Genomic DNA, 115343 nt, shown 5'->3' with positions numbered 1-115343 from the left:
GATTGACAGTGATATGGAAGCCCGCCCGCAATATACGCCATGGGTCGCAGCCCTTTGGGTTGATGAACAACAGCGTTCACATGGCATCGGCGGTGCCTTGCTGAAAGCCGCAGCGCAACAAGCCCGCGACCTGAATTTCTCGGAAGTCTATCTCTGCACTGAAGCTGACAAGCATGATTATTATGCTGCGCGCGGTTGGCTGTTGATTGAAGAAAATATTGATGGCCTCAATATTTACCGTCAAAGACTCTGATTAGAGCGGTTTACGTCCAGATTGGATCAAAGCGCTCGCTCTAAATTCTTTAGTTGGTCGCATTATCACAACCGTCAAGTTGGTCCAACTTGACTGTGAAATGCTCTAGAGCTCAAGACTGCGCTCAAGAAAATTTTGCCGTGTTGTTTTGATAATGCGCTGCAAAATTTTCTCACGGCCAAAATCAAGCCGTACATCAAAAATAGCAATATTACGCAGCCAGTCGCCCTCAACGGCAGATTGCAATCCATGCAGGCGTACATAATCTTTCGCCGTGGTTGCCAATATCAGATTGGCTTCCCGCGCCTCCGCAATAAGCTGGCGGATATCTTCCGGCTTATAATTATAGTGGTCGCCAAATGAGCGGCTGATGACCACTTCCCCACCCAGTTCCGTCACACTGTCATAGAATTTCTGCGGATTGCCGATACCGGCAAAAGCGAGAAACTTTTTGTCCTCAACCGGTTGCTCCGCCACCGAAACCAGACGCGCATCAAAAAACGGTTTATTACTGCGCGCTGCCATGCGGATCACATTTTCCGAGGCATCCTCACCTTTCAGATGGTTCGGCGTTATGCGCAGCAGTGCCGATGCCTGCTGCATCTGCGCCATCAAAGGCGCACGCAGAGGTCCTGCCGGAATGATTTTTCCGTTGCCGATCCCGCGTGCGGCATCCACCACCAGCAGTGCATAATCATAAAACAGACGTGCGCTCTGAAAACCGTCGTCCATAATGATGAAGTTGCAACCATGCTTTTCCAGCAATTGCGCAGCATGCAAACGATTGGCTGAAACAGCGACCATGGCATGTCTTGCCAGCAGCAGCGGTTCATCGCCGGTCAGCTTGGCCGTATCCTGCGCCACATCCACCAGATGCACGCCTTTAAAAGAACCGCCATAACCGCGCGAGACTATACCGGGCTTAAAGCCTTCAGCCTTTGCAGCCTCGGCAAAAGCGATACAGGTCGGTGTTTTACCCGCTCCGCCAACCGTGAAATTACCGATACACAAAACCGGCATAGCAATTTCCGGCGGCTCAGCATTCACCATACGCTTTTTAGCAACCGAGCCATAAATTGCAGCCACCGGCGATAACAATACAGACTGCCAGCCAGCCTTACGCCACCAGAAACCTGAAATATCTGCCGGTGTCTTATTTGCAGCCATCACGGCTGCTCCGCTACATCTGTCTCAGCCAGAGGTTCAACAACTGTCGTATCCAGACGGGATTTGACAGCCAGCGGCTGTATAAAAGGTTCAAGCGCCGTGAGTGTGCGCTCCAGCGCGCCGCGCATATCACCGACCGTGCGCTTTCCGGCCTCGGTCATGGTTTTCAGCTTTTCCGGATTATTGAACAGGAAATTCACCGCACCGGCCAGCATATTATGATCGCTGACAAGTTTGGCACCGCCGTTTTTAATCAGGCGCTGATAGGATTCACGGAAATTCTGCACATTCCGGCCGGACAAAACTGCCGTGCCGAGCATCGCTGGTTCCAGCGGATTTTGCCCGCCCTCACCGGTCAGGGATTTGCCGACAAAAGCAATTTTTGACAGGCGCAGATACAAGCCCATTTCGCCGATTGTATCGCCAAGATAAACAGCCGTTTGCGGAGTGATCTCCTCATTACGGCTGCGCTGTGCAACAGTCAGTCCCTTGGCTTCGATCATGGCACGGATTGCCTCAGCGCGATCCGGATGACGCGGCACAATCATAGTCAGCAAATCCGGATGGCGGGTGCTGAGCATTGTATGCACTGTCGCAGCAATATCTTCCTCACCCTCATGGGTGGAAATCGCAGCCCAGACTTTGCGCTTGCCAATCTGCTGTTGCAGACGTTCCAGTTCCTGCGGATCAACCGGCGGGGCATCCGTATCCACTTTGAGATTGCCGGAAATCGTGACCGGACGTGCGCCGAGCTGGCGGAAGCGTTCGCCATCCGCATCAGACTGTGCCACCACATGGGCAAAATTTTCAAACAAAGCCTCAGCTACAGAACTGCGCTTTTTCCATTTCGCATAGGAACGGTCAGACATACGCCCGTTGATCAGGATTTGCGGAATATGGCGTTTACCAAGTTCCAGAATGGTCATCGGCCAGATTTCGGATTCGCATTTAATCGCCACATCCGGTTGCCAGTGATCCAGAAAACGGCGCACGGCAGGCAGCAAATCCAGCGGTACATATTGGTGAATAACCCTGTCACCAAGACGCTCGCCCACCAGCGCAGCAGAAGTGCGCGTGCCGGTGGTCAGCAAAATACGGATATCCTGTGCCAGAAAATGCTCAATCAGCGGCAGAATGGCGGTAAACTCGCCCACACTTGCGGCATGCATCCAGACCAGCGGCCCGTCAGGGCGGGCAATCTGACTGCGACCGTAACGTTCGGCGCGGCGGGTACGGTCTTCTTTGCCTTTGGAAACACGATAACTGATATAAGGCCCGATCAGCGGATAGGCCGCACAACCGGCAGCCTTATAGATTTTAAGAACAGTGCGGGCCCATTTTTCACTCATTCTTGTCTCCATACCGGTCAGTTCAAATCAAATAAGAGCTTGTTTTGCCCCGCAAAACCCAAAATGCCGGAAAAACGGAATACCGAAACCATTGCCATAATGTGCAAATGATTGAGATTTTGCACAAAGATACGCGGTACACCAAGCCTAGTTTCAGCTTATACACTAATAACTGATCGTCCCGTCACTATACTAAAAAATACCGGACGCTATCGCAATTTATTGTCACCGTGCAGGAGGTGGCAGCATTCCCAGCTGTTTATAAGCGGCAAGCGTGGCAGCATCGAGTTTGCGGGTCAGTTCCAGCCGCTTTGCCTCAAGTAAATTTTCATCCGCATCCGCAGGCACCCAAACCGGCTCGGTCGTGGTGGCAGCGGAACGCCCGAAAGGCAGCGGTATTGAGGTTTTATCCCAGCTTTTTTCCAGAATTTTGCTGCGTGAAAAAGCATAGGCAACCGGCAGGATCGGGCGGCCGGATAATTTGGCCAGCAGGATAATGCCCTGCCCCGCCTCACGCACCGGACTATGCGCCACATCTGCAATCATGCCGGTGCTGGTGCCCTGATCCAATGCCCGCTTCAGGGTGATTAAAGCACGTGCGCCGCCCTTGCCGCTATTATCACTGTCAGCGCGTCCACCGGAACCGCGAACTGTTTGCAGGCCGAGCTTTTCCGCCACACGGGCATTAAGCTCCGCATCGGCACTGCGCGAAAACATGGCCACAACCGGCACGGATTTATCGCGCACAAACGGCCCCATCAAATGCTGGCCATGCCAGAAAGTGACAATATAGGGCGTTTGCTTTTTTTGGGATGCAATCGTTTCGTAAAATCCCGGCAGGCGTTTATTGGTTGCATAAACCAGCCGGAGATAGCCCGAAATCAAATTGACCAGCACCGTCTTCAAAACTTCTGAACGCGCCAAAGGCCCGCGAATACGCTGCCAGGCGCGTTTCAAAAACTTGGTCAGAAATCCGGTTCGGTGCGGTTTGTCACCTGCCACAGTCAGAACGCGCGTCAGGCTTTGTCAGCAGAGCGTACAGCTTCAGCAACTGCACTTGCAGGATCGAGCAGACGGTGCATATGCACGATGAAATAACGCATATGGGCGTTATCAACGGTCTGCTGAGCCTTGGATTTCCAAGCCATTTTAGCGGCTTCATAATTAGGATAGATGCCGACAATATCCAGCTTGTCCAGATCACGGAATTCCATGGAATTCAGCGTCTTCAATTCACCGCCGAATACCAGATGCAGCAGTTGTTTGTTTTCACCAGATGCGGTCATGTTTCTAATCCTGTCACTGAGATTATGTTTTGCCGGAAGGCAGAGCACTTTATAGCCTGCCTTTGTTGCCGCCCTCTTTAGAGCGGTTTACGTCCAAGTTCAACCGGAGTGCTCATTGCACACTCTTTAATTTATCGTATTTTCTAATGCACCTGCGACATGCCGGCTCAGGAATAATTCTGATCCGACAATAACTGCCGTACAACGCTCAGCATTTCTTCTTCAAAACCTGCAACAGCCGCCACCAGTACATCATGGCTGAACGGTTTTTGCCCTGCAACTGCACCACCTGCCGCGCCATAGCTAAGCGCCTGCCCCTCAAGGGTCAAAAGCCTGCCGCCCGCCTCGGAAAGCAGCAGATCTGCCGCGGCCAGATCCCAGTCATGGGCACCGCCGCGCACGAAAGTTCCGGCCAGTTCACCCCGTCCGACCATAGCTATGCGATAGGCCAGCGACGGCACATAGGGCGAGAAAGCTGTCTTGCTGCGAAAGCCTTCCGGCAGATCATTAAAATGTGATCGCGACATTGCCACAGGATAGCTGCGGCCATCCGCAGGCAACTGCGCTGCAACCGGCGTGCCATTCTGGAAAGCACCCTGTCCGCTGACAGCGCTCAGCACCTCTTTACGCACCGGAACATCCAGCACACCGCAGCGCGGTTTACCCTGATCAATCACTGCAATGCTCACGCACCAGCGGTCATCACCGGCAAGAAATGCGCGGGTACCGTCAATCGGATCAACCACAAATGCCCGTTCTCTGCCGGTACGCTGCTGATCTGTTGCCGTTTCCTCTGAAATCCAGCCATAATCCGGCCGCGCCTGCAGCAAAAACGCCTGAAGGAAACGATCAACTGCTAAATCCGCTTCGCTCACCGGAGACTGACCGCCTTTCAGCCAGACCTCCGGATTATTGCCATAATAGCGCAAAGCAATTTTACCCGCTTCCGCTGCCGCTTCACGGATGAGTTGCAGGTCATCGCTGTCTGTTTTTTGATTAGTTGCTTCTTTAGTTTCCGGCAAGCGTCATTCCTTCAATTACCAGCGTTGGTGCGGCTGTTCCGTAAGACCGGTCGAGATCGCTGGCAGCGGTCATATTCATAAACATATCTTTGAGATTGGACGCGATGGTCACTTCACTCACCGGATAGGTCAGCTCGCCGTTTTCAATCCAGAAACCGGAAGCACCACGGCTATATTGGCCGGTAATCATATCCACGCCCTGTCCGAAAACCTCGGTGACATAGAAACCGGTGCCGAGTTCTTTCATCAGTTCTTCCGGTGTGCGTGCACCGGCTTCAATCGCCAGATTGGTAGAGGACGGCACAACAGTTGAACCGGAACGCACGCCACGGCCATTGGTTTCCAGTCCCAGTTCACGCGCGGTCGAGCCGGAGAGGAACCAGTGCTTCAGCACACCGTCCTCAATCATGGTCAGTTTTTCACCGGCAATGCCCTCACCGTCAAACGGACGGGAAGATGAACCGCGCAGGCGCATCGGATCATCAGTGATGCTGATCCCTTTGCTCAGAACCTGCTGTCCCATTTTATCTTTCAAAAAACTGCTTTTACGGGCAACGGATGCACCATTGATGGCACCGGCAATATGACCGGCCATGCCGCGCGCCACACGCGGATCGAACATCACATTAACCGCGCCGGTTTTAACCTTACGTGCATTGAGGCGGCGCACTGCCCGTTCACCGGCGGTGCGGCCAAGATCTTCCAGCGCCGGCAGATCGGCAAAATGCAAACGCACGCGCATATCATAATCGCGCTCCATCGCGGTGCCTTCACCGGCAATCGCGCTGACAGAGCGGCCAAAACGGCTCAGCGTGTAAAATCCTTCAAAACCGCCGGAGGTCACCAGCACCATACCGCCCAAACCGGCTGAGGCCGTAGCGCCGCCGGAATTAGTAACACCGGCAACCGCCCTCGCAGCCTCTTCCATTGCCAGCGCATCTTCAGTCATGCGTTTGCTGTCGATCTGTGTCGGGTCAAACAGATCAAGATCGGCAATTTGTTTAGCCAGCTTCGACGGATCAGCCAGCCCCTCATAGGCATCTTCCGGCGAGACTTTTGCCATCGCGACGGCACGTTCTGCCAGCGCAACAGGATCAGCCCCTTTATTGGCACTGGCTGAAATACTGGCAATGCGCTTGCCGACAAAAACCCGCAGCGAGAAATCATCACTTTCCGAGGCTTCGGTCGCTTCCACCTTACCCAAACGCACGCTGACATTGCTGGAACGGCTGCGCACAACCACCGCATCGGCATGATCCGCACCGGCTTTTTTAGCCGCAGCGACGAGAAAACGAGCCTGATCGGCGAGTTTTTGAGCAGAGCTTTGTGCGTCCATCATTCTTCCTGTCATTCGTCTGGCGCGGTGGTGCGTGATATTTCAACGCCCGCATTTTGCAATCTGCGAACAGTCAATTATCAGGTTTTGCCGCCTGTATAGGTTCTATATACGGATAAGCCGTGTATTTTTTAAGTCTCATTTTATGTTTATGCATGACAACTCAGGCCTGAAGAAACATATGCAGGAACACAGACGTCGTCTTCAGAATAATATCCTCAGTGTTTCGCCCATGTTCATGACTTCATATTTGAAAACGATGAAACCATAAACGTGATATTTTTCTTTAAAAAACCGTTATCTGCACGCCTTGTTTCATATTATGTTCGGCATGATTTGCCTGCAGCATTGTATTTGATGATTTTCTGCCGGTAGCTTATTCCGCACCCGCCCCGACAAACGTAATATGTGATGTTTTAATTATGGAAAACAATATTTCCATCGGCAGTCTTTATCTGCAGACCCTGATGATCCTCGGCGGGGCAATCATTGCCGCACCATTGTTCAAGCGTATGGGGTTGGGAACCGTTCTGGGCTATCTTGCCGCCGGTGTAATTATCGGCCCGATTGCCCGTTTTATTACCGATGGTGAAGAACTGCTGCATTTCTCCGAACTGGGCGTGGTGTTTCTGCTGTTCATCATCGGTCTCGATCTCAAGCCATCCCGCCTCTGGTCTCTGCGTCATGCGATCTTTGGCCTTGGTCTGGCACAGGTCGCATTATGTGCTGTCACCCTTGCCTTTCTGGGCGTTTATGTTGCTGGTCTTCCCGTACCGGCAGCGATTATTGTCGGTTGCGGTTTTGCACTATCCTCAACCGCCTTTGCCATGCAAATTCTGGAAGACAAAGGTGAAACCAGTCAGAAATACGGGCAAAAAGCCTTTGCTATTTTGCTGTTTCAGGATCTGGCGATCGTTCCTATTCTTGCGCTTATTCCTGCATTATCGCCAAGCGAAAGCTCGCAGAGCGCTGCGAATTTCCATGTGGCAGCGGCACTCGGGGCCATTATAATTCTGATTATTGCCGGTCGCTATTTGCTGAACCCGATGTTCCGTATCATCGGCAATACCGGTGCGCGTGAAGTGATGATCGCCGCCGCATTGTTCGTCGTTCTCGGTTCGGCGGCGCTGATGGAAGCTGCCGGTCTGTCCATGGCGATGGGCGCATTTATCGCCGGTGTGCTGCTGGCAGATTCCTCCTACCGTCATGAACTGGCAGCCGACGTGGAACCATTCCGCGGTATTTTCCTCGGCCTGTTCTTTGTCGCGGTTGGTTTATCGCTTAATCTGGTGGTCATTCTCGATAACTGGCTGATGATCCTGCTATCGGTTCCGGTGATTATTGTTACTAAAATCGCGATCATTTATCTGCTGTGCCGTATTTTTCGCACCAGCCATAATGATGCGGTCAAAGTCGCCTTTCTGCTACCACAGGGCGGTGAATTTGCCTTCGTTCTGTTCTCCACGGCCAGTGCCGCTGCGGTTATCACCGATGCGCTGGCCTCCGAATTGATCGCTGCCATCACGATTTCCATGGCGCTGACACCACTCTGCGTAACGATCGGCAATCGCCTGCTGACGAATACGAAGCAGGAAGACGGCATGGAGGAAAATTTCGAGGGTGCAGGTTCCGATGTGCTGATGATCGGCTTCTCCCGTTACGGACAGATTGCCTCGCAGATTTTGCTGGCCGGTGGTTCTGATGTGACGGTGATCGACAATTCCGCCAATAAAATCCGCGCAGCCGGACGCTTTGGTTTCCGTATTTATTTCGGTGATGGACAGCGTAAAGACGTGCTGGAAATGGCAGGTATCCGCAAAGCCAAACTGGTTGCCATCTGCACCGAGAAAAAAGAAATCACCGACCGGATTGTCGATCTCATTCAGACAGAATTTCCGGATGTGAAACTCTATGTGCGCTCCTTTGACCGCGAGCATACGCTGCAATTGCGGGCAAAGGGTGTGGATTACGAGCTGCGTGAAACTTTTGAATCCGGTCTGCTGTTTGGCCGCAAAACACTGGAAGCGCTTGGCATGCCGGAAGAAGAGGCTCAGACCATTGCCGATGATGTGCGCCAGCGCGATGAAGACCGCCTGCATGTACAGGCTTCGGAAGGTATTCTCGCCGGTCGTCACCTGTTGTTCAATAAGCCGGTAACACCGGAACCTCTGGTCAAACCGACCCGCTCGGCAGTGCCGCTCGACAAGGCAACCGAAGAGACAATCGCACCCGCCAAACCCTATCCGGAAGCAGGTATCGTCCTCACTCCGGCAAGCGAATAAATCATCGCCGGTCAAATACAAAAACGGCGCGGTGGGACATCCACCGCGCCGTTTTCTTATGTGATTTTAAAACCAATCAATTCAGGCTCGGCCCAACCACGAGAATGGCAGGATCTGCTTTGAGCAGCTTTGCTGCAACAGTCTTCACATCATCTGTGGTCACAGCATTGATGAGATCAGCACGGCGGTCAATATAATCACGCCCCAGATCCTGCTCCTGCAAGCCAACCAAGGTGCGCGCAACGGCCACGGATGAATCCAGATTATTGATTGCATAGGCACCGATTGCAAAGCTCTTGGCTGCGGCCAGTTCTTCCTCTGTCACGCCGGATTTCGCCATACGAGCAACTTCCGCGCGGATCACATCCAGACTCTGCTGTGCACGGTCAGGACGGGTACCGGTGGCAATATTGAGGCTGTTGGAATAGTCCCGGCCACTGAGACCAGAACTGACCGTATAAGCAAGGCCGCGCTTCTCACGCACTTCATTATAAAGACGTGAAGTAAAGCCGACACCCAGCACCTGATTCATCAGATAGGCTGCGAAGAAATCTTTATCGCTGCGCTTTACACCCGGATACACCAGGCTGACCGTTGTCTGCGGCAGATCATAGGTCACAGATGTTGTGGCACCCAAAGCGAGCTTAGCCATTTCCATCGGCTTGAGCTCTGCTTTATCCTGCAGATTGCCGAAAAGCTTATCCAGCAGAGGCGCCAGTTCCTCGGCGCTGATCGCACCGACCACACCGATTTTCAGCTGATCTTTGCCGAACAGTTTTTTATGGGCATCCAGCAGATCATCGCGGGTGATTGTTTCCAGCGACTGCACTGTGCCCTCTTCACGGCGGGCATAAGGATGCTTGCCATAGAGCACTTCGGCAAATTTCTGCGAAGCAATTGTGTTCGGATCATTTTTGGAAGCGTTAATCCCTGCAATCACCTGATCGCGGATACGATCAACCGCCGCCTGATCGAAACGCGGTTTCTGAATAGCCAGAGCCAGCATGTCAAAGGCTGCCGGACTGTTCTCTTTCAGCATCCGCATACCGCCGGAAATCGTATCATCGCTGGCGGTGAAGCTCATTTCCGCACCGATATTATCCAGTCTTTCCTGATAGGCATCGGATGGCATATCACCCGCACCTTCATCGAACAGACCGGTCATCAGATTGGCCAGACCTTCTTTGCCTTCAGGGTCTTGCGCACTGCCGCCCTTAAACGAAAAACGTACAGAGATCAGTGGCACACTGCCGTCCTCCACCAGCCAGGCTTTGATACCCTTCGGCGAGGTCACTTCCTGAATATCCAGCGCATAGGCAGGCAGTGTTGTCAGCAATGCGAAAAGACCAACAGCCGCAGCTTTGAAACCACGCAAAGCATTGCTACGGACAGGGCGTGCATTTTCGAACCCTGCCTCAGAGTGAAGAGAATATGTCATTATTTTTTCACCTCTGGCTTCGCATCTGTCTTCTTGTTCAGATCATTGCCTGCCGGCTTATCACCGGCAGCACCGGTTTGCGCCTTATCGGCTGCGGCTGGTTTTGCACTCTGTTCAGGCTTTGCGGCTGCTTCTGCCGTTTCCGGCGGCAGCAGATAACCGGTCACAGCAATTGACGGTTTCAGATAGCGCTCTGCCACATCGCGGATCTGCTCCGGCTTGACGGTGCGGATTTTATCCGACCAGCCCTGCACATCCTCAACAGTCTGGCCGACAGCCAGTGAGGAACCATAAATCCGTGCCATGCCGGTCTGGCTGTCACGGGCAAAAATTTCCGACTTCAGAAAACGATTGCGCGCTTGATTAAGCTCTGTTTCCGTCACACCGTCTTTAATCAGACGCTCGACTTCGACATTGATTGCAGCCTGCACCTGCTCAAGCGTGGCATCACCGCGCGGCGCGCCATAGAGCATGAATGTACCGTCATCCAGCGCGTCACCGGCATAATAAGCACCGGCACTGGCAGCAATGCCCTGCTCAACAATCAGCTTCTGATAGAGACGGCTACGCATACCACCGCCGAGAATTTCTCCCAGCAGATCAAGTGCTTCCGCATCGCCTTCACGTCCCTTAGCCTTGGCATTCACATAAGACGGCACCACCCATGTGGAGTTGAAAGACGGCTGATTCACACGGGAATCGCGCAGTGTCACGGTGCGGGCTGTGTGCTTCACAGGCTCCTGCGGGCGGATACGCGGTGCAACTTCAAAGCGCTTCGGCAATTTGCCATAAGTGCTGAGCGCCAGATCACGGACGCGCTCCGGCGTCACATCACCGGCCACAACGAGAATGGCATTATTCGGCGTATAATAACGCTCGTAAAAACCGATGGCATCCTGAAGACTGAGCTTTTCCATTTCCTGCTGCCAGCCGATAATCGGACGGCGGTAAGGATGATTAAAGAAAGAAGCGGCACTCACCTCTTCGCTCAGCATTGCGCCCGGATTGCTGTCCACACGCATGCGGCGCTCTTCGAGAATAACATCGCGCTCCGGTACAATCACATCTTCGGTCAGAACCAGATTGGCCATACGGTCTGACTCGTATTTCATCACCATTTCCAGCGCATCCGGTGCAACCTGCTGGTAATAGCCGGTATAATCGGACGAGGTGAAAGCGTTTTCCTGACCGCCAATCGCTGCAACTTTTGCAGAGAATTCACCGGCAGGAACATTCTTCGTACCCTTGAACATCAGATGCTCAAGAAAATGGGCAATACCGGATACACCTTCCTGCTCATCAGCGGCACCCACGCGATACCAGACCATCTGTGTGACAACCGGTGCGCGATGATCGGGAATCACCACAACATCCATGCCATTGGTCAGCTTAAAACTGCTGACGCCTTTCTGGGTCTTGATTTCAGGCAGCGCGGCCGGCTGATTATCATTGGCCGGATTGGTCTGGGTGGTCGCAGCGGGGGCAACCTGCGCCTCGGCGGGCTTGGCAGCCTGCGCAAAAGATGCGCCCACAGTCGCAGAACTGACAATCAGCGCCAGCATGGATGTGCTGACCAGTTGCCGGCAAAAGGATAGATATGGCACGAAAAGTGTCCCTTCCTGTTTTGCAAAACAACCTTAATTAAACGAGATTGCGGCAAATTCGCAACCAGCCATCAAGAATTATGTCATGATGACAATAATTTAATAAATATGCCCCCAAAAAGGCAGCACTATGCTGAAATGCAAATTGCCCGCACAGAGCGGGCAATTTGTTATCTAATGATAAAATTGTCAGGCCAGTTCATAAAGCCTTATCGTGGTGATCCCGTAATTGCGTTCATCGCGCAATATGAAGCGGTCATCCAGCGTGATAACGGCTTCTGACACTTCTTCCAGTATCAAAAGCGCATCAGGCTTCAGCCATCCGCCTTCAAGTGCAGAGATAAAAGCCTGTTCACCCAAACCTTTACCATAGGGCGGATCGGCAAAAACCAGATCAAATTCGCCCATTGTACCGGTCGGCCCCAAGGCTGTTGCATTGCGGCGGAACACTTTTGTATTCCCCTGAAGGCCGAACGCCTCCACATTCTGGCGCAACAGGCCACGCCCTTCTACGGATTCCTCAACGAAAACCGTATAGCGGCAGCCGCGTGACAAGGCTTCAAGACCAAGCGCACCGGTGCCGGCAAACAGATCCAGCACGCGTGTATTGTCCAGCTTCTCACGAAAACCATGCGTGATAATATTGAACAGACTTTCGCGCGTCCGGTCGCTGGTCGGCCGGATTGCAGAGCTTTCCGGCGTCACCAGTGCACGTCCGCGGAATTTACCGCCGACAATGCGCATTAACGTTTATCTCCGCGCGGGCCGGAACGTGGACCTGCACCACGAGGGCCTGCCCCGCGAGGACCGGACGGACGGTTGCCGGATGGTTTACCACCCTGCGGGCCCTTACCGAAAGGCTTGCCACCGCGCCCGCCTTCAGGCTTGCCACGGAATGGTTTGTCGCCCGACGGACGGTCACCAAACGGCTTCTTGTCGCCAAATAGCTTCTTGTCAAAATTGCGCTCACCGGAGAAACGACGCTCTTCGCGTGCCGGACGATCGCCTTCATCAAAAGAACGACGGTTTTCCGAGCGGAAGCCTTCGCGCTTGAAACCGTCACGATTGTCTTCATCGCGGCGGAAACCCTGACGCTTATAACCGTCTCTGTCCTCTGAACGACCCTGATAACCGCGACCGCCTTCTTCACGCTGCGGACGGTCATCACCATCACGGCGCGAACGGCGGCGATCATCACCCGGGGTCGGCTTGGACGACGAATTATAGGCCTTGGCACCCGGTGCCATCCATACATTCACGCCGCGCGGACGCTGCGGCTGTGAACCGAACTTGTCATCATCCTTGTCACCACGGCCACCTTTAGCAAAGCGCGGCTTGTCGAAACCACCGGAACGCGGTGCAGATGTGCTGAGGCGTGACAGACCATCTTCACGCCAGCTCTTACCATCGCGATCACGCTGGAAAGGCTTGCGCTCACCATCACGCGGCGCACGGCCTTCTTCACGACGGTCACCGTCTTCACGGTCACGGCGGAACGGTTTACGCTCACCGTCCATACGCCCTTCGCCACGCTTGGCACCGAAGCCGCCCTTGCCGCCACGGCCACCGCCTGCATTGCGGCTGCTGGAAATCCAGTCGGATTTGTAACGGGAACGGCCCTCGCCTTCCTCGTCACTGCCGCGCTCTTCATAAGCATCAAAACGCGGGCTGCGGGACGGCAATTCGCCCTTAACCGCTTCATTCGAGAATTCATTGAGGATCGGCGCATCAAAATCCGCACCGGAATCTTCAACCAGTTTCTCACCGAGCTGTTCACGCAGGGTACGGCCACGGATTTCGCGCACCGCGCCCTCTTCCAGATCGCCCAGCTGGAACGGCCCGAAAGAAACGCGGATCAGGCGGGAAACGGCCAGACCAAGCGCACCAAGAATATTCTTAACTTCGCGGTTCTTGCCTTCGCGCAGACCAATGGACAGCCAGACATTGGCGCCCTGCTCGCGCTCCAGAGTTGCCTCAACCGCGCCGTAGAACACGCCGTCAACAGCGATACCGTTTTTCAGCTCATCAAGCTGTGCCTGTGTTACTGTACCGTGAGCGCGCACGCGGTAGCGGCGCAGCCAGCCGGTAGCAGGCAGTTCCAGAACGCGGGACAGACCGCCATCATTGGTCAGCAGCAACAGGCCTTCGGTGTTGATATCAAGACGACCGACCGACAAAACGCGCGGCAATTCAGCAGGCAGTGCATCAAACACTGTCGGACGACCTTCCGGATCACGGTTGGTTGTCACCAAACCGGCAGGCTTGTGATAGAGCCACAGGCGGGTACGTTCAGCCTGCTGCAGAACTTTATTATCAACGGTAATACGATCTGTGCGCAGAACATTCACAGCAGGGCTGGTCAGCACTTTACCGTTTACAGCAACACGACCGGCAGCAATCATGCTTTCCGCTTCACGGCGCGAGGCAATACCCACACGCGCCAGACGTTTGGCGATACGTTCGCCTTCTTCAGCGGCACTCATATCAAAGCCGCGGGGCTTATCGCCGCGAGGTTCAAAACCACGAGGTTTGTCGCCGCGCTCACCGAAGCTGCGCGGCTTGTCACCACGGGATTCACCTTCAAAACGACGCGGACGGTCAGAACCTCTGTCATCGCGCGTACGCTCACGCTTTACAAAAGGACGCTTGCCGCGTTCATTATCATGATCGTCACGGGTCATTAGAATATCAGCCTTTCACCGGTATTTCTGCCCGGCGTCAAAAATCGAAAATCAGGATGCGGAAAGCCCTGCTGCAAAACCGCTGCGCGTTTTCGCCGGACATGCTTTATGCTAAATCATTCCGATCCGGCAAAATTTAGGATAAAGCTGGCACGATTGCAGCGCAGTTCTTATGCTACACACCTTATTAAAGCTACGCTCTAACAAATCATCACCGCGCTTGCGAGTAAAATATCTGAAAGGCTGCCGCACATTATGCAAAAAAACGCAACCGGCGGCAATTCCGGCAAGATGAACAATAAAAATTCACAATCCCCTGCGGCAAGTTTGGCTTCTGCAGAGAATTTGGTTTCCGTGACACATCCGGCAAGCGGTCATGCAAAGATATCTCCCATGCAGGCCGCAATGGAAGAAGCCCGCGCCGCAGAAGCACGGGGCGAAGTGCCGATCGGCGCGGTCATCACACATAAAAACCGGATTATTGCCCGTGCGGGTAACCGCACCCGCGAGATCAATGATCCAACCGCCCATGCCGAAATTCTGGCAATCCGCATTGCCTGTGAGGCTCTGGAAAATGAGCGTCTCGGGGATTGCGATCTCTATGTGACGCTGGAACCTTGCGCCATGTGCGCGGCGGCGATTTCTTTCGCCCGTATCCGCCGCCTTTATTATGCTTCAAGTGATCCGAAGGGCGGCGGCGTGGAATATGGCCCCCGCTTCTACAGCCAGCCGACCTGCCATCACGCACCGGAAGTCTATTCCGGCATAGGTGAAGCGGAGGCAACCGACATGCTGAAACGTTTCTTTCAGGAAAAACGCAAATAAAAAAAGCCGCGTCCTTTGTCAGGACGCGGCTTTTTCAAACTTTATTCAAATCCGAATTAAAGACCGAGCTTATCGCGCCAGCTTTTCGAGCCGGTGGCTTCAGCCTTACGACGGCGTTCTTTCTTCGCCTCGTCCTCACCCAGATCACCGACTGCAGCAGTGGCGGCTGGCTGACGATAGCTGACCGGCGGCTCACTCAGATATTTACGCTGTGTGGCAGAACCGCCTGCGCGGTCAAGCTGCGCCTGCTTGGCAGCAGCGGCAACTGCCGGATCGGCAACAGAATCACGTGATGCATAATCTTCACGACGGCTGGCACCGCTTGGCAGAATCTGACGGCGCGGCGTGAAATCGCTCGGGCTGTCAGGTGCAATCGGCGAAACGAAATTCGGATTGTCGCGGTTTGCTTCAATCTCTGCACGCAGACGTTTGCGGCGTTCTTCCGGCGATTCCGGCCATGAAGGATCACCGGCGCGGGCAACACTTTCCTGTGGCTGCGGCAGGCTTTCTTTCTGCCCTGCAACAGGCTTCACCAGCTCCGGACGCGGCTTATATTCAATACCGGTTCTCTTTTTCGGACCGATTGTAGCAATGGATGACATATCATCCAGCAATTGCGTGCTGGCTGACTTGCCTGTTCCATAGGTCGGATCGGACACGCAACCGGCAAGACCCAAACTGGCCAGCACTGTTGCGAAAGCGAAAATGCGTCCTTCAATCTTCATGAGCACCACTTTTATCCGTATTCGGCCAGATTACCCAACCACCGCTACATTAAATTTCATGCATTATGGCGTTATCGGTACTTTCCGGCAACTCCAAGGCATGAAAGCAGATTTTCACTGCCGACAAGATATTTCAATGCAGTGCCTTAGCACGGCAGAAAATATGCGGCAATCACTGATAACTGCTTGTCAGAGCGGTTCCTGTTAAAATTGAATTACCGGAACCGCTCTTTTTCTTTGTTTTACGCATTATCCAACGCAAACCGCTTCGCACTTTTGCTGGAAATGCTTACCTGTGATCGCCGCAGATTCATACTTATCCCAAACGACCAAGAGCTTTCAGCTCATGCAATGCCGCAGCATCGCGTGCCGATACATCAGGGAACTCAGAATCACTGCCGACATCATTGGTATAACGCCATGAACGGGCGCATTTTGTACCGTCTGCCTTGGCAGGCACAACAGCAACACCCTTCACATCGCTCAACGCGAATGCCTCACCGGCAACCGGCTGATCGCTGATGGTCAATCCGCTGGTGATGCAGATCTCAGCCATATCCAGACCCTGTACCGCTGAGAGCAGCGACGCATCGGTGATATGCACCAGAGGTGCAGCTTCCAGCGACGAGCCGATACGCTTGTCTGCACGTTCCAGCTCCAGAGCGCCGGTAACAACGCGGCGTACATCGCGCACCTTGTCCCATTTCGCAGCCAGAACCGGATTATTCCATTCAGCAGGAATGTTGCGGAACTGCTCCAGATGCACGGAAACCGCATCTTTATAACGGTCAAGCCATGCTTCTTCCGTTGTGAAAGGCAGCATCGGTGCGAGCCATGTCACGATATTATCGAACAGGTGACGCACGGTCTGCAAAGCAGCTTTGCGGCGCAGGCTCGATGGTGCATCGCAATAAAGCGCATCTTTGCGGATATCGAAATAGAAAGCCGACAACTCGATATTGGTGAAGTCGATCAGCGCACGGGTGATGCGTTTGAATTCAAATGCATCATAACCATTGCGAACAACTTCATCCAGCTCGCTCAGGCGATGCAGCATCAGCTTTTCAAGTTCCGGCAGATCGGCATAGGCAACTTCTTCGCCTTCATCATGCGCCAATGTACCCAGCATCCAGCGGATGGTGTTACGCAGCTTGCGGTAAGCGTCAATATTGGTCTGGATGATGCTCTTGCCGAGGCGCTGATCGTCCCAGTAATCCGAGGTCATCACCCAGAGACGCAGAATATCTGCACCGGAATCCTTGATGATTTCCTGCGGGGTCACTGTATTGCCGAGCGACTTCGACATTTTCTTGCCATGCTCGTCCATGGTGAAACCATGGGTCAGCACTGCATTATAAGGCGCACGGCCACGGGTTCCGCAGCTTTCAAGCAGCGAAGAATGGAACCAGCCGCGATGCTGATCCGAACCTTCCATATAAAGATCAGCAGGCCATTTCAGATCAGGGCGGTCTTCCAGCGTGAACGTATGCGTTGAACCGGAGTCGAACCAGACATCGAGAATGTCGGTAACCTGCTCCCAAGCTTCACCGGCGCGATTGCCGAGGAATCGCTCACGCGCACCTTCTGCAAACCATGCATCGGCACCTTCCACTTCAAAAGCCGCGAGAATACGTTCATTCACGGCTTCATCAATCAGCACTGTACCGTCTTCGGCTGCGAACACGCAGATCGGCACGCCCCATGCGCGCTGGCGTGACAGCACCCAATCAGGACGGTTTTCAATCATCGCACGCAGGCGATTCTGACCGGCAGCCGGTACAAAACGTGTATCATCAATGGCTTTCAGAGCACGGGAACGCAGCGTTGTGCCGTCGCCCAGTTCCTTGTCCATATAGACGAACCATTGCGGTGTATTGCGGAAGATAATCGGCTTTTTCGAGCGCCATGAATGCGGATAGGAATGCTTCATGCGGCCACGGGCGAACAGCAGGCCACGGGCGATCAGTTCTTTGATAACCGCTTCATTGGCATCACCCTTCTTGCCGTTATCATCGATAACGCGGGCAGCACCGCCTTCACGGTCAGGGCCGAAACCCGGTGCGTCAGCAGTATAGAAACCGGCATCATCCACAGGGAAAGGAATCGCAGGATTGATACCGCGTGCTTCAAGTTCACGTGCAGCATCCATCCATGCTTCAAAGTCTTCACGACCATGGCTTGGCGCAGTATGGACGAAGCCGGTACCGGCATCATCAGTCACATGCTCACCGGCAACCAGCGGCACGATAAATTCATAACCGCCGCCAAAGCCCTTGAGCGGATGCTTAAGAGTCATTAGATGCAAATCGTCCGCAGAGACTTCTCGAAGGCGCTTAAAAGTCAGCTTAGCTTTTTTAAAGCACTCTTCGGCCAAATTATCAGCAAAGATCAGCTTTTCGCCAGCCTGCGGACCAAAGTCGTTCTCTGCACCAGTGACTTCATAAAGGCCATAGGCAACTTTCGGCGAATAAGCAACGGCACGATTACCTGGAATTGTCCAAGGAGTAGTCGTCCAGATAACAACGCTCACATCCCCTTCAAATAATAATGGAATGGAAACAGGTTTAACTAGTTCACTCGGACTATCAGCAGAAATACGCCTGATAGGAATATCATTATTTACAGGGAATTTCACCCAGATCATATCCGACTCAACATCGTGATATTCAACTTCGGCCTCGGCCAGAGCAGTGCGCTCAACAACTGACCACATAACCGGCTTGGAACCGCGATAAAGCTGGCCGGAACGGGCGAATTTCAGCAATTCACCGGCAATGCGGGCTTCCGCATGGAAATTCATTGTGGTGTATGGCTGTTCAAAATCACCGGTGATTGCCAGACGTTTGAACTCATCGGTCTGAACCTTGATCCAGCCTTCAGCAAATTCGCGGCATTCCTTGCGGAATTCATTGACCGGCACTTCGTCTTTATTCTTGCCCTGCGCACGGTATTTTTCTTCGATCTTCCATTCGATCGGCAGACCGTGGCAATCCCAGCCCGGAACATAGTTCGAGTTATAGCCGCGCATCTGGAACGAGCGAGTGATCACATCTTTCAGCGTCTTGTTCAGCGCATGACCGATATGAATATTACCATTGGCGTATGGAGGGCCGTCATGCAGCACCCAAAGCGGACGATCCTTGGCATCTTCACGCAGCTTCTTGTAAAGATTCATCTCTTCCCAGCGGGCAACCAGCAGCGGCTCACGCTGAGGAAGGCTGGCGCGCATCGGAAAGTCGGTCTGCGGCAGGTTAAGCGTTTTGGAATAATCGATTTTTTCAGCAGTCATTATCTTGAGCATTCAGTTGGACTGCCGGAGCATAATGCAGGCACTATGCTGCTCTCAGGCAGGCAGTCTTAAGAAAATATATATCCTGAAATTGCGGCAGAGTTCATCATGCCTCAGGATGTCAGCTATTCTTCCCGGACCTTTCCCCCTGAACCATCCGGTCAGGCTTAAGAAAAGGCCGGGCCAATAATTCGGCCGGCATAGCGCAGCATTATAAATATCGAGTATTGTCTCATCATGGTGATGCTTTTACCAATGCAGGCGCGCAGAATAAAGAGGCAAGACAGATAAACTTTGCCCTTCCGGCAGATTTTCAAAGCAAATAAGCCGTTACTTTTCTAAAAGCTGACGGTTTTCGCTCAAAACATCAGTCCAGCGTAAAATCAAAGCGGTAGGTTGCCGAAACACCAACCGTCAGCTGATGGCGTGATCCGCGCTCGGATACAAGGCTGGAGCGCGCTGCTTTGCCTTGCAATTTAGTATATTCGGCATAAAGGCTGGTTGTGATTTTATCGGTTGTCATCCATGTCACCGCGCCACCCAGTCCGGCAGATGTAATTCCCCCGCCATCCGGATCATAAACGGAAAGACCGCTGGCAACGGATTCCTCAGCATTAATACCATAATAGGTATCCAGATATTTCTCGGAAGCAAAAGACATGCGCGGCCCGCCGGAAACACGGATCGCCGGTGTCACATCATAAAATGCATCCCCTGCCAGTTCGCCGACAATACCATTATGCGCCCGAACTCCGTGACGCAGTTCTGAACGCAGACGAAACCAGTCCGTCGGGTAGAATTCCATGAAACCGCCGACCTCACCGCCCCATGGCACATCTTTCAAGCCATCAGCCTGACTGCCGCCACGCGCCATCAAAAACTCACCGGTCAATCCCACGCGAAAATCTTCCATATCCATCAGAGCGAAGGAAATATTATCATTGCGGGATGAAAAGCGCTCGGCAACACCTGTGCGACCAAAGGAAATCAGAGGCTGCGCACTCATTATATATTTGCTGGAGCCTGTAAAACGGGGCTGGCGGTAAAAGTCGCCGCCGACGGTCAGCGACCAGTCACCAGACCAGAAATGTTTTCCTGATGATTGCCCGCCCTCTTCCGCCAAAGCCGGATGAATGAATGATGCAGCAGACAAAACAGCCAATCCGGCAATCCGGAACCGGTTAAACATATTACGCAAAACGCATACTCCAGACGCCATTTGCAGGCGGACAAACAGGTATGCGCCTATTTTTCAAGTAAAGCGGTAAATATATTCTGAAATATTGAGATCAATTCAGCTGCGGGAGAATGTCAGATAGGAATCCAGCAAAGAAAGCGGCTGTACAGCGGATAATATTGCCCGTGCTTCAGCTTCATCCTGCCGCATCTGCACCATCAATGCATCAAGCGAATCGAATTTCTCTTCTCCGCGTAAATAAGCAAAGAAAGATACAGAGCAGAATTCGTCGTAGAGATCGCCTGAGAAGTCAAACAAGAATGTCTCAAGCAATGCGCAACCGTCACTGTCCACGGTCGGACGGCGGCCAAAACTGGCAACACCATCATAAAGCGTGCCGTCAGCACGGCGGAAACGCACAGCATAGATACCGTGTTTCAGATTGGTCTGCTCCGGCAGCGCCATATTGGCTGTCGGAAAACCAAGCGTGCGCCCCAACTGCTTGCCTTTAATAACAGTGCTGGCCAGCGTGTAGCGATAGCCCAACAGTCCCGCTGCGCCCGCCACATCACCTTCAGCCAGATGGGAGCGAATGCGCGAGGAGGAAACCACCTCGCCGCCCTCATCTGTAAAAGGCTCAATCAGGGTCACGCCGAAACCGTGTTTCTCGCCCGCCTGTTTCAAAAATTCCGGATTACCCTGCCGCTTTTTGCCGAAGTGAAAATCAACACCGGTAATGACTTCCGATGCCCCCAGCCGTTCGATCAATGCCTGATCGATGAATTCCTGCGCACTCAGGCAGGAAAATCCGGCATCAAAGCCCTGCTCCACCACAACATCAAAACCGAGCAAACCCAAAATAGCCGCTTTTTCCTGCGCATCAGTCAGGCGGTCAACCGGCTGATCCGGATTGAAAAAACTGCGCGGATGCGGCTCAAATGTCAGCACAACAGCCGGACAATTGCGCTCTTTGGCCAGTTGCAGGGTTTTCTCAAGCACAGCCTGATGACCGCGATGCACACCGTCAAAATTGCCGATCGCCACCACGCCGCCGCGCATATGCGCAGGCAGCGGCTCACTGCCGTTCACACCGCAGGTGAGACGAAGAATTGCGGATTTTGCAGCAAATTCTGAAGGCATCGCAGTCATTGAGTTGTTTCAGATCAGTTGTTCAGGGATTAAAAACTTCCAGCAATCACACCAGATAACGCATCACTGCTGCCGGTGCCTCACCGTGACGGCCAAGAAATGCCAGCAGCTTGTCGTGATCGACTTCGCCCTTGGCCACATAATCAGCCGCGTGAATACCGCCGGAAATATACAGCACATCCACGCCGTAATTCTGCGCACCTTTCACATCGGTCAGCATACCGTCGCCGATAGCAAGGATGCGGGATTTATCAACAGACTTGCCGGTCAGCTTTTCTGCGGCCTGCATTGCGGCCGCATAAATCGGGTGATGCGGCTTACCGGCGATAAGTGTGCGACCGCCGAGCTGCGTATAATCACGCGCCAGTGCACCGGCACACCAGATCAGGCGGGTGCCGCGTTCCACAACGATATCAGGATTGGCGCAGATGAATGGCAGATTGCGCGAACGGAAACGCTGCAACAGTTCGGCATAATCTTCCGGCTTTTCCACTTCATCATCGACCAGACCGGTACAGACAACACCGGATGCCTCATATTCTTCAACCAGTTCCACATCCAGCCCGTCATAAATCGCCAATTCGCGCTCAGGCCCCAGATGATAGATTTTACGCGGGCCTGCAGCGATCAGGTCGCGGGTAACATCACCGGATGTCACGATCTGGTCGTAGCTCTCATTGGTGATACCCATCATTTCCATCTGGGCGGCAACACCGGGAAACGGGCGCGGCGAATTGGTAATCAGCACCACTTTGACACCGGCTTCACGGGCACGTTTCAGAGCATCTGCAGCCGGACGATAGGCTTCCACCCCATTATGCAACACGCCCCAGACATCACTGAAGATCACATCATAACGGTCAAAAAGATCATCGAGTTTCGCCGGATGCAGCATAAAACTATCCTTAAATCAATTATCTCCGCGGCTAAACGGAGCACAGGCGCACCATTCGCGCGCACGGATCTGCATGAAAGACGCGGTTAAAGCCAAAGCTTCAGGCGCCGGATTTTATAAATGCTCTAAACCAACAGGCAGCATATGTCACCCGTTTTACGTGAGCGAAAATATCACAACACTGTTTATATTTTGACGCAGCACGGAACCACGCCGCTCATGTTTCATTAACTCTACCCTGTACCCAGTTTTTTTACTGTGTTTCGTGACGGCTTGTTAGAACCAATCCATTACCATCAGAGAGAATGAAAAGATTGAATCGCGTTTCCTGTCATGTCTGCCGTTATCTGAAACGTCACACAACATGAAACAGACGGACAATAAGAAGACTATGTTCCGGCCTGTGCCGGCAGGAGAGATTATGCGTTGCGTAAAAAGCCCAAAACAGCGATCCGGCAGTTTTTTTGCACTGATAATGCGGTTTCGCAGAAACCAGACCGGCGCTATTGCCCCGCTTTTCGCATTGATGCTCCCGCCTATTCTTTTTGCAATGATGCTGGCGATTGACACAGCCAATCTGATGCGTGTGCGCGGAAATGTTCAGCAGTCACTTGATGCCGCTGCGCTGGCTGTCGGTAAACGCTTCACTGTCGTTTCGGAAGAAAGCCAGATCCGGGCATTCGGCAAAAAAATATTTGACGCTAATCTGCGTGCCATCGAACCGGACAAAACTCAGTTTACTCTGGAGTTTCCTAAAGGTCGCGATTCAGACCAGCAAATCGTTGCCGGCGCATCCTTCCGTTATATTTCATTTTACGGAAGAGCCGTAATGGCAATGACGAAAGATGAAGTTGACTGGGATAAATATACTTTTTCAATGTCTGCAACTGTACGCCTTAAGAATACTCTGGAAGTCGCTCTTGTCCTTGATAATTCCGGCTCGATGTCTGAACGCGGCTCGGGCTCAGGTCTCAAGCGCATCGACTTGCTAAAACAGGCATCAGCTCAGCTCGTAGACAAGCTGGCAGAACAGGCCAAGCTCATAACGCATCTTGAAAATCCGGTACAGTTTTCCCTGGTTCCTTTTGCTGCCTCAGTCAATATCGGCCCCGAAAACCAGGCCCAGCTATGGATGGATCAGACCGGTATCTCGCCGGTTCATTATGAAAACTTCACCATGCCCACGGCAAACAACCCTATCAATGTCGGGTACAATAAAAATATCATTCTTCGTGATGGTGCTTATTTTAAACAAGGGTCTGGTTGGGGAAGCGAAAACGGCCATTATTTCACGCGGTTCAGCCTGTATAATGACATGCAAACCACACGTGGCAGAACATATACAAGCTGGAAAGGTTGTGTAGAAGCACGCCCCGGAGAGTACGGCATTAATGCTGATCGCCCGTCACCCGGAACCCCCGACACTATGTATGTTCCGATGTTCGCCCCTGATGAATATGACTCCAGTCGTTCACTGAACCATTGGTGGTCGGATAACGGAGGACGTTACGACAGCTATCAAACAATGCAGCGGGATTTGAAAAAATATTACGTCGCGCAAAACACGTCTGGTGAAGGAACATCCGGTCCGAATTACAGCTGCACAACAACGCCGATCACTACACTTACAGATGTAACAACTGACAATGGCCTGAGAACGGTAAAAAATGCCATTGCCAAAATGCAACCGGATGGCGGTACAAATGTGCCGGAAGGTATGGTCTGGGGCTGGAGAACACTTATCCAGAATTCGCCATTTGCAGGCGGAAGAGCTATTTCGGAGCGGGGCAATGATAAAGTCGTCATTGTTCTGACCGATGGTGCCAACACTTATTACCGTTACAACTCACTCGGCGGTACAGACTATGCAAACAACATATCCAACTATTCTTCACTGGGATATACCGCAGTTACAACTAAATCCTACGACAGAACACGTATTTTTCAGGAAGCACGCGGCGCCAGCAATGTTCATGACAATGCCTATTATACTGAAGCACTGAATGCGCGCTTCAAAAAATTGTGCGAGCTTGCAAAACAGGACAAAATCATGGTGATGACTGTTGCGCTTGATCTGCGGCAGAACAATGCGACAGATCGCAAGCAGATGGAAACTATGAAACAATGCGCCTCAGAATCTCGGGTGCGATTTGATAAGGACTTTCCTACCCAGCGGGCAAAACTTTTCTGGAATACAACCGGCGGCAATCTTGAACAGACATTCCGTGAAATTGCGGATGAATTATCCAATTTGCGCGTTGTTCGCTGATTGATGAGAAAAACCACGGCGCGGTTGCACAGAGCCCGCCGTGGTTTTATTTTCTCACCCTTCCAACAGAGTTCATACCGCTTTCACATTCGGGCAATAATATCCGAAACACGATAATACACTTTTTGACATGTAAATTTGTTGCCGTCAGGCACTTATAAATCCGCAGGACGGGCATCATCTTTGTGCCTAAGCATTTGATTTACGATGCCCCCTGTCAGTTTTTACAGGGTTTATCACCGGCAATATTGTCTTTTATGCCCGCCGGAAACCTTGACTCCGAAACGGCTCTTTCCTATATCAAAAGCACGTTAGCACTCACACAAAGAGAGTGCTAATAATCCACGGGCCGAAAGGCCTTCAACTCATTTTGCTGCCTTATTTCAAGGCGTATTTTCAAGGGTTATATCCATGGCAGAGATCAATTTCCGCCCTCTTCATGACCGCGTTGTCGTTCGTCGTGTAGAATCGGAAGCAAAGACAGCCGGTGGCATCATTATTCCTGATTCAGCCAAAGAAAAGCCGTCTGAAGGCGAAGTTGTCGCCGTTGGTTCCGGTAACCGCGATGAAAGCGGCAAGCTGGTTGCTCTGGACGTTAAAGCTGGCGACCGCGTTCTGTTCGGCAAATGGTCCGGCACAGAAGTGAAGATCGGCGGCGAAGACCTGCTGATCATGAAAGAATCCGACATTCTCGGCATCATCGCCTGATTTTCGATTTAGCCTGAGCGGTTCATAGCCCGGGCTTATTCACCATCCCTTTTCAACAGTTCAAATCGGGAAGCCTTGAAGGCAAGACCTCAGGCTCCAGGAGAGAAAAATGGCTGCTAAAGACGTAAAATTCGGTCGTTCAGCGCGCGAAAAAATGCTGCGCGGCGTCGATATCCTTGCAGATGCTGTTAAAGTAACGCTCGGCCCTAAAGGTCGTAACGTTGTTATCGACAAATCTTTCGGTGCGCCACGCATCACCAAAGACGGTGTATCGGTTGCCAAAGAAGTAGAACTTGAAGACAAGTTCGAAAACATGGGCGCACAGATGCTGCGCGAAGTCGCAAGCAAGACCAATGACACTGCAGGTGACGGTACAACAACCGCTACCGTTCTCGGTCAGGCTATCGTTCAGGAAGGCGCAAAAGCTGTTGCTGCCGGCATGAACCCGATGGATCTGAAGCGCGGTATTGATCTGGCTGTGACTGAAGTTGTTGCAAACCTGCTCGGCAAAGCTCAGAAAATCAACACTTCGGAAGAAGTTGCTCAGGTTGGCACCATCTCCGCTAACGGCGAAGCTGAAATCGGCCGCATGATTGCGGAAGCGATGCAGAAAGTCGGCAACGAAGGCGTTATCACTGTTGAAGAAGCCAAGACAGCTGAAACCGAGCTGGAAGTTGTTGAAGGTATGCAGTTTGACCGCGGTTACCTGTCTCCGTATTTCGTAACCAACCCAGAAAAGATGGTTGCAGAACTGGAAGACGCTTACATCCTTCTGCACGAAAAGAAGCTTTCCAACCTGCAGGCTCTTCTGCCGGTTCTCGAAGCTGTTGTTCAGACTTCCAAGCCACTCGTCATCATCGCTGAAGACGTAGAAGGCGAAGCACTGGCAACTCTGGTTGTTAACAAGCTGCGCGGCGGCCTGAAAATTGCTGCTGTTAAGGCTCCTGGCTTCGGCGATCGTCGTAAGGCAATGCTCGAAGATATCGCTATCCTCACCGGTGGTCAGGTTATCTCCGAAGATCTCGGCATCAAGCTGGAATCCGTGACCCTCGACATGCTCGGCCGTGCGAAGAAAGTTGCGATCACCAAAGAAAACACAACTGTTGTTGATGGTGCCGGTTCGAAAGCTGAAATCGAAGCCCGCGTTGGCCAGATCAAACAGCAGATCGAAGAAACTTCTTCCGACTACGACCGCGAAAAGCTGCAGGAACGTCTTGCCAAGCTCGCCGGCGGTGTAGCAGTTATCCGCGTTGGCGGTGCAACTGAAGTTGAAGTTAAAGAACGCAAAGACCGCGTTGACGATGCTCTGAACGCAACCCGTGCTGCGGTTGAAGAAGGTATCGTACCTGGTGGTGGTACCGCCCTGCTCCGCGCATCGGCCAAGATTACCGTTACAGGTATCAATGCTGATCAGGACGCCGGTATCAACATCATTCGTCGTGCGATCCAGGCTCCTGCCCGTCAGATCACCACAAACGCCGGTGAAGAAGCATCCGTAATCGTTGGTAAAATCCTCGAGAACGCTTCCGAAACCTTTGGTTACAACACTGCAACCAACGAATATGGCGATCTGATCAAAGCTGGTGTTGTTGATCCGGTTAAAGTTGTACGTACTGCTCTGCAGAACGCAGCTTCTATCGCTGGCCTGATGATCACCACCGAAGCCATGATTGCTGAACTGCCGAAGAAAGACGGCGGCATGCCAGCAATGCCAGGCGGCGGCATGGGCGGCATGGGCGGCATGGATTTCTAAGAAGTCCATCCGAGCATTTCGTAGCACAGGCGTGAGCGTCTGTGCGGCCACGATAATGCGGCTAAGAAATGAAAAAGCCTCTGAGAAATCAGGGGCTTTTTTTACGCCCATGAGAGAATAAGCCTGCACCGCAAAGCGGTGCGGGAGGCGGCATGGATTTCTAAGAAGTCCATCCGAGCATTTCGTAGCACAGGCGTGAGCGCCTGTGCGGCCACGATAATGCGGCTAAGAAATGAAAAAGCCTCTGAGAAATCAGGGGCTTATTTTATATCAAAACACTAAAATCTGCACGGCATAGCGATGCGGCACAGGATATAGCTTGCCTTATGCATTTAAGCTGTTTATGTAACCTCTCCGTTTTTCAGGAGAGATATTTCTAAATAAATTGTAACCAATGCGATTAGCGACCATCACAATTGCAATGCATTATTTTTTTAAAGTTACTGTACTTAATGATAGCTCAAAATTATTTTAGTATCTCCTTAAGGATCAGGCTTTAAAGATTGAAAATCTGCAGCTTGCGCTGGTCGGCACTCCTATTTGCCCCCGCTTGAAGGAACTGCTGACCGCGCATAGGGAAGACGGGGAAACCCGTCTTCCCACGCTCTTCCCAGCACAATTTCCGCTTTTCACAAGTCATAAATAAGAGCTCCGATATGCAGCTTGCGCCTGTGAAGCTCATAGTTCGGCCTGTTGGCTGGTCGCTTCATCTCAGCACTCTGTTTTACATATAATTGCTTCACACTGTGCGGAATGCGCTATAGGTTTGTATTTACAAGCTTCGCTGTTCTGATCTGGACAGTGCTTTCATTGCATCGCAACGGAGGGAAGACGAATGCGTAAAGAACACCCGATTACAACGGCACCGCAAGACGGACGCACAGTCACGGTACTCTGGACAGACTTTGATGGTCAGCTCAATGAATCCCCTGCCCGTTATCGCCGGCTTGAACAGCTTCAAAAAGCCGGTGGCGACTGGAATGAAAGCGACACCGGCTGGTGGACTTTCATTGACAGCACAACCCAGAAAAAAATCGATCCGACTGCCTGGATAGAAAATCCGGATGATGAGGCCGAGGACGACTAACCGCCTTTAATATTGCACGCGCGATAACGGCACCGCACTGAAAATATTAAACTTATTTTCACTTGTGACCTTGCAGAAGCCTACACAAAACTGTGTTTTGCACGGTCTCGCAATACCTGTAACCGATACCATATGACACTCTGACATCTTCCCAGAATACAGAACTTCAGGAGCTGTAAATGTCTGACCAACGTACCGAAACCGATAGTTTCGGCCCTATCGCTGTTGATAATGATCGTTACTGGGGCGCGCAAACCCAGCGCTCTCTGCAAAATTTTAAAATCGGAACAGATCGCCAGCCACTACCGCTCATTCATGCACTCGGCATTGTCAAACAGGCCGCAGCAGAGACAAATATTGCTCTGGGCAAACTTGATCCGGTATTGGGCCGCGCCATTACTGTAGCCGCTGCAGAGGTTGTTGAAGGCAAGCTGGACGACCATTTTCCGCTGGTGATTTATCAGACCGGTTCCGGCACCCAGTCGAACATGAATGTCAACGAGGTGATCTCCAACCGCGCGATTGAAATGCTCGGCGGCACGATCGGCAGCAAAAAGCCGGTTCACCCGAATGACCATGTGAATATGGGACAATCCTCCAATGACAGTTTCCCGACTGCCATGCATATTGCCACGGCGGTTGAAGTCACATCCCGCCTACTGCCAGCCATCGATCATCTGATTGATGCGCTGAAAGCCAAAGAAGAGAAATTCGCTCATCTGATTAAGATCGGCCGCACCCATACGCAGGATGCAACACCGGTTACACTGGGGCAGGAATTCTCTGGTTATCGTGCGGCGGCAGAATATGGCAAGCACCGTATTGTGCAGAGCCTGACAGATGTTTATCTACTGGCGCAGGGCGGCACAGCGGTCGGCACCGGCCTGAATTCAGCAAAGGGTTTTGATACCGGTTTTGCCGATGCGGTTGCCAATATTACCGGCCTGCCATTTAAAACCGCTCCGAATAAATTCGAGGCACTCGCTTCCCACGGCGCTCTGCTCAATCTTCATGGCAGTCTGAATGCGCTTGCCGCCGATCTGTTTAAGATTGCCAATGATATCCGCTTTCTCGGTTCCGGCCCCCGCTCCGGCCTCGGCGAATTGCAATTGCCGGAAAATGAGCCGGGTTCATCGATCATGCCGGGCAAAGTCAACCCAACACAGGCAGAAGCACTGACCATGGTTGCCACTCAGGTTTTCGGCAACCACACAACCGTCACTGTTGCATCCAGTCAGGGGCATTTTGAGCTGAATGTTTTCAAGCCTGTGATCGCGGCCAATGTGCTGCAATCTATCCGTTTGCTGGCTGACGGCATGAATTCCTTTGTCGATCATTGTATTGACGGGATTGAAGCCAATGAAGCCCGCATCCATGAACTGATGGAAAATTCACTGATGCTGGTAACAGCTCTTGCCCCGCAAATCGGCTATGATGCGGCCGCGAAGATTGCCAAAACCGCTCATCATAATGGCACGACTTTGCGCGAGGAAGCCCTGAAAAGCGGTCTTGTCAGTGAAGCAGAATATGAAGCTTTAGTGCGTCCGGAACTGATGTTGCACCCTGCATAACTGCTCTGCATGACGAATGAATTGCAGCCCGTAACAGCTCACTGTTGCGGGCTGCTTTCTTTTATAAGCTCTTGTAACCTTAACTTGCTATCAACGCAGGGCTATCGGTGTTAAATTTCAACATGCTATTTTAGGGTTCACTATTGATGAACAATATGTCAATATCTGTCTATATTTACAATACAGTCACTTATTAGTTATCCATTGCGCAACAGCAATTCATGCTGCGCACAATGAGCCTGCAGCATAAATCACTTTTTTATTGTTAACTTTTATTGCCTGGAAGCCTCTTACCCTCCTCCAGCAATATATCATCCGGAGCCTCATAATGAGCACTGTTTCCGCCTCCCAGAATTCCATTATTATTCTGATCTCCCGCGTTTTTCTTGCTATTCTTTTCATTCTTGCAGGTTGGGGCAAGCTGACCGGCCTTGAAGGCACTGCGCAATATTTCGGTGCGATCGGCCTGCCAATGCCAAGCGTGACCGCAGTTCTCGTTGGTCTGGTTGAATTTGTTGGTGGCCTCGCCATTCTGATCGGTTTCCAGACCCGTATCGCAGCGGTCGTTGTTGCCCTGTTCACCATCGGCGCCACACTGGTAGCCCATATGGACTTTGCCGAAGGCATGAACGCACTGATGGCACAGAAAAATCTCGCAATTGCAGGTGGTCTGCTGCTGCTCGCTGTAACCGGTGCCGGTGCATATTCAGTAGACCGTCGCGGTCGCTAATAGCTGAACACTTCTATCTATCAAAAAGGCCGCAATTCATGAGAATTGCGGCCTTTTCTTTTTTTAAATATGTAAGCTTATTTCAAACTGTCACAGATACGGCTGATAATTTCCGCCACCCGCGGATTATCCAGACTGCGGCGCGCAGAAACCAGACAAGCCTGCGACTTCAGCATAATGCCGTCATCCAGAATTTTCAGTCTATTGGCTCGTAATGTCGAACCGGTCGACGTGATATCAACGATAATATCCGCAGAACCGGCAGCCGGTGCGCCTTCTGTTGCACCCAAGCTCTCAACAATACGGTAAACCTGAATACCGTGCTTCTGAGAGAAGAACTGCTGTGTCAGCCGCCAATATTTGGTGGCAATCCGCAAACGGCGACCATGACGCTGACGGAAATCCGCAGCCACATCATCCAGATCGGCCATTGTCGCCACATCGTGCCAGACTTCCGGCACGGCAACGATTACATCCGCATGGCCAAAGCCAAGCTGCGTTTCAATCTGCACTTTTTCATCTGCACGCGCCAGCGTTTCACGGATCAGGTCTTCACCGGTCACACCGAGATCAACCGTCCCATAACCCAGTTCACGGGCAATTTCTGACGCAGAGAGAAACAGAATATCCACATCATCCACGCCTTCTATACGGGCGCGGTAATTGCGGTCATCTTCCGGCAGAACGACATGCAATCCGGCTTTCGCCATCACTGCAATTGTTTGCTCTTTCAGACGGCCTTTGGAAGGCAAAGCCAGTGTTACAGTCATGAGCGCGCTCCTGTCTGTGTTGCCTCGGCACATTTTTGTAAACGGTCGAGCCAGATGGAGAAACCAACACCGGAAATACGCTCTTTCGCGCCCAGCATTGTCAACAAACGGTCATAACGTCCGCCACCGACAATCACACCGCAATCAGCATCGCGACTGGTAATTTCGTAAACCAGACCGGTATAATAATCGAGCGGACGGCCAAAACCTGCATCATAAGTGATAATGCCAAGATCAATACCAGTCTTACGCATTTCCTCAACACGTTTGCCGAAGCTCTGCAATGCAGCGCCGAGATCAAGACCGTTCTGTTCGGCAAATTCTGTCAGCTGTACAGTCGCCTGTTCCAGCGGTACACGGATGGACAGGAATGTCTTAAGTGCTGTCAGCACCCGATCTGCCAGCTGAACCGCAGCCAGTTGCTGCTTCTCCATCAGACGCCGTGCAATCTCAGAAGGACTGCGGCCTGCGGCCGGTGAAATACCTGCAACCTGCATTTCCTGTGCAAGTGCAGTGACCAAAGCATCTTCGCCCTGTTCATCCACAATTTGACGCAAACGCTCAGGAATGACATTACCAAGACGCGGCGATGCCAAATCCTGCAAGGCCTGTTCCAGCAGTTCAGCACTACCAAAAGCACGCGCCAGCTTTTTCTGCCAGCCGCGCGGCAGGCCGAGAGATGCCAGAACAGCTTCAAACACAGACTGATCGCCGAGCAGCACCTGCAATGATGCATGGGGGGCAGCCTGATGCACAGCATTCAACGCATCACTCAGCGAGCGCGCATCGGAGGCCGGTTCATTATCGCCGCCAAGATCTTCGATACCGGCCTGATGAAAGCTGGTGCCGCCTTCACGACGCTGACGGAAAACCTCGCCAATATAAGAATAGCGCTTCGGCGTGGCTGCATTCAGCGCAATATGATTGCGGCAGACCGGAATGGTGAATTCCGGACGCAGACACAGGCTGTCGCCATTTTCATTCTCAGTCAGAAAAATCCGGCTGCGCAAATCCTCACCGGCCATATCAAGAAACGGGTCGGCCGGTTGCAGGATCGGAATATCAACAGCTTCACTCGACGTGGTTGCAAAATAAGACGCCAGATCAGCGGCAATATCTGCTGTTTGACGATTGCTCATTTTACTTCGCCTGCCTGCTTAGTTCTTGCAAACGATCCTCTGCCTGTTCAGCCAGAATACGCTTCACTTCCGCAACCAGATCAGCTTCTTTGACAGTGATCTGCGCCGGACGACTGGCGCGCCATTCCTCATTGCTTTCGATCTCACCGGAAAGACGCTTGCCCTCGATCAGATCTTTGATCTGAATTTCGCCATTGGCACGTTCATCTCCGCCCTGAATAATCGCAAGCGGCGCATTGCGGCGGTCTGCATATTTCAGCTGATTACCGAATTTCTTCCAGTTGCCCTGATACATCTCGGCGCGGATACCGGCATCGCGCAGATCCTGCGTGAATTTCTGGTAGCGGCCGAGGCTCTCAGCATCACCGTCCATCACCGTAATGACGACCGGCGCCATTGCATCTTCAGTGCCGAGCTTGCCGAGGTTTTTCAGCGCAGTCATCAGACGGGAAACGCCGATGGAGAAACCGGTTGCCGGAACCGGCTGACCACGGAAACGCGACACCAGACCATCGTAACGGCCACCGCCACCAACAGAACCGAATACGACTTTTTCACCCTTTTCATTGGTGACGTCGAATTGCAGTTCGGCCTCATAAACAGGACCGGTGTAATATTCGAGACCACGCACAACCGACGGATCAATTTTAATACGCCCTTCATATCCTGCAGCTTTTACAAGATCACGAATTTGCTCTAACTCACGAAGACCTTCCTCCATGAGACTACTAGTATTAAAACCACTCTCGCGTATTGCTTGGAGTAGAGATTTATAGACAAAATCACCATCTACCACAGGCAGGTATGGAAAGACTGGATCAAGCGCACTACTCTGACTTCCATCATCATAATCACGCTTATCAATTGTAATAAAATTAACAATCAAGTTAATTTGGTTTATTGAGAGCTCTGCGCCTTTAGTGAAATCTCCAGAACCATCACGGCGCCCTTTACCGAGCAATTCCCTTACGCCATCAACACCAAATTTATCAAATTTATCGATAGCACGCAGCACATTCAATCGTCGTCCTGCATTATCATCACCAGAGAGTCCGATAGATTCCAATACGCCATCTAACACTTTACGATGATTGACGCGAATTATATAATCGCCGCGCTGAATGCCGAGACGTTCCAGTGTATCCGCTGCCATCATGCACATTTCCGCATCGGCAGATACGCCCGGTGCACCAACAGTATCAGCATCGAACTGCATGAACTGACGGAAACGGCCTGGACCCGGCTTTTCATTGCGGAATACCCAGCCATTGCGATAGGTGCGGAACGGCAGCTGAATTTCATTGAAATTCTCAGCCACATGACGCGCCAGTGGCGCAGTCAGATCATAGCGCAGCGACAACCATTGTTCATCATCATCCTGAAGCGAGAACACGCCCTCATTCGGACGATCCTGATCCGGCAGGAATTTGCCCAATGCATCAGTATATTCAACAAGCGGCGTTTCAATCGGATCAAAACCGTAGCGCTCATATACCTCACGGATAGTCGCCAGCATCTTCTCGGCAGCACGCAGATCATGAGGCTCGCGGTCCACAAAGCCGCGCGGCAACCGCGCTTTCATCTTCTCCGCTTTATTTGCCATGATACTGATCCGCTAAACTTGAGTTATCTTGAAGATTAAATGCCTTAATATGCTTGAAAGGCGCGTATGTTTCCTAACCGATCAGTTTGCATGCGGCAAGAGCAAGATCCGCGCAGAAACATATTATGCTGGCCGCACAAAATCCTGTCGCAAGCGCTCAATCACCGGGCGGCAATAACAACCTTCCAGATGATCATTCACCAACCCCATCGCCTGCATAAAAGCATAGACTGTTGTCGGGCCGACAAATGACCAGCCGCGCTTCTTCAGATCCTTGCTGATACGGGTAGAAATCTCGGTTAAAGGGTTCGCTTTATAAGCCGCCAGATCAAACCGTAGCGGCCGGTCTTTCGGTTGCGGCTCAAAGCTCCAGAAATAAGCGGCCAGCGAGCCCTTCTCGGCAATCAGATCAATCGCACGACCTGCATTATTAATCGCTGATTTGATTTTGCCGCGATGGCGTACAATGCCCTTATCCTGCATCAGACGCTCAACATCTTCCTCAGTAAACTGCGTCATTTTATGAAAATCAAACTCTGCAAAAGCACGGCGGAAGTTTTCACGCTTACGCAGAATTGTCAGCCATGACAGGCCTGACTGAAAGCCCTCCAGACAGATTTTCTCGAAAAGACGACGATCATTATCAACCGGAAATCCCCATTCCGTGTCATGGTAAAGCAGATAATCCGGCAAACCGCCATGCCAACCACAGCGCACCCGCCCGTCTTCCCCCAAATGCAATCCTGCTTCCAGAACCGGTATATCCTGCACCATTTTTCACCCGCGCCATCTCTGCCCAAACCAACGAGTCTCTCTATAGCATATTTCATTTGATATGGAACAAAAAAAGAACATATCTTCCATTTCAAGACAGAAAGCAGCCGCGAAACCCAACTCAGAATATTTACCTGCTGATAACCAAAAGAGAAAGTTTTCACCGCATTTGCACATCCGCAAGGCAGTGATTCACCTTTTCAAAAGGGTCAGGCATCACAGTCGAGGCAAAGGAATCTGCATGTCTCGCCTGCTGAACAGTGCATCACAGTTTCAGGCATGACTTCAACACAGGACGATCTGATGAAACCACGTCATCTGCTGCTGATCGCATCCATTGCTGCTTTTGCCCTGTCCGCCATTTCAGCTGGCGGAGCATTTGCCAATGACCGTTATGCCACACCGCCGCCTCTGGTTCTCAGCCCTGATCTGAGTGCGCCCTGGGTCACTCAATTGCAGCCACAGCGCTATGCCACTCAGCTTGCGCCATCAAAGCCGCGTATCTACCGCAACAGCGGATCACAAGGCATTCAGGCACCGGCGCAACGCTCCGCCACACGCCAGCAAGCACGCACAAAACAGAATAAAATCCTGCAACGGAATGCAACCTATCAGCAGGGTTCATTCATCCGCACCAGCGCGGCAGCTCCGCAAAATCCTGCAAAGGCTGCAGGCGGTATGAACCCAATCTATCTGCCGCAGGAAGTTGATTACCCAGCTTCCCATAAGTCCGGAACAATCGTGATCGATACGAAAAACAAGTTTCTGTATCTTGTCGGAGATAATGGCAAAGCCCGCCGCTACGGCGTAGGTGTCGGTAAAGAAGGTTTCAGCTGGAAAGGCACAGAAACCGTGAGCCGCAAAGCCGAATGGCCGACATGGCATCCGCCGAAAGAAATGATTGCCCGCGAGCGCAAGAAAGGCCGCATTCTTCCTGTCCGTATGGAAGGCGGTATTGCCAATCCGCTCGGCGCACGTGCGCTGTATTTAGGCAATACGCTCTATCGTATTCACGGCACCAATGCGCCATCCACCATCGGGCGCGCAGTATCCTCCGGCTGTATCCGCATGCGCAATCAGGATGTGGAAGATCTCTATGAACGGGTGCCGGTGGGCACGAAAGTCGTCGTTCTCTGAATCTATCCTGAAGAGCAGAATAGGATTTCTGTTTAAACGCCCTACAACCAAAAGCCCTGCATCAGACACTGATGCAGGGCTTTTCTATTCATTGCATAGCAGGCTGCGGTTTTACTCGCATCTCGCCTCCGGCAGCCTGTCAGGCATTGCACACGCAAGAAGAAATCTGTCCGGCGGCAGACAGGCTTGTGAAAAACCACCCCCAAGAATTTATCGCTTTTGACATAAGCCGGTCTTGCAAAAACTGTAAGAACTGATTCAAGATTGCGTTCTGCAAAGTGCTTCGCCGGTTTATCCCAAACAATGCGATGAAACTACCGGCGCAAAAAACAGAAAAGGAATAAGGACATGACCGTAGCTGCGATCAAACTGAACGACGGCAACTCCATTCCGCAACTGGGTTTCGGTGTATGGCAGGTCAGCGATGAAGAAGCCGTCGCCAGTGTGACAACCGCACTTGAAACCGGCTACCGTCACATTGATACCGCCGCAATTTACAAGAATGAAAAAGGTGTCGGTCAGGCAATTCGTAATTCCGGCATCGCACGTCAGGATATTTTTCTGACAACGAAAGTCTGGAATGACGATCAGGGTTATGATTCCACCCTGAAAGCTTTTGATGCTTCGGCTGAGCGCCTCGGCACAGATTATTTTGATCTTTATCTCATTCACTGGCCAATGCCGAATAAAGATAAATTTCTTGATACATGGCGTGCACTCATCAAATTACGTGAAGAAGGCCGTGTGAAATCAATCGGCGTTTCCAATTTCCGCACAGCTGATCTGCAACGTATCCTGCGTGAAACAGATGTTGTGCCAGCCATCAACCAGATCGAGCTGCACCCTTATTTCCAGCAGGATAATCTGCGCCAGTTCCACCAGCAGCATAATATCGCTACAGAAGCATGGAGCCCGCTCGGACAGGGTAAAATTCTGGACAATCCGGTTTTGAAAGCCATTGCCGCCAATCACGGCAAATCTGTCGCTCAGGTCATTCTGCGCTGGCATCTGGATATCGGCAATGTTGTCATTCCGAAATCAGTCACCCCTGCCCGTATTAAAGAAAATTTTGAAGTCACAGATTTCAAGCTTCTGGGTATCGAGCATGACGAGATCAACAAGCTGGATGCTTCTGACGGACGTATCGGACCTGATCCGACAACCTTCGGTTAATCTGTCATTTCGAAATATATTTTTCAAAAAATTTGCTTAATTATCAAAGCACTCGTATAAATTATACGAGTGCTTTATTTTAACATGAATAAATCAACAAAAAATCTGATGGTGTCAAACTATTGATTTTATTTTTACTGAAAAATTAAATTAAAATATAAATATTTATCAAATTAATTAAATTTATAAATACAAAACGACATAAAATTAATTAACCAATACATCAAAATTGCAACTAATATTCACCACCACCCTTTTTATTACCTGCATTTTATTGCAGTATCCATTTATGGTTTTTTTCATATGATGAGTTATAAATTTCCAATAGAGAAAGGACGATTTTTTTCCGCCTGTTAATTTATTATATTTCCGGTTTTTTCTGAAATCAGATTATGAAAATTCCATGCAATTTTAAGAATTAAAACAGAGCCAAGTATAAATATATTTTATTCAATTTTTTAAGGTGAAAAATGTCAATTGTTGTCAATCTTGATGTTGTTTTAGCACGTAAAAAAATCCGCTCACGCCAGCTGGCGGCCGATATAGGCATTACGGAACCCAATGTATCCCTGCTCAAATCCGGCAAAGTGCGTGGCATACGCTTTGAAACACTGGCAAAAATCTGCCGTGTCCTTGAATGCCAGCCAGGCGATATTCTTGAATATCGCGATGAGGTTCGTACCCCGCATTAATGCAACCGGCGACTGACCACATATAGGACAGTTTAAAAATCAGACACACAAAAGCCGCGCGATCAGTGACCAGCGCGGCTTTTTTATAAGAAACCAATATTTCCCGTCAGAGAAACATCAGCTGATCCTGATTATTAATGATGGAAAGACGAAATGCCGTATCCGTCATTTGCAACTGCGCTGCCGCCGGTTTCAACGGAGAGCAGGCCCAATCCGGTAAACAGGATTGCAGACAACATAAGGACGGTCAGGAGCGTGGCGCTCTTTGCGGACATGGAAACAAGTCTCCCGGAAGCGGACTAAATTCAGCATGAACCGGCACATTGCATAAAGATGCACACGGACTCAGCATTGTTGAAAGGTGCTTCCAGATATAAGCAGCCGATCTTAACAGCAATAAAACATGCGCAAGATACACGCTAAAAACACATACAAAAATCAGTTTGATTTTCATTGTGGCAGATCAGCAACTGAAACGGCTCTGCGCAGTGTAAAAACCCGATCTCACTCAATCAAATAGTAACCATAGATCTTTACGCATAAGCAAAATACGCCATCCAAGCCCCAAAATTCCGGTTGAGTCACCGCAGTGAGTCTCCGTGATAAGCACAATGGCAGCGCCACAAATGGCCGCCGCATTTCCTTTACCTAGAATTTCTCCGTCTATTTTGCTGCTCTGTTTTTAACATCGAGGTTACAGCACTCTTTATCACTTGACCTGCCAGCCTTCTCTCTGCCATCCGTAGCCGATGCGCGCAAATTACAGAATGCAACGACTGCTTATTGACCTTCCCCTGCAACCGGATCACCTCATTGAGGCTCCGGCGGATATGGCACATTACCTGCTCAATGTTCTGCGCATGCGGGACGGCGATAAGATTTTGCTGTTCAACGGGCGGGATGGTGAATGGCTCGCACATATTGAGCAAACGGGCAAAAAACGTGTCTCTCTGCACCCTGCCGAGCAGACACGTCCGCAGCCGTCGGCATCTGATTTTCATTATTGTTTTGCCCCGCTGAAAACCGGCCGCATGGATTATATTATACAGAAAGCCGTGGAAATGGGCGCTTCCGTCTTACAGCCGGTTATCACCCAGCATTGCCAGATGCCCAAGCTCAACAGCGAGCGGATGCAGGCTAATATGCGTGAAGCCGCAGAACAATGCGGAATTCTCATCCTGCCGGAATACAGGGAGCCGTTGCGCTTTGATAAATTCATGGAGCAATGGGATGAGGCACGCGCACTGATATTCTGTGACGAGGCCGCCGAGGGCAACAATCCCCTGCCATTATTGACCGGCCTGAAAGGCAAGCCTGCCGGTGTTTTCATCGGCCCAGAAGGCGGCTTTTCAGAAGATGAACGTCAATATTTGCATAAGCAGAATTTTGTGACAGCGATTCCGCTTGGCCCCAGAATTTTACGCGCTGATACCGCTGCGGTAGCAGCCATGGCTGTGATTCAGGCAAGTATCGGCGACTGGCAATAATCCTGTTATTTTATGCAGCACTCACAGCATAATTCCGGCAATAGCGCATTTTTTTCAGGGTTCTTCGCAACAGGACAAGGCTCAATTACGCGTCCTGTTATTATTCCAAATAATTATGCCCAATAATTCCACTTGCGTGTTGGATAAAAAAACGCCAATCACATATATGAATAGTGACAACTACAAAATAGGGTAATGCAAAGCATGGCTCGGGATACCACAGACGAAACAGCCATTTCCGGCATTGAGGAACTGGCTGAATATCTCGCAGAAGGCTGTAAGCCACAGGACAAATGGCGCATCGGCACTGAGCATGAGAAATTTCCCTATTATACCAAAGATAACAGCCCTGTTCCCTATGAAGGCACACAAGGCATCCGCGCCATTCTGGAAGCGATGCAGCAGCGTCTTGGCTGGGATCCGATTATCGACGAAGGCAAACTGATCGGTCTGGTCAGCCCGCAGGGTCAGGGTGCAATTTCTCTGGAACCCGGCGGCCAGTTTGAGCTCTCCGGCGCACCGCTGCAGACCATTCATCAGACCTATGCGGAAGCCAGTCAGCATCTGAAAGATGTGCAGACAATTGCGGCACCGCTCGGCATCCGTTTCCTTGGTATGGGCGGCAGCCCGAAATGGACGCGTGCTGAAACGCCGGTTATGCCGAAATCCCGCTATGCCATTATGACAGCCTATATGCCTAAAGTCGGCCGTCAGGGGCTGGATATGATGTATCGCACCTCGACCATTCAGGTGAATCTCGACTTCGGTTCTGAAACGGATATGCGGCATAAGATGCAGGTCAGCATGAAGCTGCAATCTGTCGCGACTGCGCTTTTTGCCTCCTCGCCATTCACGGAAGGCAAAACCAACGGCCTGCAATCATGGCGCTCCGACATCTGGCGCGACACGGATAACAGACGTGCAGGTGTCCTGCCATTCGTGTTCTCAGAGCGCTTCGGCTTTGCGGATTATGTAGACTGGGCGCTGGATGTGCCGATGTATTTCATCATGCGCGGCGGCCACTATATTGACTGCACGCATATTACATTCCGCCAGTTTCTGAACGGCGCAATGAAGGATCATCCAACTGCCGGACAGCCTAATATGGGCGACTGGGCAAACCATATTTCCACACTATTTCCGGAAGTCCGCCTTAAGCGTTTCCTCGAAATGCGTGGTGCTGACGGTGGCCCGCTGTCCCATATTGCAGCACTTTCCGCTTTCTGGGTTGGCCTGCTCTATGATCAGGATGCACTGAATGCGGCACTGGATCTGACAAAGGACTGGGATTTCGAGCAAGTAGTTGCAATGCGTAACACTGTGCCTGCAAGCGGCCTTGCCACGCCATTCGGCAAAGGCAAAGTCGCAGATATTGCAGCACAGGCAGTCGCAATCGCGTCTCAGGGCCTCAAAAACCGTAAAAATACGGATGAAAACGGTCGCGACGAGAGTATCTATGTTGAACCACTGGAAGCTATTGCCAAATCGGGAAAACCATTGGCAGAGGTGATGCTGTCTCACTTTGACAGCGACTGGAACCAGTCTGTCGAGCCGGTTTTTAAAGCCTATTCCTACTAGAGCGCCGTGCGCCAGACCTGGCACACAAAGGTCGCTCTAACACTTTAAACCAATCCAGGTTTAAGGAATTATGCTCTAATCGCTTTCATCAATAAAGAGCGGCTGCCTGATTCAAAAATGCAGCCGCTCTTTTTATTTTTGCAAATTGCACCTGACATTGTGTCAACATACACAATGATTTCCTTAACAAAGCTGAACAGGTCTTAATAAAAGCAAACCACAATATATTAAATTTGACTTATCTTATATTTATCCAAGTAAAGATGTTGAAAAACTTCAATAAAACTATTTGCCTTCATTAAGATATTCCATATGATTACCGGAACTTAACCGGAGCATGGCATGCAGACACTACTTGACCTGGATCAGTTGCGTACATTCCTGCTGATTGCCGAAACCGGTAGTTTCACCAAAACGGCTGACAGTGTTTTCCGAACCCAGTCCGCGATTTCCATGCAGATACGCCGCCTTGAAGAGCGTATCGGCAAGCCGCTTTTTGCCCGCGAAGGCCGTCATCTCCTGCTGACACCGCATGGCGAAAAACTGCTGAATTATGCAAGGCGCCTTATTGAGCTGAATAATGAAACGGTTGCCTCATTCCGCACTGATAAAATGAAGGCCAATATACGCATCGGCCTGCCCGATATTTATCTGGAACATATGGTGCAGGATGCTTTGCAGCCGATATTCCGTGATTATCCGGCTTTTGAAACCATTCTGCATTGTGAACCGACAGATGCGCTGATTGACCATATCCGCCGCGGGGCACTGGATCTTGCCCTCATCACCCATAATACAGGGCAAAAACGCTCGGAAGTTCTCAATACCAGCCGTTTTGTCTGGGCAACCTCAGCGGAAAATTCTCCGCATGAAGAACCTGTTATACCGCTGGCAATGAACAAGACAAATTGCAGCTGGCGCAAAGTGCTGACGGATACACTCAACACGATACAGCGCGAGTATCGTATCGTTTTATCCACATCCTCCGCCCGCTCCATCCTCATGGCGGTGCGTTCCGGCAGCGCAATCTCGATTCTGCCTGACAATATGGTGGGAAGCGGCATGCGCGTGCTCAATGAGGAAGACGGTTTCCCCAAACTACCGTCCTGCGCTTTGTCACTCATTCGCGCACAGGGTATTCATGCACCCGCCATTGATCTGATCGCCGGTGCCATTAAAACCAGCTTCCGAAAACCGATCCGCTTTTCAGAATAATCAAATCCATTTCCGGCAAAGCTGTCTTCAGAACGCATTTGGGACTGATTGAATCAGATCGATGCTTTAACTCTTTATTGTAACGCGTATCTTATCCGAAAACCGTTTCACGCTGGACAACAGCAAAGTCTCTTGACCGCTAAGCCCATAAAATGGCCAATAGAGTCATGAGTTTTTTTCCAGATTCGCCCGACCGTCAGACAGAAAATAACGCGACCAATGTTGCGGAATATTCTGTATCGGAAATATCCGGTGCGCTGAAACGTACTGTTGAGGATACGTTCAGTCATGTGCGGGTGCGCGGCGAAATCTCCGGTTATCGCGGTCCGCATTCTTCTGGCCACGCTTATTTCGCCCTCAAGGATGAGCGTGCGCGGATTGAGGCTGTGATCTGGCGCGGCTCCATGAGCCGCATTAAATTCCGGCCGGAAGAAGGTATGGAAGTGATTGCCACCGGCAAACTCACGACCTATCCGGGTTCATCCAAATATCAGATCGTGATTGAGCAGATGGAGCCTGCCGGTGCCGGTGCACTGATGGCTTTGCTCGAAGAGCGTAAACAGCGGCTGGCACGTGAAGGGCTGTTTGATGCAGACCGCAAGCAATTGCTGCCGTTCATGCCCCGCACAATCGGCGTTATCACCTCTCCGACCGGTGCGGTTATCCGTGATATTATTCACCGGATTACCGACCGTTTTCCTCTGCATGTACTGGTCTGGCCGGTTCGTGTGCAGGGCGAGACAACCGGAGAGGAAGTTTCCCGTGCTGTGGCCGGCTTCAACTCGGCCTATTTCGGCGAAGTACTGCCCCGACCGGATATACTGATTGTTGCCCGTGGCGGCGGCAGTCTGGAAGATCTCTGGGGCTTCAATGATGAGAATGTAGTACGCGCAGTTGCGGCCTCCGATATTCCGGTTATCTCAGCCGTGGGGCACGAAACCGACTGGACACTGATTGATCTTGCGGCAGATATACGCGCCCCGACACCAACCGGCGCAGCAGAAATGGCCGTGCCGGTTCGCACAGATTTACAAGCGCAGCTTGCGTCTTACAGTGCGCGACTGGCATCAGCCATGACACGGCTGATCGACAGGCGACGTGAATCCTATAGCGCTTTACAAAGGGCATTGCCATCGACCGATCAGTTACTTGCCTTGCCGAGACGCCGCTTTGATGAAGCCGGTTCCAGACTGGGCCGTGCGCTGCTGGTCAGCACAGAGCAAAAACGTGCGCGTTTTGATGGTCTGAAGCGCCACCTCTCCCCGCGCCTGCTCAATCAGCAAATCAGAGAGCGCCGCTTGCAGTTGCAACAGCTGAATCAGCGCCTGCCGAGAGGCCTGTCTCTCAAAACGCAGAACAGCCGCAACTTGCTGCGACAGACATCATCAAGACTGACCGGCGAGCTGATCCTGCGCCGCTCCCGTCAATGGGCGCTCAATATTGCCAATCTGCAACGGCGCGGCGATCAGGCCATGCGTCATAGCCTGCAGAAATACCGTACCCGCAGTCTGGAGCTGTCCCGACTGATGGAAACCTTGTCCCATACAAGTGTCCTCAAGCGTGGCTTTGCTATTGTGCTGAACGATCAGGGGCTGCCGGTTAAAGCAGCAGCGGCAGTGCAAACAGGCGAAAATCTGACACTGCGCTTTCATGACGGTGATCGCTCCGTCATTGCGGATGGTTCAGCGCCAGCTCCGGCAGTTCAGACACCAAAAATGCAATCTGCCGAACCACCTGCCAAAGACAAGAAAACTAAAGCTCCGCGTGCCAAAGACAGCGGTCAGGGAACACTTTTCTAAAATATATCCGGCATTCTATTCAGATTTATTTTTACTATTTCGCCCGTCACTAGCGGAAGAGACGCATTTCTATAGTTTTAATAGCGTAAAAAATAACATATATCTGCGACTTCAATCAGCGGGGGAGAGAAAGATTGAAGTATACAGGCATTATTACAGTCTTTACATCGCTTTCCGTGCTTACGGCATGCACAACAAGTGCAACACAGACGGACAAGCCCGTAGCCAGCCAAAATCAGCCAGTATCTGCAAGCAATGATACATCAAAACCGGCCAAACTGGTTGAGACCTATACGGCACATATCAGTGATCGTGATAAGGTTGATGAAAAGGGCAAGCCCCTGAAAAATGCCCGCGATATTCTTCTTCAGGATCGTAAAAATTATTACGATTTCAATTTGCGCGATCAGGCTGACACGCCAAGCAAGGTCTTTGCCAAAAAAGAAAATCGCTGGTCTCAGGGCAAAGAATTTTCAGAAATGAAATGGGAGCCCTCGAATGCGTCTGATCCTCAGCGCGGCTACCAATGGAAAATGCGTCGCGGGGTTGAATATCAGATATTTGAGGGTAATCCGGACGTGAAAATTCAGGTCTATGACGATGGCAATATCCACGTCGATCCGAGCCGGAACTATTAAGCAAAATCATACCGGACAAAAGCGGAGCATCTCCGCTTTTGTCAAAATAAAGACAAAACTGCTCTGCCTACAGATAGACATCAGATCGTAATCTATTGATATAAAAGCGGGAAATTTGGAATGGTACGGTCGAGTGGAGTTGAACCACTGACCTCAGGAGCCACAATCCTGCGCTCTAACCAACTGAGCTACGACCGCGTACCAATCCGGCAGTGAATCAATCAGGCTGCCGATAGGGGTCAGATACGTAAAATCATCGCATATTGCAAGCATATATCAAAAAAACTTTGTGAAAATATGATGCCTTACCGGATTATTGCTCAGGATTTCATTCTGTCTGCCTGAAAAACCGGAAAACCAATGCGGTGCTTTTATGTTTTCATCATGATTATGCCATGTAAACCCTGTATTTACCACTGATTAACCATAATGCGCCCTGACAGATGGAACCGCAGCAGGAGATTTTTATCCGCAAGTTTCATCAGACAGCGCTTTGCCCCTTGGGGACATTAACTAATAGTTAAGAAAGTGTTTGTCAGAACCGCCCGCTTTGTGGTGATAATGCCTGTAAATTCTCTGTCGGAACCAAAATTTTCCGATAACAGACAACAGCTTAAGACAGATCAAATCAGTTATTGGTCGGGTACGGAACTAAATATATGCAACAGCATCTGGATTTCATGGAGCTGATCCCTCTTTCCGGCATCCGTGCGGCTCTCGCAAGGGGAGATGCCATGCTGGTGCTGTCGCAAGACCTGCAAACTGTTCTCTGGGCAAATGACAGCGGCGCCCATCTTCTTGGCGAGGATGCAGCAGCCGCACTTATCGGACAGGATGCAGATTTCAGCCCGCAGACACAGCGCCAGATTATGGCTCTCGATCTTGGCACAGAGGGTGCGAAAACAATTATGCTGCGTCTGGGCGGCGGTTTGCACTCAGCCTTGCAGCAATGCACTGTAACACCGCTGGCTGCTGTACATACTAATGAGCCGGTCATTCTCATGACTACAGCTGCAACAGATACAGCAAACAACATTATTCCGTCTCTGCCGCATCATCACCTGATGCAAGTGCAGGCAGACGGAGCCATTCTGAACAGTGATGCGCAATTTGATGCCCTGAACATCAACAACAACACTTTGGCTGATCTGATCGTTGAAGCGCAGGATGAAACCGATGGTATTGTGCGCCGTCGTGTACGCGCCGGCCAAAGCACCCTGCCTGCAATGATGATCCGCCTTGACGATCAAAATAAACAGGCACCTTATCTCCTTCTCGTTGAGAAAGTGCAGGATAGTGCAGTTTCAATTGCACCTGCACAGGATGTCGCTGACACAACGGAAATCACGCAAGACGAGCCGGAGATTACTGCTCCTGCGGCTGAAGAAAGTGCTCCTGCACGGTTTATCTGGAAAGTAGATGCTGACAGCCGCTTTACGGAAATCTCACCGGAATTTGCAGCAATTGTTGGCGACAATGCCGCTGATATTATCGGCCGTAAATTCTCCGATGTGGCCAAAGTTTTCGGCTTTGATAATGACGGTGTTATTGCTGCCCTGTTGAAGCAGCAGGAAACATGGTCTGGTAAAAGAATTTTCTGGCCTGTGCAGGGTACAGATCAGCGCGTTCCTGTTGATCTCGCTGCATTACCTGCTTTTGCACGCGACAAGGCTTTTTCCGGTTTCAGCGGTTTTGGCGTTCTCTATCCGTCTTTAACGGAGCAGGATCCTGAAGCCATTGGTATGGCGCTGATATCAGGGCCTGTCGTACCGGATGCACCTGCGCCCCAGACCGAAGATGCGAAAAGCGCACCTCTTTCCAGCGAGAAAATCATTCTGATGGAAGCGCTGCGCGCCTCACAGAAGCGTCAGCAGGATACTGAGCCAGCCAGCGAGAATCTTCCCGCAGATAAGGCCAATATTATTGCGGAAATCCGCCCTGCCCGTCCGGAAAACGGCCTATCGCCAACCGAGCGCAGTGCATTTCGCGAGATAGCCGATCGTCTGCGCCGTGAGGTTCTCCAGAAAACACCAAAATCTCAAACAACAGAGCAGCCTACTGCGGCAGATACCCCCGTACTTCCGCAGGCGGAGCCGGTTATTGCGGCTCCGCAGCTGCCTGTTGAAGCATCAGATATCCCTTATCCGCATGACACACAGCCTGCGAACCACAACCAGCATCACGAACAAGCCGGACAAAAACCGGCACAGGCCGATACGGCATCGCAGGAAGATGAAGACCTGCATGTGCTGAGCGGATTGCCGGTTCCGGTGCTGATCCACAGTGCAGACCGGCTGCATTTTGCCAATCAGGCATTTTTTGACATGACCGGCTATAATTCGCTGGATGATCTGCGTCATGCCGGTGGCATTGACGCGCTGTTTGCCCAGTCAGACGACAGCAATCTCAGCGGCATGATCCTGTGCCTCGCCGATGGCGGACATAAGATTGTTGAAGCCCATCTCCAGTCGGTTCCATGGCAGGGTGCACGCGCTTTGATGTTGAGCCTGCTGCCGGAGCTGGTGCTGAAAGCTGATAATGACGACGATATCAGCAAGCAGCCAAGCCGGTTAAAACTGGTCGATAGCATTGCAGCAGAGACTGCGCCGCAGGACAATGCCGTTCATCAGCTGCAATCAGAACTGGCATTTCAGTCTGCCGAGCCAGCAGAACCAAAAACTGAAGATGCCGGAACGGTTAGCTCAACCGCGGACAATCGTGCGCAACCTGATTTTCATGCATTGCAAACCCAGATTGATGAACTGACATCCATTCTGGACACGGCGACAGACGGTGTTGTTATCATCGGGCATGACGGCAAAATCCGTTCACTCAACCAGTCTGCTGCGGCGCTGTTCGGCTATGATATCAATGAATTATCAGGCAAATCCTTCGCCGTTCTGTTTGCTATTGAAAGCCAGCGTGCAGCAATTGACTATATTCACGGTCTGTCCGGCGACGGCGTTGCCAGCCTGCTCAATGACGGGCGGGAAGTGATCGGCCGTGAAGCGCAGGGCCGTTTTATCCCGCTCTTTATGACTATCGGCAAACTGCCGGCCTCCAAAGGCTATTGCGCAGTGATGCGCGATATTACGCAGTGGAAACGTGCGGAAGAAGAGCTGACCTCAGCGCGTCAGGAAGCCGAGCGTGCCTCGACCCATAAAACCGAGTTTCTGGCGCGGATCAGCCATGAAATCCGCACACCGCTGAATGCGATTATCGGTTTCTCCGAACTGATGGCGGAAGAGAAATTCGGCCCGATCGGCAATGACCGCTATCGTGAATATCTGCGTGATATTCACCGTTCAGGCAATCATGTGCTGGCGCTCGTTAACGACCTTCTGGATATTTCAAAAATTGAAGCCGGTGCGCTCGATCTGGAATTTGAAGCCGTGGCGCTCAATGATGCGCTTGCGGAAGCTGTGGCGCTGATGCAGCCGCAGGCCAATCGGGAGCGCGTAATTATCCGCTCCAGCTTCTCAGCCTTTTTGCCGGATATTGTGGCAGATGCCCGTTCGATCCGTCAGGTAGCGCTCAATCTTCTGTCCAATGCAATCCGCTTTACCGGTCAGGGTGGTCAGGTGATTGTTTCAACCAGCTATGAACCGGAAGGCCATGTGGTGATGCGCGTGCGCGATACCGGTATCGGCATGAACCAGAGCGAGCTGGAACAAGCGCTTAAACCTTTCCGGCAGGTCAGCAATCATAATAGCCAGACGCAAACCCTCAAAAATCCCGACACCAAAGACTGGCGTCAGCAAGGCACCGGACTTGGCCTGCCTCTGACGAAAGCAATGGTGGAGGCAAACCGCGCACAGTTCTCCATTGAATCTGCACCGGAACAGGGCACGACTGTGGAAATTACTTTCCCGCCGACCCGCGTTCTCGCGGAATGAGATCCAGAGCGGTTCCGGTTAAGTTTGGATCGTGGAACCGCTCTATCTCTTTGTGTTACGCATTATCCAACGCAAAACCGCTTCACACTTTTGCTGGAAATGCTGTAAATCATTTCAGCCTGATGTAATTTGTTACGTGATCGGAACACAATGAAGCTGATACGCCCCGTTCTGGCTGTTATCGTTATTTTAGCAGTGCTGTTTGTCGGGGCACTGGCTGCACTGCCTTATATTGTATCAACCGATTCCATCCGGCTGCATCTGGCTCAGAATATCAGTGCATGGACAGGCTACAGCGTCGAAATTCGCCAGCCACCGCGCATGAGTTTCTTTCCGGTCTTTCGTGCTTCGCTCAGCGATGTCACCGTCAGCAAAATGGGTGACACCAATACGCCGTTTATGGCGGCGGAACGCATTGAAGTGGAAATGTCGCCGCTTGATGCCCTGTTCGGGCGTGTTGCCTTTACGGAAACCCGTCTCATCAATGCGCATTTCGCTCTGAGTGAGCCGGTGGAAGACCTGCCGCAATTTGTGAATACGCTGGCCTCATCTTCCGGTCGCCTTGGTCTTGCCATCCGGCAGGCGCGCAATGTGACAGCACGTAAAACGGACAGCGATCAGCAAAGCGACAAGCAGTTGCAAACCATGCCTTTCGGGAGGCTGGTTCTGGAAAACAGCAGTATCGGCTTCACAACCCGTAATACCGAACGTCAGGAACAGATCAGCAAGATCAATGCCAGCATCGACTGGCCGCAGACAACCAGCGCGGCAACAGTCAAAGGCAAGGCCGTCTGGCATGATGAAACCGTGGACTATAATCTGAATGTTGCGCAGCCGCTTTTGTTGCTGGCGCGCGGCATGAGCCAGATGAGCGCACAGATAACCAGCAAACCGCTGACCATCAGCTTTGACGGACGCAGCAATATTTCTGAAAACATCTTCACGGAAGGTGCGTTCAGCCTGTCCAGCCCGTCGCTCAGCGAAAGCCTGCACTGGGTGGGTCTGTCATCCGATGCCAGCTATTCTCTGCGTGCTACGGCAGATGATGCTTTCAGCATCGAGACCAATGTCAGTGCCACGCCGCTGCGCATTAAATTGTCCGACATTGTGCTCAACCTCAACAATATGCCGGCCAAAGGCGCTGCGGAAATCGGCTTCGGCAAACAGCGGCCGGTGGTGACCGGTACACTGGCTTTCCAGACTTTGAATGCCGTTTCTTTCTTTCACACCGTCACCACACTGGTCACAAAAGTCAGTGAGGATGAAGAGGCGAAGAATTACGGCGGCTATCGTTATGCTCCGCCACGCATGATTGACACACGGCTGCTGAACAGCGCCGATCTGGATATTCGCCTCTCTGCACAGAATGCCAGTATCGGCGCTGCGCAGATGACCGGCCTTGCTGCTGCTTTGCAAATTCGCGATGGTCAGGCAATTTTCGATATTGGCGATGCCAAAGCCTTTAAAGGCTCCATCCAGACCAGTATCAAACTGTCTCAAACTGAAGACGGGCAGGATAATATCGGCGTCCGCCTGAACGCGGCCAATATTGACAGTGCTGCATTTCTGACAGCCCTCGGTTTGAATGATCCGATTTTGAGCGGTCAGGGCAATCTCTCTGTGACAGCCGAAACCTCACCGCAAAGCCTGCAAAGCATGTTGCGCAATGCACGCGGACAAATCAGCTTCACACTGAATAATGGTCGGATGCTGGGCTTTGATCTCAATGATTTCATTGCCAAAATGAAAAGTGAGGGCTTCTTTGCCCTGCAACGCCGTGACAAAGTCAGCCTTGATTTCAAGCGCCTCGATGTCAAAGCCTCGCTCGGCGATGGGGTAGCCACACTGGAAACCACCAAAGCGGAGACCATGCAGGGCGCTTTATCACTGACCGGCATTATCCCGCTGACCGACCGCAGTCTGGCACTGTCCGGCACACTGACGCTGCCGCAACCGGCAAAAGAAGCCGCGGATACACCGGCAGATAGTGGTGAAGCAACGCCGCCTGCTCCTGTTGCTACACCGGAAACCACAGAACTGACGGTAACAGAGCCGCTCGTCCCACCGGCAGAAAATCTGCATTTCTTTGTCGGCGGCTCATGGGACAGACCGTTTATCTCACCATCGAAATAAGCAAAAAGCCGGTGTATCCCATGATGCACCGGCTTTTTAATTCGTACTCTGATCGCAAAGATCAACCGAGGCGGAAGGCCGCCTGCTCATCACGCTGGCGCTGTACCACGCGACGCTTGTTGACGACCGAAGCGATAATCACGCAGGTCGCCACCAGACCAATCAGCAAGGTACAAACCGCATTGATCTCCGGTGTTACACCCAGACGCACCTGACTGTAGATTTTCATCGGCAGCGTTGTAGCACCCGGCCCTGAGGTAAAGCTCGCAATCACCAGATCATCCAGCGACAGTGTGAAAGCCAGCATCCAGCCGGAAACCACTGCAGGCAGAATAATCGGCAGTGTGATTTTCATAAAAGTTGTTACCGGCGGCGCCCCCAAATCCATCGCTGCTTCTTCCAGCGAACGGTCAAAGCTCACCAGACGTGACTGCACGACAACGGCAACAAAACACATAGCAAAGGTGATATGTGCCAGTGTCACTGTCCAGAAGCCGCGGTCAAAACCGACAGCCACAAACAGCAGCAACAGTGACAGACCGGTAATCACTTCCGGCATTACCAGCGGTGCGTAAATCATGCCCGAAAACAGAGTACGGCCACGGAAGCGTGTATAGCGGGTCAAAGCCAGCGCACCCAGAGTGCCCAGCACCGTGGCAATCGTGGCTGACAAGACGCCCACGCGCAAGGTGACCCACGCGGCATCTTTCAGACCCTGATTTTTGAAAAGCTCCACATACCATTTGATCGAAAAACCCGACCAAACAGTCACCAGACGCGATTCATTGAAGGAATAAATCACCAGCAGCACAATCGGCAGATAGAGAAAGGCAAAGCCAAGGACGACAGTGACAATATTAAAACGTGACCAAGATGTCGCACCCATTACTTATTCTCCTCCATCAGCACGAGCTTGCATAAGCTGCAACAGTACAATCGGAACGACCAATCCCAAAAGCATGATCACCGCCACAGCAGCTGATACCGGCCAGTCACGATTGGAGAAGAATTCACTCCACAGGGTCTTACCAATCATCAACGTGCTGGAACCGCCAACCAGATCAGGAATAACGAACTCACCGATAGCCGGAATAAACACCAGCATCGCCCCGGCAGTCGCGCCGCGTAAAGCCAACGGAAATGTAATTTTCCAGAAAGCTTTCAGCGGTGTGCAGCCCAGATCCTGCGCCGCCTCAACCAGCGAATAATCCATCTTCTCGAGCACTGAATAGATCGGCAATACCATGAACGGTAGATAAGTATAAACAATGACAATATAAATCGCCGTATCCGTATTCAGGATCGTCAGCGGCGTATCAATAATATTGAGCCACATCAGAAACTGGTTGAGCAGACCTTCCGGCTTGAGAATAGCAATCCACGCATAAACACGTATCAGAAAAGAGGTCAAAAAAGGCAGAATCACCAGCATCAGCAATGTCGGGCGCAATGTCAGCGGCGCACGTGCCATACCATAGGCCATCGGAAAACCAATCAAAAGCGCCAGAAAGGTCGAGACAGCCGCGATCTTCACGCTCGACAAATAGGCCTTGTAATAAAGCGAATCCTGCATCAGCCAGATATAATTATCAAAAGAAAACTGCTGAATTTTCTGCCAAATGGTGCTGAAATCATCACTCCAGAAGAAGCGCGGATCATAGGCCGGTATCGCCATCGCCACCTGCGACAGCGCGATTTTGAAGACAATGAAGAACGGGATCAGAAAGAACAGACCGAGCCAGATATAAGGCACGGCGATCACCGCTCTGGAAGCAATAGCTGCAATTAATTTTTGCATGGACTACCCCTCAATTCTTTAGAGCATAATTTCTTAAACTTGAAACAGTTTTAGATGAAATTATGCTCTAGTTTTAAAGTGTTAGAGCGACCTTTGGGCGCCTTATGGGGCGCACGGCGCTTAATGACGCGCATTTATCCGAAAACCACTCACATTTTTCGGAATGCGCTTTTGGTGATCAGGCAACCAGAACCATACCGGCATCATCTTCAAACGACACCCAGACCTGTTCATCATAACCCAGCGGATCTTCCGTGCGGCGCACGGAGTTCATGCTGGAGGCCTTGATGGTGCGGCCATTCGGCAGACGCACATGGAACACGTTCATATCGCCGAAATAGGCGATATCCCAGAGTTCACCCTGCAAGGCATTGATCGACGCATCTTCCGGCTTCTCGCGGCTGATGGTGATTTTCTCAGGGCGGATCGCATACCAGACCTTCTGACCGGCATGCAGATCTTTACCGGTTTTGGTACGGATGGCGACATTGTTTACCGAACTGTCAATATCCGCTTCACCATTGGCAAAACGGCTGACCTCGCCCTCAATAATATTAATATTGCCGATAAAGTCGGCCACAAATTTGCTGCTCGGCGCCTCATAGACTTCAGCCGGTGTCGCCACCTGCATGATCTGGCCTTTATCCAGCACAGCGATACGGTCAGCCATGGTCATCGCCTCCTCCTGATCGTGGGTCACGATCAGGAAGGTCAGACCGAGATTCATCTGCAAATCCATCAGCTCGAACTGGGTTTCTTCGCGCAGTTTCTTATCCAGCGCGCCCAGCGGCTCATCCAGCAGCAAGACTTTCGGGCGTTTAGCCACAGCGCGCGCCAGAGCCACACGCTGGCGCTGACCACCGGAAAGCTGATGCGGCTTGCGCTTGGCATATTTCTCCAGCTTGACCAGTTTTAGCATATCGTTCACACGATCTGCCATTTCCGATTTGGCCATGCCGTCCTGTTTCAGACCAAAAGCAATATTCTGCTCAACAGTCATATGCGGGAACAAAGCATAGGACTGGAACATCATATTCACAGGACGTTTATAGGGAGGAATGCCGCGCATATCCTGCCCGTCCAGCATGATACGACCGGAAGTCGGCTCTTCAAAACCCGCCAGCATACGCATCAAAGTGGATTTACCGCTGCCCGATGCGCCCAGTAGCGCAAAAAACTCGCGATTAAAAATATTCAGCGACAGATCATCAATCACCGTCACATCGTCGAATTTTTTGACAATGTTTTCGAATGAAATATAGGGCTTGGCTGCCGGATCGTTCCAAGGTGAGAACTTGCGGCGGAAACTACCAAAAGATTTCATGCTGTTCCCCTCATATTGCGGGTCTTGTAAGCCTTAAACATATTTGAAATGTCGCGGATAAAATTCCGGAAACCTGTGCATCCGGCTTGTGTGCTTGTTACAGGCCGTAAAACAAACGGGGCATTTGCCCCGTTTGTTCCCTGATCTGCTTAGTGCCCTGTCACAATCTTGGTCCAGGTGCGGGTTGCCATCTGGTTGATTTTAGGCGGGTAAGGCATCGGAACGAAGAGCTGTTTCATAACTTCTTCACTCGGATAAACCGCCGGATCATTCAGCAGTTCCTTGTCGATGAATTCCTGCGAAGCCTTGTTGCCATTGGCGTAAAACACATAGTCCGAAGCCTTGGCGATCACTTCAGGACGCATGATATAATTGATAAATTCATGCGCTTCTTCAACATGTTTGGCATCTGCCGGAATGGCCATCTGGTCAAACCACATCAGAGCGCCCTCTTTCGGAATGGAATAGCCGATTTCCACGCCGTTTTTGGCTTCTTCCGCACGGTCACGTGCCTGAAAAATATCACCGGAATAGCCGACAGCCATGCAGATATCGCCATTAGCCAGCGCATTAATATATTCAGACGAATGGAATTTACGGATATTCGGACGGATGCTTAAGTAAAGTTCTTCCGCCTTGGCGAAGCTTTCAGCGGTTGGGTTATTGGTGTCAAAGCCCAGATAATGCAGCGCCGGACGCAGCATTTCACTGCCTGAATCCAGCAGGTAAATACCGCAATCTTTCAGCTTTGCCGAATTTTCAGGCTTGAACAGCACATCCCAGCTGTCGATTTCGTCAACACCAAGCGCTTCCTTGATCTTGGCTTTGTTGTAACCGATCCCTGTGGTGCCCCACATATAATTGACCGAATATTCATTGCCCGGATCATAAGCGACGGTGCGTTTGGTGATCTCGTCCCACATATTTTTCAGGTTCGGCAGTTTGTCTTTATCCAGCTTCTGGAAAACGCCTGCCGGAATCTGACGGCCCATAAATTCAGCGGAAGGTACAACAATGTCATAACCGCTGCCACCGGCCAGCAATTTTGTCTCAAGGATTTCGTTGGAATCATACACGTCGTAAACGACTTTGATGCCGGTTTCCTTGGTGAAATCTTTCAGGATGGAATCATCAATATAATCAGACCAGTTATAGATGTTCAGCACGCGCTCCTGCGCAGCAGCCGGCAGAACAGGCAGCAGTGCAGCAAGTGCCACACAGCTGGCAGAAACATATGAAAGCAAATGGGCTTTGATCTTCATCAGTCACTCCGTCCAGAAAGCTTTATGGGGCAAAAGCCTTGCAAGCCAAATCATCCCTCACACATTGCCCTTCAATGTGCATTCTCCGTTACCTTTTGAGATTAATTTGCTTTCGTCAACGGAAAGATGACGCTTAAACCGCATAGCGCCGATTATTTGAATTTAATGAACACAATTTTAAACTTTGTGTGTCCTTCAGGGCGCACAAAGGGATATTTTATCCGGTCAGAACGGGTGCCGGATAACCGGGATATAAGCCTTATCTTTCAAAGATATGCCACACAGAAACTATGACAGGCAAAATGCCCGAATCTTACCCGCTCTAAATTTTAATTTTACGCATTATCCTACGCAAAACCGCTACACACTTTTGCTGGAAATGCTCTACCCTTACTGAAAGTCATAGGCAGAGAAACCAGAGACCATTTCATCCAGCGCCAGCGGGCGGGTGAGCGGCGGTTCGGCACGGGCAAGGCAAGCCTGCCTCTCACATAAACGACAGGCCGTACCAACCGGACTGACAGCCGAGCCGGAAGACATGCCCGCCAGATAGGTCGCATAGACTGTATCCTGCGCCGCAGATGCATCACAGCCCAGCATCAGAGCTGTGCGGCGCGGCTGTTCGCCAAAGCCTGTTTGCGGCCCTTCAACCGTGCGGCTGATGGTCAGATATTGCGTTTTATCCGGCAGCTCCACCTGCTCTGCCAGATATTGCTGCGGATGGGAAAAAGCATTGTAAACTTGCAACTTCGGACAGGCACCGCCAAAACGCGCCTGCGGAAACCCCTGCGCCCCGAAATGTCGCAAGCGGTTTCCGGCCTGATCTATCTCCTGCAAGAAGAAAGCAATGCCGGTAGCGCCTTGCTTTTGCAGACTGGTCAACCGGCACGCCACCTGCTCAAAAGACACGTTGAAACGCGCGCGCAGCACATCAATGTCATATTTTGCGCGCTGTGCCGCCTCGCGAAACGGCGTATAGGGCATCATCAATGCATGAGCTGCATAGCGCAAAAGCTCAAAACGCGCGATCCGTTTTGCTTCCGCAGAGCTCAGCTTCAAATCTTCCAACTCGGCTCCGATCACCACCTGCATACGGATAGAAGCAGCTTCCATGGCAATCTCGCGTGTCTGGTCAAAGATCGACAAACGCTCAGAGATAAACAACCGCAGTGAGTGGCGGTCATAACGCCGACGCCAGTTCGGCATAGTTGCGGCGGGCAATGTGCGCACGGTAATCGACTGCTCACGTTTCAGCCATTGTTTCAGTGCAACGGCCAGCCCGTCTTCCGATTTCAGCAGGCGGTTAAAACTGTCGGCCTCCGCTTCAATCCGCTCGAAATAATGCGGCTTGCGCGCCAGCACTTCACGCACTTCATCTAATGGCAGGCGTGTCGGCGCAAGGCTCAGTGCTTTGCCCTCCCGCACCATCATATCGGACAGGTCTGTGAGACGCTTTTGCTGCTCACGATAGGCGCGGAATAATTTCAGTACGCCCGCAGCTGCGTTTGGCGCGGCCTCGCAAATATCAATCAGCTCCTGATCGCCCGGCAGTTCACCGGCCAGAAGCGGCTCGGAAAACACTTCTTTTAATCCGGCCAGCACCGAGCCGGTTTCTTCCTGCAACTGATCCAGATCCACTTTATAGACCGAGGCCAGTTTCAGCAGCAGCTGTACCGTTAACGGTCGCTGATTGCGCTCAATCAGATTGAGATAGGATGGCGAGATACCCAAATCCTCGGCCATCGCAACCTGTGTCAGCGCCCGCTCATTGCGGATACGCCGAATACGCGCACCGGCAAATATTTTACGTTCTGCCACAGGTCTGCCCCTCCAAGAAACAACCGGATTTATCTGATCTGTAAAGAATGTGACTAATTCTTACGATTTGTCAAATTTACAAAACTTACAAATTTACAAGCCCATATTGTCAAAACACATACAGCATAACCCGAATAAAATGCTGTTATTGCGCATTTTTCTCGCCAACATATGCAACATCTGTAAATCTGGTCACAGACAAAACAAGCATTCAACTCAAAATCTGATGACACAGTTTTACAGGATATCTGATCATGACTGATTTTTACAATCTGGTTCCATCCGCACCAAAAGGCCGCTTTGACGGCTTGCAGCGCTCGCATACTGCTGAAGATGTAAAGCGCCTGCGCGGTTCGGTTGAAATCCGCTACAGTCTGGCCGAAATGGGTGCCAACCGTCTGTGGAAACTCATTCATGAGGAAAACTTCGTTAATGCACTGGGCGCCCTCTCCGGCAATCAGGCGATGCAGATGGTTCGCGCAGGGTTGCAGGCCATTTATCTCTCCGGCTGGCAGGTTGCAGCCGACGCGAACACCGCCTCCGCAATGTATCCGGATCAGTCACTCTATCCGGCCAATGCGGCACCGGAACTGGCAAAGCGCATCAACCGCACTTTGCAGCGCGCTGACCAGATTGAAACCGCAGAAGGTAAAGGCCTGTCCGTAGACACATGGTTTGCGCCGATTGTTGCCGATGCTGAAGCAGGTTTCGGCGGCCCGCTGAATGCTTTTGAAATTATGAAGGCTTTCATTGAGGCTGGTGCTGCCGGTGTTCACTTTGAAGATCAGCTGGCTTCGGAAAAGAAATGCGGCCATCTCGGCGGCAAGGTTCTGATCCCGACCGCGGCCCATATCCGCAATCTGAATGCCGCGCGTCTTGCCGCTGACATTATGGGTACGCCGACACTGGTTATCGCCCGTACCGATGCGGAAGCCGCCAAGCTGCTGACCTCGGATATTGATGAACGCGATCAGCCATTTGTTGATTATGACAAGGGTCGCACCGTTGAAGGCTTCTACCATGTGAAAAACGGTCTTGAGCCATGTATTGCCCGCGCTGTCGCCTATGCTCCGCATTGCGATCTGATCTGGTGCGAAACTTCGAAACCCGATCTGGAACAGGCGCGTAAATTTGCCGAAGGCGTGCATAAAGCCCATCCGGGCAAGCTGCTGGCCTATAACTGTTCGCCGTCGTTCAACTGGAAGAAGAATCTCGACGACGCCACGATCGCCAAATTCCAGCGTGAGCTGGGTGCGATGGGCTACAAGTTCCAGTTCATCACGCTGGCCGGTTTCCACCAGCTCAATTTCGGCATGTTCGAACTGGCACGCGGCTACAAAGACCGTCAAATGGCAGCCTATTCGGAATTGCAGGAAGCAGAATTTGCAGCAGAAGCCAATGGCTACACTGCAACCAAACACCAGCGCGAAGTTGGCACAGGCTATTTCGATGCCGTTTCCATGGCGATCACCGGCGGCCAGTCTTCAACAACGGCCATGAGTGAATCGACCGAACATGACCAGTTCCGCCCTGCTGCCGAATAAGCAGAAGACGGATCAGCAGAGCCGGACTCCAGTCAACTCTGCATAACAGCCATCCGTAGCCGGTTTCTCTCCTTCACCCAGCCTTATGGCAACCTTCCGGCTACGGATATTCACCTCAAACGCAACTTCAGCTCACGACCTGACTGTAACCCAAGGATAAAGACCATGATGACCAAACCACAGGTTAAAGAACGGGCCGAAGAACAAGCTTCGGCTATGACAGAAGACCAGAAGGCTGCAATCCGCATGCTGGCCAATGATCTTCACCGCCTCAACCACGCTGTTATGAAAGCTGTTGATGCAGGCGTATCCGTTGAGCTGGTGCGCTCCGCCCGCCATCATGGTGGCGAAGGCCAGTGGGGTGATCTGCTGACGCCGGTTGTTGTAACCCGCAGTTAAACTTTGCAGCCTTCGCCACCATGCACTTTTTAATTGCATGCCTGCGGCAATGCGGGACGGCGAAGGCCAGTGGGGTGATCTGCTGACACCGGTTGTTGTAACCCGCAGTTAAGCTCAACAGCCTTTCGCCACCATGCACTTTTTAATTGCATGCCTGCGGTAATGCGGGACGGCGAAGGCCAGCGGGGTGATCTGCTGACACCGGTTGTTGTAACCCGCAGTTAAGCTCAACAGTTTTCCTAAGCATCCTCCTATTGCCCTGCCGTTTTGTTTTTAAGGCGGCAGGGCAGCATCCAGATTTCTCAGGTTCGGCTCCATCCCCCCCAACCACCCTTCCCGCATTTCCTCAGGGTGGTATTTTTAAGTGTCTAAATCAAAAAGCGGCTGGCATGAGCGAAAATGGTGGTTTGCGAGCATCGGAACGGAGCGTACAAAGAGTACGTGAGTACCGAAGCACAGAAAATTGCCATTTGCAGCCATGTCAGGTGATTTTAGATCAGACACGAATGGGGCCGCACAATCGCAGGTTGCTCTGATATCATGACTGATTACCTTGCATTATCCTCAAATTCTCCAAGGTATTTCCGGGCAGCCTGCGTATTTCAAAAACCATCATTTTCAACAGCTCCCGCCAAAAAATATTTTTGACAACAGGACTTACGCTTACGCACACAAATGCTACTCTGTTTGTTAAAGGTCACATGAGAAGCTATAGTGATCTTAACGTAAACAGCTATCCGGTGATTAATGCCTGTCACACCTACTGAGAAGAAAAAACCGCGCAAAACTGTACGTCGCGGTACACCAGCCTATGTCAAGTCGCTGCGCGGCGTCAAAAACTGGAAAGAAGCTTCTGAATGGCTGGCATGGCGCGATATTGAAGATATTGAGTGCATCACGCCCGATCAGGCCGGTGTCGCCCGCGGCAAGATGATGCCGTCCAAGAAATTCATCTCCAATTCCACACTGGCTTTGCCATCCGCCGTCTTCATGGTCACGATTTCCGGCGACTATCCTGATGATGGCCACGGCTTCGTCTATCCGGAAGATGACGGTGATCTGCGCCTTGTCGCCGATCTCTCCACCCTCACCGTTGTACCGTGGGAATCTGATCCGACAGCACAGGTTCTGTGCGACCTCGTTTATCAGGATGGCCGCGTGGCGGAATTCACCCCACGCAACGTGCTGAAACGTGTGGTTGATGAATATGCCAAACTCGGCCTGAAGCCGGTTGTAGCGCCGGAGATCGAATTCTATCTGGTGCGCAAAAATCCCGATCCAGATTATCCGCTCACCCCGCCTGTCGGTCGTTCAGGTCGCGCTATTGGTGGCGGTCAGGGCTATTCCATTGCCGGTGTCAACGAATTCGACGAATTGATCGATGATATTTATCATTTCTCTGAAGCACAGGGGCTGGAGATTGACACGCTGATCCACGAAGAAGGTGCCGGTCAGCTGGAAATCAACCTGCGCCACGGTGATCCGATTGAACTGGCCGATCAGGCTTTCATGTTCAAGCGCACTATCCGTGAAGCCGCGCTCAAACATGATATGTATGCAACTTTCATGGCCAAACCTATTCAGGGTCAGCCGGGTTCTGCCATGCATATTCACCAGTCTATTGTCGATAAAAAGACCGGCAAGAATATCTTCAGCAATGAAGACGGCACTGAGAGCGAAGCATTTTATCACTTCATCGGCGGCATGCAGAAACATGTGCCGAATGCCTTGGTGATGTTTGCGCCTTATGTGAATTCTTATCGTCGTCTGACACCGGATGCCTCTGCGCCGGTCAATGTCAAATGGGGCTATGATAACCGCACCACCGCTCTGCGCGTACCACGTTCTGATCCGCAGGCACGTCGTGTAGAAAACCGCATTCCGTCTTCCGATGCCAATCCTTATCTGGCGCTGGCAGCTTCGCTTGCCTGCGGTCTGATCGGGCTGAAAAACAAGATCATGCCGGACGCGCCGGTTGCTACATCCGTCAACCGCAATGAGGTGGAACTGCCGCGCGGTCTGATCGAGGCAGTCAACCTGTTTGAAGAAGATGCGGAACTGAAAGCTCTGCTCGGGATCAGTTTTGCTACCACCTATGCCGCGATTAAGCGGGCAGAATTTGAGACTTTCATGGAAGTGATCAGCCCGTGGGAGCGGGAATATCTGCTGCTCAACGTATAATATTCCTTCCGGCACGTTGCTTTTAATCAATGTGCCGGAACAATTTCTGCCCAAATATACGTCATAAATTTTCTGCTCTCCGACATACAGCACCAGCTCAAGGCACCCAATGCAGCAGTCACAGCATTATCAGAGCCCGATTTCTCCAGGACTGTCATGGTATGAGGCAAGTATCAGTGAGCGGCCGCGCTATCCCGAATTTGACGGATCAGTCCAGACAGATGTCGTGATTATCGGCGGTGGCTATACCGGCCTGTCTGCGGCCTATCATCTGGCGGTTCAGGGTATTAAAGTCGTGTTGCTTGATGAAGCGCGTTTCGGTGACGGCGCATCGGGGCGCAATGGCGGCCAGCTGAATACCGGCCAGCGCTGCGGTGCGGAAGATCTGGAAAAGCAATATGGTTTCGACCATGCCAAAGCACTTTTTGATCTGGCGGAAGAAGCCAAACATCATCTTCTAAGCTTTGCTGTGCAGCATAATATCGACATGGAATATGTGCAGGGGCACATGTCCGTGACGCATAAACAGCGCTATGACAAACAATATAAAGCCCATAGCGAAATTATGGCCACGCGCTTCAACTATCCGCATCTGCGCTATATGGAGCGCGATGAGGTTGCCGAAAAACTCGGTTCAAAACGCTATTTCGGCGGCACCTATGACAGCGGCACCGGCCATATTCATCCGCTGAAACTCCTGATCGGGCTGGCGAGAACCGCATCTCAGGCAGGCGCAAAGCTCTATGAGAACAGCAAAGCCACCGGCATTACCTCATCCAATGGCCGTGTAATCGTCAAAACTGCACGCGGCATCATCAATGCGGAAAAAGCCCTGATCGCAGTCAATGCCTATGGCGGCAATCTGGAGCCGGTCAGCGCAGCCCATGTGATGCCGATCCGCTCGTTTATCGGCGCGACTGTGCCACTGGATGATACATGCCGCGTTTTACCGGGTGGTGAATCCGTCGACGACTCCCGTTTTGTGGTGCGTTATTTCCGCCGCTCCAAAGACGGACGGCTGCTATTTGGCGGACGCGAAGCCTATACGGCCGATAATCCGCGCGATATTACCACGCATATCCGCCGCCAGATCACGGAAATCTATCCGCAGCTCCAAGATATTGAGATCACCCATAGCTGGGGTGGCTCGGTTGGCATTACCATGCCGCGCCAGCCTTTTGTGCGCGAGGTTATGCCCAATGTCATCAGCGCAGGCGGTTATTCCGGCCATGGCGTGATGCTCGCCAATTTTATGGGTAAACTCTATGCCGAGACGGTGACCGGTAATCGCGAACGCCTGCGCCAGTTTGAAATGCTGAAAGTACCGGCATTTCCGGGCGGCCGCACATTCCGTGCACCGCTGCTTTTCCTTGCGCTCTCATGGTTTGCCATGATGGATCGCATATAAACAACTAATCAATCACCACAGCCCGCCGGTTACACATAACCGGCGGGCTGTTTTATTTTACAGGCTGTAGCCGCCATCCACATCAACAGATGTACCGGTGACAAATGCAGCTTCATCGCTCGCCAGCCACAGAGCGGCATTGGCAATATCATCCGGCTTAGAGAAGCGACCGAGAGGAATGGAAGCTTTGAGAGCTTCGCGGGCTTCCGGCGTATCCTGACCGAGGATCAGTTTCAGCGTTTCGGTTTCACTCTCCACCGGACAAATTGCATTGACGCGGATTTTATCATCGGCCAGTTCCAGCGCCATGGATTTCGTCGCGCTCATCACCCAGCCTTTGGATGCATTATACCAGGTCAGACCTTTACGCGGATGCTGTGCACCGATGGACGCTGTATTGATAATCGCACCGCCGCCCAGTTTACGCATCACCGGCACAACTGCCAGCGTGGACAGATACAGCGCCTTCATATTCACAGCTGTAATCAGATCAAAACTATCTTCCGGCACATCGGTCAGCAGCATGTTTTTATAAGCAAAACCGGCATTATTGACCATAATATCAAGACGGCCGAATTGCTGCAGCGTCACCCCGACCAGCCGTTCAACATCATCTTTCCGCGATACATCCACAGCAAGCGGCACAGCACTTTTACCGATAGAACTTGCAACATCATTGGCGCGTTTCGGATTAATATCGGCAACGGTTACTTTCGCGCCCTCCAGCGCAAAACGACGGGCAATTGCCTCACCAAAGCCAGAACCGGCACCGGTCACAATAGCCACTTTATCTTTCAATCGTGCCATACTCTTCTCCAGAAACTTTCATTACAATGCAAATCAGTCACCCCAATTCATAAAGCATTTCAGACCTTAAGGGAATCTTGCAGGAGAAAGCGCCGGTTTTCTGTTTGCTCAGGCATAATTATCCGTAAAATTAACATTTTTAAATTGATTTATTAAATCGATTTAAAAAGCCACTATTGTCAACGCTGTCATTTCGCTAGATTATAATGCAAATCACTGCTTCGACTATCGTTCCGTTCCCGGACCAAATCCCACCACTTTCTCTCCATATCCTGATATATTCTTTGAACTCATCAGGAAAACGCGAATAAAGAGACAGGTTCATGACCAGCCAGACAATTCCGGTAGAGCCCTTTGACTGCATCGTTTTCGGCGGTTCAGGCGATCTTGCCGAACGTAAACTGATCCCCGCTTTATACCAGCGCCAGCGTGCCGGACAGTTCAGCGAACCGACCCGTATTATCGGTGCATCCCGCAGTGAAATGGGCGATGCCGAATATCGTGAATTTGCCCGCAATGCCATTCATGAACATGTCAAAAAAGACGAGATTGATGAAGCGCAGATCGAACAGTTTCTGCAGCGCATCTCCTATGTGGCAGTTGATGCCAAGTCCGATCAGGGCTGGTCTGCACTGAAAAAGCTCATCAAGACCAAACCGGCGGATATCCGCGCTTTTTATCTTGCTGTCAGCCCGAGCCTGTTCGGTGATATTGCCCAGCGTTTGCAGAGCAATGATCTCATCAGCGATCATACGCGCATCGTCGTTGAAAAGCCGATTGGCCGTGATCTGGCATCCGCGCAAATCCTCAATGACACGATCGGCAGTGTTTTCCGCGAAGACCAGATTTTCCGTATCGACCATTATCTCGGCAAAGAAACAGTGCAAAATCTGATGGCGCTGCGTTTTGCCAATGCGCTTTATGAGCCGCTGTGGAACTCCGCCCATATTGATCATGTGCAGATTACCGTTGCCGAAGCTGTCGGTCTTGAAGGGCGTGCAGGCTATTACGACACAGCCGGCGCGCTGCGCGATATGGTGCAGAACCATATTCTGCAATTACTGTGCCTTGTCGCCATGGAGCCACCGGCTTCACTGGAAGCCGATGCTGTGCATGATGAAAAAGTTAAAGTGCTGCGCTCGCTCACACCTATTACTGCCGACAATGCGCAGGAAAATACTGTACGCGGCCAGTATCGCGCCGGTGCTTCTGCAGGCGGGCCGGTTAAATCCTATCTCGACGATCTGGAAAGCACTACCAGCAATACCGAAACCTTTGTGGCGCTGAAAGCCGAGATCGGCAACTGGCGTTGGGCAAATGTGCCGTTTTATCTGCGCACCGGCAAAAGACTGGCCGAACGCGTTTCAGAAATCGTGGTCACGTTCAAACCTATTCCCCATTCGATCTTTGAAAGCAGTGCAGGGCAGATTATTGCCAATCAGCTGGTCATCCGCCTGCAGCCGGATGAAGGTGTGAAACAGTGGATCATGATTAAAGATCCGGGTCCGGGTGGTATGCGTCTGCGTCATATTCCGCTGGATATGAGCTTTGCGGATTCTTTTGACGAGCGCAATCCGGATGCCTATGAGCGGTTGATTATGGATGTCGTGCGCGGCAACCAGACGCTGTTCATGCGCCGCGATGAGGTTGAAGCCGCATGGCGCTGGATTGACCCTATTCTGGAAGCCTGGGAAAGCAATGAACAGAAAGTTCAGGGCTATACATCCGGCACATGGGGGCCTTCCGGCTCTATCGCCCTGATCGAGCGTGACGGCCGCACATGGCATGATAGTCTCTGACGAGAATGGGATACAAGAACCGTAATAAAAATTGAGGCCGGAGCACCGCTAAAAAGGCAGGAAATGAATACCGTCTGGGGCGGTATTCTGTATAAAGATACAAAATGACTGCGCCACACCCCACATAGGGGTGTAAAGGCGCAGAAACACTGATGGAGACTGACATAACCAATATTGAAAGGCATGATTTTGCAGAGCCATCCGCTTTGGCACTGCAATTAGCCGGAACAATCGCGGATCAACTGAATAAAGCAGTCGCGGCCAAAGGACAGGCCGTACTCGCTGTATCCGGCGGTACAACGCCGGTACAATTGTTTGAGGCGCTCTCCATGCAGGATGTGGCATGGAAACAGGTTACGATTACTCTTGTCGATGAACGTTTTGTAGCGCCGGACAATGACCGTTCGAATGAGAAACTGGCGCGCGAACATCTTTTGCAAAACAAGGCGGCGCAGGCCGTTTTTGTCAGTCTTTATATTCCTGCCCAGACAGCCAGTGTTGCTGCTGTCACTGCGGCAAACCGCATTGATGCACTGCCGAAACCCTTTGACGTTGTGGTTCTCGGCATGGGCAATGACGGCCATACCGCCTCTTTCTTCCGCGGCGGCAGCAGGCTGGATCAGGCCATTGATCCGACAACCCGTGCTGTTGTGCTGCCAATGCAGGCTGAAGGCGCAGGCGAACCGCGTCTGACCCTTACCCTGCCGGTGATTGCAAATGCCGATCTGCTGATCCTGCATATTGAAGGGCAGAAGAAACTGGCTGTTCTGGAAGAAGCACTGGCCAGCGATTTCAGCGAAGCAGATATTAATCTGATGCCCGTGCGCGCTGTTTTTGCTCATGCGAAACAAGCCGTACAGCTTTACTGGGCACCATAATTCCAAAACGATTACTGCAATATCCGCTCATTCTCCGATGATATACGGCCGGAGAATGAGCCGGATTGTGCTTCCTTTCTCCCCCGTCCATTCCCGTGCGCTTTATAGACGCATCAGCCTTTTTCCACTCTTTCGCTATACTTATTTTCCGTATATTAAACTGCTATTAAATCGGTTTAAATATTAATGCGCATGACCGGTTGCTGACCGGTACGGGAGACTGAAATGACCGTAAATCAAACCCTGCAGGCGATCACCAACCGGATTATCGAGCGCTCCCGCCCGACCCGTGAAGCCTATCTGGGGCGGATCAGTGAAGCTGCATCGCGCAAACCTGTGCGTACTGCACTTGGCTGCGCCAATCTGGCTCATGGTTTTGCGGCCTGCGGCCCTTCCGACAAAGCAGGACTGGCAGGCGATCAGCTGCTCAATATCGGCATTATCACCGCTTATAATGATATGCTCTCCGCGCATCAGCCATTTGAGACGTTTCCGCAGCTTATCAAACAGGCAGCGCGTGAAGCAGGCGGTATTGCGCAGGTTGCCGGTGGCGTGCCTGCAATGTGTGACGGTGTTACGCAAGGTTTTGCGGGCATGGAACTGTCACTATTCTCCCGTGATGTTATTGCCATGGCCACTGCCGTTGGCCTGTCCCATGATATGTTTGACGCTGCCGTCTATCTCGGCGTGTGCGACAAGATTGTGCCGGGGCTGGTGATCGGCGCCCTCACCTTTGGTCACTTGCCTGCGATTTTTATTCCGGCAGGGCCTATGACATCCGGCCTGCCGAATGATGAGAAAGCCCGCATCCGCCAGCTTTATGCGGAAGGCAAAGTCGGCCGTGCAGAATTGCTGGAATCCGAGTCCAAATCCTATCACGGCCCCGGCACCTGCACATTCTATGGCACAGCCAATTCCAATCAGATGCTGATGGAAATCATGGGACTGCATATTCCGGGTTCATCTTTTATCAATCCGAATACCCCGTTGCGCGATGCGATGACCAGGGAAGCCGCCAAGCGCGCTTTGCAGATCACCGCCTGCGGTAATAATTATACGCCGGTCGGCGCAATGCTGGATGAGCGCTCTTTCGTCAATGGAGTTGTCGGCCTCAATGCCACCGGCGGCTCCACCAACCACACCATCCATCTGATTGCCATGGCCGCAGCCGCAGGTATCAAACTGACATGGCAAGATATTTCCGATATTTCGGCTACTGTGCCGCTGCTTGCCCGCGTCTATCCGAATGGTCTGGCCGATGTGAATCATTTCCATGCAGCGGGCGGCATGGGCTATCTGATCCGTGAATTGCTGGATGCCGGTCTGCTGCACGAGGATGTGCGCACCGTCTGGGGCGAAACCTTACGCGACTATACGATTGAACCGGCGCTCAATGCAGATGGTACGATTGCACGCAACCCTGCCCCTGAAGTGAGTGCTGATGCAAAAGTTCTGGCCAAAGCCAACGCGCCTTTCCAACCGGATGGCGGCATCAAAGTACTGAGCGGTAATATTGGCAGCGCGATCATTAAAGTCTCTGCCGTCAAACCGGATCGCCATGTGATTGAAGCGCCTGCGAAAATCTTCCATGATCAGTCGGAAATGCAGGATGCTTTCAAAGCAGGCAAGCTCGAAGGTGATTTCATCGCCGTTGTCCGCTATCAAGGCCCGAAGGCCAATGGTATGCCGGAACTGCACAAGCTGATGACTGTGCTTGGCATTTTGCAAGATCGCGGACAGCGCGTGGCACTTGTGACCGATGGCCGTCTTTCCGGCGCATCCGGCAAAGTGCCTTCCGCTATTCATGTGACACCGGAAGCCCTTGATAATGGTATGATTGCAAAGATTCAGGAAGGCGACATTATCCGCCTTGATGCCGTGCAAGGCACCCTGTCTGTCTTGCTGAACGGGGATGAATTGCAATCGCGCAATATTGAAACACCCGATCTCACCCGTAATCATTTCGGTATGGGACGGGAGTTGTTCTCCGCTTTCCGGCACATTGCAGGCCATGCGGATCAGGGCGCGTCAGTATTTTAAAAGGCAACAAAAACGGCGCGATCAAAATGACCGCGCCGTTCTTTTAACTACTTAAAATCATTATGTTGGTGCTTTCGCACAATTTCAAAATTTCGGTGCCTTAACACAGTTTCAAAATTTTGGTGCCTTTACACCGGCTGCACGGCAAGCGGCGACCAGCGTATTGGCCATCAGCATTGCAATGGTCATAGGGCCAACACCGCCCGGAACCGGCGTAATCGCTCCGGCCACTTTTGCAGCCTCTGCATAATCCACATCGCCGACGAGACGGGTCTTGCCTTCACCCTTTTCCGGTGCATCAATGCGGTTGATACCCACATCAATCACAGTTGCACCCGGCTTAATCCAGTCACCTTTGATCATTTGCGGACGGCCGACAGCTGCCACCAGAATATCAGCGGTGCGTGCCAAGGCCGGCAGGTCTTTGGTACGGCTATGGGCAACAGTGACAGTCGCATTGGCAGCAAGCAGCAAATTCGCCATCGGCTTGCCAACAATATTGGAGCGGCCGATGACAACTGCGTTCAGACCAGACAGATCACGGCCAAGCTGACGCTCAATCATAATCATGCTGCCAGCCGGTGTGCATGGCACAAAGGCGCTGTCCACAGCGCCGGTACCGAGCTTGCCGACATTGATATAATGAAAGCCGTCGACATCTTTGTCCGGCGCGATAGTCTGAATAACGCGACCTTCATCAATATGTTTCGGCAGTGGCAACTGCACCAGAATACCGTGAATGGCAGGGTCATTATTGAGACTGTCGATTAGATCCAGCAGATCCGCCTCAGATGTGTCTTCAGTCAATGTGTGCTGTACAGAGTGGAAACCGCATTCGCGTGCTTTGCGGCCTTTGGAGGCGACATAAACCTGACTGGCAGGATCTTCCCCGACGATCACCACAGCAATCCCAGGCTTTGTGCCGGTTGTATTTAACAAGTCGGATGTTGCAGCTTTAACCGCTGCCACCACATCTTCCGCCAGCAATTTACCGTCGATTACTTTTGCGCCGCTCGTCTCAGTCGCCATCTCACAACTCCGTCAGACAAAAAAACAATGCAAGGCCGAAATTGCGGGATCACAAAGCCACGCGCTCACATCCTGCCCTCGCATAATCTGCCAGCGCGATGATGACAATCAAAAAACGGTCATGCTATCGGAATAACGGCATCAACGTGACGAATTTTCATTCTGTCTGGCACTGGCCAGCTTCTCATGCTCACGCAATGCCTGCCGGATTTCGGCCAGTGCATGGGAAAGGTCTGCAGCTTCCGGAATAGTCTGATCTGCCGCGGCAGTGCCGAGCGCATTTTTACGCATGGCAGCATAGGTTTTGGAAACCGGTTGGCGCACTTCCGCAACGATCTCTTCCGCCGGTTGCTGTTTCGGCTCCTGCGGGTCTGCATCGGCCTGTTTCACAGGCATTTGCTTTGCCACAGGCGCGACAGGCATTTGCCTTGTAACCACCGGCTGCGCAGGCTGATCCGCAGCGGTTTCAGCTTGTTTGCCGCGCTTTAAAAGGCCGGACAGGTTCAGCCACAGTTTTTTGAACAACGAAGATGACGAAACCGGTGCAGGTTCAGCAAGTACAGCTCTGTCAGCTTTTACCGATGTCTGTGCGGGAGTCTGCGCCGGAGCCTGTGCATGACTGCGCAGCGGCTGCACACCGGTGCGCCCCATTGCGGCACGTGCACGGTAAGCGCGGGAACGCTGGATGTTCAGGCCGAAGTCCTGCGGTGCATAGGCCAAAAGCGGTAATGTGCCGGAAAATTTATTATCACGTTCCATAATGCCGCCCCGTCTTAAAATTTATTTACACAGTCATTTCATAATATGCGCCAAAGACGCAGGCATAATATGCGCCAGAGACGCAGGTATAATATGCGCCGGACACGCAAACGGCATCCGGTATCAGAGTGTTTTGCCCCTCCTCTGCACATTCCAAAAATCCGGCCAAAACCGAGGTTTTTTGGAAATTCCATGCCTGAAACGCCTGTTCTGTCCGAAAAAACGGACTCATAAGAACCTGACCGACCGGAATAAAATTCACAGCAGATCATGAAAGCTTTTCAAAACTGTTCGCAGATAAGCGACACGCCAGAAGCAACGCATTTCACAATGTAAATCACGTTTACCCGTTACGCCTTTGCAGCGCGGCGAAGCCGGTGCAAATCACTCTGTCTTATGGTTAACAAAACCTTAATGACTCTGGCAACCACTATAAGAAATAAATTTCACATTTATCTGATTAATGTGACACCGCCCCTGTCATGAAGCCGTAATTTCGCTCTGTGCAGCGAACGATATTTCCATCTGCCGGTCGAATGTTCTATGGTCGGGCAAATCACAGGAGAGGCATTTGATGGCAAATAATACTGTTGTTCTGGTTGGTTGCGGCAATATGGGGTTTGCCATGCTGCAGGGATGGCTCTCCTCGGGCAAGTTACAGCCTTCTGACGTGACAGTTGTTGAACCGGCTGACACTTTACGCGAGCGCGCGGCAAAACTCGGCGTTAAAGCACTGCCGGACAGCACAGGCATTACCGGCTCTCCGCAGCTGATTATCATTGCGGTCAAACCACAGGTCATTCAGGACATTCTGCCTGCCTATAAAAACCATGCATCTGCCTCGGCTTTTCTCAGCGTGGCTGCCGGTACACCGGTTGCCTTATTCGAGAAAATTCTGGGCGCGCAGGCCGCGATTATCCGCTGTATGCCGAACACACCGGCAGCAATCGGCAAAGGTATGATGGTGACATTTGCCAATAAAAATGTGCAGGCAGATGTCATGCACTTTACCGAAGAATTGCTGGAAACCAGTGGTCAGGTGGCACAGGTCAAAGATGAAAGCCTGATGGATGCCGTAACCGCAATATCCGGCTCCGGCCCCGCTTATGTGTTTCATTTCATTGAATGTCTTACACAAGCTGGTGTAACCGCCGGTCTGCCGCAGGATATTGCTGCCATGCTAGCCATGCAGACAGTTTACGGTGCAGGTGCGCTCGCTGCGACAAGCACGGATACGCCATCGCAATTGCGAATTAATGTCACCAGCCCGAACGGCACAACAGCCGCCGCTCTCGAAGTGCTGATGGGTGATAATCGCCTGCAAAATCTTGTCAGCGATGCGGTTGAAGCTGCCCGTAACCGCTCTGTGGAACTCGGAAAAAGCTGAAACACAATACCGCATTACCATAGAGGGAGAGGACGGGTCGCCTTCTTCCTTTTCGTATTTTAAAAAGATTTTTCTTTTTTACAGCATTATCCGAAAGTACGATAATATCGGGATTTACCGGAGCGATATTTTCGTTACTCTGACAGGCACGATCTTTGTTTCATGATCGTCTTTGCGGGTTAAAAGCCCGAACAGAAAACACGGCTGAAACAGCCGTCCATTATAGAACTGTCATATAATCAGGCGATAATCAGCCGACACTTTCCGGTTCAGGCTTTGATGCCGGAAACAGATTTATATTTTCAACGGCCTGTCTGTGCGCCGCAAAACACAGAAACAGGCATTTTTTTAAATTACTGCGAACTCCATGCAAGGAAAGTTTGCAGTAAGCAGCCCGACAGAGGAGACAGGAATGTCAAGTTTACTGCCGCCGCTCCATAACGGACATGCATCAACTTATCTACTGAACGGCTTCCACGAAGCTGTTCATGCCTATGAAGACTGGGATATGGCCGGTCAGGAACCACAGGTTGCCGTGTACGGAAAATCCGTCCGCATCAGCGTGATTTTCCGCCGTCTGACCCAATGTTCAGACCGGTTGCCGCAACATGTTCTGCAATCACTCAAAGCGGCGATACCGCATATTATGAAATATCAGCCTGCAGATTTCCCTGCCACTTATGCAGATGCAAGTGGTTTGCTGCGTCAGGCTCTGCGGAATTATACCCGCAATCCAGTGATCGCTACGCGTTTCAATTAAACGGGGCTAAGCTTTACAAAAACACAACATACGGGCAGATTTTTTATCTGCCCGTTTTCCATTTTACATAGGTAATATTTCTCACTTTCCGACAAGACCTTTAAGCTGCTATAGGCAATTCTTATATGCGGTCGCAGAGCTGCGATCAGCGAAAAATATAAGCCGCTCCGGCAAAGGTCAGTTATGCAGAAACCGCAGATTAAAGCATTCATCATTCATCTGGAGCGTGCAACAGAACGCCGCGCGCAGGTGAATGAACTGATCTCCCAATTACCGGTACCGGCAGAAATCATTACAGCTGTTGATGCAAAACAGCTGAGCGATGCAGATGCGGCACAGGCCTATCAGACGCGCCTGCACAAACCTTATTATCCGTTCCGCCTGAGCCGTAACGAAATTGCCTGTTTTCTGTCGCACCGCAAAACATGGCAGACAATCATCGATCAAAATCTCGATGCAGCACTTGTGCTGGAAGATGATGTGGCGCTGACAGCGGACTTTCCTGCTGCTTTTAAAGCGGCCGCGGCGATTGCCGAGCAAGGCGGGCTGGTACGTCTGCCGTTCCGCTCCGACCGTGAGACCGGCGCTGTCGTGCTCGAACAGGGAACAACGAAAGTCATTCGTCCAGTGCCTGTCGGGCTGGGCATGGTCGCGCAGCTGATTACCCGTGACGCTGCGCAAGCGCTGTTGAAAGCAACCGAGAAATTTGACCGCCCTGTTGATACTTTTGCCCAAATGAACTGGGTAACCGGATTGCAACCGCTTTCCGTTGTTCCGGGTGGCGTGCAGGAAATATCTGCCAATCTGGGCGGCAGCACCTTGAAACAGAACCGCTCTCTGGCGCATAAACTGCACCGAGAACTGATGCGGCCGTTCTACCGGCACAGCGTCAAAACCTATTCCCGCAAATCCGGAAAAGCCTGATGAAATCTTCTGCTATTCCCATTCTTCTCTATCATTCGATTGATGTACCGCCTGCGCGCGACAAGCCGTCTCGCAGCCTGCATGTGCATCCGGACCGGTTCCGCTCGCAGATGCGCTGGCTGAAAAGACTGGGCTATCAGGGATTGTCCATGCGCGATGCCCGCCCTTATCTTGAAGGCAAAAAACAGGGAAAAGTTGCGGTTATCACGTTTGATGACGGTTTTCTCAATGTCTATCAGCATGCCATGCCGGTGCTGAATGAGCTGGGTTTTACTGCCACCAATTATTTCGTCGCCAATCAGATCGGCGGACGCAATGAATGGGACATTCCGAAAGGCGCAGTTGAAATTCCCTGCATGAGTGCCGAACAATTGCGCGACTGGGCTGCACATGGCCATGAGGTTGGCGCGCATACGCTTGACCATATCTATCTGCCGGATGCGGATTTGCAGGAAGCAGAACGGCAGATCGCCGGTTCAAAGAAAATTCTTGAAGAGATACTTGGCGCTGAAGTCACTAATTTCTGCTACCCTTATGGCGGCGAAACACAGGCTGTGCGCGATGTGGCCCGACAAGCGGGCTATGTTCACGCCACCACCACAAAACGCGGTCATGCCCGCGCAACAGATGATCCGTTTGGCTTGCCGCGCCGTTATATTCGCCGCACCGATGGCGGATTATTGTTCCTGAAAAAGCTCTTCGGCCTCTGACCGCCGGAGAGAAAACTTTTATTCCGGCACCATTTCAAAGAAAATTACTTTACCGCAGAATTGCAAAACCGGATTTCATTACTATAAACTGGCAGCGACCTGTAATAATTTTTTCTTACAGATTACAGCATCGTCACCTGAAGCCGGATATATGTTTTGACTGTATTGCCTTCTGCCTGCACTGACCGCCCGCATCATGAAAACCGGCACAAATCCATCATCATTATCGGGGGCGGCTTCTCCGGCGCTTCTCTGGCCTATCATCTGGCAGCGATAACCGATCCGGCAAAACTTCAAATTACAATCATAGAACCGCGCTCCTCTCTTGGTGCCGGTCTGGCTTATTCCACCAATGAGGATGCCTTCCGCCTCAATGTTCTCTCCGACCGGATGAGCATATTTTATGAAGACAAACCGCATTTTGCCCGCTGGATGGAAGAGCAGCACAGTCTGAATAATGATCCGGAAGCCATGACGGAGAACGGTCAGATTTACGCAAGGCGCAGCACTTTCGGCACCTATATGGCGGAACAGCTTGCACCGCTGCTTGCAAGCGGACAAGTACAGCATATTCGTGCCAGCGCTACCGGCGCTAAACGCTGCACCTCCGGCCACTATCAGGTTACCACAGATAAAGGCGAAACGCGGGAAGCGGATTTTCTGGTGATCGCTGCGTCACATCCGCTGCCTGCCCTCCCCGCACCATTGCGAGAACTCCAGCAATCCGGCCAGAACCATGTAAAAGGACTGATCGCCAATCCTTATCAGGCAGGTGCTCTGCAGCAATTGCTTCAGGAGACAGGTCCGGACAGTTCGGTTCTGATCGTCGGCGCAGGTCTAACCTCTGCCGATATGGTGGCAGGGCTGTCACAACACGGACATCGCGGCAATATCACCGTTTTGTCCCGTCACGGTCTGCGCTCCCGCTCCAATCTGCGGCTCAAAGCCGATGAGCCAAGACCGCCGCGCTTCTTCGGTGATTTTATCAATCCGCCGGAAACATCGGCCGTGCGCCTGCTGCACAAAATCCGCCGGACAATCCGCGAAGCGGCACAACAATCCGTGCCGTGGCAATCGGTGATTGATACTTTGCGCGATCAGGGCGGCGGGATATGGCTTGCTCTGCCGCTCAGTGAGCGCAAGCGCATTGTCCGTCATCTGCGCACGTTCTGGGATGCGCATAGGTTTCGCTTAGCAACTCAGACAGATGATGTTCTTGATGAACGCTGCCGCTCGGGAACACTGAAATTTCTCGGCGCGCACCTCACGGATGCTGCACGCGCTGATGACGGTCACGGCTTTATCGTGACCTATCGCCTGCGCGGACAATCCGAAACAATCAGACAGCATTTTGACGCTATTATTGTTACCACCGGCCCTGCGCATGGTGATATTATCGGCCAGTGCCCGCCATTGGCAATGCTCTGCGAAGACGGTTTGATTGAAATGGATCCTACGGGTCTTGGCCTGCATACAAGCCGCACTGAGCAGACGGATACAACCATGCGTGCCATCGGCAAAGACGGCAGTATTGCTGATAATCTGTTTATCGCAGGCCCTTTAGCCCGCGGCACTTTCGGGGAATTAATGGGCGCGCCGGAAGTGGCGCGCTATACAGAAACATTGGCGGATGTCATCAGACAGGCCGCTGCGCTTATTCAGCAGCCTCATAAATCTGCTGACGTCTGTTGAAAACGGCCTGCGCACCATCAAGGATCAGAAGCAGTTTTTTGTCCCACCAATCCTTCGGATGATCGGTTATCATACGGCTCATAATCAGGATCGGCCGCGCCGTATCCGGATTGCGGGCAGCTTCTGCCTGCCACGACTGCACAACCTTCTCAATTCCGCGCTCGCCAATGCGGCCCGGTTTTTTATAGGCTCTGCGCCAACCGGTGAAGTAATCGACCGTCATATCCATCATACTGTCGATCAGCACAACGGCTTCCTCAGCCGAGAAACCATATTCCACAAACTGGTTAGCCATTTCGCCAAAAGCGCGGATACCGGACGGCGGGGATACTTCCAGTTCCCGCATGGCATCGGCCAGCCCCGGATGTCTGTTGAATAATTCCCAGGCCGAATTGGCGACATTTTGTGCAAACTCATACCAGTCGGCAGGATTACCGCGCCAGTCCAGTTCGGTAATGGCCAGATCGGCAGCAGCCAGCAGCAACTCATTGCGGCCTTTAACATAGCGGTAGAGGGATGAGTGATCGACCCCGAGCGCCTGACCGACAGCAATCATCGTCACATCATCGAGGCCGATTTTCAGCGTCACACGCGCGATTTCCTCAAGAGAAATCCGCGCCGGACGACCGATACGCGGGCTTGGCGCCACACATGACTTTGCCGAAATTTGCTTTTTCATAGCCGCCCCGTCCGAAAATTATGCATGCACGTAAGGATTAAACACTCTGTTGCAAACTCAATTAGCGTTGAATGCGTCCTTTTACAACAGAGTGTGACTAAAATTGCGGACAGCTCCGGCCTTTTCAACCGGAATATATCGAAAACTCGTGACTGAGGCGGCCTGATTGACTGAAATCAATGCCGCAAAACCGGCCTAGGTCTATTTACCGCACATGTCCTTATAGACGGCGCGCCTCTAAAGGATTAGGTAACGGTGAAGAAAAGGAAGATGCCTCATGGACTATAGCCGGTTTTTTGAAGCGGCCATTGACCGCCTTCACACTGAAAATCGTTACCGTGTATTTGCTGATCTGGAGCGTATTGTCGGCCGCTTTCCGCAAGCAATCTGGCGCCATAACGGTCAGGCGCGTGAAATCACCGTATGGTGCTCCAATGACTATCTCGGTATGGGGCAAAATCCTGATGTTCTGAAAGCCATGACCGATGCAGCCGTCTCGCAAGGGTCCGGCGCCGGTGGCACACGCAATATCTCCGGCAATAATCATCCGCTTGTTGAGCTTGAACATGAGCTAGCAGATTTGCACGGCAAAGAGGCCGGTCTGGTTTTTACCTCCGGCTTTGTCTCCAATGATGCCTCTATCTCGACCATTGCCAAGCTGCTGCCGGATTGCCTGATCCTGTCGGATGAACTCAATCATGCATCGATGATCGCCGGTATCCGTCATTCCGGTGCCGACAAGCAGATTTTCCGGCACAATGATGTGCAGCATCTTGAAGAGCTTTTGAAGGCTGCAGGCAAAGACCGCGCCAAGCTGATCGTTTTTGAATCCGTCTATTCCATGGACGGTGATGTGGCACCGCTGAAAGCAATTGTGGAACTGGCAGAAAAATACAATGCCATGACCTATCTTGATGAAGTCCATGCCGTTGGCATGTATGGCGCACGCGGCGGCGGCATTTCAGAACGCGAAGGCCTGAGCCATCGTATTGATATTATTGAAGGCACATTAGCCAAATCCTTCGGCACATTGGGCGGATATATTACCGGTTCCAAGGCTGTGGTCGATGCTGTGCGCTCCTATGCGCCGGGCTTCATCTTTACCTCAGCCCTGCCACCGGCAATTGCCAATGCAACAGTTGCAGCCATTCGCCATCTCAAAGCCTCGGGCACCGAACGCGAATTGCAGCAGAAGAATGCACAACTGACCAAGGACACGCTGAAACGTGCCGGTCTGCCGGTTATGCCGACAGAAACACATATTGTGCCGCTCTTTGTCGGCAATGCGGATTTGTGCAAAAAAGCTTCGGATCGCCTGCTGGAAGTTCATGGCATTTATATTCAGCCGATCAACTTCCCGACCGTACCACGCGGCACTGAACGCCTGCGCATCACACCGACTCCTGTTCACGGGGAAGAGCTGATTGCCGGTCTGAAAGAGGCACTGCTGGAAGTATGGCAGGCTTTGAACATTCCTTATGCAACGGATTTTACCGGCAGCCCGCTGAAACAATCTGCTTAATAAAGAGCAATATCAGCTTCAATCCTGACAGCCGCTCAGAGCTCCGCCTGTGCGGCTGTTTGCTTTTCATCCATACGGCGCAGCGATCGGGCAAGAAACGGCACAAAGATCGCAATCATCATAAAGCGCACAACATGGTGCGAAGCCACATAGGCCGGATCAACACCCAGCGAGAAAGCAATCACAGTCAGCGCTTCCAATGCACCCGGCGCAAAAGCCAGTGCAATTTGTGCCGGATGCAGCCCTGTTGCCAGCCATGCCAGCGCACAGATTGCGGCAGCTGTTCCCGTACCAACGATGAAAGCCATCAGCGCCACCGGCAAATAATTCAGGATAGCGCCGCGATGACGCGCATCAACCCGCGAGCCGATCAGAGCTCCGAGAACAACCATACCAAAATCCGCCATTTCAGGCGGCACGCGCACTGTTACAAAACCGGTCACATAGACCAGCGCACTGGCGAGCAATGCGCCCAGCATCATCCCGCCCGGCAAACGGCTGTAATGGCCGATCAGCGCACCAAGGCCACCCGCAGCGAACAACCATAGCCATTCTTTTTGCTGGCTGCCTGAACCGGCAACAAAATCGATATGCGGTGCGGATTGCCCAAGCACATTAAGCACCGGCGCCAGCAACCCGATGAGCAAAAGCAGCCGCACAGTCTGAATAATGGTGATTTTAACCAGATCGGCACGGGTTTCGCTGGCTGCAGCCATCACGAAAGACAAGGCACCGGGCAAAGAGGAGAAAAAAGCCGTTTGCGCATCCCAGCGAAACACATAGCGCAGCAGCATAAATGTAAAACCGGTCACCGCCACAAGCATCACAAACAGCAGCATAAAGCTCAAAGGCCATTCGCCAATCTGGCTCAGCGTTTCAGGACGCACACCGGAACCGGCTTGCAGGCCGAGCATGATAAAAACCGCATTACGCAACCAGACAGGCAGATAAATGCGGATACCGCTCAGAGATGCAATGGTCACACTGCACATTGAGCCGAGCAGAAAAGGAATGGGCAGTCCGGTCAGATAAGCAATTGCGGCACCGCTGCCGGCAATCAGAAATGTCAGGAAAAGTGCATAGATATTTTTCAGAGAGAACTGACGGGACATGGGATATTCTTAACCAGAGCATTTCCGGATGGCAGGCATAATCGTCGCGCCGGAGCCTTGTTGAATTGGCCGCATTTTATGCAACCAAAATATCAGACAAATTAAAAATAAACCCGGCTTCATTTCTGAGGCCGGGTTTAGGATTTTATAATCAGGCTTTTTTCGCCAGAAGATCACGGATTTCTGTCAGCAGAACCTGATCTGCCGGAATTGCGGCTTCAGCTTCAGGCTTGGCCTCTTCCTTTTTCTTCATGCGGTTCATGCCTTTAACAACAAGGAACAGAACCCACGCGATAATCAGGAAGTTAATCAGCAGCGTAATGAAATTACCGTAAGCAATGGTTGCACCGGCTTCACGCGCTGCCGCCAATGTACCCTTAGGCTCACCGGCCAGCTGGATAAACATGTTGGAGAAATCAATACCGCCGGTGATGAGACCGATAATCGGCATGATAATGTCATTCACGATGGAATTGACCAGACCACCAAATGCACCGCCAATGATGACACCGATGGCCAGATCGACCATATTGCCCTTGAGGGCAAATTCACGAAATTCCTTTAGCATGAGCTATCCTTTACAAGTACGGGGGCTTACTCTTTTTATATCCGGCAATAAAAACAAAGTAGCGGAGATTATTATAGTCTCAAGATCAGAAAGCAGCTTACTGCTTGATTATCCTGAAGTGTTGCATACAAACATAGGTACAGAATAATCAGCGGACAGAGACTGCCATTATTGCAGCCATATACAGGATCTTTCTGTCCCGCAATCATTAACCGGTCAGCAAGGGGGCTGAATGCACGGCTGGATCATTATCGGCATCGCATTTCTCTATCTGATCTTGCTCTTTGCGGTTGCCAGTATTGGCGACAGTAAAGCATCGCGCTGGGGCTCCAAGCCAAGACCCTATATTTATGCATTCAGCCTTGCTGTTTACTGTACATCATGGACCTTCTTCGGCTCGGTCGGGCTTGCAGCTGACCGCGGGCTTGAATTTCTGGGCATTTATATCGGCCCCATTCTGGTTTTCACCTTCGGCAATAAATTTCTGCGTCATGTGGTGCGGCTGGCAAAAGCCGAGCGCATTACCTCTATCGCCGACTTTCTCGCCGCCCGTTACGGCAAAAGTACCAGCGTCGCCACGATCGGCACCTGCATCGCCGTGGTCGGCTCCATGCCTTATATTGCTCTGCAGCTGAAAGCCGTATCCGGCAGTGTCGATATGGTTCTGGCTGAATATCAGGCTTCCTATGACCCGATTGTCTATGTCTTCGGCGATATATCACTGTTTGTTACTGCGCTGCTGGCTATATTCGCCATCCTTTTCGGCACCAGACATACGGATGCGACTGAGCATCAGGACGGGCTGATTCTTGCGGTTGCGTTAGAATCCGTCATCAAGATCACCGCCTTTCTGATTGTCGGCATTGCCACAACCTTCTTCCTCTTCGGCTCGCCTTTTGATCTGCCGCAGCAATTGCAGGAGCGGGATATTGATTTCTGGGGCATGTTAACCCGTACCAGCCCCAGCACCTGGATTGTTCACACCGTTCTGAGTGCCGCGGCAATTCTGATGCTGCCGCGCCAGTTTCACGTCACCGTGGTTGAGAACCGCAGCGAAAAAGAATTGCGTACCGCCCGCTGGCTGTTTCCGGTCTATCTGATCCTGATTAACCTGTTTGTCCTGCCAATCGCCTTGCAGGGCATTATCAATCTCGGCTCCACTACCAATGCAGATCTCTATGTTCTGGCGCTGCCGCTGGCTGCAGGCTCACATCTTTTAACTCTGCTGGCTTTTGTCGGCGGGCTTTCTGCTGCTACGGCGATGGTGATTGTGGCCTGCGTGGCGCTGTCGATCATGATCTCTAACCATCTGCTGCTGCCATTGCTGATCCGCTACGTCTATCGTCGTCAAAAACATCAGCAACGGGATCTGACCCGCCTTATCCTCTATACCCGCCGTGCAACCATTGTGATTATTCTGGCGGTGACTTTCAGCTATTATCGCGCCAGTTCCAGCACTTTCGGGCTGGCTTCTATCGGTCTGGTCTCCTTTGCAGCGATCGCACAATTTGCTCCGCCGCTGATCGGCGGGCTGATCTGGCGCAATGCCAATGCACGCGGAGCTGTTCTGGGCATGGTCAGCGGCTTTGCTGTCTGGGCCTATACGTTGCTGCTGCCAACTTTGGCAAATCCTGATGCGCCGATCCTGCGGGAAGGTTTATGGGGGCTTTCCTATCTGCGCCCGCAGGCACTCTTCGGCGTTGATGCCCTGCCTCTCACCCATGGAGCTCTGTGGAGCCTCGCCATTAATGCACTGTTCTTCGTGATCGGCTCTCTCTCCCGACAGTCCACACCGCTGGAGCGCATTCAGGCCAGCACATTCATGCCGCGCAATCTGAAAACCGTGCCGGTTCTGCGCCGTTTCCGCACCAGTGTCACTGTCGGGGAAATCAAAAATACGATTGCCCGCTATCTGGGTGAAGACCGCGTTGCCCTTGCTTTCAGCCGTTATGAACATAATGGCGATCAGCCGCTGGATGATAAAGCCGTCGCCGATGTGCCGCTGATCCGTTTTGCCGAGCAAATATTGGGTAGTGCCATCGGCTCATCCTCCGCGCGGCTGGTGCTGTCGCTGCTGCTTCAGCGCAAGGACAATACTGCACCGGATACGCTGCGCCTGCTGGATGATGCTTCGGAAGCCTTGCAGCACAATCGCGATCTGCTGCAAACCGCGCTGGATCAGATGGAACAGGGCATCACGGTTCTCGACAAGGATTTCCGCCTGACCTGCTGGAACCGGCGTTTCCGCCATCTGCTGCAACTACCGGACGGGCTGACACAGGTTGGCACACCGATTTCCGATGTGCTCGACCGGTTGCTGCATAATGGCGAAATTCATGCGGGTGATGCCGCGATGATGATGCGCACATTGGAGCGCACCCATGAGCCAAGCCGTATCCTCTTACACTCCACCGGCAAAATCATTGAAATTGCAGCCAATCCGATGCCGGATGGCGGCATCGTCGCCAGTTACACCGATATTACTGCCTCGGTTGAGGCCGATAATTCCATGAAGCGTCTCAATGAAACGCTGGAACAGCGCGTCGCCGATCGCACCACCGAACTGCTTGAAGTGAACCAGCAGCTTGTCCGTGCGCAGAAACTGGCGGAAGAGGCCAATTTCGGCAAAACACGTTTTCTCGCTGCTGCCGGTCATGATATTTTGCAGCCACTCAATGCTGCCCGCCTTTACAGCACAGCCTTGAGCGAAAGGCTCGGCGCATCGGAAGCGCAACTGGCACGGAATATTGACTCCTCCCTTGAGGCGGTTGAAGGCATTCTCAGTGCGCTGCTGGATATTTCACGGCTTGATACCGGCGCGCTCAAACCGGAGCTTTCGCTGTTCCGTCTGGATCGCCTGCTTCAACAGGTTGTCACAGATTTCACACCGCTTGCTGCCACGAAGGGTCTGAAACTTCGTGTCGTGCCCTGCTCCCTCACAGTCTATAGCGATCGCAATCTTCTGCGTCGTCTGCTGCAAAATCTGATCTCGAATTCGATCAAATACAGCCGCAGCGGCAAAATTCTTCTCGGTGTGCGCCGTCGCGGCGGCGATCTGGAAATCAAGGTTGCCGATACCGGTATCGGCATCGCGCCGGAAAAACAGCAACTGGTTTTCCGCGAGTTCTACCGGCTGGATGAAGGGATCAGTCAGGCAGACGGGCTGGGACTTGGTCTTTCCATTGTCGACCGTATTGCCCGTGTGCTGGATCTGACAATTCGTCTGCAATCCGAACATGGTAAAGGCACCTGTTTCAGCATCATTATGCCGGTGTCTCAGGAGCCTGCGGTTGAAGTTTCACCTGAACCGTCACAGGCCAGACGCCGCAGCAATGCACTCGAAAATATGCGCGTCTTATGTATTGATAATGATCCGCTGATCCTCGACGGCATGCGTATTCTGCTTGAGGGCTGGGGTTGCGATATCACTTTGATCCGTGACGGCGCACAACTCAAAGACTGGTGCAATCATATCGCCCGTTCACAAGCGAGCGTCAGAATATTGCCGGATATTATTCTGGCTGACTATCATCTCAACCGTGAAAACGGGCTGGACATGATCGGCTATATCCGCGAAACGCTGGGTCATACCATACCGGCCGTTCTGCTGACGGCCGATCGTTCAAAAGAGGTCAAATTACAGGCCACAGAAGAAAATGTTCATGTGCTGAACAAGCCGCTGAAACCCGCAGCATTGCGGGCTTTGCTGGCGCATTATCATATGCGGTGAGAGACTGTGAAATGCTCCGGCTCAATCCAGAAGTGCAAAACCCGGACCAAGCCGCGAGAGCAGAATCACCGCCTGTGTGCGGCTGTCCACGCCCAGCTTCTGCAGAACCGCAGATACATGGGCTTTCACCGTGGCTTCTGAAATATTCAGCTCATAGGCCAGCTGCTTGTTCAGAAGTCCCTGTCCAAGCATTGAGAGCACGCGGGTTTGCTGCGGTGTGAGCGCGCGGATACGGGCAATCAGATCGGCAATCTCCGCATCATTTTCCGCGCCGAGTTCCATATCACCGGATACCCATTCCCCGCCGTCCAGCACGGTGCGTACGGCCTCGCCGATTTCCTCAAGACTCGCGGATTTTGAAACAAAACCGGAGGCTCCGAGTTCCATGGCACGGCGGATTGTGGTGACATCATCGGTGGCGGAAACAATCATAACCGGCAGCTGCGGATGCTGCGCCTTGAGATTGATCAGTCCGGACAAACCGCTGACACCGGGCATGGTCAGATCGAGAAACAACAGGTCAACATCCTGTGCCTCTTCTGCAACCTGTTGCAATTGCTGATAATTGTCAGCCTCAGTCACACTCTCAGGCTGAAAACCGTCCTGTAATATCTGTCGCAATGCGCCACGGAATAAAGGATGATCGTCGGCAATAATAAAATTCAATTCCATAAATTTCCTACCCCTTGCCTGCCCCCTCAGCAGTCTCCCCGCAAATCATCTCCTGAAAGCACCTTATCTCTTTATATAACCAAAGATAAAGTTAGAAATGACCTGTTTTCATCTTGCATTTTCTTCATGTACAGAGCCCTTCCCGCTCCGCCTGCATTCCTAAGAATGCTCTGTTCTTTGTTTTTACATGCAACAGAACTGATCCGTAATCAGGATCAGAAACCGGTCAGACAAACTGGTTTCCATACCTCAGCGCTTCACAGTTTCGCAATGCGCTCCGGCCACCGGCATTTCATTTCAATGATAAATCCGGCTTGAGAAAACCGGTGAATGCAATTTCCAGCACAATAAAAGCCGCCTGTAGCAGACGGCATGCATATTCATTATGCAATATTACAGGCAAAGCGTACAATATACAGTCTGATTTCTGCTTTTGCCGCGATGGTGCCGTATTGTCAGTTAGGGTGATGCCTGCTCTATATGCAAGAGAAAATCTTATTGCTTCGCAGATAAAATAACGCAAAAGGACGACCTATGACACGCCACAGCCTCTATCCGGAAATTCAACCCTATCGGGAAGAGATGTTGCAGGTCTCATCGCTGCACCGGATTTATTTTGAGGAATGCGGAAACCCGAACGGTAAGCCGGTCATCATGATCCACGGCGGCCCGGGCGGCGGCATCTCGCCGACTATGCGCCGTCTGCATGATCCTTCAGCTTATCGCATTATCCTGTTTGACCAGCGCGGCTGCGGCCGCTCCACACCCCATGCAGAATTGCGCGAAAATACCACATGGGATCTGGTTGCGGATATGGAGCGTCTGCGCACCCATCTCGGCGTTGAAAAATGGCAGGTTTTCGGCGGTTCATGGGGCTCGACCCTTGGCCTCGCTTATGCACAAACCCATCCGGAGCGCGTCAGCGAACTGGTACTGCGTGGCATCTTTCTGGCACGCCGTTTTGAAGTGGACTGGCTCTATAGCAACGGCGCCAGCATCATCTATCCGGATCGCTTTGAAGCCTATCAGCTGCATATTCCGGAAGCCGAGCGCGGCGATATGGTGGCGGCCTATTACCGTCGTCTGACTGATCCGAATCCGCAGGTGCAGATTGAAGCGGCACGCCGCTGGTCACGCTGGGAAGGCTCGGCAATTTCCCTGCTGCCGGATCCGGAACGCGAAAATGCGTTTGCGCAGGATCACTTCGCCATCGCTTTTGCGCGTATCGAATGCCACTATTTCCAGAACCGCGCTTTCTTTGATACCGACGATCAGCTGCTGCGTCTGGCTGACCGTATCCGCCATATTCCGGGTGTTATCATCCATGGCCGCTACGATATGTGCACGCCGTTCATCAATGCGTGGCATCTGAAGAAAGTCTGGCCGGAAGCCGATCTGCGCATCGTCGAAGACGGTGGTCATGCAGTGACTGAGCCGGGTATCACGCACGAACTGATCGAAGCAACACGCCGCTTTGCCAATATCGGCTAAAACCAATTTAAGAAAATAAAAAAGCGCCGGAAACGGCGCTTTTTCTTTGAAAGGAATTATGTGCGGTTCGGCACCGGTGCCGGTTCATCAAGGCTCTTGGCTACGCCCATGAAAGACCGCATGAAACGCTCCATATAGCCGAGCCCTTTTTCGAACTCTTCTTCACTTGGCAAAGTGCTGTTTGCGACACCACTTTTTTCAAGCTTGGCGATACGCGCGGTCAGATCAGCAACCTGTTTTTCCAGAAGTACTGTGCGTTCATCACTGCTGAGCTGTGCCGGTTTGGTTTCAGCACATTCAATTTTACCGGCCTGTTCCTTACACAGTGCAAATTCACCGGTCTGGCGGTCAAGACGGATAATACCGGCTTCGGTTTTTTCCATGGAATAGCGCTGCATGTCCTGTGCCGGAGACGGGCTCATACCCCAAACCAGAGCCAGACCTGTGAGAGCCGAAAGAACGGCACTGCGTATGATAAGCTTGGATTTGTTTTCTTTTGCCACCGCAATCGCGATACCGGACCGGTTCTTCATCTGCCCACTCCTTTAATCTGTCTGCCTGGTATATGGGTTTTATCCAAGCATTTTCCAGTGCATCCTGTCAAAAACACAGAGCTGTCAAAGCGCACTTTTGCTCATTTGCAAAAATGGCGTTAACCCTTTATTAAAATTTAGAGGTGGCTTGTGACTTAATTTTGTCTTAAAAGCTGCCGGATGCGCCAAACCGGCCAGATATATAAAATGTCTGAACAGCTTTTCCGTTCACAACAATAGCGTTTTTCATGTCAAACAGTGATCCGTCACACCATACCATCTACAAGATCGCCACGCGCGCCCAATGGGCAGACGCTGAAAAGGCAGAGCATTTTTCCGGTGCCCCTGTTGATTTACAGGATGGTTATATCCACTTTTCCACCCATGACACGGTTGCCGAGACCGCTGCCAAGCATTTTGCCGGTCAGGATGACCTGCTGCTGGTGGCTGTTGATGCAAACCAGCTGGGCGATGAACTTCGTTATGAAATTTCCCGCGGCGGCAAAGCCTTCCCGCATCTCTACGCACATCTACAGCTCACTGCGGTGCGCTGGGTGAAAGACCTGCCGCTCGACAGCGACGGCAAGCATCAGTTTCCGGAGCTTGGACAATGAGCGGTTTTTTTGAAAATATTGCCCGTCGCGCACTTTTTGCGATGGATGGTGAGCAGGCGCATGGCCTGTCAATTGCAGCGCTGAAAACCGGCGTTCTCTCCAGCCCTGCCCCGCTTGACCCTGCTTTGCAGCAAACTATTGCCGGTCTCAAATTTACCAATCCGCTGGGTATGGCCGCAGGTTTTGACAAAAACGCCGAAGTGCCGGATGCACTGCTGAAACTCGGTTTTGGTTTTGCAGAAGTCGGCACCATTACGCCGCGCCCGCAGGCTGGCAATCCGAAGCCGCGCATCTTCCGCCTTGTGGAAGACCGTGCGGTGATCAACCGTCTGGGCTTTAATAATGAAGGCCATGAAGCCGCCTATAAGCGCCTGAGCCAGCGCAACAGCTGCAGCAGTTGCGGTATTGTCGGCGTGAATATCGGCGCCAATAAAGACAGCGAAGATCGTGTGGCCGATTATGTGGCCGGTATTCACCGCTTTTATAGCGTTGCTAAATATTTCACTGCCAATATTTCTTCGCCGAACACACCGGGTCTGCGTGATCTGCAAGCCAAAGACAGCCTGCATATTCTGCTGGAAAAAGTTTTGGAAGCCCGCGATCAGGAAGCTGAAAAATGCACCCTGAAACGCCCTGTATTCCTGAAAATTGCACCGGATCTAACCGAAGAAGGTCTGGATGATATTGCCGAAGTGGCTCTCGCTCATCCGCTTGATGGTTTGATTATCTCCAACACCACTTTGTCGCGCACCAATCTGGTTAATCAGGTGGAAGCGAAAGAGACCGGCGGCCTTTCCGGTGCACCGATTTTTGAACGCTCGACTATTGTGCTTGCCAAAATGCGTCAGCGCATCGGCAAAGCGATGCCGATCATCGGCGTAGGCGGTGTGGACAGCGGTGCAACCGCACTTACCAAAATTAAAGCCGGTGCCGATCTGGTACAGCTTTATACCGGTATGATTTATCGCGGCCCGACCGTACCGAAAGAGATCGTCAAAGAACTCTCCGCATTGGTGAAGCAGGCAGGCGTCGCCAATATTTCCGAGCTGCGCGATATGGAAACTGCGGCTTGGGCAGCCAAAGATATTCCGGCCTGATTTTTAAAAGCTGAATATAAAAAAAGCCGGAGCGGTCATCACCACTCCGGCTTTTTTGTATCTGTTCTTTATTAGAGCATTTCCAGTTCATCTTGAATCATAGGAAATGCTCTAACTTTTTTTGTATTACGCGTATCTTATCCGAAAACCGCTTCACACTTTTCGGGATACGCTCTAACCGCTGATCTTTGAGAAATCAGCAACCTGACCGGTCACCGAGCGGATTTTAGCCAGCAGTGCCAAACGATTGGCGCGGATAGCTTCATTCTCGTCATTGACCATGACCTTATCAAAGAAGGCATCAACCGGCGCACGCAGTTCGGCCATTGCCGACATAGCAGCCGAGAAATCTTCTTTGGCGATAGCCGCAGCTGCTTTGGTTTCTGCCGACTGCACAGCAGCAAACAGTGCCCTCTCTTCTTCATTGTTGAAGAGTGCAGCATCAACATTGGCGGCAATAACAGTGCCCTTTTTCTCTTCCGCACCGAGAATATTGGCTGCGCGTTTGGTACCAGCCAGCAGGTTCTTGCCGTCTTCTTCATTGATGAAAACGATCAGTGCTTCAAGACGACGCGCTACCAGCAGCAGATTATCAGCATCGGCTGACAGCACTGCATCAATCGCATCGTGACGTGCACCTTCATCCTTCAGATAGACCTTGAAACGGTCATGGAAGAAGGACAGCAGATCAGCGCCAACATCTTTTGATGCCAGACCTTCGATTGAAGCCATCGGCTTTTCTGCCTGTGCAATCAGCGCTCTCAGTTCTGCGCGGATATCATTTTCGAGGATCAGGCGGATCACACCGAGGGCTGCACGGCGCAGCGCATAAGGGTCTTTCGAACCTGTCGGCTTTTCATCAATCGCCCAGAAACCGACAAGAGTGTCGATCTTGTCAGCCAGTGCAACGGCAACCGAAACCGGATCGCGCGGCACACGGTCTGACGGACCCTGCGGCTTGTAATGATCTTCAAGTGCTGTTGCGACAGCAGCATTTTCGCCCTGCAACAGCGCATATTTATGCCCCATCGCGCCCTGCAATTCAGGGAACTCACCGACAACTTCTGTCTGCAGATCGGCTTTTGCCAGCACTGCTGCACGGGCAGTCAGCGCCACATCAGCGCCGACCAGCGGTGCAATTGCCTCAGCCAAAGCCTTGATACGCGCCACGCGCGCACCCTGCGTGCCGAGCTTGGCATGGAAGGTCACATTGAGCGCATCGAGACGCGCCATGCGCTGATCAAGCGGCTTAGCCAGATCAAGCGCGAATTTAGAAGCCGAGGCTTTCAGCTTGTCCATATCCGGCATATCTGCCTGATCGGTATGCCAGAAATACAAAGCATCGGACAGGCGGGCGCGAACAACCTTGCCGTTACCGAAAGCGATTTCCTTGCCGCCGTCACGGGCAGCAATATTGGAGATCAGGATGAACTTGTTCGACAGTGCTTCCGTCTCACCCTGATTGCGGGTGACAAAGCATTTCTGATTGGCACGGATGGTCAGACGGATAACTTCCGGTGGAATGGAGAGGAACTCTTCCTCAAATTCCCCCATCAGCACAACCGGCCATTCAACCAGACCAGATACTTCTTCCAGCAGGCCTTCGTCTTCAACCAGTTCCAGACCGGAAGCGAAGCTCAGATTGCGGGCATCGGTGAGAATGATTTCCTTGCGGCGTTCTGCGTCGAGCACCACATGCGCTTTTTCCAGCTTTTCGACATAATCGTCAAAGCGGCGCACGGTGATCGGCTGACCATCGCTCATGAAACGGTGACCGCGTGTGGTATTACCGGAGCGTACGCCGCCGACTTCAAAATCCACCACGACGGTTTCTTCGGTTTCAGGACCAAACAAGCAGATGATCGACTGCAGCGGACGCACCCAGCGCAAGGAACCGGACTGTGCCGAGGCCTTACCCCAGCGCATGGATTTCGGCCACGGGAAATTCTGCACCACATTCGGTACCAGTTCCGCGATGATTTCTTCCGCAGCACGTCCGGATTTGGTGATATGGGCGACGTAGAAATCGCCCTTCTTCGGATCGGAATGCACATGCGCCTGCGCAATATCGCTCAAGCCAGCTTTACGCAGGAAGCCCTGAATTGCGGCCTCAGGCGCAGTAACTGACGGGCCTTTGATATCTTCATGCACGTCTTTTGAACGCACAGTCAGACCACGAATATCCAAAGTCAGACGACGTGGTGTCCAGTAAGGCGTTGCCGCCTCATAGGTCAGACCGGCTTCAACCAGACCATCGGTGATCATTTTCTTCAAATCACCGGCAGCTTTACGCTGCATGCGCGCCGGGATTTCCTCGGAAAAAAGTTCCAGTAACAAATCAGGCATCAGCGTGCGCCCTCCGCATGCTCATTTTTTGTTTTGTCCGTCCTCACTTCGTTGCGGGCGGACGGCTGTGCCGGAATTTCTTCCGAGAAAAGTTCAAGCAACAAATCAGGCATCAGCGTGTCTCATTCTTGTAGTTGACGCCACCGGCATCGGTCTGAAGGAAGGCTTCACCGCACTGGCGCGCAAGATTGCGCACACGCAGAATATAGCTCTGGCGCTCGGTTACCGAGATAACGCCACGGGCATCCATCAGATTGAAAATATGCGAGGCTTTGATCGCTTGATCGTAAGCAGGGAAAACGCACTTATGTAAGTTCCCTGTTGCACCTTCTTGTGGCGCACCTGCAGCGAGAACCGCTTTACATTCCGCTTCCGCATCAATGAAATGCTGGTGCAGCATATCAGTATTGGCGATTTCGAAATTGTAGCGGGAATATTCCTGCTCGGTCTGGAGGAACACGTCACCGTAAGTGACCTTGTCCTCGCCTTCGAGGCCATTGAAGTTCAGGTCATAAACATTGTCCACGCCCTGCACATACATAGCGAGGCGCTCAAGACCATAGGTCAGCTCACCGGCAACCGGCGAACATTCGATACCGCAAACCTGCTGGAAATAAGTGAACTGCGAGATTTCCATACCATCGCACCAGCACTCCCAGCCCAAGCCCCAAGAGCCGGTGGTCGGGTTTTCCCAGTCATCCTCAACAAAGCGGATATCATGCAGCTCCGTATCAATGCCGATGGCTTTCAGCGAGCCGAGATACAATTCCTGCAAGTTCGGCGGGCTTGGCTTCAGCAAAACCTGATACTGGTAATAATGCTGCATACGGTTCGGGTTTTCACCATAGCGGCCATCTTTCGGGCGACGTGACGGCTGCACATAGGCAACATTCCACGGCTTTGGCCCCAATGCGCGCAAAGTAGTGGACGGATGCAGCGTACCCGCCCCGACTTCCATATCGTAAGGCTGCAGAATTGTGCAGCCATGCTGCGCCCAGTAATGCTGGAGCGCCATGATAAAGCCCTGAAAAGAGCGGGTCGGATGCAGGTGTTCAGGCAATGTGCTGGTCACGGAAGGCCTCGTTGGAGCATTCTTGGCGAGATCGGCTATCAAAACTGCTCTTCTTGCAAATCATGCGTGGTGAAAACGGTGAAAGCTGAGCCATAACAGCTCAGCTCCGCCGAAAAACAGATAGTTTGTCCTAATTATTCCGCGTTAAACGGTCAAGACTTAAAGCCGGATAGCAAGCATTATGGCTTGGCAGCAGGATCGGCAGGCTTAACATCCAGTGCTTTCTCCGGTGCCGTGTCAGGCTTTGCCGGCGCAATATCTTTCACATCCGCTTCCGCCGTCTGTGTCAGCCCCTGTTTCAGCTTCTTCTCGATCTTGGCCAGTTCTGCCGCTTCCGGTTTACCGGCGATGGCATGGTTCCACTGGAAAGTCGCTTCCAGCCCACGCCCTGCCTGCCAATAGGCATCGCCCAGATGATCATTGATTGTCGGATCTTCCGGACGCAGCTTGACTGCCTTTTCCAGTTCGACAACGGCCTCATTATAACGGCCAAGCTTGTAATAAGCCCAGCCAAGGGAATCGACGATATAGCCATCCTGCGGGCGCATCTCGACGGCCTTGCGGATCATCTGCAAAGCTTCTTCCAGATTTTCACCGCGATCGACCCATGAATAGCCGAGATAATTCATCACCTGCGGCTGGTTTGGAAACAGTTCCAGCGCTTTGCGGAAATTAGGCTCAGCCTTATCCCATTGTTTCAGACGCTCATAAGCAATGCCGCGCTGATAGAAAACCGGCCAGTCCTGACGTACAGGTGATTTAAGTTCCGCAACGGCCTGATCGTAAGTCTTTGCCGCATTTGCCCAGTCTTCTTTCTGGGCATAGACACCGCCCAGCGCCAGATAGGAACGGTTGTCCTTATCATTGCTGCGCAAATTGTTTTTCAGATGCTCAATCGCCTCATCCGGCTTGTCTGTTTCAGCCAGATTAAGCGCCAGCTGCATTTCCGCATCGCGCTTATAAGGCGATTTATCCGCAACGCGGCCGTAATATTTAATCGCTTTTTCCGGCTGGCGCAGTTTGGCAGCAATATCGCCAAGCTGGAACAATGTAGCGTCATTATTCTCGCGCAGCTCACCGGACATTTGCAGATAAATAGTTGCAAAAGCCTCAGCACCGCCACGGTTAATCGCGGTGCCCAAAGAATACAGAACCTCAGCCGCGCCCTGCTGGGGGCTGCGCATCTGCGGATCAAGCTTTTCACCGTCTTCAAGCTTCTGGCGTACTTCGCGCAGGATCACGCGGCCGCTGAGAATTTGCTCGGCATCTTCCACCAGTTTGATTGCACCGGCTTTATCGCCCTGACGCTGTTTGAAATCGGCATAAGCGTAAATGATGCGCTCATAAGTATCGGGTGCAGCGCTGCCGCCTTCTTTATCAGCCACGGCCTGCGCATAGAATTTATCCGCAGCCTTGGTCTGACCGGCGCTGTCTGCAATCAATGCCGATGTGTAGGTTTTGAAAAGATCGTACCAGACCGGTCCGTCAAGCTTATCAACTGCTGCCAGCGCATCTTTCGGACGACCTTCGCCGTAGAATGTCCATGCCGTCATCAGGCCGGTTGCTAAGCGATCCATCTCTGACTGCTGGGTGAGTTTCAGATTGGTGCGGGCAGTGCGGTAATGCTTGTCGTTGAAAGCCTTGATCGCCAGAATGATACGGGAGAAACGCTCGACTTCCGGCTCATTTTTGAGCGCACGGGCAAAGGGCAGCGCTTCATCCAGCTGACCGTCGGTCAGATAGGACAGCAACAGGTCACGCTTCATCGGCTGGTTTGACGGATCAAATGCCAGTGCCTGACGATAATAAGCGATGGCTACAGGGAGATTATTGTCGATCTCGGCAATGCGACCGGCCAGATAAGCACCAGGGAAAGAACCTGCACGCGAGACAATCACCGGCTCGTCTGTCGCCACCGCTGTCTTTGCCGCAGATGCAGCATAGGCCGCGCCGGAGACACCACTTGTGAAAGCCGCCCCTGCCATCAAAGCGAAAACCAGAGCACGCGCTTTAACTGTATTCCGCCGCATCGGCATTTCCCCTTGCATTTATAGATGCATTTCCAATTTTGAAACAGAAAGAATGCTCTATCTCTTTATTTTACACATTTCCTGACGCAAAACCGGTTGCCACTTTTGCTGGAAATGCTCTGGTCTGGCTTATTTCCGAAACAAACACACCATCCGGCCATGTCGTGGTTTTTATATGGCCGGAGAAAAGGGTATTTCAAAGTCCGGTACCGGAAATATGCGCCGGTACCGGTCAATAATCAGTTTACACGGCTGATGCAGAAATCAATCACATCAATCAGAGCATCTTTTTGCGGGCTCTGCGGCAGCGGTGCCAGTGCATCACGGGCGATTTCACCGAAATGACGCGCACGCTGTACGGTATCGGCAATTGAACCATGCTTGGTCATCAGGCCGATAGCCTTCTGCAAGGCTTCATCATCATTATTGCCCTGTTCAATGGATGACTTCCAGAAAGCGCGTTCGTCTTCGGAACCACGGCGATAGCTGAGCAACAGCGGCATGGTGATTTTCCCTTCACGGAAATCATCACCGACATTCTTGCCGAGATCCGCAGCCGAACCGCCATAATCCAGCGCATCATCAATCAGCTGGAATGCAAGACCGAGATTGAGACCATAGGAGCGCAGTGCCAGACGCTGTGCACGCGGTGCATCGGCAATGATCGGACCAACTTCGGCAGCAGCAGAGAACAGCGCCGCAGTCTTGGCTTTGATCACGGCCAGATATTCGTCTTCCGTGGTTTCCATATTTTTGGCGGCGGCGAGCTGCATCACTTCACCTTCGGCAATCACCGAAGCCGAGGTTGCCAGCACATCCAGCGCGTCGAGCGAGCCGACATCCACCATCATTTTGAAAGCCTGACCAAGCAGGAAATCGCCGACCAGAACGCTGGCCTGATTGCCCCAGATCATCCGCGCGGTGCTTTTGCCGCGGCGCAGATCGCTCTCATCCACCACATCATCATGGAGAAGCGTTGCCGTGTGCATAAATTCAACGCTGGTTGCGAGCTGCACATGACCTTCGCCCTCATAGCCGAACATGGCTGCAGCAGCGAGCGTCATCATCGGACGCAAACGCTTACCACCCGATGAAATCAGATGATTGGCCACTTCCGGTATCATCTCAACATCAGAACCGGCCTTGGACAGGATAAGCGCATTGACACGTCCCATATCCGCTTTCGTCAGATCAACCAGCTTCTGAATGGACGCCTGCTGATTTTTTTTCTCATCGAGATTGAGAACCACACCCAATGCCATATCTCCAGTTCACGCGGCCTGACAATGAGACCCGTTTTATAGCCACACATTATTCAAGGCGGCCTTTATGCTCAAGCGTCAAATGCACCAAAAGCCGTGCTAAAGGCAAGTGTTGCGAGCTGCAACACAACACAATAAAGCATATTCTGCTGATATAAGATGTCAAATTGCTGTCAGCAAACAGAAATGCGGCTTTCACCGCCTCTATACAGAATCGGTTAAAGCCGGTTTGATCGCTTTCAGTCTGCAACAAGTCAGGAAACTGCCGTCTTTATGTCTGCTCCGTTCAGCTCTCTGCCCTATGGCGAAACTCTCGATGCCTTTCACCGTGGTGCATTCTATCTGGTGCAGCCATCCGCAAAAGGTCACCGTTCGGGGATTGATGCCATGATTTTGGCAAGTGCGGTGCCAACGGATTTCAAAGGTAAAGTTGCGGATCTTGGTGCCGGTGCCGGTGCGGCAGGACTGGCCGTTGCCTCGCGCTGCGCAAATACAGATGTCACTCTGATTGAGCGCTCACCGGAAATGCTGCTCTATGCGGAAAAATCCTGCGCATTGTCCGAAAATGCCCATTTGCATGGCCGTCTGTCATGCCTGCAGGCTGATGTAACCATGACCGGCCCTGCCCGTAATGAAGCAGGGCTGACTGACAATCAGTTTGACTATGTGATTATGAACCCGCCCTTCAATCAGAGCCATGACCGTGCCACGCCGGACGATTTAAAGGCACAGGCGCATGTGATGCATGAAGGCATGTTTGAAAGCTGGATACGTACGGCATCCGGCATTTTACGTCCGCGCGGACATATTGCGATTATCGCACGTCCCGCCAATCTGAATGAAATCCTGTCCGCGATGGAGCGCCGTTTTGGCGGCATCGCAATTCTTCCGCTCTATGCCAGACCGGATGAACCGGCCATCCGTGTCGTAATTACGGGCATAAAAGGCAGCCGCGCTCCGGTTTTCCTTGCGCCGCCGTTAATTTTGCATAAAAGTTCCGGCCATGAATTTACGCCACGTGCAGAAAGCCTCATTAATGGTTGCGACAACCTGTAACGGTTGTTGTTCAGGAGGACGGAGCACATTTTCCCGAAAACACGGACTGTCCGAACAGGTCTTTCGCTCTATTTAAAGCGCGGAACTCTGAGGACAGATCAAGGGTTGAGCGTTGTCAAAACGCTGCCCGCAAAGAAAAAGGCCGATACCGGATGACACAAAGCCAGACCAAGCGCCCCTTCTCAACGCTCCGCCATTGGCTCGACAGTGAATCCGCCAGCGGCATCGCTCTGATGATTGCCGCTGCTCTGGCTCTGATCGTTGCTAATTCGCCGCTTGCAGCCACATATTTTCAGGTTCTGGAGAGCAAGCTCGGCCCGATGAGCGTTCTGCACTGGATTAATGACGCGCTGATGGCCGTCTTCTTCCTTCTCGTTGGCCTCGAAATCAAACGTGAATTTCTTGACGGCCAGCTTGCCAGTTGGTCGAACCGCGCTTTGCCGGGCATTGCCGCCGCTGGTGGCGTGATTGTTCCGGCACTGGTTTTTGCCGGTTTTAACTGGTCAAATCCTGAAACCATTCGCGGCTGGGCTATTCCGTCGGCAACCGATATTGCCTTTGCACTTGGTGTGCTGTCGCTGCTCGGCCCACGCGTACCAACCAGCCTGAAAGTCTTTCTGGCAACGCTCGCCATTCTTGACGACCTTGCGGCTGTTGCGATTATCGCCGTGTTCTACACTGCCGATATTGCCACGCTCTATCTCGCCGGTGCTGCCGGTATTTTTGCGCTGATGTTTGTTCTGAACAAGATGGGCATTATGCGTCTCACCCCATATCTGATCCTCGGTGCCGTGCTTTGGTATTTTGTACTGCGCTCCGGTGTTCATGCAACGGTTGCCGGTGTGCTGACCGCGCTGACTATTCCGATCAAGCCAGCTCTTGGCCGTCCTGATGATATGAGCTCCCCGCTGCACACGCTGGAACATGCGCTGGCAAAATGGGTCGGCTTTGTCATTGTACCAATCTTCGGCTTTGCCAATGCGGGTGTTTCCTTCGCCGGCATGAGTCCGTCGATCCTTGGTGACTCACTCACACTCGGCATTGCGCTCGGCCTGTTTGTCGGCAAGCAGTTTGGTGTCTTCGGCGCCGCATGGATTGCTATCCGCGCAGGGATTGCCACCAAGCCGATGGGCGCAAGCTGGACACAGCTCTATGGCGTGGCACTGCTCTGCGGTATCGGCTTTACCATGAGCCTGTTCATCGGCCTGCTGTCCTTTGACAATGACCTGCTGCACAGCGAGACCAAGATTGGTGTTCTGCTCGGCTCCCTGCTCTCCGCCGTTTGTGGCTGGGCATTGCTGCGCATTTCCACACGCAACCGCGCTGTAAAATAACAGGTTCAGTTTTCACCCGCTGCGGCTATAACAGCGGGTGAAAACTATTTTATCGTCTGCTTTTCACACCGGAGATTTTCAGTGCCGTCACTCATCAGCCGTGTTATCCCGCGTCGCTTCCGGGCTTCCGTTGTTGAAATTCCGGTTGTCCGGCTGAGCGGTGCGATCATGACCGGTAACAGCCCTTTACGGCAAAATCTTTCGCTCGAAGGCATCGCTGTTCAGCTGGAAAAGGCCTTTGCCAATAAGCACAGTCCTGCTGTGGCACTGAGCATTAATTCCCCCGGTGGCTCACCGGTACAATCACGGCTGATCTATAAACGCATCCGTGATCTGGCCGCAGAAAAGAACAAGAAAGTCCATGTCTTTGTTGAGGATGTGGCGGCTTCCGGCGGCTATATGATTGCCATTGCCGGAGACGAGATTATTGCTGATCCGTCTTCCATTCTGGGTTCGATCGGCGTGGTTTCCGCTTCCTTTGGCTTTACCGAACTGATCAAGAAAATCGGCGTTGAACGCCGCGTGCATACGGCCGGCAAAAACAAAGCCACGATGGATCCGTTTCAGCCGGAAAAGGCATCGGATGTCGAACATATCAAAGCGCTGCAACTGGAAATTCACCAGACCTTTATTGATATGGTGAAAGAGCGCCGCGGCAGTAAATTGCAGGACAATGACGATCTTTTCACCGGTCAGTTCTGGACAGGCATTACGGCTTTGCAGCTCGGGCTGATTGATGGTCTTGATGATATGCGCTCGCATCTGCGCAAGCTCTATGGCGAAAAAACCAAGCTTAATCTGATCCAGCCTTCGCGCGGACTGCTGGGGCGCAAAAATACCGGCGGTATTTCTCATGCGCAAATGCTTGGCGCAGCAGGTGAAAGCCTGATGAATGTACTCGAAGAAAAAGCTCTTTGGTCACGCTATGGCCTGTAACAGGCTTATGTTATCATAATATCATCAGAATAAGATGCTATAAGAGCTTCTTGAAACGAGGTTACAGCCTGATTAAATCAACAGGCATGTTATTTTTCCGGAAAGGAGCCGGTATGCCACAGCTGATTTTTCTGATCCTTCTGGTTGCAGCTGCAATCTATGGCTATCGCTCCTTCAAGCGCGAAGCGGCGCGTGTTTCCCAGAAAGTCCGTCAGGCCGAACAGGAAGCCCGCACAGGAGCCAGCGGCACGCTGGTACGCGACCCGAAAACCGGTGTTTACCGTCCGGCAGATAAAGACTGATCCTAAAGCATGCCAGATATTTTAGCTTCACAGGCAGCGAGCCAACAGACTGCCTCACATCTTCGCGCCACAGCCTATGCCAAGCTTAATCTGGCATTGCATGTGACCGGACGGCGCGAGGACGGCTATCATCTGCTGGATACGCTTGTTGCCTTTGCCGATTACGGTGACGAACTCACAGTTTTCCCTGCGAAGGAAGACAGTTTTACGCTTTCCGGCCGCTTTGGTGCGGGGCTGCCAGCCAATGGCGACAATCTTGTCTTAAAAGCGCGTGATCTTCTGCGCGCACAATTTCCGCAACACAGCTCCGGCGTTGCCATTCATCTGGAAAAAAATCTCCCTGTTGCTTCCGGTATCGGCGGCGGGTCAAGTGATGCCGCCACAGTGCTGGCACTGCTCATGCGCCTGTGGAATATCGAAGCGGAACAGGCTTTGCTTGAGCAGATTTGCCTGCAGCTTGGCGCCGATGTGCCGATGTGCCTGCATGGTCAGCTCAACGGCGGTGCATTGATTGCCCAGGGCATCGGTGAAGACGTGCAGCGGCTGACCGGCCTGCCAGTGCTGTCACTGGTGCTTGTGAATGACGGAACAGCAATTTCCACGCCGCAGATTTTCAAACATATGCAGAAGCGTGATAATCCTGCACTACCGGAACTGGCGCGCTTGAATAGTCAGGCGGAGCTTTGCAACTTCCTGCAATCAACCCGCAATGATCTGCTGCCACCCGCCGCAGAGCTTGCACCACAATTGCCGGAAATTCTCCAGACTTTGCGGGACAGCGGCGCACAATATGCGCAAATGTCCGGCTCAGGCGCGACCTGCTTCGGCATTTATGATACAGCGGATCAGGCGCAACAGGCGGCAATGCATTTTCAACAGCAAAATCCGCATTGGTTTGTCTGCGCAACCACGACCCTGCCCGATAAAGTTTAAACCGGAGACAGCCATGTCCGATACAGCCAAAGCCGAACGTCCGTTCATTCCGGTGGGTATTGCGGTACTGACGGTTTCAGACAGCCGGACGCTGGAAACCGATACGTCCGGTGCATTTCTTGCCTCCCGTATTGAAGAAGCAGGCCATTTGCTGCGTGACCGGCAGATCGTGACCGATGATGTTGCAAAAATCCGCGAACTGGTTGTGCAATGGTCCAAAGATCCGGCAATTGATGTGGTGATTACCACCGGCGGCACCGGCTTCACCGGACGCGATGTGACACCTGACGCCTTGGAGCCGGTCTTCGACAAGCGTATGGACGGGTTTTCGGTTATCTTCCATCAGCAGTCCTATGCCAAGATCGGTACTTCCACGATCCAGTCCCGCGCAACTGCCGGTCTCATCAACCAGACATTTGTTTTTGTCCTGCCGGGTTCCGGCGGCGCTTGCCGCGATGCATGGGACGGTATTATCGCCCAGCAGCTCGACTATCGTCACCGCCCGTGTAATTTCGTTGAAATCATGCCGCGCCTTGATGAACATTTGAAACGCAAAAGCTAGAGCATAATTCCTTAAGCTGGGATCGGTTTAAAGTGAAATTATGCTCTAATTTTAAAAGTGTTAGAGCGACCTTTGTGTGTCAGGTCTGGCACACGGCGCTCTAATTGCGAAAAAGACATAAATTAAGTTCTTGCTTTGTTCTTATTTTCAGATTAAATTTGAACCATAAACGGCGCATCAGAGTCGCACATTTCGCGCTGTATTCATTGCTTCATTTTAATTGTTTTGCTCCGGTCATGCTGTCACGGCATTTCCGGCAAGGAGAAAGCTATGGCAATTTTACAGGAGGTTTTCGGACCAGCCGATCAGGCCGTCTTCTCCCGTTCGGCTGTCTTCGGATCGGAGCGCACGGATCAGGCAAATGCTATTGTTGACGGCACCGGCTTGCGGATTGACCACAGCCGCCGTCGCGGACGTGGTGCAGGTATCAATCCTTCCGGCCGGTTTGAAAGTCAGACACGCATCGACAGTGATGACGGCTGGAACTCTCTGGAAGAGCTGGAGCCGTTCAAGACAGAAGTCCAGATCGAAAAGCCGCGCACCATTATCACCCGCAATGACTCACCGGATATTAATTTTGACCGCTCAATCAATCCTTATCGCGGTTGCGAGCATGGCTGTATTTATTGCTTTGCCCGCCCTACCCACAGCTATATGGGACTGTCTGCCGGTCTTGATTTTGAAACCAAACTTTTTGCAAAGCCGGATGCGGCACGGTTGCTGGAAAAAGAACTTTCCAAAGCCGGTTATATTCCCAAGACGATCGCCATTGGCACCAATACAGACCCTTATCAGCCGGTAGAAAAAAAATGGCGGATTATGCGGGATATATTGAGTGTGCTGGATGCCGCCAATCATCCGGTCGGCATCGTCACCAAATCCGCGCTGGTTACTCGCGACATTGATATTCTGGGTTCGATGGCCGAGCGTGGTCTGGCAAAGGTTGCCCTCTCTGTCACCACCATGGATGCCAAATTAGCACGGAATATGGAGCCGCGTGCCTCAACACCGGGATTGCGTTTACAGGCTATCCGGCAACTGAATGAAGCAGGTATTCCGGCATCGGTGATGCTTGGCCCTGTGATCCCCGGCATCAACGACCACGAGATTGAACGTATATTGGATGCCGCCTATGCGATGGGCGCACGCGAGGCGGGATATGTCTTGCTACGCCTGCCTTATGAGGTCGCGCCACTCTTCAAGGATTGGCTGCTGCAGCATTTTCCTGACCGTTACCGCCATGTCATGTCCCTGTTGCGCTCAATGCGCGGCGGCAAGGACTATGATGCGGAATGGGGCAAACGGATGCGTGGTGATGGTCCTTATGCGTGGCAGATTGGCCGCCGCTTTGAGATTACCTGTAAAAAGCTCGGGCTGAATATTCATAAACGGCGCCTGCGTTGTGATCTGTTCACCCCGCCGCAAACAAGCGGTGTTCAGCTCTCGCTTTTCTGATCTGCCCTCCAGCAGATATAGGCTGCCCGTCCTTTTGCCGGCAGCCTTCCACATCGTGCCCCCCCTTTTTGCGATGTGGCTTGCGGAGAATTAGATAGGATGCAATCTCAGCATATGAGTAAAGCACCATCTGATTCTCCGCTTTTTTCTGAAAAGCGACCGAAGTCGCCAGCCAAGATAAAGGCTGACAAATCTGAAATATTCATACCGGATTACAGCCATGAGCAGCAGCTGCAAGCTCAGGGTTACAAACTGATTGCAGGGCTCGATGAAGTCGGCCGCGGCCCTCTTGCAGGGCCTGTTGTTGCTGCCTGCGTAATCCTCGACCCTGATAATCTGCCAGAAGGTCTGGATGACTCAAAAAGGCTTACGGATGCCAAGCGCAACCGGCTATTTGAAACAATTATGGAAAAGGCTGTTGCCGTCACATTATGCAGCCTCAGTGCGCGTGCGATTGATGAAAGCAATATTCTGGCGGCATCCTTGCTGGCGATGAAACGCTGCGTTGGTGCGCTGACGGTTCAACCCGATTATGCTTTGATTGACGGTAATAAAACCCCAGGCGGACTGCCCTGCCCTGCCATGACACTGGTCAAAGGCGATCAACGATCCCTGACCATTGCTGCCGCTTCAATCATTGCCAAAGTCACCCGCGACAAGATGCTGGAACGCGCAGGTCTTATCCATCCTGCTTACGGCCTTGAGAAACATGCAGGATACGGCACTGCGGCGCACCGGCAGGCGATTGAAGAACAAGGGCCGGTTGCCGGTCTGCACCGCTACAGCTTCGCTCCAATTAAGGGACGCTGGACAGCGGATAAATAAGCGAGGCACCGAATACGCGACCCCGAGCCGGTTTCAGGATATTCTTAACTGCAAGAAATAAGCATCGCCGCAGAACAACAAGCCCGATTTCAGACATAAAAAAACGCCGCATAAAGCGGCGTTTTTTTAAACTTTATGAACTGCAATCAATTCAGGTTGGTTTTAACCTGATCCAGTGATGCTTTGAACATTTCACCGGCAGTTTTTGCGTCCATTTTATTTGCAATCAGCGAACCGGCAGCAGCAACAGCGATTTCCACTGCAGATGCACGAACCTGATTAACAGCATCGCTTTCAGCCTGAGCGATTTTCTGTTCAGCCAGCTTGTTGCGGCGAACAATATAATCTTCCGACTTCGCTTTTGCTTCGCTCAGCAGAGCTGCGGCTTCGCGCTGTGCAGCAGCAACGATTTCGCTGGCTTCTTTTTCAGCTTCTTTGCGCTTGCGGTGATATTCAGCAAGCAGAGCCTGAGCTTCTTCACGCAATGTGCGTGCTTCGTCCAGCTCCTTGGCGATATTGGCAGCACGCTCATCAAGCGAACGGCCAATCATGCCAGGCACTTTAAGATAGGCCAGCAGCGCCAGGAAAATAATCAGACCGACGAGGGCAATAAATGTTGCATCCATAATGGTCTCCCTTACGCGCTGACAGCTTTAACAGCAGCCGAGATTTCAGCTTTGTCGGACTTGCCGCCAAGCAGTTTCTCAACGATTTCTGCAGTTGTTTCTTCAGCAATCGAGCCGAGATCGCTCATCGCTTTTGCTTTAATAGCAGCGATGCGTTCTTCAGCTTCAGCCAATTTCTTTTCAAGCGATGCTTCAACGGTTTTGCGTTCAGCATCAATGTCATGCTTTGCCTTGTCGCGGGCTTCCTGACCGATAACAGCCGCGCTCTTACGGGCTTCAGCCAGTTCCTGCTCGTAAGCAGCAATTGCATTGTCAGCATCGGTTTTCAGGCGTGCAGCCTGTTCCAGATCCTGTGCAATACGGTCACGACGCGTTTCGATGACACCGCCGATACGTGGCAGCACAACGCGCGACATGAACAGATAGAACAGCCCGAAGGTAATCGCGAGCCACAGAAGCTGCGATGCATAATGGGTGGAATCAAATGGTGGAAACACGCCTTTACCGGCATCGTGCGCCACACCTGTTTCAGTGTGCACAACAGAGTTGCCACTGTCAGCTCCCGACACTGGTGCCGGCTGAGAGTCAGTTGCGGTTTGGGCAAACGCCGTGGACACGAACATCCATTTTCCCCTTATCACTCAGGCTTAATAAACGATAACCAGCCGCATATGCCTTCAGGTCTCACAAGGAGATTTTTGCATATGCGGCCGATTTAATCCGGCAGCTTAAGATTAAACTGCGAACAGGAGCAGAAGCGCGATGAGCAGCGAGAAGATGCCCAGAGCTTCAGTTACGGCGAAGCCGAATACCAGACGGCCGAACTGGCTGTCAGCGGCAGACGGATTGCGCAGTGCACCCGAAAGAAAGCTACCGAAAATGTTGCCGAGGCCGAGAGCCGTACCGGCCATACCGAAACAGGCCAGACCTGCGCCGATGTACTTTGCTGCTTCCGCTTCCATGTTAAGCTCCTTCTGGATTGATATAAATGCGGATTTCAGTTCTGGCGGAAACCCGCCGGTGATATTTCAGAGCGACCTGTTATTTCAAAATCATGTGTCAGACACAGGTATTTTCAAAATGCAGAGCCTGATTGGTAGATAGGCAAGACTGCTGCCCGATAACGGACAGCAGTAATTTCAGTTAGTGACCGTCCGGATGAACTGCATCATTGATATACATGCAGGTCAGAACAGTGAACACATAGGCCTGCAAGAATGCGACCAGGAATTCCAGACCGGTAATAGCAACGGTCATGAACAGAGGCAGGATCGCACCACCAACACCGAGCGGACCGAGTGCAGCCATGGAAACCACGAAGCCTGCGAAAATCTTTACGGTGATGTGACCGGCCAGCATACTGGCGAAAAGACGCACAGAGAGGCTGATCGGACGGGACAGGAAGGAAATGATTTCAATCGCGGATACCAGCGGCACGATAGCCATAGGAACACCGCTTGGCACGAACAGCTTGAGGAAGCGGAAACCGTGCTTGAAGAAACCGTAAATAATCACTGTTCCGATCACCAGCAGCGCCAGCGCGAAAGTAACAATAATCTGACTGGTTACGGTATAGAAATACGGGAACAGACCGATAAAGTTTGCTACAAGGATGAATGTGAACAGAGAGAACACAAACGGAAAAAATTTCATCCCATGAGAACCGGCAGAATCCCGCAAGGAGGATGCCACAAACTCATAGGCCATCTCAGAAACTGACTGCAGGCGTGTCGGAACAATGCCGCGACCTGCTGATGTCAGAAACAGAAAAGCGGAAGCGGTTACGACAGTCAGCACCATAAAGGCGGACACATTCGTAAACGACAGATCGACACCGCCGACATCGATAGGAATCCATCTGGAAACCTGAAACTGATGGATCGGATCGTTTGCCACCTTAACCTCACCTGTCACCCGTGCCCGAAGGCGTTACATTCATGCCCGAGGGCGCTTCTCAACCGCAAACTTGCGTTCCGGTCTTTTCAGAACACTCAAAAGCAAATCTGCCTGAGCCGCACTGTTGCCTTTACAGGCTTATTCACTGCCGTGCATATGAAGGATAACCTTTATGCACATTATTTTTCTTTCTGTTGCTTATCGCCCACATTATTGCCGCTTTCCGCAACATATCCTGCCGAGCGTAAAACATTCAGAGTACCGGCACCGAATCCTAAAAAGAGAAAGATAATCAATCCCCAAGGGTTCGTACCCAGAACACGGTCAAAAAACCAACCTAAAACCGCACCTACCACGATACCAGCGATAAATTCACTGGATAATTTCATGGCCTGCGCCATAGAGCTTGCGTTTTTCTCAGCCTGTTCGTCTTTTTTGGATTCCACCCCCACGCCCTTAGCAGCCAAATGGCTTTCAAGCTTACGAAGACGGTCGTCCAGACTCCCCTGAGCGTCGGCCTGAGATCCGGTCTGCACCGGACCACCAGCTTCGCTTGCCGCATCATCGGATTGCTGAGGCTTTTCGGGTGTTTTCCCGACCGCCATTCATGCCTCCTTTGGCAAGAAAACCGAGGTTTCCACCCCACTCTGAAGTCGGCCGCAACATATTAACAGCCAACTCATTCGTCAAGGCACTGTCTGCACAGAAGTTGAAGGTTTTTTGTATTATTAAATCATATACTTAACAGGCAGCAGCATGAAGCAGGCCTTGAATCCCGCTTCACACCGTGATTTCAGACAGCGAATCCTTGACAGATCAGCTCCAGCCGCCGCCATAAGTCCGGTAGAAAACATGCAGGCCGATCTTTTTGACTTTTTCCATCGTTGAAGCCCAGCGGGGACGTACATAAGTCGCATGATAATGGGTCGCCGAACCCACTTCCGGCAGCCAGATCTGACCCGCTGTGACAGCTTTCGCTACCTGCTGTGCCATACGCCAGTGACCCGGCTCTGTGACACGATGTTTTAAACCGTCACAGGCGAAGGAAAACTGACAGGCATTACGCCAGTCTTTATTCTGATAAACCACGCCACAGATCGTGGAAGGATAAGCAGGGTTACGTACGCGATTGAGAATAACCTGACCAACAGCTGCCTGCCCTTTGACCGGCTCGCCGCGTGCTTCAAAATAGATACCTTCAGCCAGACATTTCTGCTCTGCCGCACTGAATGCTGCCGGCGGCAACGGGGTCGCCGCCCAATTGTGATCCCGCGCACTGATTGGCGGAATGAAGCGACCACTGTCCTTTTCAGGCACCAGAATGCTCTCAAAAGGCGATGTTTTGGCATAATCCGGCTTGGACGGCGCATAACCAAGCGCCAGCACATCCGGTGTATCATTGGTAATCAGCGATGCGAGTGCTGTCGGCACCGGCACGACCGGCTTCACTTCCGGACGGTGGAAAGCAAGTGTGATTTCCACTTCCTTGCCGCGGATCGGACCTTTAACGAAAGCTGTTTTGACGTCTTTTTTACCGGCTACCGGCTGCATCAGCCTGGGACTCACCGATGAAACCTGCTCTGCCAGCGAACCGGCATTGAACATGCGTGCCGGAGCTTTGGTCTGCACGGAAACCAGACGCCCCTGCTTGTCAGTGCGACTGATACGTTTTTCATCGGGATTTGGATCGTCGACACCGCGTTTTCCGCCGGCAACGCGTCCGCTCATTACCACGCGACCCACGCCGCTGATATCTGCCGCAGCGCTCAGGCTGCCTGTGACTACGGACGAATCAACAAACGGCATTTCCGCCTGATGAATGGAACCGGCAGGCGCATCCACCATATAGGTTGCCCAGCGGCTGCCCGATTGCTCGGCAACACTCATCATACTGGCCATATCCTGATAGGCGATGACATTGCTTGAATAGAAAAACAGCCCTACTCCGGCGAGAAGCTTCGGCAGGGTCACAGATTTGCGCTTCTGCTTAACTGTTACGGCCACCGGATAATAGCGGCCATCCTGCGGGCAGTAACCCTCGGAAGGATAATACCAGACCTGTGCTGGCTCATTGCCGGATCGGCCAAACAGGGCCCGCAAAGCTACACTACGCACCGGAATACTCCACTCACTCAACAAGATGACTATAGTCAGATAATGATCTATTAACCTTGATGCTTCGTTAACGCCGGTAGCGTTTAGTCATTGATTTTATTTATTAATTTTTAATTAACACGAAGATCGCCAGTCACCTTAAGCGGTTAGTTTTTATTGACCTTTCCCGTGGCAGGACGGAAAAAATCCGGACTTCATCCGCAGAGATGGTTCATAAAAAATATTTCTAATTTAGAAAAATCATTAGTCCAAAAATAAACCTGCCGTATCATCAGTGCATGATGATACGGCAGGCTTAATATTACCCATTACAGGCTGCAATGCAGAACCGGCTTCGTCAGGCGACAGGAAATTCCCCGCGATAGCGCCTTGGCAACATCGCTGACAGAGTAACCCCGCGAATAAACAGGAACATATTCAGCGCCAGCCACAGGCTGTGATTACCCAGCCAGTCACGGGTACCATAGAGCACACCGAAAAACACAAACAGCGACAGGAACATCATATTGCGCATGTCTTTAGACCAGGAGGCACCGATAAAAATACTGTCCATCTGGAAAGCATAAAGACCGGTGAGTGCAGTGAGCGACACCCAAGGCAGATAATAAACCGCCATCATGCGGACATCCGGCTCCGTTGTCAGAATATTGACCAGACGATCGCCGAAAGCGAGGAAGATCAGCCCCATGACAAAAGCCATGACCATACCCCAGAAGAAGGTCAGCTGAATGGAACGCCGGAAAGCCGGACTGTAACGCGCACCGACTGCCCGCCCTGCCAGCTGCTCGGCAGCAATCGTTACCCCTTCCAGAAAGAAGCCGACAACGAGATAGAAATTCATCAGCACCGCATTAGCCGCCAGAGTGATTGTGCCCATTTCATTGCCGACGCGGGCAAAGAATACATAGGTTGACATCAGCAACAGCGAGCGGATCATAATATCGCGGCTGATAACGATCATGCGCCACATACCGGCTTTGTCGAACAGGCGGTTGACATCCAGCTTGCGCAAAGCGCCGCCGCGCCAGATCAGCACTGTCATACCTGTAATGGCTGCCACGGTTTCGCCGGTGACAGTCGCCCATGCAACGCCGGAAACCTCCCAACCCAGCCCCAAACCCAGAACCAGCGCCAGAATAATATTGATACCATTCAGCAGGAATTGCAGCGCAAGGCCGAACAGCCCCTTCCCGCGCCCGAGCAGCAGACCCAGCACCGAGAAATTGACCAGCGCCATTGGTGCCGAGAGCATACGGATCGACACATATTCATTCAGCGCTTTGGCTGTATCGGATGTAGGCTTGAGAATATCATTGGCCGCATAAAGCGTGAGCGGCAACAGCGCGATCATCAGCAAACCGGCAACCAGCGCCACAATAATTGCGCGCCAGAACACCATAATTTCTTCCGAACGGTCGCCGCGCCCCATGGCCTGTGCAACAAGCCCTGTCGTACCCGAACGCAAAAAACCGAAAATGGAAAACAGACAATCAAAGACCAGAGCACCCATGGCCAGACCGCCGAGCATACCGGCATTGCCAAGCTGCCCGATCACACCTGTATCCACCAGCCCGAGCAAAGGCGTGGTCATACCGGCCAATGTCATAGGAATAGCGATCGTCAGCACCATGCGGTGCGTGACATTGAACGGGCGAACGAGAGACGTTTCGAGCGCGTCATTATCTGGCTTGAACATAGAGCGGTTCCACTTAAAGCGGCCTCAAGGAGCCGCTCTATTTGGGTATTAACGCATTGTCCGGCGTAAAACCGGCTTCCAATGTTACTGGAAATGCTTAGATACCACACGAATACTGTCAGCGAATAAAAAGACCCTGCTGTCAGCCGTGCGTGCTCCTCACCTGAAGATAGTAAGTGCAGATAGTTTTTCCGGTCAGCGCAGAAGATCCTGGACAGTCATATCCTGTTTTCCTGTCATGGTCAGCAGGTTTCTGCAGCGGGACAGCAATTTGTCGCGGCCGCTTGTCAATGCAATTTACGGCAGATCAACACCGTAGAGCATCGTCCAATAGAGATAATGCGGCTTGTCTGCCCGCGCCGCATAGGCAAGACCATAGCGGGTAAAGATCGGATCGAGCAGATTTTTACGATGACCGGCAGAATTCAGCCAGGCATTCAGTGCGTCCGGCACGTATTTCTGACCGGATGCAACATTCTCCGCAGCAGGGCCGCGGATACCGGCCTGTTTCAGCCTGCCGCCAAAACTGTTTCCCCAACCGATGCTGTGACCGATTTTGCCGTGCTTTGCCATTAACCGCGCCTGATGAAGCGCAGCCTGTTCAAGCTTTGCTTCCGGCATCATCGGCGGCGCACCATATTGGCGGCGCACTTTATTCACCATAGCCGCCACGTCCTCTTCTGCAAAAGCATCAGAGAGCGGCAGGATGGCAGGGCTCAGCAACAAAGCGCCACCGGTAACCAGTAACCGGCGGCGTGAAATCAGCGCAGAAGGCAGCAATGTATCAGTCATCGAAAACCATAAATAAAAAGAAGGATTTTTCAGATGTATTCCCGAAGCCGCTACACGCCTTCAGAATGCATTTTATTTCCTGTAATTGATAATTCTGAGCAAAATAAAGGCAGGGATCACAACTGCCGCGCCCAGCAGCAGATAATCAGCAAAACGTGACAAGGCCGAGAAACCCATATTCCAGATTCTTACGAAGAAATCGCGGATATTCCAGAGAATATCATAAGGTGTCCAGTTAAAGGCATGCATCACAACGCCGACAATCAGTGACACCAGTATCAGTTTAACGATGACACGACCCGGTGTATCGCCCAGAAAGCGGGTAGCACGGTCAGACATAGAAGCACTCCTTTGTTGAGACCAACAAATAAGCGCGAATATCTGAAGAGACAAGCCTTCCCTGTGCCGGATATTGACCGGTTGCGTTCCACATTCAGGTTTCAGCGGCTGTTTTTATAGGTACGCGGCAGGCTCTGGCTCTGGCGCAGGAAAGAGCGGTTCATACTGCGCGTGTCTGTGAAGCCACTGGCGACAGCCACTTCAAGCAGAGATGCACTTCCGCTCATCAGCAATTCCTTGGCGCGTTGCACCCGCAATTCCTCGCGCACCTGAAAAGCGGTTTTGCCCAATCCCAACCGGAACCCGCGTTCCATCTGGCGGGTGGAAATCCCAAGACGGCGTGCGACTTCAGCCATTGCCAGCGGATCTTCCAGCGTTTCCTCAAAAATACGGATTGCCTTGCGGATCATCGGTGAACGTACGCCGTTGAAACTCAGCGCAGGCTGCTCCGATGTCAGCAACTCATACGGAAACATCAGGATGGAGGCGCTTTTACGTGCCAGTTCCTCAGAGATTTCCGCCTGAATGATGGAGAGCGCCAGTGAAGCAGCGCCCAAACCGCCCGCACAGGTAAAATGCCTGCCACTGCGATGAAACAGGCTGGTTGTATCTGCCGTGAACCCGTCAAATAATTGCAGGAAATCGTCTTTATGAAACCAGTTCACGCAGCAATTGCGATCTTCCAGCAATCCGGCTTCAGCCACAATGAAAGCGGCAGTACACAGGCCGATGACATTTTTCTTCTGACGGTCGGCACGTTTCAGCACTTCAATCAGCGTATTTTGCCCCGGCCGGTAATGGGGAAGAACGCCGCCGACAACAACAATATAATCACAATCATCCAGCGCACCGATCGGGGCGGTTGGTTCCACCGCCATGCCGGAGCTGGATTCAACCGGCAGGCCGGTGAGCGTACAGATTTTCCAGCCGCAACGGATCTGGCGGCTTTTGTCTTTATCATCTGCGGCAAGGCGAAACGGATCGAGAAACAGGCTGAGCGCAGACAGGGTAAAACCGGGCAAAACAACAATACCCAGCGTCAGACGCTGTGTTTCTGTTTCTGCGTTTAAAACTGTTCGGTTCTTTTCCATTGCCATGATCGTGCGTATCACTCCCCTTGAAACGCATAATCCTGTCTGTCATCCGGCATACAGGCCAATCTGAGCGATAAAGTCCGTCACAGCTTTTGTAAAGAGCGCATGCAATCCCGATTACAGCACGCGCTCTTATCGACCTCTTATTCGGCAGGGCTGATTATTGGCGGCAAAACAATCTGATCAGCCACCGGCAGAGCAGAATTACCGCTCAGGCGCCGCTTCAGACGTGCTGTCCATAAATGCCGGTAGGAGCGCAATTTGTTGAGCACAAACCATCTTTGCCGGATCAGATTGTAGAAAAAATGTCTTTGCTGAGAAGCAGTTGCCCTTGATCCTGCATTGATCGAGTCGATATCGCTCTGTACACCCCGCGTTCTGACCAAAGGTGGCCAAACGGCCAGACCAGTATTGGTTCTTGTCAGCCAAAAACGGAGATAATTATCTACCGGCGCAAAGATTTCATGCTGGCTGTTGACGAAATTCTGCGCACCGGCACGCGACCATATCAAACCGCCCGCAGTCATCGGAAAATAATGAGCACTGCTCAGCGTATGTAGCTGCTGCTGCCCCTGAAGAGCGCAAAGCGGTGTATGTCGTTTTATTCCGTCCAGACCAATATTGATAAGATCCCAGTAACGCCCGTCTTTTTCGAGCCATGACAACAGGGTTTCAGTCGTATTGGCCAAATCGGCCGGAATAAACATATCGTCCTCCAGCACCATTGCGTATTGCTCGCCGGAATCCAGAAACATCTGCGCCGCTTTAAGATGGCTCAGATAACATCCGAACTCTCCGCCGCTGACCTGACAGCCCATAAACGCCAAAGCGCGTTTTTCATGATAGGCCGGATGCGCTCTCGGATCACTTTTCCGGCCATCTACCGCCGGAACGCGGATAAATTCTATACCCGCGCGCTCCAATTGTCCGCGGGAAATGTCAAGCCGTTCCTGACTGCCGTCAAGATTTACAAGATAGGTTCTCACCATAGTCTCCGCCATAAAATGGCTTAAAGCCTCCTGCCAAAAACCGGCAGGCGTGCATCAGCGACGTATCACTAGATGTTCATTTGCGGAGATACAATCAAGAAATTATGAGTTTTTAACGGAAATGTTTTGACAGTTTCAAACCCTGCGCCTGATAGTGCGAGCCAAGATCACTGCCATAGAGCGCTTTCGGCCGTTTGAGCATGTGTTCATAAATCAGACGGCCGACAATCTGTCCGTGTTCAAGGATAAACGGCACTTCATGGCTGCGCACTTCCAGCACTGCGCGGCTGCCCTTGCCACCGGCAGAGACATTACCAAAACCCGGATCGAAGAAACCGGCATAATGCACGCGGAACTCACCGACCAGCGGATCAAAAGGGGTCATTTCCGCAGCATAAAGCGGCGGCACATGCACGGCTTCCTGTGAAACCAGAATGTAAAATTCATCGGGATCGAGAACCAGTTCGCGATGTCCGCGATCATAAATAGGTTCCCAGAAATCCAGCACATCATGCTGCGCGCGTTTATCGACATCAACAACAGACGTATGGTGTTTACCGCGATAGCCGATCAGGCCGTTTTCACCGCCGCTCAGATCAATCGACAGCGCAATCCCGCCATTGGAAATATTCGGCACAGCGGAAGCCACCAGCGTTTCCGCCGCGTGCAATTCAGCAAGTTCGGCTTCATTGATATGTGCGGTACCTTTACGGAAACGGATCTGCGACAGGCGCGAACCGGTACGCGCCACAATCGGAAATGTGCGCGGGCTGACTTCCAGATAAAGCGGGCCGTTATAACCGGCAGGCACCTTGTCAAATTCCTGCGCATTATCGGTGATCACACGGGTGAAAATATCAAGGCGACCGGTCGAGCTTTTCGGGTTTGCGGAAGCCGACAATTCCGCTGGCAGTGACAGACTTTCCAGCAGCGGCACGATATAGACGCAGCCGGTTTCCAGCACCGCACCTTCACGCAGATCAATTTCATGCAGCTTCAGGCGTTCCAGTTTTTTGGCAACCGGTGTGTCCGGCCCCGGCATGAAAGATGCACGGACGCGATAGGCTTTCTCACCAAGACGAAGATCAAGACTGGCAGGCTGTATCTGATCATGATCCAAGTCCCGCGCTGAAGTCAGCGCACCGGTTTCAAACAGAGCCGCAATATCGCTGTCTGCCAAAATTCCGCTATCTCGGGTCATCATTTGTCCAGTCATAAAATACTATTTTGCCGCAATCTAGCCTTGAACGGTTAAAAGAGGGCTACTGTGATATGCGCATTTACAGATAGATTTCACTCCCCGCTGTCAAGTCCTGTGAAATCGAGTGCTTGACATTATAATCATAACAGTCCTACAAAATCAGTCGTGGTGATTTGGCCGGCCGGCTTGCAGCCACGTTAAAGAAGTCGCTAAATATGGCCGCGGTTCCGAGCCGGTCTTTTTGCGTCTTCATGCAAAGGCCGGTTTTTTATTGGCCGGTGTGGCCCGAACCCTGCCGACCATCCTTTTATATAGGCTGGACCGATGACAAAGACACATATTCGTACCCTTCGCCCTGCAACTCAGCTTGTGCATAGCGGCACAACCCGCACGCCTTATGGCGAAACATCAGAAGCGCTGTTTCTGACGCAGGGTTTTGTTTATGACAGCGCCGAGGCTTGCGAAGCCCGTTTTACCGGTGAAGATCCGGGTTTCATCTATTCCCGTTATGCAAACCCGACGACGGATATGTTTGAAAAGCGCATGTGCGCGATTGAAGGCGCAGAAGAAGCCCGCGCCACTGCCTCCGGCATGGCTGCTGTCGCTGCGGCCATTCTCTGTCAGGTTCGCGCCGGTGATCACGTTTTGGCTGCCAAAGCGATGTTCGGTTCCTGTCGGTACATCATTGAAACCCTTCTGCCGAAATACGGCGTTGAATTCACTTTGATTGATGGCGTGAATATTGAGAACTGGGAAAACGCCATCCGTCCGAATACCAAAGTGCTGTTTCTGGAAAGCCCGACCAATCCAACACTGGAAGTGATGGATATCGCCAGAATTGCAGGCATTGCCAATAGTGTCGGCGCCAAGCTGATCGTTGATAATGTTTTTGCCACTCCGCTCTATCAGCGGCCACTGGCGCTCGGTGCTCATATTGTTGTCTATTCTGCCACCAAACATATTGACGGTCAGGGACGTTGCCTCGGTGGTGTTGTTCTGTCTGATCGTGAATGGATTACGGAAGTTCTGCAGGATTATTTCCGCCATACCGGTCCGGGTCTCAGCCCGTTCAATGCATGGACGATGCTCAAAGGTCTGGAAACACTGGCCGTACGCGTGGAAGCACAGACCCGCTCTGCCGCTAAGATTGCCGATTTTCTGGCCGAACAGAATGCCATTGCCCGCGTAATTTACCCGGGTCGCAAAGATCACCCGCAGGCAGACATTATCGCCAAGCAGATGAGCGGCGGCTCAACCATGATTGCACTGGAGCTGAAAGGCGGCAAGAAAGCAGCTTTTGCTTTTGAAAATGCGCTGGAAGTCATCAGCATTTCCAACAATCTCGGTGACGCAAAAAGCCTGATTACCCATCCGGCCACCTCAACACATAAAAACCTCAGCGATGAAGCCAAAGCAGAACTCGGCATTACTGACGGCCTGCTGCGTCTTTCTATCGGCTTGGAAGATGCAGATGATCTGATAGACGATATTGGCTTTGCACTGAAAGCGGCTCAAGGCTAAGCTGGTATCAGACGGCTGCTGATTTGCCGGCAGCCGTCATGTCCAGCCAGCTCCCATGGCCCTCCAGAGTAACCTCTATGTATCGCGCAATTACCGAGAATATCGAAGTCACCGTTGAGCCGTTTTATCTGGAAGAACAATCTTCACCGGATGAATCCCGTTATGTCTGGGCTTATCGGGTAACGATTATCAATCATTCGCATATTCCGGTGCAGTTGCGCTCACGGACATGGAAGATCACCGATGCCCATGGCCGGACTGAAGAAGTGCGCGGCCCCGGTGTTGTGGGTGAAGAACCGTTTCTGAAACCGGGTGACAGCTATCAATATTCGTCCGGCTGTCCGCTGACGACCTCATCCGGCATGATGTCCGGTGCCTATATGATGCAAAATCATGAGGCTGGCAGCCCTGATGAAGGCAAACTATTCCCCATCACTATTCCGGCATTTTCGCTCGATATGCCCGGACACAGACCGGTTCTGAACTGACTAAATAGTTTTAATCATCGCCACGCGGCGTTCAATCGGCAGGCCGATGGACTGTTCCAGTTCGGCAATCGAGCGGAAACGCGCATTATATTCAGATACCGGTAGCACCTGATAGCCACAGCTTTCATAAAAAGGCCGGTTCCATGGTATATCGCCGAATGTCGTCAGGCTGAGACTTGCGCAGCCCTGCGCTTTGGCAAGGTCAGCTGCAGCATCCAGCAATTTACGGCCAAACCCGCGGCGCTGGAAATCCTGATGCACAGATAGCTCCCAGACATGCAGGCAACCTTCATCCGGCATGGTTTCTGCCACCAGAAAGCCGCCAAGCACACTATTGCATTCTGCAACCAGCACATGGCCTTTCTGCATGAATTCCAGATGCTGCTCAGCAGACATAACCGGCATATCGAGAATGAAATGCAAACACGGATCAGCTGCAAATGTTGAAGCTGCCGAGTGTTCAATCTCCGGCAACAACGCAGCATCAGACGGCAGTGCCCGCCTTATCAGGCAGGCACTTTTGTCATGCTCAGCACTCATTGTGGCGCGTTAATTTCCGAAGGGTCAAAATCATAACGGCTGGAACAGAACTCACAGGTCACCGAGATTTTGCCATTCTCAGTGCTGTGTTCGATTTCTTCAGCTGAGAAGCCTTTGAGCACACCGAAAATCTTGTCCCGCGAACAGGCGCAATGATCGACAACTTTCGTGCCTTCATAAACGCGCACGCCGCGCTCATGGAACAGACGATAAAGCAGACGTTCAGACGGCACCTGCGGATCAGTCAGCTCGGAATCCTCAATGGTCGCAACCAGTGAGCGGGCTTCCTGCCATTCATCCTCAACCGGAGCCTGTTCAGCCTCAGCACCATTCGGATTATCGCCGCCATGCAGATCGCGATGACGCGCACGCAATTCGGACTGCGGCAGAAACTGCACCATCAGACCACCGGCACGCCATTGTTCACTCGCTTTGCCATCGGCACCGCGCTCGAAAAGCTTGGCAACAGCCAGCTGAACTTCAGTCGCAATCTGCTCAGACTGCATGAAGTAATTGCGTGCAATATCTTCCAGCGACGAGCCGTCCAGCGCAACAATACCCTGATAGCGCTGGGTGAACTCACCCTGATCGACGGTCAGCGCCAGCGTACCCTTGCCCAGCAATTCTTCAGGCTTGGTTTTACCGGCAGCCACGAACTCTGCCACACGCTCTTCGTCAAAACGGGCATAAGCGCGGATTGCATCCGGCGTGCGGAAATCCACCACCAGCATATCCACCGGACCATCCGAGCGGGTCTGAAAGATGA

97 protein-coding genes, 1 tRNA gene and 1 riboswitch (2 of these 99 cut by a window edge) are annotated in these 115343 nt (G+C 52.0%); of the genes, 46 read left to right on the top strand and 52 right to left on the bottom strand.

Annotation, left to right across the window (positions count from 1 at the left end; genetic code table 11):
- Positions 1 to 253: the 3' portion of a GNAT family N-acetyltransferase gene (locus BKD14_RS04535; protein WP_075654426.1), read on the top strand. It extends 203 nt beyond the left edge of the window; only the last 253 of its 456 coding nucleotides appear in the window; its start codon lies beyond the left edge, outside the window; its stop codon occupies positions 251 to 253.
- A 105-nt stretch (positions 254 to 358) separates the two neighbouring features.
- On the opposite strand, the gene lpxK is transcribed toward BKD14_RS04535, so the two are convergent.
- From lpxK to BKD14_RS04505, 6 genes are all read right to left on the bottom strand, one after another.
- Positions 359 to 1420, bottom strand: a complete 1062-nt coding sequence (gene lpxK / locus BKD14_RS04530; RefSeq protein WP_075654425.1) for a tetraacyldisaccharide 4'-kinase — start codon at positions 1418 to 1420, stop codon at positions 359 to 361.
- Complete coding sequence (gene waaA, locus BKD14_RS04525) at positions 1420 to 2769, bottom strand: lipid IV(A) 3-deoxy-D-manno-octulosonic acid transferase (protein WP_075654424.1); 1350 nt, start codon at positions 2767 to 2769, stop codon at positions 1420 to 1422. The genes lpxK and waaA overlap by 1 nt, the downstream gene beginning before the upstream one ends.
- A 225-nt stretch (positions 2770 to 2994) precedes the next feature.
- Positions 2995 to 3777 (bottom strand): lysophospholipid acyltransferase family protein, encoded by a 783-nt coding sequence (locus tag BKD14_RS04520; protein WP_083646804.1) that lies wholly within the window; start codon positions 3775 to 3777, stop codon positions 2995 to 2997.
- An 8-nt stretch (positions 3778 to 3785) separates the two neighbouring features.
- Positions 3786 to 4055, bottom strand: coding sequence for a DUF4170 domain-containing protein (locus tag BKD14_RS04515; RefSeq protein ID WP_022711233.1), 270 nt, complete (start codon positions 4053 to 4055; stop codon positions 3786 to 3788).
- A gap of 167 nt (positions 4056 to 4222) precedes the next feature.
- Complete coding sequence (locus tag BKD14_RS04510) at positions 4223 to 5077, bottom strand: 3'(2'),5'-bisphosphate nucleotidase CysQ (RefSeq protein WP_075654422.1); 855 nt, start codon at positions 5075 to 5077, stop codon at positions 4223 to 4225.
- Positions 5064 to 6413, bottom strand: a complete 1350-nt coding sequence (locus BKD14_RS04505) for a TldD/PmbA family protein (protein WP_075654421.1) — start codon at positions 6411 to 6413, stop codon at positions 5064 to 5066. Before BKD14_RS04505 ends, BKD14_RS04510 begins: the two co-directional genes overlap by 14 nt.
- A 422-nt stretch (positions 6414 to 6835) precedes the next feature.
- Here BKD14_RS04505 and BKD14_RS04500 point away from each other — a divergent pair, with 422 nt between their 5' ends.
- Positions 6836 to 8695, top strand: a complete 1860-nt coding sequence (locus BKD14_RS04500) for a monovalent cation:proton antiporter-2 (CPA2) family protein (protein ID WP_075654420.1) — start codon at positions 6836 to 6838, stop codon at positions 8693 to 8695.
- A 76-nt stretch (positions 8696 to 8771) separates the two neighbouring features.
- On the opposite strand, the gene BKD14_RS04495 is transcribed toward BKD14_RS04500, so the two are convergent.
- From BKD14_RS04495 to BKD14_RS04480, 4 genes are all read right to left on the bottom strand, one after another.
- Positions 8772 to 10133 (bottom strand): pitrilysin family protein, encoded by a 1362-nt coding sequence (locus tag BKD14_RS04495; protein ID WP_075654419.1) that lies wholly within the window; start codon positions 10131 to 10133, stop codon positions 8772 to 8774.
- Entirely contained in the window at positions 10133 to 11695 is a 1563-nt protein-coding gene (locus BKD14_RS04490) for a pitrilysin family protein (protein WP_075654418.1), read from the bottom strand. Before BKD14_RS04490 ends, BKD14_RS04495 begins: the two co-directional genes overlap by 1 nt.
- Before the next feature lie 231 nt (positions 11696 to 11926).
- Entirely contained in the window at positions 11927 to 12481 is a 555-nt protein-coding gene (gene rsmD, locus BKD14_RS04485; RefSeq protein ID WP_022711239.1) for a 16S rRNA (guanine(966)-N(2))-methyltransferase RsmD, read from the bottom strand.
- Positions 12481 to 14418 carry a pseudouridine synthase gene (locus BKD14_RS04480; RefSeq protein ID WP_075654417.1) on the bottom strand — a complete coding sequence of 646 codons (1938 nt, stop codon included), beginning with the start codon at positions 14416 to 14418 and terminating at the stop codon, positions 12481 to 12483. The genes rsmD and BKD14_RS04480 overlap by 1 nt, the downstream gene beginning before the upstream one ends.
- A gap of 393 nt (positions 14419 to 14811) precedes the next feature.
- On the opposite strand from BKD14_RS04480, the gene BKD14_RS04475 reads away from it, so the two are divergent.
- Positions 14812 to 15243 (top strand): nucleoside deaminase, encoded by a 432-nt coding sequence (locus BKD14_RS04475; RefSeq protein WP_075654789.1) that lies wholly within the window; start codon positions 14812 to 14814, stop codon positions 15241 to 15243.
- 56 nt (positions 15244 to 15299) lie between these two features.
- On the opposite strand, the gene BKD14_RS04470 is transcribed toward BKD14_RS04475, so the two are convergent.
- The 5 genes from BKD14_RS04470 to BKD14_RS04450 form a co-directional block, all read right to left on the bottom strand.
- A complete protein-coding gene (locus BKD14_RS04470) occupies positions 15300 to 15968 on the bottom strand; it encodes a hypothetical protein (protein ID WP_075654416.1) in 669 nt (222 codons plus the stop codon).
- Positions 15969 to 16284: 316 nt separating this feature from the next.
- Positions 16285 to 19257 (bottom strand): isoleucine--tRNA ligase, encoded by a 2973-nt coding sequence (ileS, locus tag BKD14_RS04465; RefSeq protein WP_075654415.1) that lies wholly within the window; start codon positions 19255 to 19257, stop codon positions 16285 to 16287.
- A 367-nt stretch (positions 19258 to 19624) separates the two neighbouring features.
- Positions 19625 to 20419: a MipA/OmpV family protein gene (locus BKD14_RS04460; protein ID WP_245293555.1), complete on the bottom strand. Its 795-nt coding sequence runs from the start codon at positions 20417 to 20419 to the stop codon at positions 19625 to 19627.
- Positions 20420 to 20551: 132 nt separating this feature from the next.
- Positions 20552 to 21574, bottom strand: coding sequence for a bifunctional riboflavin kinase/FAD synthetase (locus BKD14_RS04455; RefSeq protein WP_075654788.1), 1023 nt, complete (start codon positions 21572 to 21574; stop codon positions 20552 to 20554).
- Positions 21575 to 21629: 55 nt separating this feature from the next.
- Entirely contained in the window at positions 21630 to 22478 is an 849-nt protein-coding gene (locus BKD14_RS04450; RefSeq protein WP_022711246.1) for a TIGR01459 family HAD-type hydrolase, read from the bottom strand.
- A 364-nt stretch (positions 22479 to 22842) separates the two neighbouring features.
- Here BKD14_RS04450 and BKD14_RS04445 point away from each other — a divergent pair, with 364 nt between their 5' ends.
- The 6 genes from BKD14_RS04445 (at position 22843) to BKD14_RS04415 (ending at position 30596) form a co-directional block, all read left to right on the top strand.
- Positions 22843 to 24747 carry a pilus assembly protein gene (locus tag BKD14_RS04445; protein ID WP_245293554.1) on the top strand — a complete coding sequence of 635 codons (1905 nt, stop codon included), beginning with the start codon at positions 22843 to 22845 and terminating at the stop codon, positions 24745 to 24747.
- Between the two features lie 411 nt (positions 24748 to 25158).
- The gene (gene groES, locus BKD14_RS04440) at positions 25159 to 25455 is read left to right on the top strand and encodes a co-chaperone GroES (protein ID WP_022711248.1); all 297 of its coding nucleotides are present in this window, start codon (positions 25159 to 25161) and stop codon (positions 25453 to 25455) included.
- A 109-nt stretch (positions 25456 to 25564) separates the two neighbouring features.
- Positions 25565 to 27208 (top strand): chaperonin GroEL, encoded by a 1644-nt coding sequence (groL, locus tag BKD14_RS04435; protein ID WP_075654413.1) that lies wholly within the window; start codon positions 25565 to 25567, stop codon positions 27206 to 27208.
- A gap of 835 nt (positions 27209 to 28043) precedes the next feature.
- Positions 28044 to 28295 (top strand): hypothetical protein, encoded by a 252-nt coding sequence (locus BKD14_RS04425; protein ID WP_075654411.1) that lies wholly within the window; start codon positions 28044 to 28046, stop codon positions 28293 to 28295.
- A gap of 179 nt (positions 28296 to 28474) precedes the next feature.
- The gene (gene fumC / locus BKD14_RS04420; RefSeq protein ID WP_075654410.1) at positions 28475 to 29866 is read left to right on the top strand and encodes a class II fumarate hydratase; all 1392 of its coding nucleotides are present in this window, start codon (positions 28475 to 28477) and stop codon (positions 29864 to 29866) included.
- Positions 29867 to 30194: 328 nt separating this feature from the next.
- Positions 30195 to 30596 (top strand): DoxX family protein, encoded by a 402-nt coding sequence (locus BKD14_RS04415; protein ID WP_075654409.1) that lies wholly within the window; start codon positions 30195 to 30197, stop codon positions 30594 to 30596.
- Positions 30597 to 30673: 77 nt separating this feature from the next.
- Here the strand turns inward: BKD14_RS04415 and hisG are convergent, their stop codons facing one another.
- From hisG to BKD14_RS04395, 4 genes are all read right to left on the bottom strand, one after another.
- The gene (hisG, locus tag BKD14_RS04410) at positions 30674 to 31366 is read right to left on the bottom strand and encodes an ATP phosphoribosyltransferase (protein ID WP_075654408.1); all 693 of its coding nucleotides are present in this window, start codon (positions 31364 to 31366) and stop codon (positions 30674 to 30676) included.
- Entirely contained in the window at positions 31363 to 32505 is a 1143-nt protein-coding gene (locus BKD14_RS04405) for an ATP phosphoribosyltransferase regulatory subunit (protein WP_075654407.1), read from the bottom strand. Before BKD14_RS04405 ends, hisG begins: the two co-directional genes overlap by 4 nt.
- 1 nt (position 32506) lies before the next feature.
- Positions 32507 to 34108 (bottom strand): histidine--tRNA ligase, encoded by a 1602-nt coding sequence (gene hisS, locus BKD14_RS04400; RefSeq protein WP_075654406.1) that lies wholly within the window; start codon positions 34106 to 34108, stop codon positions 32507 to 32509.
- Between the two features lie 123 nt (positions 34109 to 34231).
- Complete coding sequence (locus tag BKD14_RS04395) at positions 34232 to 34882, bottom strand: DNA-3-methyladenine glycosylase I (protein WP_075654405.1); 651 nt, start codon at positions 34880 to 34882, stop codon at positions 34232 to 34234.
- A gap of 303 nt (positions 34883 to 35185) precedes the next feature.
- Here BKD14_RS04395 and BKD14_RS04390 point away from each other — a divergent pair, with 303 nt between their 5' ends.
- From BKD14_RS04390 to BKD14_RS04380, 3 genes are all read left to right on the top strand, one after another.
- On the top strand, positions 35186 to 36019 hold the full coding sequence (locus BKD14_RS04390; protein ID WP_075654786.1) for a L,D-transpeptidase: 834 nt from the start codon (positions 35186 to 35188) through the stop codon (positions 36017 to 36019).
- 348 nt (positions 36020 to 36367) lie between these two features.
- Positions 36368 to 37192 (top strand): aldo/keto reductase, encoded by an 825-nt coding sequence (locus BKD14_RS04385; RefSeq protein ID WP_022709446.1) that lies wholly within the window; start codon positions 36368 to 36370, stop codon positions 37190 to 37192.
- A 470-nt stretch (positions 37193 to 37662) separates the two neighbouring features.
- Positions 37663 to 37884, top strand: a complete 222-nt coding sequence (locus BKD14_RS04380) for a helix-turn-helix transcriptional regulator (RefSeq protein WP_022709447.1) — start codon at positions 37663 to 37665, stop codon at positions 37882 to 37884.
- A 134-nt stretch (positions 37885 to 38018) separates the two neighbouring features.
- On the opposite strand, the gene BKD14_RS19260 is transcribed toward BKD14_RS04380, so the two are convergent.
- Positions 38019 to 38159 (bottom strand): hypothetical protein, encoded by a 141-nt coding sequence (locus BKD14_RS19260; protein WP_162994564.1) that lies wholly within the window; start codon positions 38157 to 38159, stop codon positions 38019 to 38021.
- A gap of 474 nt (positions 38160 to 38633) precedes the next feature.
- On the opposite strand from BKD14_RS19260, the gene BKD14_RS04375 reads away from it, so the two are divergent.
- The 5 genes from BKD14_RS04375 (at position 38634) to BKD14_RS04355 (ending at position 44601) form a co-directional block, all read left to right on the top strand.
- Positions 38634 to 39371: a 16S rRNA (uracil(1498)-N(3))-methyltransferase gene (locus BKD14_RS04375; RefSeq protein WP_075654404.1), complete on the top strand. Its 738-nt coding sequence runs from the start codon at positions 38634 to 38636 to the stop codon at positions 39369 to 39371.
- Between the two features lie 204 nt (positions 39372 to 39575).
- A complete protein-coding gene (locus BKD14_RS04370) occupies positions 39576 to 40949 on the top strand; it encodes a glutamate--cysteine ligase (RefSeq protein ID WP_075654403.1) in 1374 nt (457 codons plus the stop codon).
- Positions 40950 to 41291: 342 nt separating this feature from the next.
- Entirely contained in the window at positions 41292 to 42164 is an 873-nt protein-coding gene (locus tag BKD14_RS04365) for a LysR family transcriptional regulator (protein WP_022710512.1), read from the top strand.
- A 167-nt stretch (positions 42165 to 42331) separates the two neighbouring features.
- On the top strand, positions 42332 to 43963 hold the full coding sequence (gene xseA, locus BKD14_RS04360) for an exodeoxyribonuclease VII large subunit (protein ID WP_075654402.1): 1632 nt from the start codon (positions 42332 to 42334) through the stop codon (positions 43961 to 43963).
- Positions 43964 to 44097: 134 nt separating this feature from the next.
- On the top strand, positions 44098 to 44601 hold the full coding sequence (locus tag BKD14_RS04355; protein ID WP_139316323.1) for a hypothetical protein: 504 nt from the start codon (positions 44098 to 44100) through the stop codon (positions 44599 to 44601).
- Positions 44602 to 44722: 121 nt separating this feature from the next.
- Here BKD14_RS04355 and BKD14_RS04350 read toward each other — a convergent pair.
- Positions 44723 to 44799, bottom strand: a tRNA-His gene (locus BKD14_RS04350).
- A 461-nt stretch (positions 44800 to 45260) separates the two neighbouring features.
- Between BKD14_RS04350 and BKD14_RS04345 the strand changes: the two genes are divergently transcribed.
- Both BKD14_RS04345 and BKD14_RS04340 read left to right on the top strand, forming a co-directional pair.
- Complete coding sequence (locus BKD14_RS04345; protein WP_075654400.1) at positions 45261 to 48497, top strand: ATP-binding protein; 3237 nt, start codon at positions 45261 to 45263, stop codon at positions 48495 to 48497.
- 150 nt (positions 48498 to 48647) lie between these two features.
- Positions 48648 to 50630, top strand: a complete 1983-nt coding sequence (locus tag BKD14_RS04340) for an AsmA family protein (protein WP_075654399.1) — start codon at positions 48648 to 48650, stop codon at positions 50628 to 50630.
- Between the two features lie 61 nt (positions 50631 to 50691).
- On the opposite strand, the gene BKD14_RS04335 is transcribed toward BKD14_RS04340, so the two are convergent.
- The 5 genes from BKD14_RS04335 to BKD14_RS04315 form a co-directional block, all read right to left on the bottom strand.
- Positions 50692 to 51516, bottom strand: a complete 825-nt coding sequence (locus BKD14_RS04335) for an ABC transporter permease (RefSeq protein WP_075654398.1) — start codon at positions 51514 to 51516, stop codon at positions 50692 to 50694.
- A 3-nt stretch (positions 51517 to 51519) separates the two neighbouring features.
- On the bottom strand, positions 51520 to 52428 hold the full coding sequence (locus BKD14_RS04330; RefSeq protein ID WP_075654397.1) for an ABC transporter permease subunit: 909 nt from the start codon (positions 52426 to 52428) through the stop codon (positions 51520 to 51522).
- A gap of 178 nt (positions 52429 to 52606) precedes the next feature.
- Complete coding sequence (locus BKD14_RS04325; RefSeq protein ID WP_075654396.1) at positions 52607 to 53752, bottom strand: ABC transporter ATP-binding protein; 1146 nt, start codon at positions 53750 to 53752, stop codon at positions 52607 to 52609.
- 149 nt (positions 53753 to 53901) lie between these two features.
- Entirely contained in the window at positions 53902 to 55014 is a 1113-nt protein-coding gene (locus BKD14_RS04320; RefSeq protein WP_022710503.1) for a polyamine ABC transporter substrate-binding protein, read from the bottom strand.
- A 390-nt stretch (positions 55015 to 55404) separates the two neighbouring features.
- Positions 55405 to 56832, bottom strand: coding sequence for a helix-turn-helix transcriptional regulator (locus BKD14_RS04315; protein ID WP_075654395.1), 1428 nt, complete (start codon positions 56830 to 56832; stop codon positions 55405 to 55407).
- Positions 56833 to 57086: 254 nt separating this feature from the next.
- Here BKD14_RS04315 and aceA point away from each other — a divergent pair, with 254 nt between their 5' ends.
- The 4 genes from aceA to BKD14_RS04295 all read left to right on the top strand — a co-directional run bounded on the left by aceA (position 57087) and on the right by BKD14_RS04295 (position 62364).
- Complete coding sequence (aceA, locus tag BKD14_RS04310; protein WP_075654394.1) at positions 57087 to 58376, top strand: isocitrate lyase; 1290 nt, start codon at positions 57087 to 57089, stop codon at positions 58374 to 58376.
- A 165-nt stretch (positions 58377 to 58541) separates the two neighbouring features.
- A complete protein-coding gene (locus BKD14_RS04305) occupies positions 58542 to 58775 on the top strand; it encodes a hypothetical protein (protein ID WP_022710500.1) in 234 nt (77 codons plus the stop codon).
- A 747-nt stretch (positions 58776 to 59522) separates the two neighbouring features.
- A complete protein-coding gene (locus BKD14_RS04300) occupies positions 59523 to 60956 on the top strand; it encodes a glutamine synthetase family protein (RefSeq protein ID WP_075654393.1) in 1434 nt (477 codons plus the stop codon).
- A 109-nt stretch (positions 60957 to 61065) separates the two neighbouring features.
- A complete protein-coding gene (locus tag BKD14_RS04295) occupies positions 61066 to 62364 on the top strand; it encodes an FAD-binding oxidoreductase (protein WP_075654392.1) in 1299 nt (432 codons plus the stop codon).
- A 57-nt stretch (positions 62365 to 62421) separates the two neighbouring features.
- Here the strand turns inward: BKD14_RS04295 and BKD14_RS04290 are convergent, their stop codons facing one another.
- Positions 62422 to 63171 (bottom strand): glucose 1-dehydrogenase, encoded by a 750-nt coding sequence (locus BKD14_RS04290; RefSeq protein ID WP_022711172.1) that lies wholly within the window; start codon positions 63169 to 63171, stop codon positions 62422 to 62424.
- A 323-nt stretch (positions 63172 to 63494) separates the two neighbouring features.
- Between BKD14_RS04290 and zwf the strand changes: the two genes are divergently transcribed.
- The 3 genes from zwf (at position 63495) to edd (ending at position 67888) form a co-directional block, all read left to right on the top strand.
- Positions 63495 to 64970: a glucose-6-phosphate dehydrogenase gene (gene zwf, locus BKD14_RS04285; protein WP_075654391.1), complete on the top strand. Its 1476-nt coding sequence runs from the start codon at positions 63495 to 63497 to the stop codon at positions 64968 to 64970.
- Between the two features lie 152 nt (positions 64971 to 65122).
- Positions 65123 to 65848, top strand: a complete 726-nt coding sequence (gene pgl, locus BKD14_RS04280; protein WP_075654390.1) for a 6-phosphogluconolactonase — start codon at positions 65123 to 65125, stop codon at positions 65846 to 65848.
- A 225-nt stretch (positions 65849 to 66073) separates the two neighbouring features.
- On the top strand, positions 66074 to 67888 hold the full coding sequence (gene edd, locus BKD14_RS04275) for a phosphogluconate dehydratase (protein ID WP_075654389.1): 1815 nt from the start codon (positions 66074 to 66076) through the stop codon (positions 67886 to 67888).
- Positions 67889 to 67999: 111 nt separating this feature from the next.
- On the opposite strand, the gene folD is transcribed toward edd, so the two are convergent.
- Together folD and BKD14_RS04265 are read right to left on the bottom strand one after the other, a co-directional pair.
- Positions 68000 to 68917 carry a bifunctional methylenetetrahydrofolate dehydrogenase/methenyltetrahydrofolate cyclohydrolase FolD gene (gene folD, locus BKD14_RS04270; protein ID WP_075654388.1) on the bottom strand — a complete coding sequence of 306 codons (918 nt, stop codon included), beginning with the start codon at positions 68915 to 68917 and terminating at the stop codon, positions 68000 to 68002.
- Between the two features lie 141 nt (positions 68918 to 69058).
- Positions 69059 to 69676 (bottom strand): hypothetical protein, encoded by a 618-nt coding sequence (locus BKD14_RS04265; protein WP_075654387.1) that lies wholly within the window; start codon positions 69674 to 69676, stop codon positions 69059 to 69061.
- A 574-nt stretch (positions 69677 to 70250) separates the two neighbouring features.
- Between BKD14_RS04265 and proC the strand changes: the two genes are divergently transcribed.
- The 5 genes from proC to BKD14_RS04235 all read left to right on the top strand — a co-directional run bounded on the left by proC (position 70251) and on the right by BKD14_RS04235 (position 75149).
- Positions 70251 to 71063 carry a pyrroline-5-carboxylate reductase gene (gene proC, locus BKD14_RS04255; protein ID WP_075654385.1) on the top strand — a complete coding sequence of 271 codons (813 nt, stop codon included), beginning with the start codon at positions 70251 to 70253 and terminating at the stop codon, positions 71061 to 71063.
- 412 nt (positions 71064 to 71475) lie between these two features.
- On the top strand, positions 71476 to 71823 hold the full coding sequence (locus BKD14_RS04250; protein ID WP_075654384.1) for a hypothetical protein: 348 nt from the start codon (positions 71476 to 71478) through the stop codon (positions 71821 to 71823).
- 183 nt (positions 71824 to 72006) lie between these two features.
- On the top strand, positions 72007 to 72747 hold the full coding sequence (locus BKD14_RS04245) for a glycosyltransferase family 25 protein (protein WP_075654383.1): 741 nt from the start codon (positions 72007 to 72009) through the stop codon (positions 72745 to 72747).
- Complete coding sequence (locus BKD14_RS04240; RefSeq protein WP_075654382.1) at positions 72747 to 73457, top strand: polysaccharide deacetylase family protein; 711 nt, start codon at positions 72747 to 72749, stop codon at positions 73455 to 73457. The genes BKD14_RS04245 and BKD14_RS04240 overlap by 1 nt, the downstream gene beginning before the upstream one ends.
- 156 nt (positions 73458 to 73613) lie before the next feature.
- Positions 73614 to 75149 carry an FAD/NAD(P)-binding protein gene (locus tag BKD14_RS04235; RefSeq protein ID WP_175576056.1) on the top strand — a complete coding sequence of 512 codons (1536 nt, stop codon included), beginning with the start codon at positions 73614 to 73616 and terminating at the stop codon, positions 75147 to 75149.
- Here the strand turns inward: BKD14_RS04235 and BKD14_RS04230 are convergent.
- Positions 75112 to 75828, bottom strand: coding sequence for a TetR/AcrR family transcriptional regulator C-terminal domain-containing protein (locus tag BKD14_RS04230; RefSeq protein WP_075654381.1), 717 nt, complete (start codon positions 75826 to 75828; stop codon positions 75112 to 75114). The two genes, BKD14_RS04235 and BKD14_RS04230, sit on opposite strands and share 38 nt — an antisense overlap.
- A gap of 277 nt (positions 75829 to 76105) precedes the next feature.
- On the opposite strand from BKD14_RS04230, the gene hemA reads away from it, so the two are divergent.
- Positions 76106 to 77350 carry a 5-aminolevulinate synthase gene (hemA, locus tag BKD14_RS04225; RefSeq protein ID WP_022711157.1) on the top strand — a complete coding sequence of 415 codons (1245 nt, stop codon included), beginning with the start codon at positions 76106 to 76108 and terminating at the stop codon, positions 77348 to 77350.
- A 35-nt stretch (positions 77351 to 77385) separates the two neighbouring features.
- Here hemA and BKD14_RS04220 read toward each other — a convergent pair whose 3' ends face one another.
- Both BKD14_RS04220 and mscL read right to left on the bottom strand, forming a co-directional pair.
- Positions 77386 to 78462, bottom strand: a complete 1077-nt coding sequence (locus BKD14_RS04220) for an AbrB family transcriptional regulator (RefSeq protein WP_022711156.1) — start codon at positions 78460 to 78462, stop codon at positions 77386 to 77388.
- Between the two features lie 151 nt (positions 78463 to 78613).
- Positions 78614 to 79030 carry a large conductance mechanosensitive channel protein MscL gene (gene mscL, locus BKD14_RS04215; RefSeq protein WP_022711155.1) on the bottom strand — a complete coding sequence of 139 codons (417 nt, stop codon included), beginning with the start codon at positions 79028 to 79030 and terminating at the stop codon, positions 78614 to 78616.
- Positions 79031 to 79262: 232 nt separating this feature from the next.
- On the opposite strand from mscL, the gene BKD14_RS04210 reads away from it, so the two are divergent.
- Complete coding sequence (locus BKD14_RS04210; RefSeq protein WP_075654380.1) at positions 79263 to 82760, top strand: PAS domain-containing hybrid sensor histidine kinase/response regulator; 3498 nt, start codon at positions 79263 to 79265, stop codon at positions 82758 to 82760.
- 21 nt (positions 82761 to 82781) lie between these two features.
- Here BKD14_RS04210 and BKD14_RS04205 read toward each other — a convergent pair whose 3' ends face one another.
- Complete coding sequence (locus BKD14_RS04205) at positions 82782 to 83426, bottom strand: response regulator transcription factor (RefSeq protein WP_028233683.1); 645 nt, start codon at positions 83424 to 83426, stop codon at positions 82782 to 82784.
- A 540-nt stretch (positions 83427 to 83966) separates the two neighbouring features.
- On the opposite strand from BKD14_RS04205, the gene pip reads away from it, so the two are divergent.
- A complete protein-coding gene (gene pip / locus BKD14_RS04200) occupies positions 83967 to 84923 on the top strand; it encodes a prolyl aminopeptidase (RefSeq protein ID WP_075654379.1) in 957 nt (318 codons plus the stop codon).
- 56 nt (positions 84924 to 84979) lie between these two features.
- Here pip and BKD14_RS04195 read toward each other — a convergent pair whose 3' ends face one another.
- Positions 84980 to 85456 carry a hypothetical protein gene (locus tag BKD14_RS04195; RefSeq protein WP_139316322.1) on the bottom strand — a complete coding sequence of 159 codons (477 nt, stop codon included), beginning with the start codon at positions 85454 to 85456 and terminating at the stop codon, positions 84980 to 84982.
- Between the two features lie 248 nt (positions 85457 to 85704).
- Here BKD14_RS04195 and BKD14_RS04190 point away from each other — a divergent pair, with 248 nt between their 5' ends.
- The gene (locus BKD14_RS04190) at positions 85705 to 86070 is read left to right on the top strand and encodes a DUF952 domain-containing protein (RefSeq protein WP_075654378.1); all 366 of its coding nucleotides are present in this window, start codon (positions 85705 to 85707) and stop codon (positions 86068 to 86070) included.
- Positions 86067 to 87167 carry a quinone-dependent dihydroorotate dehydrogenase gene (locus BKD14_RS04185; protein WP_075654377.1) on the top strand — a complete coding sequence of 367 codons (1101 nt, stop codon included), beginning with the start codon at positions 86067 to 86069 and terminating at the stop codon, positions 87165 to 87167. Before BKD14_RS04190 ends, BKD14_RS04185 begins: the two co-directional genes overlap by 4 nt.
- A 174-nt stretch (positions 87168 to 87341) precedes the next feature.
- Here the strand turns inward: BKD14_RS04185 and glyS are convergent, their stop codons facing one another.
- The 4 genes from glyS to BKD14_RS04165 form a co-directional block, all read right to left on the bottom strand.
- The gene (gene glyS / locus BKD14_RS04180; protein ID WP_075654376.1) at positions 87342 to 89513 is read right to left on the bottom strand and encodes a glycine--tRNA ligase subunit beta; all 2172 of its coding nucleotides are present in this window, start codon (positions 89511 to 89513) and stop codon (positions 87342 to 87344) included.
- Between the two features lie 112 nt (positions 89514 to 89625).
- Positions 89626 to 90561, bottom strand: a complete 936-nt coding sequence (locus BKD14_RS04175; RefSeq protein WP_075654783.1) for a glycine--tRNA ligase subunit alpha — start codon at positions 90559 to 90561, stop codon at positions 89626 to 89628.
- 203 nt (positions 90562 to 90764) lie between these two features.
- Complete coding sequence (locus BKD14_RS04170) at positions 90765 to 92615, bottom strand: tetratricopeptide repeat protein (RefSeq protein ID WP_083646797.1); 1851 nt, start codon at positions 92613 to 92615, stop codon at positions 90765 to 90767.
- Between the two features lie 239 nt (positions 92616 to 92854).
- Positions 92855 to 93871, bottom strand: coding sequence for a polyprenyl synthetase family protein (locus tag BKD14_RS04165; protein ID WP_028233681.1), 1017 nt, complete (start codon positions 93869 to 93871; stop codon positions 92855 to 92857).
- Between the two features lie 279 nt (positions 93872 to 94150).
- Between BKD14_RS04165 and BKD14_RS04160 the strand changes: the two genes are divergently transcribed.
- The 8 genes from BKD14_RS04160 (at position 94151) to BKD14_RS04130 (ending at position 101280) form a co-directional block, all read left to right on the top strand.
- On the top strand, positions 94151 to 94933 hold the full coding sequence (locus BKD14_RS04160; protein WP_075654375.1) for a methyltransferase: 783 nt from the start codon (positions 94151 to 94153) through the stop codon (positions 94931 to 94933).
- Positions 94934 to 95085: 152 nt separating this feature from the next.
- Positions 95086 to 96267, top strand: coding sequence for a Na+/H+ antiporter NhaA (gene nhaA / locus BKD14_RS19515; RefSeq protein WP_245293553.1), 1182 nt, complete (start codon positions 95086 to 95088; stop codon positions 96265 to 96267).
- An 81-nt stretch (positions 96268 to 96348) separates the two neighbouring features.
- Entirely contained in the window at positions 96349 to 97203 is an 855-nt protein-coding gene (locus BKD14_RS19510; protein ID WP_245293552.1) for a S49 family peptidase, read from the top strand.
- A 113-nt stretch (positions 97204 to 97316) separates the two neighbouring features.
- The gene (locus BKD14_RS04150; protein WP_022711138.1) at positions 97317 to 97505 is read left to right on the top strand and encodes a membrane protein; all 189 of its coding nucleotides are present in this window, start codon (positions 97317 to 97319) and stop codon (positions 97503 to 97505) included.
- 9 nt (positions 97506 to 97514) lie between these two features.
- Positions 97515 to 98438 (top strand): 4-(cytidine 5'-diphospho)-2-C-methyl-D-erythritol kinase, encoded by a 924-nt coding sequence (locus BKD14_RS04145; RefSeq protein ID WP_083646795.1) that lies wholly within the window; start codon positions 97515 to 97517, stop codon positions 98436 to 98438.
- Between the two features lie 13 nt (positions 98439 to 98451).
- A complete protein-coding gene (gene moaB, locus BKD14_RS04140) occupies positions 98452 to 99000 on the top strand; it encodes a molybdenum cofactor biosynthesis protein B (RefSeq protein ID WP_075654374.1) in 549 nt (182 codons plus the stop codon).
- 270 nt (positions 99001 to 99270) lie between these two features.
- Positions 99271 to 100455 (top strand): PA0069 family radical SAM protein, encoded by a 1185-nt coding sequence (locus BKD14_RS04135; protein WP_075654373.1) that lies wholly within the window; start codon positions 99271 to 99273, stop codon positions 100453 to 100455.
- A gap of 99 nt (positions 100456 to 100554) precedes the next feature.
- The gene (locus BKD14_RS04130) at positions 100555 to 101280 is read left to right on the top strand and encodes a ribonuclease HII (RefSeq protein ID WP_245293551.1); all 726 of its coding nucleotides are present in this window, start codon (positions 100555 to 100557) and stop codon (positions 101278 to 101280) included.
- 146 nt (positions 101281 to 101426) lie between these two features.
- Here BKD14_RS04130 and BKD14_RS04125 read toward each other — a convergent pair whose 3' ends face one another.
- The 12 genes from BKD14_RS04125 to BKD14_RS04070 all read right to left on the bottom strand — a co-directional run bounded on the left by BKD14_RS04125 (position 101427) and on the right by BKD14_RS04070 (position 112031).
- Positions 101427 to 101906 (bottom strand): F0F1 ATP synthase subunit B, encoded by a 480-nt coding sequence (locus BKD14_RS04125; protein WP_022711133.1) that lies wholly within the window; start codon positions 101904 to 101906, stop codon positions 101427 to 101429.
- 11 nt (positions 101907 to 101917) lie between these two features.
- The gene (locus tag BKD14_RS04120) at positions 101918 to 102529 is read right to left on the bottom strand and encodes a F0F1 ATP synthase subunit B (RefSeq protein WP_022711132.1); all 612 of its coding nucleotides are present in this window, start codon (positions 102527 to 102529) and stop codon (positions 101918 to 101920) included.
- Between the two features lie 111 nt (positions 102530 to 102640).
- Positions 102641 to 102868, bottom strand: a complete 228-nt coding sequence (locus BKD14_RS04115; RefSeq protein ID WP_022711131.1) for a F0F1 ATP synthase subunit C — start codon at positions 102866 to 102868, stop codon at positions 102641 to 102643.
- Between the two features lie 181 nt (positions 102869 to 103049).
- Positions 103050 to 103802 (bottom strand): F0F1 ATP synthase subunit A, encoded by a 753-nt coding sequence (locus BKD14_RS04110; protein ID WP_022711130.1) that lies wholly within the window; start codon positions 103800 to 103802, stop codon positions 103050 to 103052.
- Positions 103803 to 103981: 179 nt separating this feature from the next.
- A complete protein-coding gene (locus BKD14_RS04105; protein WP_083646791.1) occupies positions 103982 to 104407 on the bottom strand; it encodes an AtpZ/AtpI family protein in 426 nt (141 codons plus the stop codon).
- Positions 104408 to 104618: 211 nt separating this feature from the next.
- Positions 104619 to 105917 (bottom strand): cell wall hydrolase, encoded by a 1299-nt coding sequence (locus BKD14_RS04100; RefSeq protein WP_075654372.1) that lies wholly within the window; start codon positions 105915 to 105917, stop codon positions 104619 to 104621.
- Positions 105918 to 106254: 337 nt separating this feature from the next.
- Positions 106255 to 107613, bottom strand: coding sequence for an MATE family efflux transporter (locus BKD14_RS04095; protein ID WP_075654371.1), 1359 nt, complete (start codon positions 107611 to 107613; stop codon positions 106255 to 106257).
- Between the two features lie 297 nt (positions 107614 to 107910).
- Positions 107911 to 108405 (bottom strand): CAP domain-containing protein, encoded by a 495-nt coding sequence (locus tag BKD14_RS04090; protein ID WP_075654370.1) that lies wholly within the window; start codon positions 108403 to 108405, stop codon positions 107911 to 107913.
- Positions 108406 to 108477: 72 nt separating this feature from the next.
- Entirely contained in the window at positions 108478 to 108744 is a 267-nt protein-coding gene (locus BKD14_RS04085; RefSeq protein ID WP_022711125.1) for a DUF6460 domain-containing protein, read from the bottom strand.
- Between the two features lie 101 nt (positions 108745 to 108845).
- A complete protein-coding gene (locus BKD14_RS04080) occupies positions 108846 to 109841 on the bottom strand; it encodes a GlxA family transcriptional regulator (RefSeq protein WP_075654369.1) in 996 nt (331 codons plus the stop codon).
- 140 nt (positions 109842 to 109981) lie between these two features.
- Positions 109982 to 110824 (bottom strand): glycosyltransferase family 25 protein, encoded by an 843-nt coding sequence (locus BKD14_RS04075; protein WP_210215500.1) that lies wholly within the window; start codon positions 110822 to 110824, stop codon positions 109982 to 109984.
- 115 nt (positions 110825 to 110939) lie between these two features.
- Positions 110940 to 112031 (bottom strand): 2'-deoxycytidine 5'-triphosphate deaminase, encoded by a 1092-nt coding sequence (locus tag BKD14_RS04070; RefSeq protein WP_075654367.1) that lies wholly within the window; start codon positions 112029 to 112031, stop codon positions 110940 to 110942.
- 152 nt (positions 112032 to 112183) lie between these two features.
- Positions 112184 to 112263: riboswitch (SAM riboswitch) on the top strand.
- A gap of 89 nt (positions 112264 to 112352) precedes the next feature.
- Between BKD14_RS04070 and BKD14_RS04065 the strand changes: the two genes are divergently transcribed.
- Complete coding sequence (locus tag BKD14_RS04065) at positions 112353 to 113549, top strand: O-succinylhomoserine sulfhydrylase (RefSeq protein ID WP_075654366.1); 1197 nt, start codon at positions 112353 to 112355, stop codon at positions 113547 to 113549.
- Positions 113550 to 113626: 77 nt separating this feature from the next.
- Positions 113627 to 114037, top strand: a complete 411-nt coding sequence (gene apaG / locus BKD14_RS04060) for a Co2+/Mg2+ efflux protein ApaG (protein ID WP_075654365.1) — start codon at positions 113627 to 113629, stop codon at positions 114035 to 114037.
- On the opposite strand, the gene BKD14_RS04055 is transcribed toward apaG, so the two are convergent.
- The gene (locus BKD14_RS04055) at positions 114038 to 114577 is read right to left on the bottom strand and encodes a GNAT family N-acetyltransferase (RefSeq protein ID WP_075654364.1); all 540 of its coding nucleotides are present in this window, start codon (positions 114575 to 114577) and stop codon (positions 114038 to 114040) included.
- Positions 114574 to 115343: the 3' portion of an Hsp33 family molecular chaperone gene (locus BKD14_RS04050; protein ID WP_051139033.1), read on the bottom strand. It continues 229 nt past the right edge of the window; the window shows 770 of its 999 coding nt (coding positions 230–999); the start codon falls outside the window, past its right edge; the stop codon is at positions 114574 to 114576. The genes BKD14_RS04055 and BKD14_RS04050 overlap by 4 nt, the downstream gene beginning before the upstream one ends.

Source organism: Pseudochrobactrum sp. B5, assembly GCF_001939785.1.
Classification (GTDB): domain Bacteria; phylum Pseudomonadota; class Alphaproteobacteria; order Rhizobiales; family Rhizobiaceae; genus Pseudochrobactrum; species Pseudochrobactrum saccharolyticum.
The sequence above is the reverse complement of the archived record's forward strand: the minus strand, read 5'-3'. Positions and strand labels throughout refer to the sequence as shown.

Bases quoted from the DNA above. Each gene is read 5' to 3' on its own strand.
- BKD14_RS04145 (WP_083646795.1), top strand. From the start codon at position 97,515: ATGCCAGATATTTTAGCTTCACAGGCAGCGAGCCAACAGACTGCCTCA.
- BKD14_RS04505 (WP_075654421.1), bottom strand. From the start codon at position 6,413: ATGGACGCACAAAGCTCTGCTCAAAAACTCGCCGATCAGGCTCGTTTT.
- BKD14_RS04085 (WP_022711125.1), bottom strand. From the start codon at position 108,744: ATGTCTGACCGTGCTACCCGCTTTCTGGGCGATACACCGGGTCGTGTC.
- BKD14_RS04500 (WP_075654420.1), top strand. From the start codon at position 6,836: ATGGAAAACAATATTTCCATCGGCAGTCTTTATCTGCAGACCCTGATG.
- folD (WP_075654388.1), bottom strand. From the start codon at position 68,917: ATGGCGACTGAGACGAGCGGCGCAAAAGTAATCGACGGTAAATTGCTG.
- BKD14_RS04130 (WP_245293551.1), top strand. From the start codon at position 100,555: ATGCAATCTCAGCATATGAGTAAAGCACCATCTGATTCTCCGCTTTTT.
- BKD14_RS04340 (WP_075654399.1), top strand. From the start codon at position 48,648: ATGAAGCTGATACGCCCCGTTCTGGCTGTTATCGTTATTTTAGCAGTG.
- BKD14_RS04090 (WP_075654370.1), bottom strand. From the start codon at position 108,405: ATGACTGATACATTGCTGCCTTCTGCGCTGATTTCACGCCGCCGGTTA.
- BKD14_RS04080 (WP_075654369.1), bottom strand. From the start codon at position 109,841: ATGGCAATGGAAAAGAACCGAACAGTTTTAAACGCAGAAACAGAAACA.
- BKD14_RS04160 (WP_075654375.1), top strand. From the start codon at position 94,151: ATGTCTGCTCCGTTCAGCTCTCTGCCCTATGGCGAAACTCTCGATGCC.
- pip (WP_075654379.1), top strand. From the start codon at position 83,967: ATGACACGCCACAGCCTCTATCCGGAAATTCAACCCTATCGGGAAGAG.
- aceA (WP_075654394.1), top strand. From the start codon at position 57,087: ATGACTGATTTTTACAATCTGGTTCCATCCGCACCAAAAGGCCGCTTT.
- apaG (WP_075654365.1), top strand. From the start codon at position 113,627: ATGTATCGCGCAATTACCGAGAATATCGAAGTCACCGTTGAGCCGTTT.
- BKD14_RS04095 (WP_075654371.1), bottom strand. From the start codon at position 107,613: ATGTTCAAGCCAGATAATGACGCGCTCGAAACGTCTCTCGTTCGCCCG.
- groL (WP_075654413.1), top strand. From the start codon at position 25,565: ATGGCTGCTAAAGACGTAAAATTCGGTCGTTCAGCGCGCGAAAAAATG.
- BKD14_RS04365 (WP_022710512.1), top strand. From the start codon at position 41,292: ATGCAGACACTACTTGACCTGGATCAGTTGCGTACATTCCTGCTGATT.
- glyS (WP_075654376.1), bottom strand. From the start codon at position 89,513: ATGCCTGATTTGTTACTGGAACTTTTTTCCGAGGAAATCCCGGCGCGC.
- rsmD (WP_022711239.1), bottom strand. From the start codon at position 12,481: ATGCGCATTGTCGGCGGTAAATTCCGCGGACGTGCACTGGTGACGCCG.
- BKD14_RS04230 (WP_075654381.1), bottom strand. From the start codon at position 75,828: ATGAAAAAGCAAATTTCGGCAAAGTCATGTGTGGCGCCAAGCCCGCGT.
- BKD14_RS04265 (WP_075654387.1), bottom strand. From the start codon at position 69,676: ATGGAACGTGATAATAAATTTTCCGGCACATTACCGCTTTTGGCCTAT.
- BKD14_RS04300 (WP_075654393.1), top strand. From the start codon at position 59,523: ATGCCTGTCACACCTACTGAGAAGAAAAAACCGCGCAAAACTGTACGT.
- mscL (WP_022711155.1), bottom strand. From the start codon at position 79,030: ATGCTAAAGGAATTTCGTGAATTTGCCCTCAAGGGCAATATGGTCGAT.
- BKD14_RS04450 (WP_022711246.1), bottom strand. From the start codon at position 22,478: ATGCTGCATCCGGCGAAACTCGATGATCTTTTTGACCGTTATGATGTG.
- BKD14_RS04375 (WP_075654404.1), top strand. From the start codon at position 38,634: ATGCGCGCAAATTACAGAATGCAACGACTGCTTATTGACCTTCCCCTG.
- BKD14_RS04425 (WP_075654411.1), top strand. From the start codon at position 28,044: ATGCGTAAAGAACACCCGATTACAACGGCACCGCAAGACGGACGCACA.
- BKD14_RS04345 (WP_075654400.1), top strand. From the start codon at position 45,261: ATGCAACAGCATCTGGATTTCATGGAGCTGATCCCTCTTTCCGGCATC.
- BKD14_RS04405 (WP_075654407.1), bottom strand. From the start codon at position 32,505: ATGAGCAATCGTCAAACAGCAGATATTGCCGCTGATCTGGCGTCTTAT.
- BKD14_RS04330 (WP_075654397.1), bottom strand. From the start codon at position 52,428: ATGCAAAAATTAATTGCAGCTATTGCTTCCAGAGCGGTGATCGCCGTG.
- lpxK (WP_075654425.1), bottom strand. From the start codon at position 1,420: ATGGCTGCAAATAAGACACCGGCAGATATTTCAGGTTTCTGGTGGCGT.
- BKD14_RS04305 (WP_022710500.1), top strand. From the start codon at position 58,542: ATGATGACCAAACCACAGGTTAAAGAACGGGCCGAAGAACAAGCTTCG.
- BKD14_RS04170 (WP_083646797.1), bottom strand. From the start codon at position 92,615: ATGCGGCGGAATACAGTTAAAGCGCGTGCTCTGGTTTTCGCTTTGATG.
- BKD14_RS04395 (WP_075654405.1), bottom strand. From the start codon at position 34,882: ATGGTGCAGGATATACCGGTTCTGGAAGCAGGATTGCATTTGGGGGAA.
- BKD14_RS04055 (WP_075654364.1), bottom strand. From the start codon at position 114,577: ATGAGTGCTGAGCATGACAAAAGTGCCTGCCTGATAAGGCGGGCACTG.
- ileS (WP_075654415.1), bottom strand. From the start codon at position 19,257: ATGACTGCTGAAAAAATCGATTATTCCAAAACGCTTAACCTGCCGCAG.
- BKD14_RS04240 (WP_075654382.1), top strand. From the start codon at position 72,747: ATGAAATCTTCTGCTATTCCCATTCTTCTCTATCATTCGATTGATGTA.
- BKD14_RS04415 (WP_075654409.1), top strand. From the start codon at position 30,195: ATGAGCACTGTTTCCGCCTCCCAGAATTCCATTATTATTCTGATCTCC.
- BKD14_RS04325 (WP_075654396.1), bottom strand. From the start codon at position 53,752: ATGAAATCTTTTGGTAGTTTCCGCCGCAAGTTCTCACCTTGGAACGAT.
- groES (WP_022711248.1), top strand. From the start codon at position 25,159: ATGGCAGAGATCAATTTCCGCCCTCTTCATGACCGCGTTGTCGTTCGT.
- BKD14_RS04455 (WP_075654788.1), bottom strand. From the start codon at position 21,574: ATGCCTTCAGAATTTGCTGCAAAATCCGCAATTCTTCGTCTCACCTGC.
- hemA (WP_022711157.1), top strand. From the start codon at position 76,106: ATGGACTATAGCCGGTTTTTTGAAGCGGCCATTGACCGCCTTCACACT.
- BKD14_RS04295 (WP_075654392.1), top strand. From the start codon at position 61,066: ATGCAGCAGTCACAGCATTATCAGAGCCCGATTTCTCCAGGACTGTCA.
- BKD14_RS04385 (WP_022709446.1), top strand. From the start codon at position 36,368: ATGACCGTAGCTGCGATCAAACTGAACGACGGCAACTCCATTCCGCAA.
- BKD14_RS04125 (WP_022711133.1), bottom strand. From the start codon at position 101,906: ATGGATGCAACATTTATTGCCCTCGTCGGTCTGATTATTTTCCTGGCG.
- BKD14_RS04150 (WP_022711138.1), top strand. From the start codon at position 97,317: ATGCCACAGCTGATTTTTCTGATCCTTCTGGTTGCAGCTGCAATCTAT.
- BKD14_RS04495 (WP_075654419.1), bottom strand. From the start codon at position 10,133: ATGACATATTCTCTTCACTCTGAGGCAGGGTTCGAAAATGCACGCCCT.
- BKD14_RS04120 (WP_022711132.1), bottom strand. From the start codon at position 102,529: ATGTTCGTGTCCACGGCGTTTGCCCAAACCGCAACTGACTCTCAGCCG.
- BKD14_RS04480 (WP_075654417.1), bottom strand. From the start codon at position 14,418: ATGACCCGTGACGATCATGATAATGAACGCGGCAAGCGTCCTTTTGTA.
- BKD14_RS04370 (WP_075654403.1), top strand. From the start codon at position 39,576: ATGGCTCGGGATACCACAGACGAAACAGCCATTTCCGGCATTGAGGAA.
- BKD14_RS04185 (WP_075654377.1), top strand. From the start codon at position 86,067: ATGAGCGGTTTTTTTGAAAATATTGCCCGTCGCGCACTTTTTGCGATG.
- BKD14_RS04290 (WP_022711172.1), bottom strand. From the start codon at position 63,171: ATGGCACGATTGAAAGATAAAGTGGCTATTGTGACCGGTGCCGGTTCT.
- BKD14_RS04105 (WP_083646791.1), bottom strand. From the start codon at position 104,407: ATGGCGGTCGGGAAAACACCCGAAAAGCCTCAGCAATCCGATGATGCG.
- pgl (WP_075654390.1), top strand. From the start codon at position 65,123: ATGGAGACTGACATAACCAATATTGAAAGGCATGATTTTGCAGAGCCA.
- fumC (WP_075654410.1), top strand. From the start codon at position 28,475: ATGTCTGACCAACGTACCGAAACCGATAGTTTCGGCCCTATCGCTGTT.
- xseA (WP_075654402.1), top strand. From the start codon at position 42,332: ATGAGTTTTTTTCCAGATTCGCCCGACCGTCAGACAGAAAATAACGCG.
- BKD14_RS04490 (WP_075654418.1), bottom strand. From the start codon at position 11,695: ATGCTGGCGCTGATTGTCAGTTCTGCGACTGTGGGCGCATCTTTTGCG.
- BKD14_RS04475 (WP_075654789.1), top strand. From the start codon at position 14,812: ATGCAGGCCGCAATGGAAGAAGCCCGCGCCGCAGAAGCACGGGGCGAA.
- nhaA (WP_245293553.1), top strand. From the start codon at position 95,086: ATGACACAAAGCCAGACCAAGCGCCCCTTCTCAACGCTCCGCCATTGG.
- BKD14_RS04380 (WP_022709447.1), top strand. From the start codon at position 37,663: ATGTCAATTGTTGTCAATCTTGATGTTGTTTTAGCACGTAAAAAAATC.
- BKD14_RS04195 (WP_139316322.1), bottom strand. From the start codon at position 85,456: ATGAAGAACCGGTCCGGTATCGCGATTGCGGTGGCAAAAGAAAACAAA.
- waaA (WP_075654424.1), bottom strand. From the start codon at position 2,769: ATGAGTGAAAAATGGGCCCGCACTGTTCTTAAAATCTATAAGGCTGCC.
- hisS (WP_075654406.1), bottom strand. From the start codon at position 34,108: ATGGCAAATAAAGCGGAGAAGATGAAAGCGCGGTTGCCGCGCGGCTTT.
- zwf (WP_075654391.1), top strand. From the start codon at position 63,495: ATGACCAGCCAGACAATTCCGGTAGAGCCCTTTGACTGCATCGTTTTC.
- BKD14_RS04335 (WP_075654398.1), bottom strand. From the start codon at position 51,516: ATGGGTGCGACATCTTGGTCACGTTTTAATATTGTCACTGTCGTCCTT.
- BKD14_RS04115 (WP_022711131.1), bottom strand. From the start codon at position 102,868: ATGGAAGCGGAAGCAGCAAAGTACATCGGCGCAGGTCTGGCCTGTTTC.
- BKD14_RS04245 (WP_075654383.1), top strand. From the start codon at position 72,007: ATGCAGAAACCGCAGATTAAAGCATTCATCATTCATCTGGAGCGTGCA.
- proC (WP_075654385.1), top strand. From the start codon at position 70,251: ATGGCAAATAATACTGTTGTTCTGGTTGGTTGCGGCAATATGGGGTTT.
- edd (WP_075654389.1), top strand. From the start codon at position 66,074: ATGACCGTAAATCAAACCCTGCAGGCGATCACCAACCGGATTATCGAG.
- moaB (WP_075654374.1), top strand. From the start codon at position 98,452: ATGTCCGATACAGCCAAAGCCGAACGTCCGTTCATTCCGGTGGGTATT.
- BKD14_RS19260 (WP_162994564.1), bottom strand. From the start codon at position 38,159: ATGTCCGCAAAGAGCGCCACGCTCCTGACCGTCCTTATGTTGTCTGCA.
- BKD14_RS04220 (WP_022711156.1), bottom strand. From the start codon at position 78,462: ATGTCCCGTCAGTTCTCTCTGAAAAATATCTATGCACTTTTCCTGACA.
- BKD14_RS04515 (WP_022711233.1), bottom strand. From the start codon at position 4,055: ATGACCGCATCTGGTGAAAACAAACAACTGCTGCATCTGGTATTCGGC.
- BKD14_RS04210 (WP_075654380.1), top strand. From the start codon at position 79,263: ATGCACGGCTGGATCATTATCGGCATCGCATTTCTCTATCTGATCTTG.
- BKD14_RS04250 (WP_075654384.1), top strand. From the start codon at position 71,476: ATGTCAAGTTTACTGCCGCCGCTCCATAACGGACATGCATCAACTTAT.
- BKD14_RS04470 (WP_075654416.1), bottom strand. From the start codon at position 15,968: ATGAAGATTGAAGGACGCATTTTCGCTTTCGCAACAGTGCTGGCCAGT.
- BKD14_RS04190 (WP_075654378.1), top strand. From the start codon at position 85,705: ATGTCAAACAGTGATCCGTCACACCATACCATCTACAAGATCGCCACG.
- BKD14_RS04320 (WP_022710503.1), bottom strand. From the start codon at position 55,014: ATGAAGATCAAAGCCCATTTGCTTTCATATGTTTCTGCCAGCTGTGTG.
- BKD14_RS04445 (WP_245293554.1), top strand. From the start codon at position 22,843: ATGAAACAGACGGACAATAAGAAGACTATGTTCCGGCCTGTGCCGGCA.
- BKD14_RS04135 (WP_075654373.1), top strand. From the start codon at position 99,271: ATGGCAATTTTACAGGAGGTTTTCGGACCAGCCGATCAGGCCGTCTTC.
- BKD14_RS04065 (WP_075654366.1), top strand. From the start codon at position 112,353: ATGACAAAGACACATATTCGTACCCTTCGCCCTGCAACTCAGCTTGTG.
- BKD14_RS04070 (WP_075654367.1), bottom strand. From the start codon at position 112,031: ATGATGACCCGAGATAGCGGAATTTTGGCAGACAGCGATATTGCGGCT.
- hisG (WP_075654408.1), bottom strand. From the start codon at position 31,366: ATGACTGTAACACTGGCTTTGCCTTCCAAAGGCCGTCTGAAAGAGCAA.
- BKD14_RS04390 (WP_075654786.1), top strand. From the start codon at position 35,186: ATGAAACCACGTCATCTGCTGCTGATCGCATCCATTGCTGCTTTTGCC.